This is a genomic window from Ruegeria sp. CDSB022 (assembly GCF_059611145.1).
Genome location: NZ_JBXWOZ010000002.1, coordinates 337138 through 441900, shown reverse-complemented (window position 1 = coordinate 441900; position 104763 = coordinate 337138). Strand labels below are relative to the sequence as shown.

General features: G+C 57.3%; 110 protein-coding genes (1 of these 110 only partly in view). 62 read left to right on the top strand and 48 right to left on the bottom strand.

Going from position 1 to position 104763, the window contains the following annotated elements; genetic code table 11:
• Positions 1 to 130 precede the first annotated feature (130 nt).
• From AC2FIZ_RS07625 to rpsD, 3 genes are all read left to right on the top strand, one after another.
• Positions 131 to 1138: a helix-turn-helix domain-containing protein gene (locus tag AC2FIZ_RS07625; RefSeq protein WP_281972643.1), complete on the top strand. Its 1008-nt coding sequence runs from the start codon at positions 131 to 133 to the stop codon at positions 1136 to 1138.
• A 135-nt stretch (positions 1139 to 1273) separates the two neighbouring features.
• Positions 1274 to 1924, top strand: a complete 651-nt coding sequence (locus AC2FIZ_RS07620) for a hypothetical protein (RefSeq protein ID WP_281994989.1) — start codon at positions 1274 to 1276, stop codon at positions 1922 to 1924.
• A gap of 213 nt (positions 1925 to 2137) precedes the next feature.
• Positions 2138 to 2758: a 30S ribosomal protein S4 gene (gene rpsD, locus AC2FIZ_RS07615; RefSeq protein WP_058279997.1), complete on the top strand. Its 621-nt coding sequence runs from the start codon at positions 2138 to 2140 to the stop codon at positions 2756 to 2758.
• A 129-nt stretch (positions 2759 to 2887) separates the two neighbouring features.
• Here rpsD and AC2FIZ_RS07610 read toward each other — a convergent pair whose 3' ends face one another.
• Positions 2888 to 3349, bottom strand: a complete 462-nt coding sequence (locus tag AC2FIZ_RS07610) for an Lrp/AsnC family transcriptional regulator (RefSeq protein ID WP_142636466.1) — start codon at positions 3347 to 3349, stop codon at positions 2888 to 2890.
• Positions 3350 to 3452: 103 nt separating this feature from the next.
• Here AC2FIZ_RS07610 and AC2FIZ_RS07605 point away from each other — a divergent pair, with 103 nt between their 5' ends.
• The 4 genes from AC2FIZ_RS07605 (at position 3453) to AC2FIZ_RS07590 (ending at position 7652) form a co-directional block, all read left to right on the top strand.
• Entirely contained in the window at positions 3453 to 4868 is a 1416-nt protein-coding gene (locus AC2FIZ_RS07605; RefSeq protein ID WP_496790842.1) for an aminotransferase class V-fold PLP-dependent enzyme, read from the top strand.
• 65 nt (positions 4869 to 4933) lie between these two features.
• Positions 4934 to 6019 carry a histidinol-phosphate transaminase gene (gene hisC, locus AC2FIZ_RS07600; protein WP_496790841.1) on the top strand — a complete coding sequence of 362 codons (1086 nt, stop codon included), beginning with the start codon at positions 4934 to 4936 and terminating at the stop codon, positions 6017 to 6019.
• Positions 6016 to 6936, top strand: a complete 921-nt coding sequence (locus AC2FIZ_RS07595; RefSeq protein ID WP_271949152.1) for a prephenate/arogenate dehydrogenase family protein — start codon at positions 6016 to 6018, stop codon at positions 6934 to 6936. Before hisC ends, AC2FIZ_RS07595 begins: the two co-directional genes overlap by 4 nt.
• The gene (locus AC2FIZ_RS07590; RefSeq protein WP_271949154.1) at positions 6933 to 7652 is read left to right on the top strand and encodes an extensin-like domain-containing protein; all 720 of its coding nucleotides are present in this window, start codon (positions 6933 to 6935) and stop codon (positions 7650 to 7652) included. Before AC2FIZ_RS07595 ends, AC2FIZ_RS07590 begins: the two co-directional genes overlap by 4 nt.
• On the opposite strand, the gene AC2FIZ_RS07585 is transcribed toward AC2FIZ_RS07590, so the two are convergent.
• Positions 7649 to 8650, bottom strand: coding sequence for a DUF2125 domain-containing protein (locus AC2FIZ_RS07585; RefSeq protein ID WP_496790839.1), 1002 nt, complete (start codon positions 8648 to 8650; stop codon positions 7649 to 7651). The two genes, AC2FIZ_RS07590 and AC2FIZ_RS07585, sit on opposite strands and share 4 nt — an antisense overlap.
• A gap of 67 nt (positions 8651 to 8717) precedes the next feature.
• On the opposite strand from AC2FIZ_RS07585, the gene AC2FIZ_RS07580 reads away from it, so the two are divergent.
• The 3 genes from AC2FIZ_RS07580 to AC2FIZ_RS07570 all read left to right on the top strand — a co-directional run bounded on the left by AC2FIZ_RS07580 (position 8718) and on the right by AC2FIZ_RS07570 (position 12182).
• Positions 8718 to 9248, top strand: a complete 531-nt coding sequence (locus AC2FIZ_RS07580) for a gamma-glutamylcyclotransferase (RefSeq protein WP_496790838.1) — start codon at positions 8718 to 8720, stop codon at positions 9246 to 9248.
• Positions 9249 to 9317: 69 nt separating this feature from the next.
• Positions 9318 to 10499, top strand: a complete 1182-nt coding sequence (locus AC2FIZ_RS07575) for a biopolymer transporter ExbB (protein ID WP_142636479.1) — start codon at positions 9318 to 9320, stop codon at positions 10497 to 10499.
• A gap of 3 nt (positions 10500 to 10502) precedes the next feature.
• A complete protein-coding gene (locus AC2FIZ_RS07570; protein WP_281994986.1) occupies positions 10503 to 12182 on the top strand; it encodes a peptidoglycan -binding protein in 1680 nt (559 codons plus the stop codon).
• Between the two features lie 137 nt (positions 12183 to 12319).
• On the opposite strand, the gene clpA is transcribed toward AC2FIZ_RS07570, so the two are convergent.
• Positions 12320 to 14644, bottom strand: coding sequence for an ATP-dependent Clp protease ATP-binding subunit ClpA (gene clpA, locus AC2FIZ_RS07565; RefSeq protein WP_142636483.1), 2325 nt, complete (start codon positions 14642 to 14644; stop codon positions 12320 to 12322).
• A gap of 174 nt (positions 14645 to 14818) precedes the next feature.
• Entirely contained in the window at positions 14819 to 15586 is a 768-nt protein-coding gene (gloB, locus tag AC2FIZ_RS07560; protein WP_281972649.1) for a hydroxyacylglutathione hydrolase, read from the bottom strand.
• 61 nt (positions 15587 to 15647) lie between these two features.
• Here gloB and AC2FIZ_RS07555 point away from each other — a divergent pair, with 61 nt between their 5' ends.
• The 7 genes from AC2FIZ_RS07555 (at position 15648) to AC2FIZ_RS07525 (ending at position 22016) form a co-directional block, all read left to right on the top strand.
• Positions 15648 to 16382, top strand: a complete 735-nt coding sequence (locus AC2FIZ_RS07555; RefSeq protein ID WP_142636487.1) for a class I SAM-dependent methyltransferase — start codon at positions 15648 to 15650, stop codon at positions 16380 to 16382.
• 310 nt (positions 16383 to 16692) lie between these two features.
• On the top strand, positions 16693 to 17253 hold the full coding sequence (locus tag AC2FIZ_RS07550) for a F0F1 ATP synthase subunit delta (protein WP_142636489.1): 561 nt from the start codon (positions 16693 to 16695) through the stop codon (positions 17251 to 17253).
• On the top strand, positions 17254 to 18792 hold the full coding sequence (gene atpA / locus AC2FIZ_RS07545) for a F0F1 ATP synthase subunit alpha (RefSeq protein WP_281994984.1): 1539 nt from the start codon (positions 17254 to 17256) through the stop codon (positions 18790 to 18792).
• Between the two features lie 15 nt (positions 18793 to 18807).
• Positions 18808 to 19683, top strand: a complete 876-nt coding sequence (locus tag AC2FIZ_RS07540) for a F0F1 ATP synthase subunit gamma (protein WP_281994983.1) — start codon at positions 18808 to 18810, stop codon at positions 19681 to 19683.
• Between the two features lie 20 nt (positions 19684 to 19703).
• Entirely contained in the window at positions 19704 to 21128 is a 1425-nt protein-coding gene (gene atpD / locus AC2FIZ_RS07535) for a F0F1 ATP synthase subunit beta (RefSeq protein WP_496790835.1), read from the top strand.
• A gap of 12 nt (positions 21129 to 21140) precedes the next feature.
• Positions 21141 to 21551 (top strand): F0F1 ATP synthase subunit epsilon, encoded by a 411-nt coding sequence (locus tag AC2FIZ_RS07530; RefSeq protein ID WP_142636498.1) that lies wholly within the window; start codon positions 21141 to 21143, stop codon positions 21549 to 21551.
• A gap of 114 nt (positions 21552 to 21665) precedes the next feature.
• Complete coding sequence (locus tag AC2FIZ_RS07525; protein WP_142636499.1) at positions 21666 to 22016, top strand: H-type lectin domain-containing protein; 351 nt, start codon at positions 21666 to 21668, stop codon at positions 22014 to 22016.
• 14 nt (positions 22017 to 22030) lie between these two features.
• Here the strand turns inward: AC2FIZ_RS07525 and rpiB are convergent, their stop codons facing one another.
• Positions 22031 to 22483, bottom strand: coding sequence for a ribose 5-phosphate isomerase B (gene rpiB, locus AC2FIZ_RS07520; RefSeq protein ID WP_142636502.1), 453 nt, complete (start codon positions 22481 to 22483; stop codon positions 22031 to 22033).
• 60 nt (positions 22484 to 22543) lie between these two features.
• Complete coding sequence (locus AC2FIZ_RS07515) at positions 22544 to 23563, bottom strand: ribose-phosphate pyrophosphokinase (RefSeq protein ID WP_142636504.1); 1020 nt, start codon at positions 23561 to 23563, stop codon at positions 22544 to 22546.
• 108 nt (positions 23564 to 23671) lie between these two features.
• Between AC2FIZ_RS07515 and AC2FIZ_RS07510 the strand changes: the two genes are divergently transcribed.
• Both AC2FIZ_RS07510 and AC2FIZ_RS07505 read left to right on the top strand, forming a co-directional pair.
• Positions 23672 to 24274 carry a 2-hydroxychromene-2-carboxylate isomerase gene (locus tag AC2FIZ_RS07510; protein WP_281994981.1) on the top strand — a complete coding sequence of 201 codons (603 nt, stop codon included), beginning with the start codon at positions 23672 to 23674 and terminating at the stop codon, positions 24272 to 24274.
• A gap of 9 nt (positions 24275 to 24283) precedes the next feature.
• Positions 24284 to 25096 carry an alpha/beta fold hydrolase gene (locus tag AC2FIZ_RS07505; RefSeq protein ID WP_281994980.1) on the top strand — a complete coding sequence of 271 codons (813 nt, stop codon included), beginning with the start codon at positions 24284 to 24286 and terminating at the stop codon, positions 25094 to 25096.
• Positions 25097 to 25112: 16 nt separating this feature from the next.
• On the opposite strand, the gene AC2FIZ_RS07500 is transcribed toward AC2FIZ_RS07505, so the two are convergent.
• The 7 genes from AC2FIZ_RS07500 to AC2FIZ_RS07470 form a co-directional block, all read right to left on the bottom strand.
• A complete protein-coding gene (locus tag AC2FIZ_RS07500; protein ID WP_281994979.1) occupies positions 25113 to 26147 on the bottom strand; it encodes a threonine aldolase family protein in 1035 nt (344 codons plus the stop codon).
• A complete protein-coding gene (locus tag AC2FIZ_RS07495) occupies positions 26147 to 26620 on the bottom strand; it encodes a YcgN family cysteine cluster protein (protein WP_142636512.1) in 474 nt (157 codons plus the stop codon). Before AC2FIZ_RS07495 ends, AC2FIZ_RS07500 begins: the two co-directional genes overlap by 1 nt.
• Complete coding sequence (locus tag AC2FIZ_RS07490; RefSeq protein ID WP_142636514.1) at positions 26617 to 27549, bottom strand: bifunctional riboflavin kinase/FAD synthetase; 933 nt, start codon at positions 27547 to 27549, stop codon at positions 26617 to 26619. Before AC2FIZ_RS07490 ends, AC2FIZ_RS07495 begins: the two co-directional genes overlap by 4 nt.
• Before the next feature lie 58 nt (positions 27550 to 27607).
• Positions 27608 to 28051: a MaoC family dehydratase gene (locus AC2FIZ_RS07485; protein ID WP_074736482.1), complete on the bottom strand. Its 444-nt coding sequence runs from the start codon at positions 28049 to 28051 to the stop codon at positions 27608 to 27610.
• A gap of 100 nt (positions 28052 to 28151) precedes the next feature.
• The gene (locus AC2FIZ_RS07480; RefSeq protein WP_142636518.1) at positions 28152 to 29027 is read right to left on the bottom strand and encodes an HAD family hydrolase; all 876 of its coding nucleotides are present in this window, start codon (positions 29025 to 29027) and stop codon (positions 28152 to 28154) included.
• Positions 29028 to 29153: 126 nt separating this feature from the next.
• The gene (locus tag AC2FIZ_RS07475; RefSeq protein ID WP_281972652.1) at positions 29154 to 30074 is read right to left on the bottom strand and encodes a manganese-dependent inorganic pyrophosphatase; all 921 of its coding nucleotides are present in this window, start codon (positions 30072 to 30074) and stop codon (positions 29154 to 29156) included.
• A 100-nt stretch (positions 30075 to 30174) separates the two neighbouring features.
• Positions 30175 to 31155, bottom strand: a complete 981-nt coding sequence (locus tag AC2FIZ_RS07470; RefSeq protein ID WP_496790833.1) for a TraB/GumN family protein — start codon at positions 31153 to 31155, stop codon at positions 30175 to 30177.
• Positions 31156 to 31291: 136 nt separating this feature from the next.
• Between AC2FIZ_RS07470 and AC2FIZ_RS07465 the strand changes: the two genes are divergently transcribed.
• The 6 genes from AC2FIZ_RS07465 (at position 31292) to AC2FIZ_RS07440 (ending at position 37143) form a co-directional block, all read left to right on the top strand.
• Positions 31292 to 31966, top strand: a complete 675-nt coding sequence (locus AC2FIZ_RS07465; protein ID WP_281995011.1) for a DUF2161 domain-containing phosphodiesterase — start codon at positions 31292 to 31294, stop codon at positions 31964 to 31966.
• Positions 31967 to 32117: 151 nt separating this feature from the next.
• Complete coding sequence (locus AC2FIZ_RS07460; protein ID WP_120632017.1) at positions 32118 to 32405, top strand: co-chaperone GroES; 288 nt, start codon at positions 32118 to 32120, stop codon at positions 32403 to 32405.
• A gap of 55 nt (positions 32406 to 32460) precedes the next feature.
• Complete coding sequence (groL, locus tag AC2FIZ_RS07455; RefSeq protein ID WP_142636527.1) at positions 32461 to 34101, top strand: chaperonin GroEL; 1641 nt, start codon at positions 32461 to 32463, stop codon at positions 34099 to 34101.
• Between the two features lie 239 nt (positions 34102 to 34340).
• A complete protein-coding gene (locus tag AC2FIZ_RS07450; protein WP_281972653.1) occupies positions 34341 to 35183 on the top strand; it encodes a DMT family transporter in 843 nt (280 codons plus the stop codon).
• A 38-nt stretch (positions 35184 to 35221) separates the two neighbouring features.
• The gene (locus AC2FIZ_RS07445) at positions 35222 to 35995 is read left to right on the top strand and encodes an alpha/beta fold hydrolase (protein ID WP_496790831.1); all 774 of its coding nucleotides are present in this window, start codon (positions 35222 to 35224) and stop codon (positions 35993 to 35995) included.
• On the top strand, positions 35992 to 37143 hold the full coding sequence (locus tag AC2FIZ_RS07440; protein ID WP_496790830.1) for an alpha-D-ribose 1-methylphosphonate 5-triphosphate diphosphatase: 1152 nt from the start codon (positions 35992 to 35994) through the stop codon (positions 37141 to 37143). Before AC2FIZ_RS07445 ends, AC2FIZ_RS07440 begins: the two co-directional genes overlap by 4 nt.
• Before the next feature lies 1 nt (position 37144).
• Here the strand turns inward: AC2FIZ_RS07440 and AC2FIZ_RS07435 are convergent, their stop codons facing one another.
• The 4 genes from AC2FIZ_RS07435 to AC2FIZ_RS07420 form a co-directional block, all read right to left on the bottom strand.
• A complete protein-coding gene (locus AC2FIZ_RS07435) occupies positions 37145 to 38212 on the bottom strand; it encodes a 5-(carboxyamino)imidazole ribonucleotide synthase (RefSeq protein WP_271949191.1) in 1068 nt (355 codons plus the stop codon).
• Positions 38213 to 38214: 2 nt separating this feature from the next.
• The gene (locus AC2FIZ_RS07430; protein ID WP_496677633.1) at positions 38215 to 38970 is read right to left on the bottom strand and encodes an NAD(P)-binding domain-containing protein; all 756 of its coding nucleotides are present in this window, start codon (positions 38968 to 38970) and stop codon (positions 38215 to 38217) included.
• Positions 38967 to 39452 carry a 5-(carboxyamino)imidazole ribonucleotide mutase gene (gene purE / locus AC2FIZ_RS07425; protein WP_271949196.1) on the bottom strand — a complete coding sequence of 162 codons (486 nt, stop codon included), beginning with the start codon at positions 39450 to 39452 and terminating at the stop codon, positions 38967 to 38969. The genes AC2FIZ_RS07430 and purE overlap by 4 nt, the downstream gene beginning before the upstream one ends.
• Before the next feature lie 76 nt (positions 39453 to 39528).
• A complete protein-coding gene (locus AC2FIZ_RS07420; protein WP_037308505.1) occupies positions 39529 to 39753 on the bottom strand; it encodes a YdcH family protein in 225 nt (74 codons plus the stop codon).
• 163 nt (positions 39754 to 39916) lie between these two features.
• Between AC2FIZ_RS07420 and AC2FIZ_RS07415 the strand changes: the two genes are divergently transcribed.
• The 4 genes from AC2FIZ_RS07415 (at position 39917) to AC2FIZ_RS07400 (ending at position 42397) form a co-directional block, all read left to right on the top strand.
• Positions 39917 to 40330 (top strand): Hsp20 family protein, encoded by a 414-nt coding sequence (locus tag AC2FIZ_RS07415; protein WP_142636541.1) that lies wholly within the window; start codon positions 39917 to 39919, stop codon positions 40328 to 40330.
• A 5-nt stretch (positions 40331 to 40335) separates the two neighbouring features.
• Entirely contained in the window at positions 40336 to 40560 is a 225-nt protein-coding gene (locus AC2FIZ_RS07410; protein ID WP_142636543.1) for a DUF1150 family protein, read from the top strand.
• A 92-nt stretch (positions 40561 to 40652) separates the two neighbouring features.
• A complete protein-coding gene (locus tag AC2FIZ_RS07405; RefSeq protein ID WP_496790829.1) occupies positions 40653 to 41537 on the top strand; it encodes a PhzF family phenazine biosynthesis protein in 885 nt (294 codons plus the stop codon).
• Entirely contained in the window at positions 41537 to 42397 is an 861-nt protein-coding gene (locus AC2FIZ_RS07400; protein ID WP_496790827.1) for a hypothetical protein, read from the top strand. The genes AC2FIZ_RS07405 and AC2FIZ_RS07400 overlap by 1 nt, the downstream gene beginning before the upstream one ends.
• 57 nt (positions 42398 to 42454) lie before the next feature.
• Here AC2FIZ_RS07400 and AC2FIZ_RS07395 read toward each other — a convergent pair whose 3' ends face one another.
• The 4 genes from AC2FIZ_RS07395 to trxB all read right to left on the bottom strand — a co-directional run bounded on the left by AC2FIZ_RS07395 (position 42455) and on the right by trxB (position 47535).
• Positions 42455 to 44173, bottom strand: a complete 1719-nt coding sequence (locus AC2FIZ_RS07395; RefSeq protein ID WP_282021518.1) for a bifunctional sulfate adenylyltransferase/adenylylsulfate kinase — start codon at positions 44171 to 44173, stop codon at positions 42455 to 42457.
• 217 nt (positions 44174 to 44390) lie between these two features.
• Positions 44391 to 46061, bottom strand: coding sequence for an adenylate/guanylate cyclase domain-containing protein (locus tag AC2FIZ_RS07390; RefSeq protein ID WP_496790826.1), 1671 nt, complete (start codon positions 46059 to 46061; stop codon positions 44391 to 44393).
• A gap of 60 nt (positions 46062 to 46121) precedes the next feature.
• Positions 46122 to 46589, bottom strand: a complete 468-nt coding sequence (locus AC2FIZ_RS07385; RefSeq protein WP_281994973.1) for an RES family NAD+ phosphorylase — start codon at positions 46587 to 46589, stop codon at positions 46122 to 46124.
• Positions 46590 to 46593: 4 nt separating this feature from the next.
• On the bottom strand, positions 46594 to 47535 hold the full coding sequence (gene trxB, locus AC2FIZ_RS07380; protein WP_271949214.1) for a thioredoxin-disulfide reductase: 942 nt from the start codon (positions 47533 to 47535) through the stop codon (positions 46594 to 46596).
• Positions 47536 to 47760: 225 nt separating this feature from the next.
• Here trxB and AC2FIZ_RS07375 point away from each other — a divergent pair, with 225 nt between their 5' ends.
• Complete coding sequence (locus tag AC2FIZ_RS07375) at positions 47761 to 48261, top strand: Lrp/AsnC family transcriptional regulator (RefSeq protein ID WP_142636556.1); 501 nt, start codon at positions 47761 to 47763, stop codon at positions 48259 to 48261.
• 116 nt (positions 48262 to 48377) lie between these two features.
• Here AC2FIZ_RS07375 and AC2FIZ_RS07370 read toward each other — a convergent pair whose 3' ends face one another.
• The 4 genes from AC2FIZ_RS07370 to lgt all read right to left on the bottom strand — a co-directional run bounded on the left by AC2FIZ_RS07370 (position 48378) and on the right by lgt (position 52590).
• The gene (locus AC2FIZ_RS07370) at positions 48378 to 49160 is read right to left on the bottom strand and encodes a Hint domain-containing protein (protein WP_271949219.1); all 783 of its coding nucleotides are present in this window, start codon (positions 49158 to 49160) and stop codon (positions 48378 to 48380) included.
• A 726-nt stretch (positions 49161 to 49886) separates the two neighbouring features.
• A complete protein-coding gene (gene pgeF, locus AC2FIZ_RS07365) occupies positions 49887 to 50645 on the bottom strand; it encodes a peptidoglycan editing factor PgeF (protein ID WP_496689554.1) in 759 nt (252 codons plus the stop codon).
• The gene (locus AC2FIZ_RS07360; RefSeq protein ID WP_281972664.1) at positions 50642 to 51709 is read right to left on the bottom strand and encodes a class I SAM-dependent methyltransferase; all 1068 of its coding nucleotides are present in this window, start codon (positions 51707 to 51709) and stop codon (positions 50642 to 50644) included. Before AC2FIZ_RS07360 ends, pgeF begins: the two co-directional genes overlap by 4 nt.
• Entirely contained in the window at positions 51709 to 52590 is an 882-nt protein-coding gene (gene lgt / locus AC2FIZ_RS07355; RefSeq protein WP_281994971.1) for a prolipoprotein diacylglyceryl transferase, read from the bottom strand. Before lgt ends, AC2FIZ_RS07360 begins: the two co-directional genes overlap by 1 nt.
• A 97-nt stretch (positions 52591 to 52687) precedes the next feature.
• On the opposite strand from lgt, the gene AC2FIZ_RS07350 reads away from it, so the two are divergent.
• From AC2FIZ_RS07350 to AC2FIZ_RS07330, 5 genes are all read left to right on the top strand, one after another.
• Positions 52688 to 52936 (top strand): accessory factor UbiK family protein, encoded by a 249-nt coding sequence (locus AC2FIZ_RS07350; protein ID WP_142636566.1) that lies wholly within the window; start codon positions 52688 to 52690, stop codon positions 52934 to 52936.
• A 308-nt stretch (positions 52937 to 53244) separates the two neighbouring features.
• Complete coding sequence (locus AC2FIZ_RS07345) at positions 53245 to 53745, top strand: type III secretion system chaperone family protein (protein WP_142636568.1); 501 nt, start codon at positions 53245 to 53247, stop codon at positions 53743 to 53745.
• 36 nt (positions 53746 to 53781) lie between these two features.
• Positions 53782 to 54597 (top strand): pyrroline-5-carboxylate reductase, encoded by an 816-nt coding sequence (proC, locus tag AC2FIZ_RS07340; protein ID WP_142636570.1) that lies wholly within the window; start codon positions 53782 to 53784, stop codon positions 54595 to 54597.
• Positions 54590 to 54928 carry a tRNA-binding protein gene (locus AC2FIZ_RS07335; protein WP_271949232.1) on the top strand — a complete coding sequence of 113 codons (339 nt, stop codon included), beginning with the start codon at positions 54590 to 54592 and terminating at the stop codon, positions 54926 to 54928. The genes proC and AC2FIZ_RS07335 overlap by 8 nt, the downstream gene beginning before the upstream one ends.
• A complete protein-coding gene (locus AC2FIZ_RS07330; protein ID WP_281972668.1) occupies positions 54928 to 55878 on the top strand; it encodes a 2-hydroxyacid dehydrogenase in 951 nt (316 codons plus the stop codon). The genes AC2FIZ_RS07335 and AC2FIZ_RS07330 overlap by 1 nt, the downstream gene beginning before the upstream one ends.
• Here AC2FIZ_RS07330 and AC2FIZ_RS07325 read toward each other — a convergent pair.
• Complete coding sequence (locus AC2FIZ_RS07325) at positions 55875 to 56453, bottom strand: thymidine kinase (RefSeq protein WP_142636576.1); 579 nt, start codon at positions 56451 to 56453, stop codon at positions 55875 to 55877. The two genes, AC2FIZ_RS07330 and AC2FIZ_RS07325, sit on opposite strands and share 4 nt — an antisense overlap.
• A gap of 353 nt (positions 56454 to 56806) precedes the next feature.
• Here AC2FIZ_RS07325 and AC2FIZ_RS07320 point away from each other — a divergent pair, with 353 nt between their 5' ends.
• The gene (locus tag AC2FIZ_RS07320) at positions 56807 to 57268 is read left to right on the top strand and encodes a hypothetical protein (RefSeq protein ID WP_142636888.1); all 462 of its coding nucleotides are present in this window, start codon (positions 56807 to 56809) and stop codon (positions 57266 to 57268) included.
• Between the two features lie 220 nt (positions 57269 to 57488).
• Here AC2FIZ_RS07320 and AC2FIZ_RS07315 read toward each other — a convergent pair whose 3' ends face one another.
• Positions 57489 to 58613 (bottom strand): beta-ketoacyl-ACP synthase III, encoded by a 1125-nt coding sequence (locus AC2FIZ_RS07315; protein WP_281972669.1) that lies wholly within the window; start codon positions 58611 to 58613, stop codon positions 57489 to 57491.
• Between the two features lie 166 nt (positions 58614 to 58779).
• Here AC2FIZ_RS07315 and AC2FIZ_RS07310 point away from each other — a divergent pair, with 166 nt between their 5' ends.
• Genes AC2FIZ_RS07310 through AC2FIZ_RS07300 form a run of 3 tightly spaced genes read left to right on the top strand, consistent with a single transcriptional unit; the run spans position 58780 to position 63343 of the window.
• Positions 58780 to 59247 carry a MarR family winged helix-turn-helix transcriptional regulator gene (locus AC2FIZ_RS07310; RefSeq protein WP_496790824.1) on the top strand — a complete coding sequence of 156 codons (468 nt, stop codon included), beginning with the start codon at positions 58780 to 58782 and terminating at the stop codon, positions 59245 to 59247.
• Positions 59244 to 60281: an efflux RND transporter periplasmic adaptor subunit gene (locus AC2FIZ_RS07305; RefSeq protein ID WP_271949243.1), complete on the top strand. Its 1038-nt coding sequence runs from the start codon at positions 59244 to 59246 to the stop codon at positions 60279 to 60281. The genes AC2FIZ_RS07310 and AC2FIZ_RS07305 overlap by 4 nt, the downstream gene beginning before the upstream one ends.
• Positions 60282 to 60292: 11 nt before the next feature.
• On the top strand, positions 60293 to 63343 hold the full coding sequence (locus tag AC2FIZ_RS07300) for an efflux RND transporter permease subunit (RefSeq protein ID WP_496790823.1): 3051 nt from the start codon (positions 60293 to 60295) through the stop codon (positions 63341 to 63343).
• A 60-nt stretch (positions 63344 to 63403) separates the two neighbouring features.
• Here the strand turns inward: AC2FIZ_RS07300 and carB are convergent, their stop codons facing one another.
• A complete protein-coding gene (gene carB, locus AC2FIZ_RS07295; protein WP_496790821.1) occupies positions 63404 to 66748 on the bottom strand; it encodes a carbamoyl-phosphate synthase large subunit in 3345 nt (1114 codons plus the stop codon).
• 177 nt (positions 66749 to 66925) lie between these two features.
• On the opposite strand from carB, the gene AC2FIZ_RS07290 reads away from it, so the two are divergent.
• The 4 genes from AC2FIZ_RS07290 to aspS all read left to right on the top strand — a co-directional run bounded on the left by AC2FIZ_RS07290 (position 66926) and on the right by aspS (position 71178).
• Positions 66926 to 68053 (top strand): aminodeoxychorismate synthase component I, encoded by a 1128-nt coding sequence (locus AC2FIZ_RS07290; protein ID WP_496790820.1) that lies wholly within the window; start codon positions 66926 to 66928, stop codon positions 68051 to 68053.
• Complete coding sequence (locus AC2FIZ_RS07285) at positions 68008 to 68655, top strand: aminotransferase class IV family protein (RefSeq protein WP_496689567.1); 648 nt, start codon at positions 68008 to 68010, stop codon at positions 68653 to 68655. Before AC2FIZ_RS07290 ends, AC2FIZ_RS07285 begins: the two co-directional genes overlap by 46 nt.
• The gene (locus AC2FIZ_RS07280; protein ID WP_496790818.1) at positions 68652 to 69323 is read left to right on the top strand and encodes a CPBP family intramembrane glutamic endopeptidase; all 672 of its coding nucleotides are present in this window, start codon (positions 68652 to 68654) and stop codon (positions 69321 to 69323) included. The genes AC2FIZ_RS07285 and AC2FIZ_RS07280 overlap by 4 nt, the downstream gene beginning before the upstream one ends.
• 79 nt (positions 69324 to 69402) lie before the next feature.
• A complete protein-coding gene (gene aspS, locus AC2FIZ_RS07275) occupies positions 69403 to 71178 on the top strand; it encodes an aspartate--tRNA ligase (protein ID WP_282027578.1) in 1776 nt (591 codons plus the stop codon).
• A gap of 194 nt (positions 71179 to 71372) precedes the next feature.
• Here aspS and AC2FIZ_RS07270 read toward each other — a convergent pair whose 3' ends face one another.
• A complete protein-coding gene (locus AC2FIZ_RS07270) occupies positions 71373 to 72089 on the bottom strand; it encodes a response regulator (RefSeq protein ID WP_281972676.1) in 717 nt (238 codons plus the stop codon).
• A gap of 134 nt (positions 72090 to 72223) precedes the next feature.
• Here AC2FIZ_RS07270 and mce point away from each other — a divergent pair, with 134 nt between their 5' ends.
• Positions 72224 to 72628, top strand: coding sequence for a methylmalonyl-CoA epimerase (mce, locus tag AC2FIZ_RS07265; protein ID WP_281972677.1), 405 nt, complete (start codon positions 72224 to 72226; stop codon positions 72626 to 72628).
• A gap of 17 nt (positions 72629 to 72645) precedes the next feature.
• Positions 72646 to 72921 (top strand): DUF1467 family protein, encoded by a 276-nt coding sequence (locus tag AC2FIZ_RS07260; RefSeq protein ID WP_142636598.1) that lies wholly within the window; start codon positions 72646 to 72648, stop codon positions 72919 to 72921.
• Positions 72922 to 72924: 3 nt separating this feature from the next.
• Here AC2FIZ_RS07260 and AC2FIZ_RS07255 read toward each other — a convergent pair whose 3' ends face one another.
• Together AC2FIZ_RS07255 and AC2FIZ_RS07250 are read right to left on the bottom strand one after the other, a co-directional pair.
• Positions 72925 to 73623: an EI24 domain-containing protein gene (locus AC2FIZ_RS07255; protein ID WP_185956679.1), complete on the bottom strand. Its 699-nt coding sequence runs from the start codon at positions 73621 to 73623 to the stop codon at positions 72925 to 72927.
• Positions 73620 to 74198, bottom strand: coding sequence for a nitroreductase family protein (locus tag AC2FIZ_RS07250; RefSeq protein WP_281972678.1), 579 nt, complete (start codon positions 74196 to 74198; stop codon positions 73620 to 73622). Before AC2FIZ_RS07250 ends, AC2FIZ_RS07255 begins: the two co-directional genes overlap by 4 nt.
• Positions 74199 to 74334: 136 nt before the next feature.
• Here AC2FIZ_RS07250 and AC2FIZ_RS07245 point away from each other — a divergent pair, with 136 nt between their 5' ends.
• Entirely contained in the window at positions 74335 to 74610 is a 276-nt protein-coding gene (locus tag AC2FIZ_RS07245; RefSeq protein ID WP_281972679.1) for a DUF167 domain-containing protein, read from the top strand.
• On the opposite strand, the gene AC2FIZ_RS07240 is transcribed toward AC2FIZ_RS07245, so the two are convergent.
• The gene (locus tag AC2FIZ_RS07240; protein ID WP_271949269.1) at positions 74601 to 74846 is read right to left on the bottom strand and encodes a DUF8831 family protein; all 246 of its coding nucleotides are present in this window, start codon (positions 74844 to 74846) and stop codon (positions 74601 to 74603) included. The two genes, AC2FIZ_RS07245 and AC2FIZ_RS07240, sit on opposite strands and share 10 nt — an antisense overlap.
• Positions 74847 to 74968: 122 nt before the next feature.
• Here AC2FIZ_RS07240 and AC2FIZ_RS07235 point away from each other — a divergent pair, with 122 nt between their 5' ends.
• The 5 genes from AC2FIZ_RS07235 to AC2FIZ_RS07215 all read left to right on the top strand — a co-directional run bounded on the left by AC2FIZ_RS07235 (position 74969) and on the right by AC2FIZ_RS07215 (position 76900).
• Positions 74969 to 75676, top strand: coding sequence for a M48 family metallopeptidase (locus tag AC2FIZ_RS07235; RefSeq protein ID WP_271949271.1), 708 nt, complete (start codon positions 74969 to 74971; stop codon positions 75674 to 75676).
• On the top strand, positions 75673 to 76041 hold the full coding sequence (locus AC2FIZ_RS07230) for a YigZ family protein (protein WP_142636608.1): 369 nt from the start codon (positions 75673 to 75675) through the stop codon (positions 76039 to 76041). The genes AC2FIZ_RS07235 and AC2FIZ_RS07230 overlap by 4 nt, the downstream gene beginning before the upstream one ends.
• 70 nt (positions 76042 to 76111) lie before the next feature.
• Positions 76112 to 76363, top strand: a complete 252-nt coding sequence (locus AC2FIZ_RS07225) for a DUF6455 family protein (protein ID WP_271949274.1) — start codon at positions 76112 to 76114, stop codon at positions 76361 to 76363.
• A 10-nt stretch (positions 76364 to 76373) separates the two neighbouring features.
• Positions 76374 to 76646 carry a DUF6455 family protein gene (locus AC2FIZ_RS07220; protein WP_496790817.1) on the top strand — a complete coding sequence of 91 codons (273 nt, stop codon included), beginning with the start codon at positions 76374 to 76376 and terminating at the stop codon, positions 76644 to 76646.
• Positions 76643 to 76900 carry a DUF6455 family protein gene (locus tag AC2FIZ_RS07215; RefSeq protein ID WP_271949278.1) on the top strand — a complete coding sequence of 86 codons (258 nt, stop codon included), beginning with the start codon at positions 76643 to 76645 and terminating at the stop codon, positions 76898 to 76900. Before AC2FIZ_RS07220 ends, AC2FIZ_RS07215 begins: the two co-directional genes overlap by 4 nt.
• Here AC2FIZ_RS07215 and AC2FIZ_RS07210 read toward each other — a convergent pair whose 3' ends face one another.
• Positions 76901 to 77143 (bottom strand): CDGSH iron-sulfur domain-containing protein, encoded by a 243-nt coding sequence (locus AC2FIZ_RS07210; RefSeq protein WP_142636614.1) that lies wholly within the window; start codon positions 77141 to 77143, stop codon positions 76901 to 76903.
• Positions 77144 to 77369: 226 nt separating this feature from the next.
• Here AC2FIZ_RS07210 and AC2FIZ_RS07205 point away from each other — a divergent pair, with 226 nt between their 5' ends.
• On the top strand, positions 77370 to 77558 hold the full coding sequence (locus tag AC2FIZ_RS07205; protein ID WP_142636616.1) for a hypothetical protein: 189 nt from the start codon (positions 77370 to 77372) through the stop codon (positions 77556 to 77558).
• 131 nt (positions 77559 to 77689) lie between these two features.
• Positions 77690 to 78046: a diacylglycerol kinase gene (locus AC2FIZ_RS07200; protein WP_142636618.1), complete on the top strand. Its 357-nt coding sequence runs from the start codon at positions 77690 to 77692 to the stop codon at positions 78044 to 78046.
• 34 nt (positions 78047 to 78080) lie between these two features.
• Here the strand turns inward: AC2FIZ_RS07200 and rimO are convergent, their stop codons facing one another.
• On the bottom strand, positions 78081 to 79469 hold the full coding sequence (gene rimO / locus AC2FIZ_RS07195; RefSeq protein ID WP_281994964.1) for a 30S ribosomal protein S12 methylthiotransferase RimO: 1389 nt from the start codon (positions 79467 to 79469) through the stop codon (positions 78081 to 78083).
• Between the two features lie 96 nt (positions 79470 to 79565).
• Here rimO and AC2FIZ_RS07190 point away from each other — a divergent pair, with 96 nt between their 5' ends.
• Positions 79566 to 81524 carry an AsmA family protein gene (locus tag AC2FIZ_RS07190; protein ID WP_496790816.1) on the top strand — a complete coding sequence of 653 codons (1959 nt, stop codon included), beginning with the start codon at positions 79566 to 79568 and terminating at the stop codon, positions 81522 to 81524.
• Between the two features lie 31 nt (positions 81525 to 81555).
• On the opposite strand, the gene AC2FIZ_RS07185 is transcribed toward AC2FIZ_RS07190, so the two are convergent.
• The 4 genes from AC2FIZ_RS07185 to AC2FIZ_RS07170 are packed head-to-tail and all read right to left on the bottom strand — an operon-like array spanning position 81556 to position 86117.
• Positions 81556 to 83052, bottom strand: coding sequence for a phosphomannomutase/phosphoglucomutase (locus AC2FIZ_RS07185; protein ID WP_281994962.1), 1497 nt, complete (start codon positions 83050 to 83052; stop codon positions 81556 to 81558).
• A gap of 14 nt (positions 83053 to 83066) precedes the next feature.
• The gene (gene kdsA, locus AC2FIZ_RS07180) at positions 83067 to 83900 is read right to left on the bottom strand and encodes a 3-deoxy-8-phosphooctulonate synthase (RefSeq protein ID WP_142636626.1); all 834 of its coding nucleotides are present in this window, start codon (positions 83898 to 83900) and stop codon (positions 83067 to 83069) included.
• 5 nt (positions 83901 to 83905) lie between these two features.
• Entirely contained in the window at positions 83906 to 85480 is a 1575-nt protein-coding gene (locus AC2FIZ_RS07175; protein ID WP_271949292.1) for a KpsE/RkpR family capsule polysaccharide export protein, read from the bottom strand.
• Positions 85458 to 86117, bottom strand: coding sequence for an ABC transporter ATP-binding protein (locus tag AC2FIZ_RS07170; protein WP_142636630.1), 660 nt, complete (start codon positions 86115 to 86117; stop codon positions 85458 to 85460). The genes AC2FIZ_RS07175 and AC2FIZ_RS07170 overlap by 23 nt, the downstream gene beginning before the upstream one ends.
• 228 nt (positions 86118 to 86345) lie before the next feature.
• Here AC2FIZ_RS07170 and AC2FIZ_RS07165 point away from each other — a divergent pair, with 228 nt between their 5' ends.
• Entirely contained in the window at positions 86346 to 86933 is a 588-nt protein-coding gene (locus tag AC2FIZ_RS07165; protein WP_282027571.1) for a uracil-DNA glycosylase family protein, read from the top strand.
• Positions 86926 to 87714 (top strand): SseB family protein, encoded by a 789-nt coding sequence (locus AC2FIZ_RS07160; RefSeq protein WP_281972684.1) that lies wholly within the window; start codon positions 86926 to 86928, stop codon positions 87712 to 87714. The genes AC2FIZ_RS07165 and AC2FIZ_RS07160 overlap by 8 nt, the downstream gene beginning before the upstream one ends.
• Before the next feature lie 45 nt (positions 87715 to 87759).
• Here the strand turns inward: AC2FIZ_RS07160 and yghU are convergent, their stop codons facing one another.
• Entirely contained in the window at positions 87760 to 88638 is an 879-nt protein-coding gene (gene yghU / locus AC2FIZ_RS07155; protein ID WP_271949300.1) for a glutathione-dependent disulfide-bond oxidoreductase, read from the bottom strand.
• A 246-nt stretch (positions 88639 to 88884) separates the two neighbouring features.
• Here yghU and AC2FIZ_RS07150 point away from each other — a divergent pair, with 246 nt between their 5' ends.
• Positions 88885 to 89403, top strand: coding sequence for a YHS domain-containing (seleno)protein (locus AC2FIZ_RS07150; RefSeq protein WP_281994960.1), 519 nt, complete (start codon positions 88885 to 88887; stop codon positions 89401 to 89403).
• Between the two features lie 53 nt (positions 89404 to 89456).
• Here the strand turns inward: AC2FIZ_RS07150 and AC2FIZ_RS07145 are convergent, their stop codons facing one another.
• Together AC2FIZ_RS07145 and metF are read right to left on the bottom strand one after the other, a co-directional pair.
• Positions 89457 to 90119, bottom strand: coding sequence for a J domain-containing protein (locus AC2FIZ_RS07145; RefSeq protein WP_142636640.1), 663 nt, complete (start codon positions 90117 to 90119; stop codon positions 89457 to 89459).
• A 213-nt stretch (positions 90120 to 90332) separates the two neighbouring features.
• Positions 90333 to 91199, bottom strand: coding sequence for a methylenetetrahydrofolate reductase [NAD(P)H] (gene metF / locus AC2FIZ_RS07140; protein ID WP_496790814.1), 867 nt, complete (start codon positions 91197 to 91199; stop codon positions 90333 to 90335).
• Positions 91200 to 91292: 93 nt separating this feature from the next.
• On the opposite strand from metF, the gene AC2FIZ_RS07135 reads away from it, so the two are divergent.
• Together AC2FIZ_RS07135 and AC2FIZ_RS07130 are read left to right on the top strand one after the other, a co-directional pair.
• On the top strand, positions 91293 to 92198 hold the full coding sequence (locus AC2FIZ_RS07135) for a LysR family transcriptional regulator (RefSeq protein WP_142636644.1): 906 nt from the start codon (positions 91293 to 91295) through the stop codon (positions 92196 to 92198).
• A 96-nt stretch (positions 92199 to 92294) separates the two neighbouring features.
• On the top strand, positions 92295 to 93080 hold the full coding sequence (locus AC2FIZ_RS07130; RefSeq protein WP_142636646.1) for an inositol monophosphatase family protein: 786 nt from the start codon (positions 92295 to 92297) through the stop codon (positions 93078 to 93080).
• Between the two features lie 54 nt (positions 93081 to 93134).
• On the opposite strand, the gene bhcD is transcribed toward AC2FIZ_RS07130, so the two are convergent.
• Genes bhcD through bhcA form a run of 4 tightly spaced genes read right to left on the bottom strand, consistent with a single transcriptional unit; the run spans position 93135 to position 97477 of the window.
• Positions 93135 to 94115, bottom strand: a complete 981-nt coding sequence (gene bhcD, locus AC2FIZ_RS07125; RefSeq protein ID WP_496790813.1) for an iminosuccinate reductase BhcD — start codon at positions 94113 to 94115, stop codon at positions 93135 to 93137.
• A gap of 13 nt (positions 94116 to 94128) precedes the next feature.
• Positions 94129 to 95292, bottom strand: coding sequence for a 3-hydroxy-D-aspartate aldolase BhcC (gene bhcC, locus AC2FIZ_RS07120; RefSeq protein WP_281994958.1), 1164 nt, complete (start codon positions 95290 to 95292; stop codon positions 94129 to 94131).
• Between the two features lie 11 nt (positions 95293 to 95303).
• The gene (bhcB, locus tag AC2FIZ_RS07115) at positions 95304 to 96275 is read right to left on the bottom strand and encodes a beta-hydroxyaspartate dehydratase BhcB (RefSeq protein ID WP_281972689.1); all 972 of its coding nucleotides are present in this window, start codon (positions 96273 to 96275) and stop codon (positions 95304 to 95306) included.
• An 11-nt stretch (positions 96276 to 96286) separates the two neighbouring features.
• Positions 96287 to 97477: an L-aspartate--glyoxylate aminotransferase BhcA gene (gene bhcA / locus AC2FIZ_RS07110; protein WP_496790811.1), complete on the bottom strand. Its 1191-nt coding sequence runs from the start codon at positions 97475 to 97477 to the stop codon at positions 96287 to 96289.
• A gap of 189 nt (positions 97478 to 97666) precedes the next feature.
• On the opposite strand from bhcA, the gene AC2FIZ_RS07105 reads away from it, so the two are divergent.
• Entirely contained in the window at positions 97667 to 98509 is an 843-nt protein-coding gene (locus AC2FIZ_RS07105; protein ID WP_281972691.1) for an IclR family transcriptional regulator, read from the top strand.
• Here the strand turns inward: AC2FIZ_RS07105 and AC2FIZ_RS07100 are convergent.
• Positions 98474 to 99217: a rhomboid family intramembrane serine protease gene (locus tag AC2FIZ_RS07100; protein WP_281972692.1), complete on the bottom strand. Its 744-nt coding sequence runs from the start codon at positions 99215 to 99217 to the stop codon at positions 98474 to 98476. The genes AC2FIZ_RS07105 and AC2FIZ_RS07100 overlap by 36 nt on opposite strands.
• Positions 99218 to 99259: 42 nt before the next feature.
• Complete coding sequence (gene putA, locus AC2FIZ_RS07095; RefSeq protein ID WP_496790810.1) at positions 99260 to 102661, bottom strand: bifunctional proline dehydrogenase/L-glutamate gamma-semialdehyde dehydrogenase PutA; 3402 nt, start codon at positions 102659 to 102661, stop codon at positions 99260 to 99262.
• Between the two features lie 108 nt (positions 102662 to 102769).
• On the opposite strand from putA, the gene AC2FIZ_RS07090 reads away from it, so the two are divergent.
• Positions 102770 to 103252 carry an Lrp/AsnC family transcriptional regulator gene (locus tag AC2FIZ_RS07090; RefSeq protein WP_142636662.1) on the top strand — a complete coding sequence of 161 codons (483 nt, stop codon included), beginning with the start codon at positions 102770 to 102772 and terminating at the stop codon, positions 103250 to 103252.
• A 30-nt stretch (positions 103253 to 103282) separates the two neighbouring features.
• Positions 103283 to 103849 (top strand): tetratricopeptide repeat protein, encoded by a 567-nt coding sequence (locus AC2FIZ_RS07085; protein ID WP_271949329.1) that lies wholly within the window; start codon positions 103283 to 103285, stop codon positions 103847 to 103849.
• A 47-nt stretch (positions 103850 to 103896) separates the two neighbouring features.
• Here AC2FIZ_RS07085 and AC2FIZ_RS07080 read toward each other — a convergent pair whose 3' ends face one another.
• Positions 103897 to 104763 carry the end of a PhoX family protein gene (locus AC2FIZ_RS07080; protein WP_281972694.1) on the bottom strand. It continues 1023 nt past the right edge of the window, so 867 of the gene's 1890 nt are visible here — the last part of the coding sequence; its start codon lies beyond the right edge, outside the window — the gene reads right to left on this strand; its stop codon occupies positions 103897 to 103899.

Genomic DNA, 104763 nt, shown 5'->3' with positions numbered 1-104763 from the left:
CAATGGACGCTTACGAAGAAGCCGCAGAGTAAACAGACGACAACCAGATCAGCCCCCGCAATGGCCAGGGGCTGATCCATCCTGGGTCATATGCCTTTGCCTGTGGCCCAGGCATTTCAGCGGGGGAGACATGAAGCATTGCATCTTCGAAAATGACCTAGCCTATCTGGCTGAGCCAACCTCTGCTGCCTTCGTGCGAACCCACAACATCGATGTGATCGTGCGCGATAGTAGTGCATTTGCCTCGGCCGAGATGATCAGGGAATTTTATCATGCCCTGAGCGATCTGACCGGCGACCATTCCTATGTCGTTAATCTGCGTTTGGCTGGTGCGGGGTCTGTAGGAGGACCGCAGTACTGGACCGGAAGAGCGGCTGTTTTCTGGGGCGATTTTTCGGATTGTTGGACGTTGTCCGACGCCGAAAGAACATGGGTCTCACAAGTTCTGAACCTTTCGCCACGGACCGTTCTTGTCGGTGGTGCCGTGCTTGTGCTGGCCCAGATTAGATTGTCGGAAAAAACAGTCGCGGCCATTCACCCCAACTTCGATGCAGCAGCGCGTGAAGCAGGTTTGACCAACTGTGGTACAGGCACATATCTGGCGGCGCGCGGGCGCACGCATAGCGCGACGACACGTCTGAGTACGCTGCGTTTGTTGGCGGATTTTGTTTCGTTGGACCATGGTGAGAACATGGCAGATAACCTGCGCGGGTTTATCGGCCTGTCCGAACCCAAGCGGGACTGCGAAAGCCAGCTTGCCAATCGCTTGATCCATCGTGCGGGCGGGGATCACCTGGTTATGTCAGCGGTTGAGGCAATGCTGAACCATGTCGAAGAGCCACTCAGGATCACGGATCTTTCGAACATGGTCGGCACTTCAACCCGGCAGCTTCAGAGACGGTTTCTGAACAAGACGGGGGCAAAACTTTTGGCCACATACCGAGAATTGCGTCTGGAACGTGCGCATAGCCTGCTGCGGTTTACGGATTTGCCACAAATCGAGATTGCCACCGCCACAGGGTTTTCGTCTACAACGTCACTGAAACGTGCTTTTCGAGACCAGTACAAGACAATGCCGGAAGATATCCGCAGCCTCCGCTTTGCCGGTGGAATGGCGGATCGGGGGCTGGTGAACTGACAGCTCGCGCAGTGTGCCGATTAAGGCGCACGCATTTGAAATTTAAGTCCGCTTTGATTGGCGAATCGAAAAAACCCTGATCAGACCGAATGCAGGGCAGACCGACATTCGGGCTCAGTATGATCCTTTAAGTCTTTGAAACGCGGATTTCTGCATCCGGATTCTGATTCTGTTCTGCAACATTCTCGTGATTGCTGCAATTCCGTCCCTTTTCTGCCGGAATCGTCACTGATAAACCCTTGGCCATCGGGCAGTGATTTGTTGAGGGGTACGGGCGGTAAAATGAATACCGGGGTAAACGGTCGTGTTGCCATTTCATGGTCGCAGACAGAGATTGATGGATTAGAGGCGGCACCTCTGGCATTTTTAAATGTAGGGTCGGCCTGGTCCTGGCGCGGTCAGGCATCGATGCTAGCAGGCAGCGCTGAAGTTGTCGGGCGTAAAAACGCATTTGCATCAGGTACAATCGGGCGCGTTATTTCTGCCACGACTTTTTCGGATAATGTCGTCGGAACGCTCGAGCTTATGAACGGGGCGCAACGGTTTTCAGCGTTACTGGTCGTTTCCGATGATGATGAAAGCCCGTCGCTGGTGTTTGAAAGCGGCTGTCCTTCACGCGATCAGGAATTCTGGATCAGCGCATATACTCAGATCAAGCATCAGAGTGGTGAAGTTGCAGAGCAGGACGGAACTGTCGTCGCGTTTCATCGCAAGGCCACTCAGTTCCAGTACACTGGTGTCGCGAACCTACGCGCAACTGTAAACGGTGCCACTTTAGCGGACTAAATCCCGTTAGTGGTGCCGTCTTTGAATCGAATTTCAGAAAGTTTCGGTTCCTTCCGTTCGGCATGTTGACTCTGCCAGCGCTGCGGATATAAGCGCGGCTTCATTGGTGTTGGTGGCCCCCGCAAGGGGAGGCCTGTCATGAGGGTAACCTCAAGAGGACAACGCCCTTCATAGTGGCCTATTAGGGCCTCGACCTTAAGAAGGAGATCAGCCGTGACCAAACGCACGTCTGCCAAGTACAAAATCGACCGCCGGATGGGCGAAAACATCTGGGGTCGTCCGAAATCCCCGGTCAACCGTCGTGAATACGGCCCTGGTCAGCACGGTCAGCGCCGGAAAGGCAAACTGTCTGACTTCGGTCTGCAGCTGCGCGCCAAGCAGAAGCTGAAGGGCTACTATGGCGACCTGACCGAAAAGCAGTTCCGCCGCATCTATGCCGAAGCTGTTCGTGTCAACGGCGATACCGGTGAAAACCTGATTGGTCTGCTGGAACGCCGTCTGGACGCCGTCGTCTATCGCGCCAAATTCGTCGCGACCGTGTTCGCCGCGCGTCAGTTCGTGAACCACGGCCACGTCACAGTGAACGGCAAGCGGGTCAACATCCCCAGCTACCGTGTCAAAGAAGGCGACGTCATCGAAGTACGTGACAAGTCCAAGCAACTGGCCGTTGTTCTTGAAGCTGCTGCTCTGGCCGAGCGTGACGTTCCTGATTACATCGACGCCGACCACTCGAAAATGACCGCGACTTTCGTGCGCGCACCGGGTCTGGGCGATGTGCCTTACCCTGTCATGATGGAACCGAACCTGGTTGTCGAATTCTACGCGAAGAACTAATCTTCGCCGAAATCGAAATTCGAAAGGCCGCGCGGTTGCGCGGCCTTTTTCGTTTTAGGGGGCTCTGCCCCCAATCACGACCAGCCGCGATGCCCCCCGAGCAATTTTTTTGACCAAATAAAGAGCGGATCAGATTGGCAAGGGTCGTCCTTCTGCAATTGCCTCCATCGCGAAATATGAAGTTACGCTGTCCAGCTCGACTTTTTCGATGAGGCGTTGATAGACCTTGTCGTACGAAGCCATATCCTGCGTAACAACCTTGAGCTGATAGTCGTAGTCGCCGCCAATGCGGTGGAAGTCCACGACCTCTGGTATCGTCAGAACATGCCTGCGAAAGGCCTGTAACCACTCGGCCGAGTGGTGCCGCGTACGCAGCATGACGAAGACCACAAGGCTCAGCCCTAGTTTTTCGCGCGCGATTTGCGCTGTCGATCCGATGATGACGCCCTGATCATTCAGGGCCTTCAGCCGACGCCAGCAGGCGTTTTGCGACAGCCCGATGCGGTCGGCCAGTTCACGTTGGGACAGCGTAGCGTCGGTTTGCAGTTCACGCAGCAGGCGGTGGTCAATATGATCTAGATTTTTGGACATTCCAAATCATATGACACAAGATTTATGAAAACCATCTAAAAATTTGCATTATATACACAACACATATCAATCATATTTGTTGGGAAACTTCGGAGTCCGTATAATGACACTTTCCCAATTTCGTTCTGACATTGAAGCTGCTGTTCGTAGCGACACGTTGCGCGATGGCTTAATCGGCGAGAATGTTATGATCCCGGGGCTGCGCGGGGACATACCTTTGGTTTACGCGGATTATGTCGCGTCGGGTCGCGCATTGAAGCAGGTCGAGGATTTTGTGGCCGCGCATGTGTTGCCGTTTTATGCCAACAGCCACACCGAGGCGTCTTATTGCGGGGCCTACATGACCCGACTGCGCCGCGAGGCCCGTGCGGAAATCTCCCGGATTGTTGGCGCCGGGGAAAATGATGCGGTGATCTTTACGGGATCGGGCGCTACAGCGGGTCTCAACCGGCTGGTCAATCTGTTGGGGATCGAGGCTGCTGCACGACCAGTGGTAATGATCGGCCCATATGAGCACCATTCGAACATCCTGCCGTGGCGGGAAAGCAAAGCGCTGGTGATTGAAATCCCCGAAGCACCCGAAGGGGGTGTCGATCTGTCGGCTTTAGAGCGTGCCTTGGTTGAAAACGCGGATGCGGATCTGATCGTCGGATCATTTTCGGCCGCTTCGAATGTGACGGGCATAATCACTGATCCCGACCCGGTTACGCGGCTGCTTAAGGCTAATGGTGCTGTAGCGGTTTGGGATTATGCGGGCGGTGGGCCTTATCTGCCAATGGGAATGGGCCCCGCGGATGCGCGCAAGGATGCGATCGTGGTCTCTCCTCATAAATTTGCCGGTGGACCCGGCGCGTCTGGTGTATTGATCGTCAATCAAAACGTTGTGCAGCGCACATGCCCCAGCTGGCCCGGTGGTGGCACTGTGAGTTTCGTGTCCCCTTGGGGGCATGACTACAGCGCCGATCTTGCAACGCGCGAAGAGGCGGGAACGCCGAATGTCATAGGTGACATCCGTGCCGCGTTGGCTTTCATGGTCAAAGATGCAGTTGGCGCAGACGAAATCGCAAGGCGCGAGGCGCTTTACAACCAGATGGCATTGGAAGGGTGGGGAGATAACCCAGGTCTGACCTTGTTGGGCGCGGACAATCCACATCGGTTGCCGATTTTTTCCTTTCTTGTTCATGACAGTAAAGGTCAGCCGGTGCACCAGCAGTTATTCACCCGGATGCTGAGTGATGTTTATGGCATTCAAGCCCGGGGTGGGTGTGCTTGTGCCGGGCCCTATGCCCATCGGTTGCTGGGTATTGATCGTGCAGCCTCGGAGCAGTTGCATGCGGCGCTTGGTGCTGGAGAAGAGTTGAAAAAACCCGGTTGGGTGCGTCTGAACTTTTCATATCTGATGTCCCAAGAGACTGTCCGCTTCATCATCGACAGCGTCAATGACCTGTCCCGGCGGACCGAAGAGTTAACTCCCTTTTACGACGCCGACCCGGCGACAGCCCGCTTCAAGGCGGCATAAGGGAATTGCCGCTTTTCTCAACGCTTTGAGACGGGTATGAGGGGCTTCTAAATACGGAGCCTCTTATGACCCAGATCACCCCTCAACCCGGCATTATGGACATCGCGCTTTATCAGGGCGGCCAGTCGAAGGTGGCGGGGGTCGACCATGTGATCAAGTTGAGCTCGAACGAAAACCCCTTTGGCCCCAGCCCCAAAGCGATCGAGGCAGTACGGGACAGTGCGGCCACCCTGAATCGGTATCCCAGTACAGATCACGCCAGTCTGCGTAAGGCCATTGGCGAACGCCACGGGCTGGACCCAGCGCGCATTATCTGCGGCGTGGGCAGTGACGAGGTGCTGCAATTCGTGGCACAGGCTTATGCCGGTCCGGGGGATGAGGTTATCTATACCGAACACGGATTTTCGATGTACCCGATCATCGCTCGGATGGCGGGGGCAACTCCGGTGATGGTGCCTGAAACCGATCGTCACGTGGATGTGGACAACATTCTTGCCGCTGTGACTGACCAGACCCGGATCGTGTTCGTGACCAATCCGGGCAATCCGACATCGACCATGATCCCCGAGGCTGATCTTATCCGACTGGCCGAAAGCTTGCCGCAGACTTGTCTGATGGTGATTGATGGCGCCTATGCCGAGTTTGTCGAAGGGTTCGACGGAGGCCGCGCTCTGGTGGATCGGTTCGAGAATGTGATCATGACGCGGACCTTTTCCAAGATCTATGGACTGGGCGGGATGCGGGTCGGTTGGGGCTATGCGGCGCAAGAGATCATTGATGTGCTGAACCGGGTGCGCCAGCCCTTCAACCTGTCGCTGACTGCGTTGGCCGCTGCCGAAGCCGCCATAAAGGACGAAGAGTACCTGACCTTTTGCCACAGCGAAAATGCACGCTTGCGGGTTTGGCTTTCGGCCCAGTTGTCCAAAATCGGCGTATCTTCGGATGCGTCCAGCACCAATTTTATTCTCGCCCGCTTTAAGGATCAGGCCGAGGCCGAAGCGTGCGACGATTACCTCAAGACACAGGGTTTGATCGTGCGCCGCGTCGCGGGATATAACCTGCCAAATGCTCTTCGGATCACGGTTGGGGACGAGGAGGCTTGTCGCCGTGTCGTTGCGGCCATAACCGCTTTCAAAGGGGGCGCCGCATGAGCCAGGTTTATGACCGCGTTGCGCTGATCGGGTTGGGCCTGATCGCATCGTCGATGTTCTGGGCGATTAAACGTGCTGGATTGGCCGCCGAAGTAACCGGCTATGCCCGGTCCGAGGCCACGCGCGACACCGCGCGCAAGATTGGCCTATGCGACCGGATCTGCGACACCGCGCAAGAGGCCGTTGAGGGCGCAGACCTTGTGGTTCTATGCGTGCCGGTCGGAGCGATGGGCGCAGTTGCGCAAGAGATTGCCCCTGTCCTGAAACCGGGCGCGACCGTCTCAGACGTGGGCTCGGTCAAGCGGCATGTCATTCAGGATGTCTCGCCTCATATCCCGCAGGGTGTACATTTTATCCCAGCGCATCCGCTGGCCGGGACCGAGCATTCCGGCCCTGAATCCGGATTTGCCGAGCTGTTCGACAATCGGTGGTGCCTCTTGGTGCCGGTTGAGGGCTCGGACCCGGAGGCCGTCGCGCGCCTGCGCTCATTGTGGACGGGGTTGGGGTCGAATGTTGATGAGATGGATGCCGACCACCATGATCTGGTTCTGGCGGTTACATCCCATGCGCCACACCTTATCGCCTATACGATGGTCGGCGTAGCGGATGATCTGCGCCGTGTGACCGATAGCGAGGTCATCAAATACTCGGCCGCGGGCTTTCGGGATTTCACCCGGATCGCGGCCTCGGACCCGACTATGTGGCGCGATGTGTTTCTGACCAACAAGGATGCGACGCTAGAGATATTGGGGCGTTTCACTGAAGAACTGTTTGCGCTGCAGCGGGCCATTCGTACAGGTGACGGCGATCAGCTGTTCGATTATTTTACCCGCACACGTGCGATCCGGCGCGGGATCATTGATGCCGGGCAGGATACGGACGCGCCGGATTTTGGTCGCGGGAAAACCAACCCATGAGGCGCGGCTGGAGCGTTCTGTCGATTGGGTGGTTGGTACTTGGTGCCACAATGGGGAATGCAACGCCATCTGAACACCTGTTGACCCCCGATGACCAACCGGTTCTGGCCTTTGCCGCTCCGGTCGGGATGCAGCCAGAGTTGCAACCGAATACGCTGGTACAGCAGGTGCTGTTCAAAAAGCGTAAGCTGCGCAAAACATCGGTCTGCGGGAATATCGAAATTCAGGGCAAGCCGGTGGGTAATGTTCCCGGCAAGATCAAAGCCTGCGGGATCAAGGAAGCGGTACAGATCACCTCAGTTTCTGGTGTGGCGCTTAGCCGTCCGTCCACCATGGATTGCGGCACAGCAATTGCGCTGAACCAATGGGTCGAGAAAAGCGTGAAGCCCACCTTCAAAAGGCGCGGTCCCGTTGTCGAACTGCAGGTCGCAGCCCACTACGCATGCCGAACGCGCAACAACCGCAAGGGTGCGCGGATATCGGAACACGGTAAGGGCCGGGCCATAGACATTTCAGGTTTCAAGATGGCGAATGGCGAGGTTGTGACCGTTCTGAACGGTTGGCGCAAGAACCCGTCAAAGAAGCAACTGACCAAGATCTGGCGCGCCGCCTGCGGGCCGTTCGGAACGGTACTTGGCCCGAATGCGGACCGGTATCACCGGGATCATTTTCACTTGGACACAGCCCGGTATCGCCGTGGCCCGTACTGCCGTTAACGCAGGATCAACCGCGGGGCCGGACCAAGGGGTAGCGGGCCAAGCGCCACATAGCCCTCACGGAAGTTCAACTGCAGATCCAGCGCATCGGGATTGCCCCCCAAGCCAGCCATGAATTTCAGGGCACGTGTCACAGGGTCTACCGCCTGATCGGGCAGGGCCCCTGCGGCGTTGGCCATGGCAACCATCTCACGCCAATTTTCGGCCTTGATCGAAATCTCTCCGGTAGGAATACCCTGATCGTCCACGTCCAGCTCTCCGGCAGCGAACAGGCGCAATGCACCCCATTTCATCTCAGCCAGACGCAGGTCGATCTGGGTGGGCTGAGGTCGGCTTTGTTCCAGTGCAGATCGGTCCCACGGTTTGTCAAAGGTGGCGACCATATCCATTTCCAGCGCATCGAATGTCTGGGGCAGTGTGGTGGCGGAATGCATCATGGCGCGCAGGTCATCGCCGGGGGAAAAGCCATCGATCCGCGCGCTGATCGCATAGGCTTGAGGATTTTCGGTTTGCTCCATCACCAGACCAAGCGTGGTTCCTGCTGCTAGCAAATCAGCATCATTGGCAACGGACCATGGTCCGGCAGTCAGAGACATTTTCTCTAGCACCAGCGCGACACCAGGTTGCAACTGCAGCTCGGCCTGCAGGTCAGCTGCAACGATGGTCGACGTTTGATCGAAATAGGACAGCAGCTGCGGCGTTTCCGCGAAACGCAGAACCTGTCGACCCGGCCAGATCGCGGGGCTTTGGAATTCGATCCAGTCGGCGCTCCAGGCGGTGCCGTTGACCGGGTCGGCCAGTGCGGGGCTGTTCAGTCGGGTGACGTGGTTGAACGGATAGCCTGCTGTTGCTACATCCGAAAAATCGGCCAGCCAGCCTCTTTCTTGTTGGTTGTCGAACCATGTTGTGATCGCGTTGCGCAATCCATATCCGGCGACGAACCAATAGGCGCTCCAGATCGCAGTGATGAAAATGACTACTCGTATCAGCCCGCGCATTGCTAATGGCCCTTTTTCCCGCCTTGAAATTGATGTTTATAGGCGCAAACGGGCAAGGACCAGTGCTATGACGATGTGGGTTTTCGGATATGGGTCGCTGCTGTGGAATCCCGGCTTTCCCGTGTCCCGCAGCGAACGCGCAACCCTGAATGGATATGCGCGGTCTTTCTGCATGAGTTCGATTCATCACCGCGGAACCGAAGAGAAGCCCGGCCTTGTTCTGGCGTTGGATGAACAGCGTGACACCCTGTGCAAAGGTCTGGCCCTCGCCGTCGAAGCAGGCCACGAAGAGCGTACCTTGCATGAACTGCGCGAGCGCGAGCTGATCTCGTCGGCCTATGTCGAAAAGATGCTGGATGTGCATTTGGAAACGGACGAGGTCGTAACGGCAGTCACCTATGTTATCGACGCAGACCACGTGCAGTATTGCGGGGGCATGCCGTTGGAAGACCAGGCGCAGATCATTGCCCAAGCTGTCGGCGGGCGTGGTCCAAATACCGAATACCTTTATAACACAGCTGAACATCTGACCGAGATTGGTCTGCGTGATCCCGATCTTGAGTGGTTAGCGCAACGGGTGCGAAGCATTACCTCATAAACCCTTGGCGTCACCGGCAGATTTTCGGTAGATTCGCGTCAGAGCAGAAAAGAACCGGGAAAAACGCGCATGGCGCAGGCACAACAGGGCGCGAGACCGCATTTCTCGCAACCCATTCGTCAGATCGTAACGATGCTTGTGGCGATCGGCCTGGCTGGTATGGGCATCTTCATGGCGCTGCCTTACGTTTTGCCGGTTTTCTATGCAAACCCGTATCTGAACGGTTTTATCCTTCTGGTATTTTTCGTTGGCGTAATTGCCTGTTTTTATCAAGTGACACAGTTGATCGGTTCGGTGCGCTGGATCGAATCCTTCGTTGGTGGCGTTGTTCATGAGGACGCGCGGACGCCTCAGCTTTTGGCACCGCTGGCTTCGCTGCTGCGGGACCGGGGTGCGCGGTCGCAGATCAGTTCCAGTTCGACCCGGTCTATTTTGGATTCGGTGGCCGAACGGGTCGAGGAAGAGCGTGAGATCACGCGTTATATCACCAATGTTCTGATCTATCTTGGGCTTTTGGGAACGTTTTTTGGCTTGGCCACGACGGTCCCCGCTATTGTCGACACGATCCGCAGTCTCAATCCGCAGGATGGCGAAGAAGGGCTGGCGGTGTTCAATCGCCTGATGGTTGGCCTTGAAACCCAACTGCAGGGAATGGGCGTGGCCTTTGGGTCTTCGTTGCTGGGCCTTGCCGGATCGCTGATTGTGGGGTTGCTGGAACTGTTCGCGGGCCACGGGCAGAACCGGTTTTATCGAGAGCTCGAAGAATGGTTGTCCTCGATCACCCGTGTCGGCTTTGCAGCAGGCGATGACGGCAGCAGCACCGAACTGGCGGTTCTGACACCGGTTCTGGATGCAATGTCCGAACAGATGAACGCCCTGCAGGACCTGTTTTCGGCGCAGGAAGCCGACCGGGCCGAGCTGTCGGGCAAGCTGGGGCATCTTGTCGGCGCAATCGGAGATATGAACCAGCGTCAGTCTGAGACCGAGAATGTCACCGCTGCGCTGGAACGTGTCGCACTGGGGCAGGACGCTCTGCTGGATCATCTGCGGGAACAGGGGACCAGCGAAGGAATAGACGCAGAAAGCCGCATGCGCCTGCGCTCGATGGATGTTCAGTTGCTGCGTATCCTCGAAGAAATTTCTGCAGGCCGCCAAGAAAGCATGAGCGAGCTGCGCAAGGACATCGAACTTTTGGTCAAAGCTCTTACATTGCCCCGAGGCGCCGTTCGAACCGCTCCGGAAGGAGAGTAATCCATGGCTCTGTCCCGTCGCACAGGTCAGCGGTTTCAGGGGTCGGTCTGGCCGGGTTTCGTGGATGCGATGACTGGGCTGTTGATGGTGCTGACCTTTGTGTTGACCATCTTCATGGTGGTGCAATTCGTGCTGCGCGAGACGATTTCGGGGCAAGAGGATGAACTGACCGCCCTGTCCGGCGAAGTGGCGGCCCTTGCCGGTGCTCTTGGGTTGGAAGAAAGGGAAAACAGCCGCCTTCAGGCCCGGTTAGGAGCGCTGAATGCGACCCTGACGCAGGCCGAGGAAGATCTGGCGCAGGCGGAAACCAGGATCACGTCATTCGAAGCACAGGTCGCATCTCTGTTGGCCGATCAGGAGCGGTCGCTGGGGGTTATCGCCTCACTGGAATCTGCGCGTTCGGAATTGCTGAATGAACAAGAGGCCCTGAACCGGGCCCTTGCCCAAAGCCGTGCCGAGGTCGATGCCCAGGCCGAGGCCGCCCGGCTTGATGCTGCCCGCCGCGAAGCGCTTGAAGCGTTGGTGGCGGATCTGGAACAAAATGAGGCCGCGCAGGCCGCATTGGTCACCGAGCTTGAAGGCCAGCTTGACGCCGAAGAGGCCGCGCGCCTGGCCGAAGCTGCGGCGGCCGAAAACCTGCGCAATCGTCTGCAGGACGCGGATGCGGAACTGACCGCTATGACGCTGGCTCTGGAAGCGCAACGCAAGCAAGCCGAAGAAACCCTGACCCTGTTGGCCGCTGCGCAAGCTGCTAAGGCCGAGCTGGAGCGGCAGTTTGGTGAGCTTGATAGTCAGGAGTTGCAGGCCCAGCTGCAAGCGGCATTGGCCGCCCAAACCGACGCTCTGACAGCGGAACAGATACAGCGTACATTGGCCGAAGAACGCGCAGCCTTGCTGGCCGTTGCGCGTGAGGCAATCTCTGCCGAGAAAGCCGTTTCAGCAAAGGCGCAGCGTCAGACTGCCTTGCTGAACCAGCAGATGGCAGCCCTGCGCGAGCAGTTGGGTGGATTGCAGGCCTTGCTGGACGATTACGAAGACCGCAACGCCGCCGCTGATATTCGTATTCAAACATTGGGTCAGGATCTGAACGCCGCACTCGCCCGCGCCGCTTCGGAAGAGCGTCGTCGTCGTTTGTTGGAAGAGGCCGAGCGCGCCCGGCTTGAGGCCGAGGCCGAAGCCCTTTCGGGCCAGAACCAAGAACTTACGGCGCAGGCCGAGGATCTTCAGCGATATCGCTCGGAATTCTTCGGTCGGTTGCGCGATGTGCTGGGTAATCAGGTAGGCGTTCGGATCGAAGGCGATCGGTTTGTGTTCTCGTCCGAAGTACTGTTCGATACAGGATCAGCAGTGCTGTCGCCCAAGGGTCAGCTTGAGATCGCCAAGGTAGCCAATATACTGCGCAGTGTCGCGGCTGAAATTCCCGAAGGCCTGAACTGGGTTATTCGCGTGGACGGCCATACCGACAATGTCCCGCTGGCCGGAACTGGCCGCTATCGGGACAACTGGGAGCTTAGCCAGGGACGCGCCTTGTCGGTTGTCCGTTATATGGTCGATGCGTTGGGTATTCCACCGCAACGTCTGGCGGCCAATGGCTTTGGTGAATTCCAACCCTTCAACCCCGCAAACACCCCAGAAGCGCGCGCTCAGAATCGCCGGATCGAATTGAAGCTGACAGAGCGCTGATTGCAGCAAGGGAGGCCCATTGTCAGAGTTGGGTGGTTTTCCGGGCGCCCCTGAGATTTTCTTTTGAGACAGGTGACTCGGCTCGGGCAAGAAAAAAGCCCGGCGTAGAAGCCGGGCTTTGATTTGATGCGCTGCTTTTAATCTGCAGTCAGAAGCGGGGGTTTGTCGCCAGGGATGCGCGGTTGATCGGGGCCAAAAATGTCCAGATCCAGCTCTCCCTTCTTGACCGAGACGCGAACGACACCGCCCTTGGCCAGCTTGCCGAACAGCAGCTCCTCGGCCAGAGGTTTCTTGATGTGTTCCTGAATGACGCGTCCCAATGGGCGTGCGCCCATCTTGTCGTCATAGCCTTTGTCGGCCAGCCATTCGGCGGCTTTTGGCGTCAGGTCGATGGTCACATTGCGGTCCAGTAGCTGTGCTTCAAGCTGCAGCACGAACTTCTCGACCACCTGCAGGATGACCTCTTTCGGCAGCGGCGCGAAGGAAATGACAGCATCCAGACGGTTGCGGAATTCCGGTGTGAACATACGTTCGATCGCGGCGGTATCCTCACCTTCGCGGCGGTCGCGGGCAAAGCCGATGGCCGCCTTTGCCTGTTCTTGCGCCCCTGCATTCGAGGTCATGATCAGCACCACGTTGCGGAAGTTCACCGTGCGACCATTGTGGTCGGTCAGCTCTCCGTGGTCCATCACTTGCAGCAGGATGTTGAACACGTCCGGGTGGGCTTTTTCAATCTCATCCAGCAGCAGAACGCAATGCGGATGCTGGTCGACGCCATCAGTCAGCAAACCGCCTTGGTCGAACCCGACATAGCCCGGAGGCGCACCGATCAGGCGGCTGACCGCGTGTTTCTCCATGTATTCCGACATATCAAAACGCAGCAGTTCCACTCCCAGCGTATCCGCCAGCTGTTTCGCGACTTCGGTCTTTCCCACACCGGTTGGGCCAGCAAACAGATAGTTGCCGATGGGCTTTTCCGGCTCGCGCAGACCGGCGCGCGCCAGTTTGATGGCGCTGGACAGCGCCTCAATCGCCACGTCTTGTCCGAAGACCACCCGTTTGAGCGACTTTTCAAGGTCTTTCAGAACCTCGGCATCGTCCTTGGTGACGTTCTTGGGTGGAATGCGGGCGATCTTGGCAACAACGGCCTCAATCTCTTTGACGCCGATGGTCTTGCGGCGCTTGCTTTCAGCAACTAGATGCTGGGCTGCACCGGCTTCGTCAATCACGTCGATCGCCTTGTCGGGCAGCTTGCGGTCATTGATGTAGCGTGCTGACAACTCGACCGCGGTTTTAATCGCGTCGGCTGTATATTTGATCTCGTGATGCTTTTCGAAATAGGGCTTCAGACCGCGCAGGATTTTTACGCTGTCCTCGACCGAAGGTTCGTTCACGTCAATCTTCTGGAACCGGCGGCTGAGCGCGCGATCCTTTTCGAAATGCTGGCGAAACTCTTTGTAGGTGGTCGAACCCATAGTGCGCAGTTTTCCACCCTGAAGGGCCGGTTTCAGCAGGTTCGAGGCATCCATTGCCCCGCCCGAGGTAGCACCGGCACCGATGACGGTGTGGATTTCATCAATGAACAGAACCGCGTCTGGGTGATCCTCAAGCTCGGTCACGACCGCTTTCAGGCGTTCTTCGAAATCACCGCGATAGCGGGTGCCCGCCAGCAATGCACCCATATCCAGCGAATAGATGGTGGTTTCTGACAGGACATCGGGGGCCTCGCCAGAGATGATCTTAAATGCCAGTCCCTCTGCGATTGCGGTTTTGCCAACGCCCGGATCACCGACCAGAAGCGGGTTGTTCTTGCGCCGGCGGCATAGCACCTGAATGCAGCGCTCAACCTCATCGGCACGACCGATCAGCGGGTCGATATCGCCCGCGCGCGATTTCGCGTTCAGGTCGATGCAGTATTTCCCCAGCGCGCTTTCTTTTTGCTCGCCATCGGCGGTGCTGGCCGGAGTTTCCTCTTCTGCCTGATCCGCGCCCGATACCGAACGGCTTTCGCCGTAGGCCGGGTCCTTGGCCACACCATGGGCGATGAAATTCACCGCATCGTACCGGGTCATATCCTGTTCCTGCAGGAAATAGGCTGCGTTGCTTTCGCGTTCGGCAAAGATCGCGACCAGAACATTCGCCCCGGTCACTTCGGTCCGGCCCGAACTTTGAACATGGATCGCAGCGCGCTGGATCACACGCTGGAAAGCGGCTGTCGGTACAGCCTCGGACCCGTCAATATCGGTGACAAGGTTCGACAGGTCTTCGTCGATGAATTCCACCAGAGTGCTGCGCAATTCGTCAAGATCGACGCTGCAGGCTTTCATCACGCGGATCGCATCGGGCTCTTCCAACAATGCCAGAAGCAGATGCTCCAGCGTTGCGAATTCATGTCGCCGTTCATTCGCAGCCGCCAGGGCCGCGTGGATGGCTTGTTCTAGTGTGCTCGAGAATGAAGGCACGCGGGTGCTCCTCTGTCTTGGGTCAGAAGGGGGCGGGCTGAAGGCCGGATCCCCATCCCAACCATGTCCTCATACTATTAGAGTTTGGTTGATCGGAGCCCGGCTTCAAGGGTTTTCTTGCTCTTGACAGTCACATTTGTTGTGACCGTGGCTGTGAAGTAGGTGAAATAGGTATCAAAACCGATCTTTTCTAGCCCTGATTTCAGCAAAAATTTTGGCTGGTTCGGCGCCTGCCATACCCAGATGTGCCTGAATCGCCGGGTCAGCAGCGCGCAGGAAGGGGTTAGTGGCCTTTTCCAACGCCAGAGTGGAGGGAACCGTAGGCTGTTGGGCGGCTCGGGTGCTGTCAATTTCTGCGACGCGTATCTGCAGCGCAGAATTTCCTGGATCGACGGTGAGAGCGAATTTGGCGTTGGACTGCGTGTATTCGTGCCCTGAACAAACCAGCGTGTCATCCGGCAAGGCGCTCAGTTTACACAGCGATTCCCACATCTGCGGTGCGGTGCCTTCAAACAGGCGTCCACAACCCATTGCCATCAGGCTGTCGGCGGTAAAGACCACCGCGCTTTGCGGCATGTGAAAGGCGATGTGACCAAGAGTATGCCCCGAAACGTCCAGAACAAGGACGGGTTCCCCGCCGATTTCAAAACTGTCGCCGTCATTGACCTGTTGATCCAAAGGTGGCAGGCGATGTGCGTCGGCTGCCGCGCCGATCACCGTCGCCGGGTGCTGTTCCAAAATGGCCGGCAACCCGTCTACGTGGTCGAAATGGTGATGCGTGAGCAACACATGAGACAAGCCCCAGCCACGTCGTTCCAGTTCTGACAGAATCGGGTCGCTTTCGGGCGCGTCGATTAATGCGGTGTTGCCGCTAACCGCGTCATGCGCCAGAAATGCGTAGTTATCGCTGAGACATGGGATGGTGACGATCTCAAGAGGCATGGCCTTTTGCCCTTTCGTTGCTAGACTGCGCTCAGCTAATCCGATTGGCCAGGTGTCCGCAATGCATCTTGATGTGCAAGATCTGAGGAATTTCTACTACCGCAGCACTCTTGGTCGTGCAGCGCAGGCGGCCATTCGTGGGCGAATGATTGATCTGTGGCCCGAGGCCAAGGGTCAAACCGTCGTAGGGTTTGGCTTTGCTGTGCCGTTGTTGCGGCCCTACCTGAAAGATGCGCGCCGCGTCATCGGGCTGATGCCCGGGCCGCAGGGGGTGATGCCCTGGCCTGCGGGAATGCCCAACGTATCTGTTTTGACGGAAGAGACCTTGTGGCCGATTGAAACGGGTCATGTGGACAAGCTGGTGGTGATGCATGGGCTTGAAACGTCACAACGTCCCGCCGAATTGCTGGCGGAATGCTGGCGTGTGCTTGGTCCCGGTGGACGGGCGCTTTTTATCGTACCGAACCGTGCGGGGCTGTGGTCACGGACCGATCGAACGCCATTTGGATTCGGGCGCCCTTATTCTGCCTCGCAGTTGGAAAGCCAGCTTAGAGCGCATCACTTTATGACGGATAACTATTGTTCCGCCTTGTATTTGCCTCCGTCCTTCCGTCGGTTCTGGTTGAAATCCGGCAGCCTGATAGAGAAAACTGGCCAGCGCTTGCCGACGATCATGGCAGGCGGCGTTCTGATGGTTGAGGCGACAAAGCAAATCAGACCGCCCAGCGGAACCGTCACCAAAGCGACAGGGCGCCGTCAGATCAAGGCGCTGGATGGCCTGCTCAAGCCAGCCTAGCGCAACGCCGGTACTAGCTTCCATCATAAGGCCGAAACACGCGAAAATGGCTGCAGGAATCGCAAAACCTTGCGGTTTGGTAACATTTTTCACCCTCATCAGCCGTATAAAAGGGTCGCACCCAAGCTAAGTATCTGAAATAGAACGCTTTGTGGATAAGGTGCCCATGGTGATAATATGTTGCTAGCTGGGTTTACCTCTGCTACATCCCCGTTGATTTTGATCCCCGGCCTTATGGACGGGGTTTCTTCACGCCCCCGGGTAGCTGCCGCAACGCGAATTCGGGGCCCAAAATATCGGAAGGGTGGACGTGTCCGAACCAGCTTCGATTTCCACAGGCATCGCCGAGCGCTATGCCACAGCGATTTTTGAGATCGCTAAAGAGAATAAAGACCTCGCAGGTCTGGAAACCGGAATCAACGATCTGGCAGCAGCATTGGGCGACAGTGCCGATCTGCGCGACCTGATCGCCTCGCCTCTGGTTTCGCGCGCTGAACAAGAAGGCGCGATTACAGCGATTGCCGACAAGATGGGTCTGAACGCCATCCTGCGCAACACGCTGGGTCTGATGGCGCAGAAACGCCGTCTGTTCGTTGTGCCGCAACTGGTGCAGGTTCTGCGCGACATGCTGGCCGAAGAGCGTGGCGAAGTGACCGCCGATGTCGCCTCGGCCAAGGCGCTGACTAAGACACAGATGGATAAACTGTCCAAAACGCTGTCCGAGCGTGTGGGCAAGACCGTGACAATAAATGCGACCGTTGATGAAAGCCTCATCGGCGGTCTTGTCGTTAAAGTGGGCTCGAAGATGATCGACAGCTCGATCCGCTCCAAGCTCAACTCCCTACAGAATGCAATGAAAGAGGTCGGATAAATGGGAATCCAAGCTGCAGAGATTTCTGCAATCCTGAAGGACCAGATCAAGAATTTTGGTCAGGAAGCCGAAGTGGCCGAAATCGGTCGCGTGCTGAGCGTCGGTGACGGGATTGCCCGTGTATACGGCCTGGACAATGTGCAAGCCGGTGAGATGGTCGAATTCCCCGGTGGCATCATGGGCATGGCGCTGAACCTGGAAAGCGACAACGTCGGTGTTGTTATCTTTGGTTCTGACCGTGACATCAAAGAAGGTGACACTGTTAAGCGCACCAACTCGATCGTGGACGTGCCAATCGGCAACGGTCTGCTGGGTCGTGTTGTTGACGGCCTGGGCAACCCGCTGGACGGCAAGGGCCCGATCGAATCCACCGAGCGCGGCGTTGCAGACGTCAAAGCGCCGGGCATCATCCCGCGTAAATCGGTTCACGAGCCGATGGCAACCGGCCTGAAATCGGTCGATGCGATGATCCCGATTGGCCGTGGCCAGCGTGAGCTGATCATTGGTGACCGTCAGACCGGTAAAACTGCCGTTGCTCTGGACGCAATCCTGAACCAGAAAGTGTACAACGAAGCAGCGGGCGACGATGAGTCCAAGAAGCTGTACTGCGTTTACGTGGCCATCGGCCAAAAGCGTTCGACTGTTGCTCAGCTGGTGAAGAAACTGGAAGAATCCGGTGCGATTGAATATTCGATCGTTGTGGCCGCAACCGCGTCCGATCCGGCGCCGATGCAGTTCCTGGCACCCTATGCCGCGACCGCGATGGCTGAGTTCTTCCGTGACAATGGCCGCCACGCGCTGATCATCTATGATGACCTGTCGAAACAGGCCGTGTCCTATCGTCAGATGTCGCTGCTGCTGCGTCGTCCGCCCGGACGTGAAGCCTATCCTGGCGACGTTTTCTACCTCCACTCCCGCCTGCTGGAGCGTTCGGCGAAGTTGAACGAAGATTTTGGCGCGGGCTCGCTGACGGCTCTGCCGGTTATCGAAACCCAGGGTGGCGACGTTTCGGCGTTTATTCCGACCAACGTGATCTCGATCACCGACGGCCAGATCTTCCTGGAAACCGAGCTGTTCTATCAGGGTATCCGTCCTGCTGTGAACACCGGTCTGTCGGTTTCGCGTGTGGGCTCCTCGGCTCAGACCAACTCGATGAAGTCGGTTGCCGGCCCGGTTAAGCTGGAACTGGCTCAGTACCGTGAAATGGCTGCCTTCGCGCAGTTCGGTTCCGACCTTGACGCCGCAACCCAGCAGCTGCTGAACCGTGGTGCGCGTCTGACCGAGCTGATGAAACAGCCGCAGTACTCACCGCTGACCAACGCTGAAATCGTTTGCGTCATCTTCGCCGGAACCAACGGTTACCTCGACAAGATCGACGTCACCGATGTTGGCCGCTATGAAGCTGGCCTGCTGGCGCATCTGCGTGGCAAGAACGCGGATCTGCTTCAGTGGATCACGGACGAAGATCCCAAGATCAAGGGTGATGCTTCCGACAAGATCAAGGCTGCGCTGGACGAATACGCCGCAACCTTCGCTTAAGGGAGAGGCGGGCACATGCCAAATCTTAAGGATCTAAAAAACAGGATCGAGTCGGTCAAATCGACCCGCAAGATCACCAAGGCCATGCAGATGGTCGCGGCCGCAAAACTGCGCCGCGCCCAGGAATCTGCCGAAGCCTCGCGCCCCTATGCCGCACGGTTCAATGCCGTGATGGCGGGGCTGGCGGCATCGGTTGGGGGCAGCGACAGCGCCCCCAAGCTGCTCCGGGGTACGGGCAGTGATGATGTCCATCTGCTGGTTGTAATGACAGCTGAACGCGGCCTGTGTGGCGGCTTCAATTCGAACATCGCCAAGCTGGCCCGCGCCAAAGCATATGAGCTGAAGGCCAAGGGCAAAACGGTCAAGATACTGACCGTCGGCAAGAAAGGTCGCGACGCAATCAAGCGCGACTATGGCGATCTGTTCGTTGGACATGTCGACCTGAGCGAGGTCAAGCGGCTGGGTTACACCAACGCGCAGGACATTGCGAAGGACGTTCTGTCCCGTTTCGACGCGGGTGAGTTTGACGTTGCCACGATCTTCTACTCGAAGTTCGTCAACGTCGTAAGCCAGATCCCGACGGCACAGCAGATCATCCCTGCCTCGTTTGAGGATGTCGAAGGGGACGACAGCGGCGCGGTCTTTGATTACGAGCCCAGCGAAGAGGCCATCCTGGCCGATCTGCTGCCCAAGGCGGTTGCGACTGCGATCTTCTCGGGACTGCTCGAAAACGGAGCCTCGGAACAGGGTGCACGGATGTCCGCGATGGACAACGCGACACGCAACGCGGGTGAGATGATCGACAAGCTGACGATCCAGTTCAACCGTTCGCGTCAGGCCGTGATCACCAACGAGCTGATTGAAATTATTTCCGGCGCCGAAGCGCTGTAGAGACAAACCGGAGACGAAACATGGCGAATGCAAAAGGCAAAGTCACACAGATCATCGGGGCCGTTGTTGACGTGCACTTCGAAGATGAACTGCCTGAAATTTTGAACGCGCTGGACACCACCAACAACGGCAAGAAGCTGGTTTTGGAAGTGGCTCAGCACTTGGGCGAAAACACAGTCCGCACCATCGCGATGGACGCGACAGAAGGTCTTGTACGTGGTGCCGAAGTCACGGACACCGGCGCACCGATTGCGGTTCCAGTCGGCAACGCGACCCTGGGCCGTATCCTGAACGTTGTGGGCGAGCCCATCGACGAAAAAGGTCCCGTGAAAACCACCGAAACGCGCTCCATCCACCAGGACGCGCCGGATTTCGCGGATCAGGCCACTGAATCCGAAGTTCTGGTGACCGGCATCAAGGTTGTTGACCTGCTGGCCCCTTACGCCAAAGGCGGTAAGATCGGCCTGTTCGGCGGCGCCGGTGTTGGCAAAACCGTTCTGATCATGGAATTGATCAACAACATCGCCAAAGTGCACTCGGGCGTGTCCGTGTTTGCGGGCGTTGGTGAGCGGACCCGTGAAGGCAACGACCTGTATCACGAGATGATTGAATCCGGCGTTATCGTTCCCGACAAGCTGGAAGACTCGAAAATCGCGCTGGTTTACGGCCAGATGAACGAGCCTCCGGGAGCCCGTATGCGGATCGCTCTGTCGGGTCTGACCCTGGCGGAACAGTTCCGTGATGCAACCGGTGCCGACGTTCTGTTCTTTGTCGACAACATCTTCCGCTTTACGCAGGCGGGTTCCGAGGTTTCGGCTCTGCTGGGTCGTATTCCTTCGGCTGTGGGTTACCAGCCGACACTGGCGACCGACATGGGCGCGATGCAGGAACGCATCACCTCGACCAAGTCCGGCTCGATCACCTCGGTTCAGGCCGTCTATGTTCCTGCGGATGACTTGACCGACCCTGCGCCGGCCACCTCGTTCGCACACTTGGATGCGACCACCGTTCTGAACCGTGCGATCTCGGAAAAGGGTATCTACCCTGCCGTTGACCCGCTCGACTCGACCTCGCGTCTGCTCGACCCGGCCATCGTCGGTGAAGAGCATTATACCGTTGCGACCGACGTTCAGCAGATCCTCCAGCGCTATAAGTCGCTGCAGGACATCATCGCGATCCTCGGCATGGACGAACTGTCGGAAGAAGACAAACTGACCGTGGCCCGTGCCCGTAAGATTGAACGCTTCCTGTCGCAGCCGTTTGACGTGGCCGAAGTCTTCACTGGCTCGCCTGGTGTTCAGGTTCCTCTGGATGTCACCATCGCGTCGTTCAAGGCCGTTGTGGCCGGCGAATACGATCACCTGCCCGAGGCAGCCTTCCTGATGGTTGGCGGCATCGATGAAGTGATCGCCAAAGCGGAAAAGATGGCCGCAGAAGCCGCCTAAGGAGCACACCTGATGGCAAACACGATGCACTTTGACCTCGTCAGCCCCGAGCGGAGCCTTGCTTCGCTCGCGGTGACTGCGGTCCAGCTTCCCGGCGCGGACGGGGACATGACGGCGATGCCCGATCATGCCCCCACCATCACCACGTTGCGCCCCGGTCTGCTAAAGGTCGAGGCACCCGAAGGGTCCAGCGAATACCTGGTCACCGGCGGGTTTGCCCAGATCAATGGCGACAGCATGTCGGTTCTGGCCGAAAAGGCCATTCCGGTCTCTGAAGTGACCCGCGCGCATCTGGACGATCTGATCGCCGAGGCACGTGCGTCGCATGACGCGGCCAAAGGCGGCGACGATCAATCAGTCGTCGACGATGCGGCCAAGCTGCTGGCCGATATGGAAGCTCTTGGGACACATATGAGCCTGTAAGTTTCAGGACATGTAGATTTAGAAACGGCCCTGCCTGTGCGGGGCCGTTTTTTTGTGGTGATTTTGGATGAAGGGCGGTCTAAGGTTCCGTAATTCTTTATAAAAGACGACAAAATGCAGACTTTTAGTACCCATCCGATTGGAATCGACCAAGGCGAAGTTGTGCTGTTCTCCGACTTCGCAGATGGCGGTGACATGTGGACAGGCGAGGGGCCGCGCGAACGACGCTCGGACATAGAATTCAGCCAGCCATTCCGTTCCGCGCCTGTTGTACAGATCAGCGTGTCACTGTGGGATGTTGATACATCTTCGGCATTGCGCGCCGAGGTCAAGGCCGAGGACATCACGCCCGAGGGATTTGCTGCGGTGTTCCGTACCTGGTCGGATACCCGCATCGCGCGCATCCGAATATCTTGGACAGCGTTCGGCGAGGTGCCACATGAGGATGACTGGGATATTCTGTGAAGCCAGCCTTGGGTTTAAGACTCGTCCGATGCCTCTATCATGGCGACCCGGTGTGCATGCCGTCCGCCTTCGAATTCGGCTGACAGGAACGCATCCACTATATCCAGCGCCTGACCCTCACCCACGACCCGGGCGCCGACAGACAGCATGTTGGCGTCGTTATGCTGGCGGATCATGCGTGCGGAAAAGGCATCCGAGCAGACACCGCAGCGAATGCCGGGGACCTTGTTGGCCGCCATCATGATACCTTGACCCGTTCCACACAGAACGATGCCAAGCTGACAATCCCCGGAAGCCACTGCTTGGGCGGCGGCCTTGCCATGAACAGGGTAATGGGTGCTCTCAGGTGTCTTGGGGCCGATATCGACGACGTCCCATCCCTGGGCCGCAATATGAGAGGCAACCGCCTGGCGTAATTCGATAGCTGCGTGGTCGCTGGATAGAACAATGCGTTTTGAGGCTGTCACGGTAAACTCCGACCTGTATTGCAGAAAGAAAAGAGGCGGCCCCCGGGCCGCCGCGTTCGATCAATCCCTATGATACATCGACTCGTAGATCGGCGTCAGGGTCTTATCCTCGAACAGTGACGATACACTGGTGCCGTTCCAGATATTCAGGATAGCCTGCGTAAAGATCGGGGCTGTGGGCACGATGCGGATGTTCTTGGCCTTGGTTATTTCTTCTGTCGGCTGGATCGTGTCGGTCAGCACCAGAGATTTCATCACCGAATTGGTCACGCGTTCGACCGCAGGGCCGCTCATGACGCCGTGTGTGATGTAGGAATGAACTTCTTTCGCACCATTATCCAGCAGTACTTGCGCCGCTTTGCAAAGAGTACCGGCCGTGTCGCACATGTCGTCCACGATCAAACAGATCTTGTCTCTGACATCGCCAATTACGGTCATCTCAGCGACTTCGCCGGCTTTTTCGCGGCGTTTGTCCACGATCGACAGCGGGGCGTTGATCCGCTTGGCCAACTCGCGCGCCCGGGCCACGCCGCCCACATCGGGCGAAACGACCATAATCTCGTCGAGGCTGTCCTTGAACTGATGTTTCACATCCAGCGCAAAGATCGGCGAGGCATAAAGGTTGTCGACAGGCATGTCGAAGAACCCCTGAATCTGCGCTGCGTGCAGATCCATGGTCAGGATGCGCTCGATCCCGGCGCCAGTCAGCATGTTGGCCACCAGCTTGGCGCTGATCGGTGTGCGGGCCTTGGTGCGGCGGTCCTGGCGGGCATAGCCGAAATAGGGGATCACGGCGGTAATCCGTTGGGCCGACGAACGGCGCAGCGCATCAGCAATGATGAGCAGCTCCATCAGATTGTCATTGGCCGGGTTCGAGGTGGGCTGGACGATGAACATATCTTCGCCGCGCACGTTCTCGAACACTTCGACAAAGATTTCACCGTCGTTAAACCGTTCGACCCGGGCATCGACCAGACCCTGATCGACGCCGCGATACAGGCTCATTCGGCGTGCAATGGATTCGGCAAGCGGAAGATTAGCGTTCCCAGCGATTAACTTGGGTTCGTGAAGTGTCGGCATCGGCTGAGGTCCCCGGGCAGCAATGGCAAATGTGACAGATTCGTGATGTTGACACCGCTTAGCATGGCCTTACCGTCCAGCAAAGATAACGCTGCGGAGAAAGTGAACATGGCCCAAATTGACTACTATTTTGCGACACTCTCGCCATACACCTACCTGGCGGGACTGCGCCTGGAGGAGATTGCGGCCAAACATGGTGCGACAATCAACTACAAGCCGCTTGATATCGTCGCCCTGTTCGGACGTACGGGAGGTGTTCCGCCCAAGGACCGCCATATCTCGCGCATCGAATACCGGACGCAAGAAATGCAGCGACAGTCAAAAAAGCTGGGTATGGCGTTCAACCTGCAACCGGCCCATTGGCCCACCAATGCGGCGCCGTCCTCATACGCGATCATCGCCGCCATTCAGGACGAGTCAGGGGATGTGGGGCAGCTGGTGCATTCCTTTGTGCGCGCCTGCTGGGCCGAGGAAAAGGACATCGCGCAAGACGACGTGATCCGCGCTTGCCTGGCTGACGCTGGGTTTTCCCCGGATCTGGCCGATAGCGGCTTGCTGCTCGGGGCTGAGACCTATACCGCCAATCTGGAAGAAGCCGTGGAACGCGGAGTTTTTGGAGCTCCGTTCTATATAACGGAAGACGATCAGCGGTTCTGGGGCCAAGACAGGTTGGACGATCTGGACAGGCATCTGGCCGGGCTGAAGGAATAGGACACGATAATGGCCGTTGCGCAGAACCTGCATGTCACGCAGTTGGGGCAGGGTGATCGCCCTGTGCTGGCCTTGCATTGCACCATTGCTCATTCCGGGGTCTGGGCAGGCCTAGCCGCGGCGATGAAAGGGCAGGCAAGTTTTATTGCACCGGATATGCTGTCCCATGGGCGCAGCCCGGACTGGGATCGCCAGGGGGATCTGTATGACCGGCTGACCGAAGCCACACTTGAACATCTGACCGAGCCGATGGACGTGGTTGGGCATTCTTTTGGCGCGGCGATTGCATTGCGGCTGGCGGTCGAGCACCCAACATTGGTTCGCAGTGTCGTACTGATCGAACCGGTGTATTTTGCCGTGGCACAGCAGGATGCCCCGGACCTTGTGGCGGAATACGCGCATGTTGCCCAACCCTGTATGGACGCGCTTGCATCAGGCGACGAACCTCTGGCGGCAAGGCTGTTCAACCGGTTGTGGGCCGGAGATAGGGGGCCGCGTTGGTCAGACATGCCCGAAACTGCACGGGCGGGGATGGTGCGTGGAATTCATCTGGTATCCGAGGTCGAAAACGAACTGATAATGGATTCCAAAGGCTTGCTACGGCCCGAGCGGATCGCACACGCCAATATGCCGGTATTGCTGCTGCATGGCGCGCTCACCCACCCAGTGATGGTCGCGATAAACTCTGGATTGAAATCCCGTCTTCCAATGGCCGAAAGCGCCGTGATCGAAGGGGCAGGGCATATGGCTCCGATCTCTCACCCGACAGAGACCGGCGCTCTGATCGAGGCTTTTTGGAACAGACTGCCTGCCACTGCCTGAAGCTTCGGGCGCGTCGTTACAAGAGCGCGATGAACCGATCAATTTGCGCAGGCTCGATGGACCAGTCACAAACCAGCCGACAGGCTAGAATTTCGCTGTCATCTGCCCCGTCCAGCTCTGCCCCCCACAGGTGGTAAACAGCACCTGCGGCATGCAGTTGCTTGTGTTGGGCGCGTGAAAACTGGGCAAAAATCATATTCGCCTGCGGCGCGTGCAGGAAAGAGGCACCTTTGGCCCGCAATCCCTCGGTCAGACGGGCGCAGTTGTTATTGGCCTGACGGGCCAGTGTCAGCCACAGATCATCCTGCAGATACGCCGCCATTTGAGCGGACAGATAGCGGTGCTTGGAGAACAGGTGCGCCCCGCGCTTGCGGCGCAATTCGAATTCCCAGGCTTTGCTTTCATCAAAGAAGACAACGGCTTCGACGCCCATTAGCCCGTTTTTGGTCCCGCCAAAACTGACCGCATCCACGCCTGCTTTCCACGTCATCTCGGCGGGTGAGCAGTTCAACGCAACAAGGGCGTTGGAAAAACGCGCACCGTCTAAATGGACTGGCAGCCCATACTCTTTGGCCACGGCGCAGAGCGCCTGCAATTCTGACAGGGTGTAAACAGACCCTCGTTCGGTCACCTGCGTAATGGATACAGGTCCGCGCTGCGGTCCATGCACGCCGCGTGTTTCTTCGGCCAGAATCGAGCCGCGCAGCGCGTCCGGCGCCATCTTGTCCGCGCCCGGAACCAGCGTCAGCTTGGCGCCGCTGTAAAACTCGGGCGCGTTGCACTCATCCTCGTGGATATGTGCCACGGGTGAGCAGAACACCGTCTCCCACGGCTGCGCCAGCGTCGCCAGCGCCAGCGAATTCGCGGCCGTCCCGGTGGCCACCAGATACACGGCGGCGCCAGGTGCCTCGAACACCCCGCGAATGCGATCCCGGACCTCATTCATCAAGGTGTCGGTTCCATAGGCCATCTGATAGCCCTGATTGGCAGCATTCAGCGCTTCCATGACCGCCGGGTGAACCGGCCCCGAATTGTCAGAGGCAAAGTACATTAGCTGGGCTCCTCGATGATATGATCTTCCCACTCTTCCAGCGGAGTTTCGAATTCGGACACGGTCCGCCCCTGCACCGAGACTCCGGCGGCATGAACGCTGTCCGGTGTGCCCGAAATCAACGGGTGCCAATCGTGTAGGGGTTTGCCCTCCCACAACAGGCGATAGGCACAGGTCTGTGGCAGCCAATAGGCGTGATCGTTGATATTGCCCGGCGTCATCACGATACATTCCGGCACAAATTGGTGGCGGATATCGTATTGGGTGCAGCGGCAACTTTCGTCATCCAACAGACGGCAGGCGACGCAGGTCAGCGCAACCTCACCGGTGTCTTCATCTTCCAGTTTGTTCAGACAACATTTGCCGCAGCCATCGCACAAAGCTTCCCATTCAGCTTGGTTCATGCGGGTTAACGGTTTTCGTTCCCAGAACCTGGGGGCCAGGCCGGTGCGGTCGATCGGATCCGTTGTCATCGGTCCGCCAGCAGGCCGCGGGCCTTGTCGCAGTCGGCATCCATCTGCGCGATCAGGCCGTCCAGACTGTCAAAGGTCATCTCGGGGCGCAGGTATTCTACCAGACCCACCGACAGGGTCGCGCCATAAAGGTCACCCGAGAAGTCGAACAGGAAGGTTTCGATATTGGGGACCTCACCATTGAACATCGGTCGCGTCCCAACCGAGGCTGCGCCCTGATAGCTGCCCAGATGAGGTCCATCCAGAACATCGACCAGAACGGCATAGACGCCGAATCTTGGCGGATGCAGCCCCTCAATGGACATGTTTGCGGTGGGAAATCCCAGTTCACGGCCCCGTTGTTCGCCTCCGATCACCTCGCCTTCGATCCGGTGCCAGTGACCCAACATAGTAGCGGCATCCTGCGGGCGGCCCTCGGTCAGTGCAGTACGGATCGCAGTGGATGAAACGACATTTTCGGACCGCTCCATCAACGGAGCGATGGTGACACCGAACCCCATCTCTTGCCCAAAGAGCACCAAGTCATCAGCGGTGCCGCTGCGGCCTTTGCCGAAACAGAAATCGGCACCTACGACGACATGCGACAGGCCGAGCCCGTCGCAGATCACGTTGCGGGCGAATTCCCTTGGCGTCAGGCCAGCCAATGCGGCGTTGAACGGCAGCTCATACAGCTTTTCGACCCCCAGTTTTGCTAACCGGTGCGCGCGGGCATTGCCGCGCATCAGGCGAAAGGGCGGGGTGTCCGGGGCGAAATATTCTCTGGGATGCGGCTCGAATGTCAGTACGCCCAAAGGAGCACTCGGCGCGGCGCTGCGGGCCAGTTCGATCACAGATTGGTGGCCGATATGAACGCCGTCGAAATTCCCGATCGCCACGCTGGCGCCGCGATCTTGGGGTTCGATGAATTGGAGGTCACGAATGATGCGCATAGCGACTGCCTAGCGGGACAGGCGCGCTTGTTCAAGGGTCTGAGACCCCCGGAAACGCTCAGTCGAATTTGCGCGACGGGGCCAGCACCATGGCTTCGCCGACCAGCACCTTCTTGCCATCCACTGCGCAGTGACAATCGAGCTTGACCCGACGCTTGGCAAAATCAATGTCGATCACCTTGACCTCGGCATAGACCATGTCACCCGGGCGAACAGGAGCGAGAAACTTCAGCGACTGCCCCATGTAAACTGTGCCGTGGCCTGGCAACTGCTCGCCGATCACGGCCGAGATCAGACCCGCGGTCAGCATCCCATGCGCGATGCGCCCCTCGAAGATCGTGTCGCGGGCGTAATCGTCGTCCAGATGTACGGGGTTTCTGTCGGTCGACACCTGAGCGAACATTTCGATATCCTCGTCCGTCACCACTTTGCGAAGGTGACGGGACATGCCCATCTCGATGTCTTCAATACAGATCGTGCCGCGTGGAAGATTATCCAACATGTTGCCCTCACTCGAATTCATCGGGCAACAAAAAAATCAAAGTCACCCCTGTTGGGAAACTTTATTACTTTGCAACTGCAGAAAATCAAGCCTTTTTTGACTACCTAAGGCGGCCGATCGTATAGGTCGGATTTATCTTTTCCTTTTGAATATAATCAGTTAGGGATTCATGATGCGGATGTGCTTCGGTTTTTGTCTCGGCCGCGGCTAGCCCGCCCGAGATGAAAAGAGAATCAATGCCTTCCCCCATTCCACCCAGAATGTCGGTGTGCGGACCGTCTCCGATGACAAGAATGTCCCCATCGGGAATGTCGTGGCCAAGTTCCTGCAACCTGCGGCGGGCAAGATCATAGATCGGCGGATGAGGCTTTCCGAAATATAGGCTTTCGCCACCCATTTCCGTATAAAGCCTGGCTAATGCACCTGCGCACCACTCCCGAACCTCGCCGCGGTCCACCACAATATCGGGATTGGCACAAAGCAGCTTCAGCCCCTTTTGTTTGGCGTACAGGAAATCAGCACGGTTCACGGACGGATCGGCCATGGGATCGAAGGGGCCGCAACAAGCAATGCCCTCTGCCTCGGCCAGCGGCACGCGCTCGATATGAATCGGGTGGTCCAACAACTTCAGCGGTTCAAAGAATCCCGCGTCCCGCTGCCATTCGCCCATGAAATAGACCTTTTCGCCCACTGCGCCCCGGAACATGGCCGACCGGGCCGAATCTCCGCTGGTTGCAATCGTGTCATAGGCGTCGTCTGGGACATTGAATTGCGCCAGCTGGGTGGCGACGCCAGCACGCGGTTTGGGTGAGTTTGTCACCAGGACAACAATGCCACCCTGCGCGCGATAGGCCTGCAGGGCCGCAACCGCTTCGGGGTAAGCGGTGATGCCATTGTGAACACAGCCCCAAAGATCGACGAACAGGGCCTTATACCGGCTGGAAACCTCGGGCAATGCGTGGATGATCTGCGTCATGATGGGCCCCCATTGATCTGGAAAGAGTGTCGTTTGAGCCTAAGACAGTGCGTGTGGTGTTTGGCCAGTAAGGGCAATGCCTAGCAAAAAAGGCGCCCGATCAAGGCGCCTTTGGTGATTTTGGGATCAGACCTTGAGGTTCGGAATGATCTGTTTCTTACGGCTCATGATCCCGGGCAGAACGACCGCGTCGCCATCAACCGAAGCGCCAAAGCTTTTCTCGGCCACGGCTTTGACCAGATCGTTGGGAACTAGTAGGGTGGCTTCTTCGTTCAGAATATCGACCACGAACAGCAATACCTGATCGACACCGTCCTCTTTGGCTACGTCGGCCATCGACGCCGCAAGGCTGTCTTTGCGGTCCAGCACGACACCCGGTGCTGTGGTTTCCAGAACCGAAACGCGGAATTTGGTGCCGTCGACTTCGTATTCCTTGCTGTCCATCCGGATCAGCTCGGCGTCCGAGAATGAGGACACATCTGATTTGGCCGCGAACATTTCTGCAGCATAGGCCGAGACGTCCAGACCCAGATCCGCGGCCAGTTTTTCGGCCACAGCGCGGTCATGCGCGGTTGTGGTGGGCGAGCGGAATTCCAACGTGTCCGACAGGATGCAGGTCAGCGCCGCGCCTTTGATGGCATCGGGCATTTTGGCGGCATCGTCGCCGATCATGTCGACCATGATAGTGGCGGTGCAGGCCAGCGGCCGCACGGTGATGTCGATCGGGCCTTTGGTTTCCAGACCGCCGACCAGTTTATGGTGGTCGATAATGGCGCGGATATCGGCGCCGTTGATACTGGCGGGCAGCTCGGCGGGGTTGTTCGTGTCGACAATAACAACCGGCGCGTCAGCCTCTACGTCTGTGATGATGCGCGGCTTGGGCAGGTCCCAGTGCTGCAGCATAAAGGCTGCTTCAGTGTTGGGTTCACCCAGCAGGACAGGCTCGGCCTGTTCGCCTTTGATTTCGTTCATGTACCACGACCACAGGATCGGCGAACCGGTGGAATCAGTGTCGGGGGATTTATGTCCAAATACGAGGGTTGTCATTTCAGCGTCCTGAGGAGAGTAGATTTGGGCGCCTTATAGGGTGGTCTGGCACACTTGTCACCCGCCCCTGCGTAAACTGCGACGAAGGGTAAGGCCGGGCCTAGAAAGCGGCACGTTTCAGCGTGTATCCAGCCTGTTCCAACTGGTTCAACAGACCATGGTCATCGCCCAAATGTCCGGCGCCCACAGCAATGACCACCGTTTGGTCCTGAATGGCCAATATGTGCTGCATCCAGTTGTTGTTGCGCCCGACTAGAAGTTGCTGTTCGAAACTAGACCACTCTTCGTCGAAGACCTCTTGTGACAGACCGGATGTTTCAAGCCCTTGTAGTCTGGCAAATTGGATGATCTCTGCGTGCTTTTCTTCCAGATAGGCATTGACCATAGTCGCCAGCTGATCCTCGCTGCTTTCAAAGGCACTGGCCATGCGGATCAGTGATTGCACCTGCTTTTCGATCGGGTGCTGGTCAAACATCGCCATCAGATCGTCAATCTGCTCTAAAGAGTACTGGGGGATGTCATGGGCTTCGGCCATGTCGGTCAGGCGCGCGTCCATTCCATAGCTGGCTTCCGGATTCTCGGTCATGCATGGGGGGACACCCAGCATCATGCTCAGAAACCAGGGGCGCATTTTTGCAGCCATCCAACTGGGGATGCCACGCTCTGCCAGGCCGCTGGACAGGGCGGCCCAGTCCTCTTCCGGCATCAGCTCAATCAGGGTGGGACCTGAGGTTATCAGAACAGGGCTGAGGTCTTTGGCCAATTCCTGTTCAAATGCAGTCATTTCGCCCTGGGTCACTTCGAAATAGAACGCATCCGCCTGGCTGAGTGTCGGTTCCAGCCTTTCTGTGACGGCGTCCATACGCGGGTCGTTTGTGTGCAGCGTTCCTATCAGATGCAGAACTGTATCGCCTTTTGTCGCGATCCAGTGATTGCCTTCCGGGTACGGGAAGTCGGCCAAAGCCTGCTGCAAATCAGCTTGCGCCTCTGGACTTAGGTCAGACCTCAGGTCGCGCCCCTCGCAGGCCGCTTGGGCCGAGAAAGGTACCAGCAGACAAGCCAAAAAGATCAAAAAACGCATCGTACCATCCTGGTTGGATCAATCCCTATATGGGGTGCGACCTTGCCGGGGCCAAGGCCGGTGTTCAACCTGCCAGGATGGACACTGACCTGATCTGTGTCTGGCATTCCACAGTAATTCGAATAGCATGAGCCACATGGACCGCGAGCAGGATCTCTACCCCCCAATCAAGGCGCTGTTAGAGCGTCAGGGCTATACCGTCAAAGGCGAGGTCGGTGCGGTCGATGTCATGGCTGTTCGTGAGGGTGAAGAGCCTGTGATTGTAGAGTTGAAGTTGCGTTTCTCATTGGCGCTGTTTCACCAGGTAATCACCCGACTGAAGGTTACTGAAAATGTCTATATCTGTGTTCTCAAGCCCCGCGGACGCACGGCCAGGCGGGCGTTGAAGGACAACACGGCGCTATGTCGAAGGTTGGGCCTTGGCCTGATAACTGTTCGGGCGGATGGCGTTGTCGAGGTGCATTGTGACCCTGGGCCCTACGCCCCGCGAAAGGACAAGGCCAAAACAGCGCGGCTGCTGCGCGAGTTTGACAGGCTTGAAGGTGATCCGAACGCAGGCGGCGCCACACGCCACGGCCTCGTCACCGCCTATCGTCAGGATGCTTTGCGCTGTGCGGCGCATCTTGCAGAATGTGGTGCCACAAAAGGGGCAGATGTTGCTAAGGCAACCGGTGTTTCGATTGCGACCCGGCTGATGCGCGAAAACCATTATGGCTGGTTCGACAAAATTGCAAAAGGTGTCTACGCCTTGTCGGAATCCGGACAAGAGGGTCTGAAGCACTGGGCCTATAGCTGGGATCAGCCTGACTGAGTCCCAAGGATAAAAAATTCTTCACGCTTGTTGACTCAGGGATTTCGACCCCCTAGCTATACGCCGTTATCACTCGCAAGGGTCGAGTGCTAACGCCTCACCGCAAGGTGAGGGGAGGATAAATAAACTTTGAGCCCAAGGAGCTGCAAAGATGGCATTGAAACCGCTTCATGACCGCGTGTTGGTTCGCCGTACCGAAAGCGATGAGAAAACCGCTGGTGGTCTGATCATTCCAGACAGCGCAAAAGAAAAGCCCAGCGAAGGCGAAGTTGTTGCGACCGGCGAAGGCGCACGCAAGGACAGCGGCGAGCTGATCGCAATGGCTGTAAAAGCTGGCGACAAGATCCTGTTCGGCAAATGGTCGGGCACTGAGGTTCAGGTCAACGGCGAAGAGCTGCTGATGATGAAAGAAAGCGACATCATGGGGATCATCGAGTAAGCCCACGCGCTTCCTCTGATCTTCATCCCAATACATTTTCTCAAGGAGAAACGACATGGCTGCTAAGGACGTCAAGTTCGACACCGATGCCCGTAACCGCATGCTGGCAGGTGTGAACATCCTGGCCGACGCTGTCAAAGTGACCCTGGGCCCCAAAGGCCGCAACGTGGTTCTGGACAAATCTTTCGGCGCACCGCGCATCACCAAAGACGGTGTTTCGGTTGCCAAGGAAATCGAACTGGAAGACAAGTTCGAAAACATGGGCGCGCAGATGGTGAAAGAAGTCGCCAGCCGCACCAATGACGAGGCCGGCGACGGCACCACCACCGCAACCGTTCTGGCTCAGTCCATCGTCAAAGAAGGTCTGAAGCAGGTTGCAGCGGGCCTGAACCCGATGGACCTGAAGCGCGGCATCGACCTGGCAACTGCCAAGGTTGTTGAAGGCATCAAGAACGCCTCGCGTGAAGTCAAGGACTCGGCTGAAGTTGCTCAGGTTGGCACCATTTCTTCCAACGGTGAAACCGAGATCGGCCAGCAAATCGCAGACGCGATGCAGAAGGTCGGCAACGAAGGTGTTATCACCGTCGAAGAAAACAAAGGCCTGGAAACCCAGACCGATGTTGTCGAAGGCATGCAGTTCGACCGCGGCTACCTGTCGCCTTACTTTGTCACCAACGCTGACAAGATGGTTGCAGACCTCGAAGACTGCATGATCCTGTTGCACGAAAAGAAACTGTCCTCGCTTCAGCCGATGGTTCCGCTGCTCGAGCAAGTGATCCAGTCGCAAAAGCCGCTGCTGATCATTGCAGAAGACGTTGAAGGCGAAGCGCTGGCAACTCTGGTTGTAAACAAACTGCGCGGCGGCCTGAAAATTGCTGCTGTCAAAGCACCGGGCTTCGGCGATCGCCGTAAGGCCATGCTCCAGGACATCGCAATCCTGACCGGCGGTCAGGTCATCAGCGAAGATCTGGGCATGAAGCTTGAGTCTGTGACCATGGACATGCTGGGCACTGCCAAGAAAATCGAAATCACCAAAGACGAAACCACCATCGTCGACGGTGCTGGCGAAAAAGCCGAGATCGAAGCGCGTGTTGCTCAGATCCGCACCCAGATCGAAGAAACCTCGTCGGACTACGACCGTGAAAAGCTGCAAGAGCGCGTTGCCAAACTGGCAGGCGGTGTTGCTGTTATCCGCGTCGGCGGCATGACCGAAGTTGAAGTGAAAGAGCGTAAGGACCGTGTGGACGATGCTCTGAACGCGACCCGCGCTGCTGTTCAAGAAGGCGTTGTCGTGGGCGGTGGTGTTGCTCTGGTTCAGGCCGGTAAAGCACTGGACACTCTGCAAGGCGCAAACGCTGATCAGGACGCAGGCATCAACATCGTTCGTAAGGCAATCGAAGCGCCTCTGCGCCAGATCGCTGAAAACGCAGGTGTCGACGGTGCGGTTGTTGCGGGCAAAGTTCGCGAAAGCGACGATGTGGCATTTGGCTTCAATGCGCAGACTGAAGAATATGGTGACATGTTCGCATTCGGCGTGATTGACCCGGCCAAAGTTGTCCGTACCGCATTGGAAGATGCAGCGTCGGTTGCCGGCTTGCTGATCACTACCGAAGCAATGGTTGCTGACAAGCCGCAGAAAGATGGACCTGCTGGCGGCGGCATGCCCGACATGGGCGGCATGGGCGGCATGATGTAAAACGTCGAATTCGCTTAGGCGAATTCTGGCGGCCCCACAGGCGCTTGGCAGTATAGCCAAACTGCCCAGAGGGGAGCTTCAGAGCTAAGGAACGGGGTCGCCTTCGGGCGGCCCCGTTTCGTTTTGGCACGCCGCTTATGACTGAAACTGTGGCTCAAACTGTTCCGAGGTCGACGGTCTAACCGGTCCCTTCAGGAAAGTGAGTACCCAAACCGGTGTGAAACCGGTATCGGGTTGATATGCGACTGTTCCTTCTGACCGCCCTCACCATGTGCGCCTTTGCAGCGAACTCCATTCTGAACCGGATGGCCGTTGAAGGCGGCGATAGCGACCCGGCGGGGTTTGCGGTTATGCGCGTTCTGGCAGGGGCGCTGATGCTGGCGGTGCTGGTTTTGATACGTGGCGGCAGCCTGCCGTTGCGCAGCCCTCGCCGGTTCATTGGCGCTGGCGCCTTGTCGCTTTACATGATCGGGTTCTCGATCGCCTATCTTACACTGGATGCCGGGCTGGGCGCCTTGATCCTGTTTGGGGTAGTGCAAATCACGATGTTCGTGGCCACTGCCGTGACTGGAAATTCACCGACACGACAGCAACTTCTGGGGGCGGCGATTGCATTGGGTGGCCTCGCCTATGTGCTTTGGCCGTCGGGCACGGTTCGCGTGGACCCGGTCGGAGCCGCTCTGATGTGCGCTGCCGGGATTGGCTGGGCAGCATATTCTCTGGCGGGACGGTCCGAGCCAAATGCGCTTGCCGGTACGGCGGCGAATTTCGTCATTGCCCTTCCGGTGACGGCCGGAGCTTTGCTGCTGCTCGGCGGAGGTTGGCAGATGACGGGCACCGGTTTGCTACTGTCGGCAATATCCGGGGCGGTCACTTCGGGGCTGGGATATGCGTTGTGGTACCGTGTTTTGCCCCAACTGGCACCGACCGTTGCAGCTGTGGTGCAGTTGAGCGTGCCCGTGATTGCTATTCTGGGCGGTGTCCTCTTGCTGAGCGAAACAGCAGAGGCCCGGCTTTTGATTGGCGCAGCGCTGGTGTTGGGCGGCATCGCGCTGGCGGTGCTGCGACGTCAGCGGGGGTAGGGCTTTCATCAGCGGCGCTAAGGCATTATCTGGCGCTTATGAAAATTCTGATCGCCCTGCTTATCTTTCTGCTCCCCGCCGCGGCCAGCGCGAAATGCGTGGTCTTGTTGCATGGTCTTGCGCGGACCGAGGCCTCTTTCACCGTGATGGAGCAGCTGTTCAAGTCACATGACTATTCGGTTGTGCGCCCGGGCTATCCCTCGACCGAGATCGGTATTCCCGAACTGGCCGAACAAACCATTCCTGATGCCTTTGCGTCTTGTGGCGATGACACTGTCAATGTGGTGGCACATTCGATGGGCGGCATTTTGTTGCGCTATTGGCTCAAGGATCATAGCCCGGAAAACCTGGGTCGTGTCGTCATGCTGGGGCCGCCCAATCAGGGCAGCCAACTGGTCGATGAACTTAGCGCGTGGGAGGTGTTCGGCTATCTCAACGGACCTGCGGGGCTTCAACTGGGCACAGGTGCCGAAGGGATTCCGGGTCGTCTACCGCCGGTGGATTTTGAACTGGGTGTTATCGCAGGCGAGAACTCATTAAACCCGGTGTTTTCTTCACTGATTGATGGGCCTGATGACGGTAAGGTTTCGGTTGAAAGCACCAAGGTCGAAGGAATGACTGATCACCTGGTTCTGCCGGTGACCCACACGTTCATGATGAACAATCCGCGGGTCATGGCTCAGGCCCTGTACTTCATTGAATTCGGCCAGTTCGACCCGCAGATCACCTGGCTTGACGGGGTGATGGAAGCTATTGACGAGATCTGCATCGGACAGGATTGCTCGGAACCTGACTCGGAGTCCACGCAATGACCGCATTAAGCCTGACCCTGACCGGTGCAGAGGTTCTTCTGCCCGGCGAGGGGCTGACGGGTGCCGATCTGTCTATTGCCGATGGCGTGGTTCAGACAGGCCCTGCCGGGCGGCAGATCAACCTGTCAGGATATCTGGTTCTGCCCGGTATTATCGACCTGCATGGTGATGGGTTTGAACGGCACATCGCGCCCCGTCGCGGTGCCATGAAGCAGATGAACGAAGGGATCCACTCGGTCGAGGCTGAACTGGCGGCCAATGGCATCACCACAGCCGTTCTGGCCCAGTTTTACAGTTGGGAAGGTGGGGTGCGCGGGCCTGAGTTCGCAGGGCAGGTGTTTGATGCCATTGCGGCAGTCAAGGACCACACCGTCACCGATCTGATGCCCCAGCTTCGGTTCGAAACGCATATGCTGGACAATTACGCCGGACTGGCAGAAAAGATTGCGGCTTGGCAGGTGCCCTATGTCGTGTTCAACGACCACCTGCCGCATGACCGTCTGGCTGAGGGGCGTAAGCCCCCGCGTCTGACCGGACAGGCGCTCAAGGCCGGTCGCAATCCCGAGGTGCATTTCGAAATGCTGCTGTCGATGCATGCTCGCCGGGATGAGGTGTATACCGCACTGGATGTACTCTGTACTGCTTTGACAAAGCAGGGCGTCCGGATGGGCAGCCACGATGACGCCACAGCCCAAACTCGCGCCGATTGGCGCGCGCGGGGCGCGCGGATTTCAGAGTTCCCCGAAACGCTGGAAGCCGCCGAGGCCGCCCGCACCGCCGGGGATCACATCATCCTGGGATCGCCCAATGTGGTGCGCGGCGGGTCGCATAAAGGGAATGTTAGCGCGCTGGACCTGATTGCGATGGGGCTGTGCGATGCACTGGCCTCGGATTATCACTATCCCAGCCCGCGCCGGGCAGCCTTGATGCTGGCCAAATCCGGCCTTCTGGACATGGCGGGCGCATGGGCGCTGGTGTCGTCAGGGCCAGCCCGCGTACTTGGGTTGCAAGATCGCGGCACGCTCACCCCCGGGCAGCGTGCCGATCTGGTCATTCTGGAGGCAGATACAAACCGTGTCGCGGCAACGCTGGCTGCCGGGCGCGTCAGCTATATGGCCGGGGATATCGCCGCGCGGTTTGTCGGCTGATTTACCGCGTGATGCGGTTAAAATGACCCATCTTGCGGCCTGCCTTCACCTCGGCCTTGCCATAAAGATGCAGCGCAACATCACGTTCGGTCGCGAGTTCAGGTACGCGGTCCATATCGTCGCCGATCAGGTTCTCCATCACCACGTCTGAATGACGCTGCCCGTCGCCCAGAGGCCAGCCTGCCACGGCACGGATATGTTGCTCGAATTGATCCACCGCGCAGCCATTCTGTGTCCAATGGCCCGAGTTATGCACGCGCGGTGCGATCTCGTTCACGATCAGACCCTGCGGGGTCACGAACAACTCGACCCCCATGACGCCGACATAGTCCAAGGCGTTCAGGATATTTGCCGCCAACAGGATCGCATCTGTGCGCTTTGCTGCGGGCAGGCGGGCAGGGACGGAGGTGGTATGCAAAATGCCATCGCGATGCACGTTCTCACCGGGGTCGAAACAGGCGACCTGACCATCCAATCCGCGCGCGGCAATGATCGAAACCTCATGGCTGAAATCGACAAAGCCTTCCAGGATCGCAGGCGCACCCGCCATGTCTGCCAGAGCAGTTTCAGCGTCATCGGGGCTGAGTAGCCGGGCCTGTCCCTTGCCGTCATAGCCAAATCGGCGGGTCTTCAGGATGGCAGGGGTGCCGATCTGGTCAATCGCAGCCTTCAGGCTGTCCAGATCCGTGATATCGGCGAAGGGTGCGGTATTCAGGCCCTGACCTTGCAAGAAAGCCTTTTCGTTCAGTCGATCCTGACTGACCCGCAGCGCCTCGCGCCCCGGGCGGATGGGGCGGTGGACTTCCAGAATGTCCAGTGCTTCGGTGGGGATGTTCTCGAACTCATAGGTGATGACATCGACTGCTTCGGCAAAGGCCTTGAGGGCCTCGGCATCATCATAAGAGGCGGTGGTCACACGATCCGCCACATGACCCGCAGGCGGGGTCGCACCGGGTTCATAAATATGCGACACAAAACCCAGCCGGGCTGCAGCAACGGACAGCATACGGCCCAGTTGACCGCCGCCCAAAATCCCGATTGTCGCGCCGGGGGCGAGCATTTCCACCATTCTCAACTCTCCAAACGTTTGCCAATAGCGCCAAGTGCTGCGTGCAATACCTTGTGCGCGCCCTGATCTTGCAGGGTCTGTGTCATTTGCAGGCTCAGCGTGCCGTCAGTGGCCAGCGCATCGCGTTCGGCCTCTAGGCGGCCTGCGGCCTTCTTATCCATCGCGTGCAGAAAGCCCGATACCAACTGGGTGGTGTAGAATTCGGCCCCGGCTGCGTCTCCGGTTGTGTCTCCCAGCCAAGTTGCTCCGGTCGCCATCAGGTCCAGAAGGCCGGGAACCATGGCGCAAATGGCGAAATGGGCGTTCAGTGCCGCCTCATCTGCGACCTTGATCACCGGGTTTTCCGGTGCGAACAAATCGGCCAGCAGTTGATCGTTGCCGAAAGCGACCAGCGGGCAGCCACCGGCTTCCAAAAATCCCAGCGGAATGGTTTGCACGATTGCCGGCGCCGGAGAGCAGAGCTCGGTTAGTTCATCTTTCGAAACTGCTGCCATGACCGAGACGATCTGATGGTCGGATCGAAACGTTAAGGCGGCCAGAACGTCCGCAGCGATATGTGGGCGCAGGCACAGGAACACGATCTCGGATGCATCAATCACGGCCTGTGGCGTCGTGACAGACACACCCAGTTCAGCCTTTAGCGCGGTTGAAACCTGGTCATTGCGTTCTGTCACGGAGATCTCGTGCCCTTTACGGGCCAAAAAACGCACCATCGGGGCCGCAATATGGCCCGTGCCGATGAATCCGATCCGGCTCATCCCTCGGGTTCTTCGGGGATTGAGGCCGATAGCGCGTCGCGCCAGGCATCCAGCCGGTCGGCCAGAGCGTTATCCTGCAGCGCCAGAATGCCAGCGGCCATCAATCCCGCATTGGCACCGCCTGCCGACCCGATCGCCATAGTCGCAACCGGGAACCCTTTGGGCATCTGAACAATGGAATAGAGCGAATCGACGCCAGACAGTGCCCGCGTCTGCACCGGAACGCCGATCACAGGAACGCGTGTTTTCGAGGCCATCATACCCGGTAAATGCGCGGCCCCACCGGCCCCTGCAATGATCACCTGCAATCCGCGCGAGACAGCAGTCTTGCCATAGTCCCACAAGCGATCTGGGGTGCGGTGCGCTGAAACGATGCGTTTTTCATAGGCCACGCCCAACTCATCCAGAATATCTGCGGCTTCTTTCATCGTGGACCAGTCTGACTGGCTTCCCATGATGATCCCCACTTTAACGTCGCTCATCCGCTTGCGTCCCTGCCTTCCAAAAGAGCGCGAACTATAGCCAAATCCGCCTTTGTGGCAATGCGGTTCAGATGTCTCAGGCGATGATATCCGGGGTCAGGCGGTCTTCGATCAGGCGAATGATGTCTTTCAGGCGCAGTTTCTGCTTTTTCAACCGTTTGATCGTCAGTTGATCCGAGGTGCCAGTGGCCTGAAGCGCCTCGATTGCTTCGTCAAGATCACGGTGTTGACGGCGGAAAACTTCCAGCTCTACCCGCAGAACCTCATCAGTTTTCATCGAAAGATCGGTGGGCGCGTTCATTGGCGACTCAGAGTTGTTGTGGTGCTTGTCACACAAGATAGTGTGTCAGGCTTGATCCGGCCAGACCTTGTGGACATCGCTGTATATTCCCATATTCTATTATACGCGGTTGCCAGAATGGGGCCGCACAACACGTCGCTTTGGCAATAAAGGACGAAAATACGTGTCTAAACTTACTCTGGGCTCATACCCGCATCTTTTGGGGTTCGAGCAGTTGGAACGCCTTCTGGAGCGGTCTGCAAAGGCCGGAAATGAGGGGTATCCGCCCTATAATATTGAACAGACCTCGAATTTTTCCTACCGCATTACCCTGGCTGTGGCTGGGTTTGCAGAAGAGGACCTGTCGATTACCATCGAAGATCGACAGTTGGTGATCCGGGGACGTCAGCGCGACGACAGCGAAGGACGTATCTTTCTACACCGTGGGATCGCGGCACGTCAGTTTCAGCGCATGTTCGTGTTGGCCGATGGGGTCGAGGTTGGCGAAGCGATCATTGAAAATGGTCTGCTGCATGTGGATCTGACCCGCGCTGTGCCCGAAACCGTGGTGCAAACGATCAACATAAGGAAGGGGTAAGAGCAATGAATACACCGTTTGAAATCAACGCCGAAGGCGATCGGATCGTCTATGTCAAAACAGTTGAAGTCGCCGATCTACCTCGGGAAGTTCGCGAACAGGCCGGAGATCTGAGCCTGCTATATGCGGTACACGATGCCGACGGCCAGCAACTGGCACTGGTTGCTGATCGCAAGCTGGCGTTTAACCTGGCGCGCGAGCATGATTTTTCACCGGTGGCCGTGCACTAAAGCGGCCTCCGTACGTTTTCCTCGTGACATCCATGGCCTGTCGGGCGAGACAGTCGAACCTATGATGGTTCGAATATCGGAGTGCACGACACATGAATTGGTTCGACTTTGACTGGGTAGACGCCTTCAGCGATCGCGCCTTTGGTGGCAATGGGTGCGCTGTTGTTCATGGTGGGGCAGCTCTGTCCGAAGACGTCTGCATGGCCTATGTGCGCGAGACGTCCTTGGTTGAATGCACCTTTACTGGCCCGTCCGATGTGGCCGATTTCCGGGTTCGTTATTTTCTGGCCAGTCGCGAAATCCCCTTTGCCGGGCATCCCACGATCGCCACCGTAGCTGCAATGCAGTCCAGAGGAATGCTGCAAGGCAATACCCTGACGCTTGAAACCGGCGCGGGGATTGTTTCGATCTGCATCAGCGGTGATGAAATCGAGATGACGCAGATTGCACCACAATTCGGCGCCTATGTTCCCGCCGAGCTGGTCGCCTCTGCCATCAGCCTGCCCAAAGAGGCGATCATCTCGCCACCGCAATTTGTTTCTACCGGGCTGCCCTTCTGTGTCACTGTTCTTCGTGATCACGACGCCCTGCGCGCGGCAAAACTGGTCGAAGGGCCTTTGCGCGAGATTGCCGAAAAGGCGGGCTTTTCCGGCTCCGATATGGCCGAACCTTTTCTTGTAACGCTCAAAGGCGCGACCAAAGCGGGCGATACATTCTCGAGATTGCTGTTGGCCCCGCCCAGCCCGCCCGAGGATCCGTTTACCGGATCTGCCACAGGTGCGATGGCGGCGTATCTCTGGAAACATGGGCTGATGCCAAAGGACGTTTTTATTGCCGAGCAAGGCCATGATATGGGGCGCCCCGGTCAGGCGACTGTAACCCGAGCTGGTCCATCGGATGCGATGACAGGCATCAAGGTCGCCGGTCGCGGGCATATCCTTATGCGGGGTCAGGTTAATTTACCAGATGCCGGATGATGACAGAACCTGCAATCGCAATACTGCCCTATGGGCATCGGTTAGGGCCGAAACTGGCCACGGTTCCTTTGTCGGAACTGACCTGGCCCGAAGGTTGCCCGGATCGTCTGATCGGAAAAACAGTGGGCGATCTTGCGCACACGGACCATCTGATTATGTACCCCAATTCCACCGTACATCTGCGTCTTCGTCGGGGAACACGTGCGCGGATATCTTTGATGATGGGAGAGCCTTCGGCCATCCATGCCAAACATGATCGCATGTTGCGCTATACGTGGCGGCGGTTCTTCCGGGTGCTGACCTTTCATGATGTATTGTTGCAAGGTATCCCAAACGCCGTGTTTCTGCCTTATGGCGTGACGATGGTGCCTGATTGGCGGGAACTTATGGTTGAGAAATCTAATTCCTGTTCTCTGATCGCCTCGGCCAAACGTGATCTCGAAGGACATCAGCTGCGCCATTCCGTGATCGACTGGGTTCGTGAATCCGGGGCAGATGTCGATATTATGGGGCGTGGCTATACCCCGTTTGACCGAAAGTCTGACGGGCTGGCCCCATATCGCTATTCGGTGGTGATCGAGAATGTGCGGGAGCGGAATTACTTTTCGGAAAAGCTGACAGACGCGATCTTGTGCTCGACAGTGCCGATCTATTGGGGCTGTCCCAATATTGGTGATTTCTTCGACACATCTGGGATGATCCTGTGCGATTCCAAGGCCGACATTCGGAGCGCGATTCAAGCCGCTTCGGTCGATGACTATGCCGCGCGTCTAGATGCCCTGCGGGCCAGCCAGTCCAAAGCGGCCGAGTTTGGTGATTTCGAAGGACGCGCCGTCGCCGCCATTCGGGCAGAACTATAATCCAATAGAAAAAGGCCCCCGGAAACCGAGGGCCTTTTGCTTGATTCTTTGCGCAGGTTACGATCCGGCGATCAAACCCATGCTTTCCAGCTTGAGCAGAACCTGGTGGGCACAGTTGTCTACGTCCACATTCTCGGTCTCGACGCTCAGCTCAGGATTGGCAGGTACGTCGTAGGGATCGGAAATTCCGGTGAATTCCTTGATCTTGCCTTCACGCGCCAGCTTGTACAGGCCCTTGCGATCGCGGCGTTCGCATTCTTCGATGCTGGTGGCCACGTGAACCTCGCAGAAAGCGCCGAACGCTTCGACATCTTCGCGGACGGCGCGGCGGGTCGTGGCGTAGGGTGCGATCGGGGCGCAGATGGCGATCCCGCCGTTCTTGGTGATCTCGCTGGCCACATAGCCGATGCGGCGGATGTTCAGGTCGCGATGCTCTTTCGAAAAGCCCAGTTCCGATGACAGGTTCTTACGAACAATGTCTCCATCCAGCAGGGTCACCGGACGACCGCCCATCTCCATCAGCTTTACCATAAGAGCGTTGGCGATGGTCGATTTGCCCGAGCCGGAGAAACCGGTGAAGAATACGGTAAAACCCTGCTGACTGCGCGGCGGTTTGGTCTTGCGCAGCTCGGTCACAACCTCAGGGAAGCTGAACCATTCGGGGATTTCCAGGCCTTCGGCCAGACGGCGGCGCAGTTCTGTGCCCGAGATGTTCAGGATTGTGACGTTGTCTTTGTCGGCGATCTCGTCATTCGGTTCGTATTGAGCGCGTTCCTGCACAAAGACCATGTGCTTGAAATCGACCATTTCGACGCCGATTTCATCCTGGAACTGGCGGAACAAATCCTGTGCGTCGTAGGGGCCATAGAAATCTTCGCCGGCTGAGTTCTTGCCGGGGCCTGCGTGGTCACGGCCGACAATGAAATGCGTGCAGCCGTGGTTGGCGCGGATCAACCCGTGCCACACCGCCTCGCGCGGGCCTGCCATACGCATCGCCAAGTTCAGCAGTGACATCGAAGTTGTCGAGGCCGGGTACTTGTCCAGAACAGCCTCATAGCAACGCACGCGGGTAAAGTGGTCCACGTCGCCCGGCTTGGTCATACCAACAACCGGATGGATCAGTAGGTTGGCCTGCGCCTCTTTGGCGGCACGGAAGGTCAGTTCCTGATGCGCGCGGTGCAGCGGGTTGCGGGTTTGGAACGCAACAATACGGCGCCAGCCCAGTTTGCGGAAATAGGCGCGCAGCTCGTTCGGCGTATCGCGGCGGGCACGGAAGTCATAGTGAACGGGCTGTTGGATACCAACAACAGGGCCGCCCAAGTAAACCTTGCCGGCAGTGTTGTGCAGGTAGTTGACCGCCGGGTGGGCATCGTCATCTGCACCAAAGACCTTTTCCGCCTCGCGTGCCTTGTTCGGCGTCCAGCGGTCGGTCACAGTCATGGTGCCCAAAATGACACCTTCCTGGTCGCGTAGTGCAATGTCCTGACCCAGTTCGATGCCCTCAGCGAAGTCTTCGCTGACATCCAACGTGATTGGCATCGGCCAAAGGGTGCCGTCGGCCAGGCGCATGTTTTCGACGACATTGTCGTAATCGGCCTCGCTTAGGAACCCTTTCAGCGGGTTGAACCCGCCATTCATCAGCAGTTCCAGATCACAGATCTGACGAGGGCTCAGGTCCCAGCTTGTCAGGTCGGCAGCTTCTACTTTCAGTTTCTGTGCGGACTCGTACGAAACATAAAGTTCAGAGATCGGCGCCAGATTGCTTAACATCGTCATGGGAATTCTCTTGTCGAAGGATGGATTGGCCAGTGATTCAGGGGCGTTTGCCGGGCATGTGCCCCGGCGGCCGGGTGAAGTCCAGATGGATTTATGAAACAAAGGACGATATGCGCGGTTTTTCTCCGGATTGGAAGGATTTTCCACATTTTGACGCGAAACCCGACGACAATCCCTTGGATCAAGGCCAAATAAGCCGGTTTGAATGAGTGTGTTCTCAGGCGGCAATCTTGGGGGTGAGGTTGGATGCACGTTCGACCGGCAGGGCAGAAATTGGCCTTGTTACCCCACGCAACTGGAAGGGGCGCAGATCGTTCTGCCAACTCTCATACCCCGCTGCCTTCAGCAGATCGCCCGAAACCAAAAGCTCGACACCCAACCCCTTGGTCTCGGCCTCCAATCGGCTGGCGACATTCACGGCGTCGCCGATAATCGTGCGGCTTGCAGTGCCCACGGCGCCGATTTCGCCCAGAACCAGATCGCCCAGATGTAACCCCATTCCAATGCGGATAAGCGGGCTGCCCTCGGTTTCGAGTTGTTCGTTGAACCGTTGCAATGCGCGGCTGACATTGGCTGCAGCTTTCATCCCGGCCCGTGCTGAACTTGCAGCATCGGCGGTTTCAAACACTGCCAGCAGCCCGTCACCCATATACTTGTCGACCACACCCCCATCCGAGGTGATGGCTGGTACGATGGCGTCAAAGAACCGGTTGAGCAGGAAAACGATGTCATAGGGCAACTGCCCGGTGGTCAGTGCCGTGAACCCGCGCATGTCCAGAAACAGCACCGCCAGTTTACGTTCCTGCCCCTGACTGGCATGGGCGCGATTGCGACCGCTACCGGGATTGTACATCCGAAAGGCCGTGATTGGCTCGGTCGGGCGGATCTGACAGGCCAGGCGTGCACCTTCGGGTGCTTTCACGGCAGCCAAGCTGCGGGCCTCGATCTCACTGGGGACGGGGAGCTGATCTGCACCATTCTCGACAATAACGCGACAGGTGGTGCAGCGCCCCTTGCCACCACATAGCGCAGTGTGGGGAATGCCGTTGGCCTGAGAAATCTCAAGCAGAGTCATGCCTTTTTCGGCCACAATTTCGGGGCCTTCCACATATTTGATGCGCACCGAATGCCGGCGTCGCAAAATTTTGCGCACCAGAAACACAAGCAATGTAGCGCCAACCGCCAGCCCGAATGCAAGCAGCGTATCTTGCCTCACACCCATCAGAGCCTGAAATGCCTCAGGCGATGGCCAGTTGTAATGTTCGATATACTGATCGCGCAGAAACGGGTCGGCGAAATCAGCCCAGATGCGTCGGCCCTCTGTCAAAAGACCTGCCAGAGCGAAAGACGGAATGAACACGGCGAGCCCGATCAAATAAGGCAGCGTCCTTTGCCACCAGGTTGTCAGGCGCAGCCACATGTGAAGACCGATGCAACTGTGGACCCAGACCACCAGCAAAAGCAGACTTTGAGTCCAGATTGCATAGCTGGGCCACATTAGCGCGATGATATAACCCATCTCATCATTAACCCCGAAAACTGCATGTGCGTATCGGGTGTGAACAAGGTGCGAGATCAGTTGCAGTGGAATCACAAATCCAAGCACCACCTGTAGCCCCAGACTGAAAGGCATTCGCATGGTTCTGCGCTGAGCTAACGAATACAGCGCCAGCCCAAAATGCACGAGCAAGGCCAGATATAGAATCGCGCTGCCGATGTTGTTGCGCGTAATGACATGGCGGCCTTTCTGCATTTCGTGGAGATAATCAGTATGAAACAGTCCCAGACCGATATTGATGAAGTGAAAGAAGGCAAAGATGAACAGGATCAGGCCGCTCATGATCCTCAGCCGGGTAGCCCACCCGCCTTGCCATAGTACGCTTTTCACTCGGTTCACCTGTGTTCGTTTTGCTCGCATCTCAGAGTCTGTAACGGCGCAGAGCGGGGGTCAAGCGAAGCCTCTATGCCCCGGCAACCAGGGATGCGGATCCCCATCCAGGCACACTACCTCTGGCGAGGTGCTAAACAAAACCACATGACTGAGTTCTGGCCGGGATCGCGAACTGTATAGCAAGCCGTCGGCGCCTTTGGCGCGGGCGTCATCCGAAAATAGCCAAGTGGGTGAGGCGCCTTCTTTTTCGTGGATATCCTGCCAAATGACCGAGGCTTCACTGTGCCCCCGCAGATCTACCAGCCGAGCGCCGGTGATCCGGCATTTTTGAAGAATGCGTGGTGGATCGGATGGGCAGACATAGCGTTTGATGGCTACTTCGGCACCCTCAGCGCTCAGCGAAGAATAAAGCGCGAATTGGCCCGTATAATGAAAACGCCCCTCTGGCGCCCGTGCTGGGGCCAAAGGGGCGTCTATCTGTGAGAGGAACAGAATTCTCCAGATCGGGCCGGAGAATTCGATCACCTGATTAATCCTGCTCGGCCAGGAACCGTTCAGCATCCAGCGCGGCCATACAGCCCATCCCGGCGCTGGTAACGGCTTGACGGTAGATGTGATCTGTCAGGTCTCCGGCAGCAAAGACACCTGGGATGGAGGTTTCTGTGGAGCCCGGTTTGGTGATCACATAGCCGCCCATATGGGTTTCCAGCGAGTCCTTGACCAGCTCATTCGCGGGTGCGTGGCCGATGGCGATGAAAACACCTTTACAGGGGATTTCGCGAATCTCACCGGTTTTCACATTCTTGACGCGCACGCCTTCGACACCCAAAGGCGCATCGGTTCCGATGACCTCGTCCAGTTCGTGGAACCACAGGGGCTCGATCTTGTCGTTCTTCATCAGCCGATCCTGCAGAATCTTTTCGGCGCGCAATTCATCGCGGCGATGGATCAAGGTGACCTTGCTGGCAAAGTTGGTCAGAAACAGCGCCTCTTCCACGGCGGTATTGCCGCCGCCGATTACAACGATCTCCTGCCCGCGATAGAAGAACCCGTCGCATGTGGCGCAGGCGGAAACGCCAAAGCCTTTGAACTTCTCTTCCGAGGACAATCCCAGCCATTTCGCCCGCGCGCCAGTGGCCAGAATGACCGCATCGGCGGTGTAGATGGTGCCGCTGTCGCCCTTTGCGGTGAACGGGCGTTTCGAGACATCCAGATCGCTGATGATGTCGCCGATGATCTCGCACCCCATCGCGGCGGCGTGCTCCTGCATCTTGATCATCAGATCAGGCCCCTGGACTTCGGTAAAACCGGGATAGTTCTCGACCTCGGTGGTGGTCGTCAGCTGTCCGCCCGGCTCGATGCCCTGAACCAGGATCGGTTCCAGCATCGCACGGCTGGCATATACGCCCGCAGTATAACCGGCAGGCCCTGACCCGATTATCAGAACCCTGGTGTGTTTCGTTTCGGCCATGATACCCCCAACTCGATCTGCCTGATACGGGCCTGCGGCCCCTTGGCGAATGGATATAGCGACCCCCTTGAGGCGCTTAAAGCCCCTTCGTGCCGTATCGGAGAATCCGTTTCACAACTCGCGCTAGAAAAATACCTGGAAAACCAAAGAATATTGCGCAAACGCGAAACATTATTGCGCATCCCTTGGGTGCTGATATAACAACCGAAAATTCAGGAGCTTTTTATGGTCGCGACACGGCTGGACGAGATTGACCGCAAGATTCTGGCAGAATTGCAGGCAGACGGTCGCATGACCAATGTAGAGCTCGCGAAACGTGTGGGAATTTCCGCGCCTCCGTGCCTGCGGCGCGTGCGTACGTTGGAGGACTCGGGCCTTATCCGCGGATACCATGCGGAAGTGAATGCGCGTGAGCTGGGTTTTGAGGTTCAGGTCTTTGCAAGCGTCGGATTGGAAAGCCAAGCCGAAGCCGAACTCAGCGCATTCGAGGAACGCTGCCGCGAATGGCCACTTGTCCGTGAATGCCACATGCTGAACGGCGAAGTGGATTTTATTCTGAAATGCGTCGCTCCTGATCTCAGCAGCTTTCAGCAGTTTTTAACAGGCGAGTTGCTGACCACGCCAAACGTAGCCAGCGTTAAAACCTCACTTGTGATACGCGGCGCTAAGGACGAGCCCGGTGTACCGTTTGACGTCCTGGAAGAACGAATGAACCGGACGGCGTAAAGCGCATCCTTTTGTGACGGCTGGTGCACGGCGGCAGAATCGCCGTGACAACCAGAAACAACACCCAACTAATTAAAATCTGCATAAAGCCCCCACTTTGCAGTACTGGTTAAAACTCAGGCAGTGATTGCGTCCACCTCTCCATCTCCGGCACGCGGTAACTGCAGCGGGCCAAAGTCATTCAGCGATTCGACATGCTCGAACAAGTTCAAATAGATTGAGCGAAGCGAATGGCTGATCATCCGAACCGCATTTACGCCTGGATGATATGATTCAAACTGTAATCCGTCTACCTTGATAACCGAATGGCGTTTCAGACAGATGTGAAACAATTCGATTGGGGTAGGCGGTAGCATCTCGATGACGCCCATCCCGTCTTGGAACTCGTGTGCGGGCGTCAAAACAGGAGATCCGCCATACAAGTGCCGCAGATGTGCTGGGGTGCCTAACAGGCGCGCAGCCGGACCGACAGTCACGCCTGACATCGGTTTTTGCATTCCGAAGGTATCCGCCATGATGCGTGTCAGCGGGCGCGTGCGACCACGCGAGTCTTCGCGCCCGGGGATCAAAGTAACCGAGCCCTTCCAGACCACGGTTTCCGAAGTTCCATTCTGGGTCAAAACCGTATCGCCAGGTAAAAGATCTTCGATCGCTATCGGCCCGTTTTCGGTTTCGACAAGCGAACCCCGCGTAAAGGCACAAAACGCATCCTCGAACATGGGCAGCGCTGGCGCGATGTGGCGGGTTTGGGATACCTCGCCATTGCTCAACAATGAACTGACCTCATAGCGCCGCAGCTGCGCTTTTTGTTTTGTTGTATTTCTTGGAATCTCGCGCAGCATTGTCGACGTATCGACGGCGTTTCTGGCGGCGCGGGCCAAAGAATGTGGAATAGTCATACTAATTCCGTCCCCTCAAACATCCGCTCAGGAAGGCTGAACCCCCGTACAGGCCCGCCCGATCGGTTTTCTTTGTCTTGAATGCTATGGCGACTTCGAGACGTCGGCTGTAACGGCCGCGCGGTGCGATGGAATTTCGCAAACTCTTGGTCAACACATTGACCCCCCAGACAAACTCACAACTCGCAGACGAAAATTGTCTACGCACACAAACTCCTAAACACATTCACAGAAAGCGTCTGTGAAGCGCCACACACCGGATCGGAGCACCCCCGCTGTGTGTCTTGACCCTCAAAGCCGGCAGAATGGCTTTGGTAGGCCTGTCTAATCAGCGTCGCGAAGCCAAACGGCGCGCCACACTGGCAGAACGGCTGGAAACCCGCTTCCACGGCATCTCCAGTTTTTGCTCTCTGGACGCTTTCAGAACAGCGCTGAGAAAGCGGGATCTTTGTTTCATCCTGTTGTCCTACTCGTTCAAGGCTTAGTGCCTAACGACCCAATCTGAGCCTAACGTGTCGCCATATTGAGGCGGCCATAAGGCTGACGCGGGTTGAATCTGGGACAAAAGAAAGTTGGTTGTTTCCTTTTCTTAATCTAGCCGCGCTCACATTCGGAAATATGCAGATAACCATCTGAGAGAGGGCAATAAAACCTAATTTTGGCGACTCATATAGACACAACAAATGTGGCGAAAAAGCGGCGATTTCGCCACAATCAGGACGCGCGTCACAGTTTGATTGCGGAAATCAGGCGGCCGTAGTCGGCTTCTTTTGCATGAACCGATCGGCGGTACGAATAGAATCTGTTCGGGTCCGAATAGGTGCAATGACGAATCCACTCTGCATGCCCGACACCAGCCTGACGTAACCGGTGCAGCCCATAGGACGGGAGGTCAAATTGCATCCGATCACCCGTTCCATTTGCGAAGAATCGCAGGTTTTCTGATGATTCAGTGGCAAATTCTTCTAGGAACTCGGGTCCGACCTCATACACAGTTTGAGAGATTGTGGGCCCTATGACAGCCACTGTATTCTCGCGCCGTGCTCCTAGCGCCTCCATGGAGTCCAACGTGGCCTCAAGCACACCGTCTAGCGCGCCGCGCCAACCCGCATGTGCAGCTCCTATCACTTTTGCGTGGGTGTCGGCAAAAAGAACAGGTTGGCAATCCGCCGTGAGGATGGTCAGCGCCAGCCCGGGATAGGCCGTAACCAACGCGTCTGCTTTAGGCTTTTCCCCGTCGATTGGACCATCAACAGTTATGACCGTCGGTGAATGCACCTGATGCACCCCGATAAGGGATCCGGGATCGACCTCCATCGCATCCGCTACGCGGTTACGGTTTATCGCGACAGCCTCGGTCTGGTCAGATGATCCATGACCGCAGTTGAGCCCTGCAAATATCCCGGATGAGGCCCCGCCTCGGCGGCAGAAAAACCCATGGCGTACGGATGACAAGAGATCCGAAGTCAGAATTTCCAGCGTCATGATTCCAGTCCCGGTGGTAATGCGGCATAAGATGGGTACAGGCCCAGTACTTTGAACAGGTTTCCCATTTCCTCTGGGTGCGTCAACCGGCGATGTGCGGCTATCAACGCCTCAAGCTTGGACCCGCTGAGTGGTTTCGCCAATGCTTGCGCCCGCGCAGTGATGCCCAGCCGTTCCAGAAAAACGCCTTGGGGTGTCAGGCGCGAATGGGCGCAGCCTGCCGCTCGCGCTGCGCTCGCCAGAGGTTCGAAGTCCACATGGGCGGTCAGATCAGCTTGTCCGGGGCTGGAAAGCGGGTCTATCGGCTTGTGGGCATGTAGCGCTTGAAACGTATCCCCAAGCGAATGCCAGTCGCCATAATCCAGGATCAGTCCGGCTCCGCCATGGGTCGCGATCCGTCCGGCGATCACAGTGATGACCGGTATGGCCGAAGGGCAAAGCTCGACCAGATCCCCATCCTGCGTGTCCTCAAGCCGGTTCTTCAAAGCGATCTGTGGTGACCGCGGCCCCAGGCCAAAAGCCAGTGATTCGTCCTTCATCCCGATCAAACGTTCCCGCCAATCGCTGTCATCGCGGATGAATTGGCGAATGGGCAGAGCGTCAAAGAACTCGTTTGCCACCAGCAAAAGCGGGGAATCGGGTAGATCGGTGACCGATGTAATCCAGCGTGGAGCATAGGCATCCAGCGTCTTTGCCTGAATGGTTCGCAGGGTTGGTGAGGCCTCAAGCAGAACAATATCTGCCGCCGCGTGAAAGCCATCCACGCCCTGTGTTGCACGCAGTATGTCAGCCATCAGCGTTCCGCGCCCGGGACCCAGCTCCGCTAGCGTGAAACGGCCCGGACGCCCCTGGTCAATCCAGCATTGCGCAAGGCTGAGCCCGATCAGTTCGCCAAACATCTGGCTGATTTCCGGGGCGGTGATGAAATCGCCCTGCGGGCCAAGGGGGTCGCGGGTGGAGTAATATCCCAGTGTCGGGTGCAGCAGGCATTCGGTCATATAGTCGGCTACACTCATCGGGCCGTCTTGTGCGATACGTGCCTGTAAGAGGTTGGCGAGGGTCATCACTTGGCCTTAGCGCGTGATGCCAGCCAAAGGCCAAAGGCAATCATTGGCAAAGACAGTAACTGGCCCATGGTCAGGCCGTAGCCGCCCATTTGCCAGGCAAGTCCAAGCGGATTTCCGGCCGAAACAAACTGTGCATCGGGTTGCCGGAAAAACTCGACAATGAAACGCGATGCGCCATAGCCCGTCATAAACACGCCTGTGACCAGACCGGGCCGTAGGAAAGCGTGGCGCCGATAGGCCAGCCACAAGAGCAAGGCACCCAGCAGCAACCCCTCAAGCGCGGCTTCGTAAAGCTGAGAGGGGTGGCGGGCGCAAAGACCAATAACCTCCGGGCAGTTTTGGGCGGCGGCACCGGGGAATACAAAGGCCCAGGGCAGGTCGCTGGGCCTTCCCCACAGTTCGGCGTTGATGAAATTCGCAACACGACCCAATAACAGCCCAGGCGGCACGGTATGCGCGATCAGATCAGCAAGCGGCAAAATCGAAATTTGGTGACGTCTTGCATAGATATATGAGGCCACGACGACGCCTAGCAATCCACCGTGGAAGGCCATGCCGCCCTGCCAGACCATCAGAATTTCGATCGGGTTCGAAAGGTAATAAGCTGGTTGATAAAACAGCACGAACCCAAGTCGCCCGCCCAGAATCACGCCCAGGATGATCCAGGTGATCAGATCCTCAAGCTGGGCGGGTTGCATAGGTGGCGCCTTTTCGGGCCACAGGGCGGGGCGCTTTAGGGCGATCACCCCCAGGCGCCATGCAATCACAATCCCGGCGATATAGGCGAGGGCGTACCATCTAAGTGCGAACTCCATCCCGAACAGCGAGATCGAGAAAAGTTCGGGCGACAGATCGGGGAAATTCAGAACAGCCTGCATGTGCGTCTCATTGCCCGGGCTTTGAGGGTTAAGTCAACCTTGAGCCTGCGCCAATCATTCCCCATATAGAGACCAACCGCCAAATCGGAGGATAACCATGCAAACCCGCAACAAGATTCTGGATGATGTTTCGCAACTCATGACCAACGCCATGGGTGTTGCCCAAGGCGCAAAGGACGAGGCGGAGAACGCCATGAAGTCGATGATCGACCGTTGGCTGGCTGATCGCGATTTCGTCACACGCGAAGAATTCGACGCTGTCCGTGCCATGGCTCAGAAAGCGCGCGAGGAAAACACAGCGCTCGAGGCGCGCATTGCAGCGTTGGAAGCCAAGCTGGGCGAATAATCCCCCGCGAAATTTTCGAAAAAAGACAAACGCCGCGCAATCCGGTTCTGGGTTGTGCGGTGTTGTGCATCATGCCGTCTTGCAGGAATTAATCAAGACAAAGCTGCATCTGATGCCAATATTTTGATCCCCGTTGCCAGCTATCCACAACTTATTGCTGTTATCCCCAAAAATGGGGGTTGTCAGGCCACCACCCACAGCGCACCATATTTAGTACAGGCCTATGGGGGAAGCCCGGCTTGTAGAGCAGGCAACTAGCGCTGGGGCGCTGCCAGCCCCGAAGTGCTAGAAATTAGTGAGGTGGCATTATGGCCCTTTCCGAGCAGTTTCTTGAAGAAGACCTTCATCCAATCGACATTGTTGAACATCTTGCCGAACATCACGATTGGGACTTTGATCGGATCGGGGATGATCAGATCGCAATGGCTGTCGAAGGACAGTGGCGCACCTACTCGATTACGCTAGCCTGGTCGAATTATGACGAAACGCTGCGTATGGTGTGCTCGTTCGAGATGGAGCCACCTGAGGCGCGCGAGACCGAGCTTTATGAACTGCTGAACAAGATGAACGATCAGTGCTGGGCCGGGGCCTTCACATACTGGGCCAATCAGAAGCTGATGGTTTACCGCTACGGTCTGGTTCTTGCGGGTGGTCAGATGGCCAGCCCGGAACAGATTGATACGATGATCACTGCAGCGGTCCTGAGCGCCGAGCGTTATTATCCCGCGATCCAACTGGTCACATGGGGCAACCGTACCCCGGAAGACGCGATGCAAGTCGCCATTGCAGAGGCCTACGGCCGCGCGTAAAGCTTTGCCCCGAGCCAAATAAGCGGAGGGGCAATCATGGACATGTCACGCGTCGCCGAACAGGGGCTGGTGCTTTTGGGATGCGGAAAGATGGGATCGGCCATGCTTGCCGGGTGGTTAGAGCATGGCCTTCCTGCCTCGTCAGTCTGGGTGATTGATCCTTTCCCGTCGGATTGGCTGAAATCGTCGGGCGTCAACATCAATACCCCGCTACCCGAAGCGCCTGCGGTAGTGCTGGTCGCGGTAAAGCCACAGATGATGGGCGATGCACTGCCCGCAATTACAGCCCTGGGCGGTGGGCGCAGCCTGTTCGTGTCGGTGGCGGCGGGCACCTCGATCTCAACATTCGAAGAGGTGTTGGGCCAGAAAACACCAATCGTGCGTGCCATGCCGAACACCCCGGCGGCGATCCGACAGGGAATCACGGCGTTGATTGGAAATTCTGCTGTTTCGGATGCGGATCTGGCCCTAGCCGAAAACCTGCTATCTGCGGTCGGTGAGACGGTCAGATTGCAGGATGAGGCGCAGATTGATGCCGTTACCGGGCTGAGCGGGTCCGGCCCTGCCTATGTATTCCACCTTATAGAAACGCTCGCTGCTGCGGGTCAGGCTCAGGGCCTGCCACATGATTTGGCAATGAGGCTGGCCAAGTCCACGGTCGCCGGGGCAGGGGCCTTGGCCATGGCGTCTGACGAGGACCCTTCGCAACTGCGCGTCAATGTCACTTCGCCTAATGGAACCACGCAGGCCGCGCTTGAGGTCCTGATGCACGACGAATTCGGTTTTCCCGACCTGCTGCACCGCGCTGTTAAAGCCGCAACTGATCGGTCCAAGGAGCTGTCTCGTGAGTGAAATTACATTCGACGATTTTCTCAAGGTCGACATTCGCGTCGGCGAGGTTATCCGCGCCGAGCCCTTCCCCGAAGCGCGCAAGCCAGCGATCAAGATGTGGATCGATTTTGGACGAGATATCGGCGAGCGGAAAACCTCGGCCCAGATCACTGCGCATTATGATCCCGCCTCATTGGTGGGCAAGCAGGTGATGGCGGTGGTAAATTTCCCTCCGCGCCAGATCGGCAAGTTCCTGTCCGAAGTGCTTGTTTTAGGATTGCCGGATGAGACTGGTGAGATCGTCCTGATCGGGCCGGATGGCAAGGTTCCAACCGGTGGGCGGATGCACTGATGCGTGTGTTCATTGCCCGACCGATGACCGCCTCTGTCGCAGCACGTGCACGCGCAGAGTTTGACGCAGAGATGCGCAGTGAAACCTTGCCGATGTCACTCAAGGAAATGGGGCATGCGCTGTCCGAATTCGATGTGGTGGTGCCGACCTTGGGCGACCTGTTTTCTGCCCAGATCTTTGCTGAGGTGCCGGAACCGCGGTGCAAACTGCTGGCAAACTTTGGGGTTGGGTATAATCACATAGATGTGGAGGCGGCCCGTCAGGCCGGAATCGCGGTGACCAATACGCCGGGCGCTGTCACAGATGCGACTGCCGATATTGCCATGACATTGCTGCTGTCCACGGCCCGCCGCGCCGGAGAAGGCGAACGGCTGGTACGTTCAAACCTTTGGCAGGGCTGGCACCCGACACAGATGTTGGGCCATCACGTAACCGGCAAACGGGTCGGCATTGTGGGCATGGGGCGCATTGGGCAAGCCATCGCGCGACGTTGCCAATATGGGTTTGGTATGCACGTCGCCTATCAATCGCGCAGTCCAAAGGAGTTAGAGTTTCCGGCGGATTATGTCTCAGACCTCAAAGCTTTGGCTGCCGGTGTCGATTTCCTGATCCTGGCTGTGCCGGGCGGTGCCGAAACCCGGCATCTGATCAATGCGCAGGTGCTGCAGGCGATGAACGCTGCTGCCATCCTGATCAATATTTCTCGGGGAGAGGTATTGGATGAATCGGCCCTGATTTCGGCGTTGCAAGAAAAGCAAATCGCGGGTGCGGGTCTGGATGTCTACGAATTCGAACCCGCAGTGCCGCAAGCTCTGATAGATTTGCAGAACGTGACCCTGTTGCCCCACCTGGGTACCGCGACTGAGGAGGTCCGCAGCGCTATGGGGCACATGGCGCTAGATAATGTTGCGGCCTTTGTTCAGGGGCGCCCGCTGCCAAATCCGGTTTAGGTGCCCACGGCCTCGCGCCAATGCCTGCGGCACAGCGAGACATAGGTTTCGTTGCCACCAATTTGGACCTGAGCACCTTGGGTGATGGGATTTCCATTCTCGTCCTGACGAATCACCATTGTTGCCTTGCGGCCGCATTCGCAGATCGTGCGAACCTCACGCATCTCATCCGCCAGCGCCAGCAAGGCGGCCGATCCGGGAAATAGCCGGCCCTGAAAATCGACCCGCAACCCATAAGCCAGCACCGGCACGTTCAGGTCATCTACGGCGCGGGCCAGTTGCCAGACCTGATCTTCGGTCAGGAACTGGGCTTCGTCGATAAAGACACATGCAATTTTGCCTTGCGCCAGACGGGCTTCGATCATGGCGAAAACATCATCATCGGTGTCAAAAGTATCAGCCTCGGATGATATCCCAATCCGCGAGGCAATTTTCCCAGCACCGGCGCGCCCATCCAATGCAGCCGTCATCAGGTAAGTATCCATGCCGCGCTCGCGATAATTATGCGAGGCCTGCAGCAACACGGTCGATTTGCCCGCGTTCATAGTCGAGTAGTTGAAGTAAAGTTTTGCCATGGCTCGGGTCTAATTCGCCAGCCCCGCCTGGGCAAGCCATCTCATGTGGCGAAATGAGCGACGCCGCCGTTGTCCAGTTAGGGGATGAGCTCACGCTCTTTGGGGATGGAGCCCCTGCACTCACAACAGCGACGCCTTCGGCCTATAAGCGGCCTAAACGAAGCGGGGCTAATATGTGCCCCGCTATCACTCGCTACCGGCATTATTGCCGCCACTCACTCACAAAACCCTCGCATATCTGAGGGATAGCCAACATATCGCATTTCAATTATGAATCAGGTATGGGAAATTTCATTTCCCTTTCCCCCGCAATGGCAGATGTAGTGGGGAAGGCAGGTAGCAAAGGTAAAAACATGGCAGATATCGGGGCCTATCTCAAAAAGCACACCGAAGCGTTGGTCAAGGACGTTGGAATTGAGTCCGCGTGCGAGATCACGGGTAAATCCAAAGCCACGCTTGGCCGATACTATTCAGATAATGCAGAGCATGCTGATCGGTTCATGCCGGTTGATGCAGTTGCGCGCCTTGAAGCAGTGGCCAACTTTCCGCATGTGACGTCGGCTTTGGCCGACCTCAAGAACATTACGCTGTCATATGATGGCCGCAACACGGACGCTCCTCGCACCGGAGGTGTGAATTCGGATGTCATCGCGTTGAGCCAACGCTTTGCCATGCTTATGACCGAATACCAGTCTGCTATCGAAGACGGTATCATCACGGTGAACGAGGCCAAACGCCTGTTGAAGGAAACCAGCCTGCTGCAGCATGTTCTGATCGAGATGAAGCTGCACCTGGAAGAAGAAAGCGTGAGCTGAGGCAAGGGAAGCTGGGTGTCTTGATCCAGTTTGGTGTACGTACCGATACTCATGACATGCTAGGTCAAGCTTGACCCGATCTGAACGCTCGCATGCTGGGGCTTTTGCCGCTTGCCGCCGGACGGGGTGATGCCAGTACTGAAACAAGGATCAAACAACCAAGCCGGGTCGGATGAGCCCGGCTTTCTTGTACGAATTTGTGGTTGCGCGGAGTGTTGTCTTAACCGTGCCGTTTCACGATTACCGAACCCACGGAATACCCTGCTCCGAAGGAACAGATAAGGCCGATCTCGCCATCGGTGAAATCGTCCGAGTATTTCGAAAATGCGATGATCGACCCTGCCGAGGACGTGTTCGCATAGTCTTGCAGGATGTTTGGCTGCTCTCCGGGGGCGGGTTCGCGGCCCATGACTTTTTTACCGATGAAATCATTCATCGTTTTATTCGCCTGATGCAGCCAAAGACGTTTGAGATCGGCGTTGCTGATCCCTTCGGCGTCCATGTGATCGGCAATGTGTTTGCTGACCATTGGAAGAACCTCTTTGAACACTTTACGGCCGTTTTGCATGAACTGCATGTCGCGGCGGTCGGTCAATCCCTCTGGCCGAGTGCGACGCAGGAAGCCATTATTGTTTCGGATGTTGTTGGAAAAATCCGTGGCGCAGCTGGTCGACAAAATCTCGAAATGCGGTCCAGTCGCATCCTCGATCCGCTCGATCACGGTGGCCGTTGCCACGTCACCAAAAATAAAGTGGCAATCTCGGTCACGCCATTCCAGGTGGCCCGTGCAAATCTCGGGGTTTACCACAAGCGCACATTTGACCGAACCGGACCTGACCATATCCGCCGCCGCCTGAATGCCGAACGTGGCCGAAGAACAGGCAACGTTCATATCGAATCCGAAGCCTTTGCATCCCAGCGCCTGCTGGATCTCGATCGCGATTGCAGGATAAGCCCGTTCATGGTTCGAAGCCGCGCAGATTACCAGATCAACATCGTCCCCGTTGCGCCCTGCCTGTGCCAGCGCTTTCTTGCAGGCGTCAACGGCCATTTCGGTCATGATGCCAGGTTCATCGTCAGAGCGCTGACGAAACAGCGGGTGCATCACGTCGGGATCCAGAACGCCCGCTTTGTCCATCACATAGCGGTTTTCGATTCCGGAGGCCTTCAGAATGAACTCTTCAGACGAATGCTGCATCGGTTCAACGTCACCAGCGGCAATCGCCTCTGCGTTCTGGGTGTTCATCTTGTCGGCATATGCATTGAAGGCCGAAACGAGCTCGGCATTCGTAATGACATTATCTGGTGTGAAAACACCCGAGCCGGTGATTGCTGGCGTATACATGTTGGGTCCTGGATTTCTGGATTCACCCAAAATGCCGTTATGATTGGTATTGTTCAAGAGAGATTGACCCGAGGGAATGTTAAGCTTGGTTGGAAATTGAGCTTCAGTTCTTGAATAGTTCGTTTTTCGAAGTATATACGCGTCAAATTCTGCAAGGAATCATCCCATGGTCCATGATCATAACACTCTGTTGCATCGCTTAAGCCACGAGATGCAGGCGATGATGGGTGTGTATGCGCTCTATTGGAAGCTCGAGGAGAGCTTCGATGCCATCGAAATAGAGCTGAGCCATCAGGAATGCCATATGGTGATCAAATTGGACCAGCCCAGGCGCATGGGCGTTTTAGCGGCTGACATGCTGTCAGTTCCTTCGACAATCACGTCGACCGCCGATGCCTTGGAAAAAGCGGGTTATCTGAGGCGCGAACGCGACCCTGAGGATCGCCGTGCATGGCTTTTGGTTTTGACCGAAAAAGGCACAGAAACACGCCAGATGCTTGTAGCCCAAGCAGGCGCCCTGTTTCAGCGCGCGTCCGGACTGAACAAAGATGAAACCGCAGAATTCGCAAGACTGGCCCGGAAGATCCGGGAAAACATACTGAAAACTGGAATTCCCGAGGGACTGAAGAAATGAAACTGATCTCTGCTTTGGGCGTGGCCCTGATCTTTCTCTCCAGCTCAATCATGGCTGAAGAAGCTGCCAAGCCGGTAAAGCTGATGGTGGTAAAGGAAACCACGCCTGGGTTCACACGTCAGTTCTTTGGTCGCGTCGCTGCGCGGCAAACGGTTGATCTGGCCTTTCAGGTGGCTGGACAGATTGTTGAAATGCCAGTGGCTGAAGGATTTGTCATCCCCAAGGGTGAGCTGATCGCCGAGCTGGATCGCGAGCCGTTCCAGCGCCGCTATGATCGTGCCGTTCTGCAGAAAGATCAGGCGGATCGGACCCTGGCCCGCCTGTCTCGGCTGCGGGGAACTGCGGCCAGCCAAGTGGCTGTGGACGACTCTGAGACTGCGGCGCAACTGGCTGATATCGCTGTGCGTGACGCGCTATACGACCTGGAACAGGCGACATTGACGGCACCGTTTAACGCGCTGGTGTCCAGCCGGGCGGTCGAGGCCTTTACCACTGTTTCCGCAGGTACCCCGATCGTGCGCATCCATGATATGTCCGAACTTCGGATTGAGGTCGACGTACCCGAAATTTTGTTTCAACGGTCAGGCCAGCAGGATGACATCACCATCACCGCGAAATTTCCGGTGAGCGACGAAGTCTTCCCGCTTCAGATCCGCGAATTCGATGCTGAATCTTCAAGCGTCGGTCAAACCTTCCGCATCCAATTTGGCCTGACACCGCCTGAAGGGCTGCAAATTCTGCCTGGTTCGTCGGCTACTGTGACCGTTCGGGTCAAGGACCAGAAACGGGGAATCTTTGTTCCGCCTACAGCCATTGTGGCCGATGTCGAAGGGGCGCTGGGCGTAATGGTGTTTTCTCCGACCGGGGCTGACCAAGGGACACTGCGCCGCGTCCCCGTTACCATCGAACCCACGGAAACTGGTGATGTTAACGTACTGGACGGCCTAAGTGACGGGGAAGAAATCGTTGTCGCCGGCGGCGACGTTTTGATTGACGGTCAGGTGGTGCGCCGCTTTACCGGTCTTGCCAACTAAGGGGCGGATTGATGAACATCGCACGCGCATCCATTGATCGCCCTATCTATACATGGCTGGTCATCCTGATCGCCTTGTTCGGCGGCATCTGGGGATTTCTGTCGCTTGGCCGTCTGGAAGATCCAGCCTTCACAATCAAAAACGCCGTCATCGCTACCCAGTATCCGGGGGCAACGGCTGAACAAGTGGCGCTGGAGGTTTCAGAGCCACTGGAATCCGCCATCCAGCAGATGGGCGAGGTCAAGACAATCACATCAATGAACCAGCCCGGTTTTTCGCTGATCGAGGTCGAGATTAACTCAGCCTATGATGGGACCGAGCTACCGGAGATCTGGACTAAATTGCGCGCCAAAGTCCGTGACGCCTCACGGGAGCTGCCATCGGGGGTGGGTGAACCGCTGGTTAATGACGGGTTTGGCGATGTGTTTGGCTTGTTTTATGCGGTCACAGCCGAGGGCTTCTCGGATGCTGAAAAACATGAGCTTTCCACATTTCTTCGGCGCGAACTACTGACGGTTGACGGTGTCGCGGATGTCGAGGTGATGGGGCTGCCGCAAGAGGCGATCTTTATCGAACCCGACCTGTCTATTTCGGTGAACCAGAACGTGCCTCTGCAGGCGCTTACCGACGCGATTACAAATGCGGACTCGGTAAACTCGTCGGGGTCATTGCGATCAGAAGATGGCCGGACCGCGATATTAACCGCCGAAGGGTCCGATACGGTTTCCGCCATAGCTGGCCTTTCTGTTGGATCGCAGGGCCAGGTTATCAACCTGTTCGATATGTCGAATGTACATCGTGGTCGCCTAACCGATCCCAATGTCATCATCCGGTTCAACGGGACCGAAGCCTTCACTCTGGGTATCGCTGGGCTTTCGACTGATAATATCGTTGAGGTCGGCAAGCGTGCTGACGCGAAATTTGCCGAGTTGGATTCTCAGATCCCCTATGGTGTCGAAATCCTGCCGATTTACCAGCAGCACGTCGTTGTTGAGCAGGCATCGAACGATTTTCTGGTGAACCTCGCGCTGTCGGTCTCTATTGTTGTTGCGGTTTTGGCGCTGTTCATGGGTTGGCGCGCGGCTGTGGTTGTGGGAACAACTCTGTTGCTGACCGTGGTTGGCACGTTGTTGTTCATGGCATTGTTCTCGATCGAGATGGAACGAATTTCGCTGGGCGCTTTGATCATCGCGATGGGTATGTTGGTGGACAACGCCATTGTGGTGGCCGAAGGAATGCAGATTGCAATGCTGCGCGGCAAGAATTCGCGCGATGCGGCGGATGAGGCTGCGGCCAAAACGCAAATCCCGCTGTTGGGAGCAACGGTGATTGGCATCATGGCTTTTGCCGGGATTGGTCTTAGCCCTGATGCGACGGGTGAGTTCTTGTTTTCGCTATTTGCTGTTATCGGGATATCGCTGCTGCTGAGCTGGACCCTGGCGCTGACGGTGACTCCGATGCTTGGGCACTATTTCTTCAAGCAGGGCAAAGAAGGTGAAATTGATGCCTATGGCGGGATCATGTTCCGTGTTTATGGCGCGATCCTAAACTGGGCGCTGCGGTTCCGTTGGATGGTGATTGCAATGCTGGTGGGCATTACGGTGGTCTGTTTCGCAGGATTTGGCTTGGTCAAACAACAGTTCTTTCCAGACTCGAATACACCGCTGTTTTTCGTGCATTACAACCTGCCGCAGGGCACACCCATTGCGCGCACCGCCGAGGATATGGCTGTTTTCGAAAACTGGCTGGCGGATCGGGACGATGTGGTATCTGTCACGACATTTGTTGGGCAAGGAGCAACTCGTTTTTTGTTGACCTACTCTTCGGAAAAACCGAACCCCAGCTACGGTCACATGATCATCCGGACGGAAACATTGGATGACATTCCGGCTTTGCGGGCGGATCTCGAGGCGTTTGGCTCGGCGCAGTTCCCCGAAGGCAAGTTCCGCACCAAGCGGCTGGTCTTTGGTCCTGGCGGCGGTGATCCAATTCAGGCCCGTTTCTCGGGAAGCGATCCGGCGGTGCTTCGGCAACTTGCGAATGAGGCTGTGCAGACGATGCGCGCGGCCTCGCCCAATGCGCTTAACGTCTATCACGACTGGCGCGAACAAGGGCTGGCTGTCCAGCCAATTTATGCGACCGAACGGGCGCAGACCGCTGGGGTGTCGCGCGAAGATATCGCGGCGACTCTGCAATTCTCGACCGATGGGATCACCGGTGGTGTGTTCCGCGAGCGCGACCGCCTGATTCCGATCATCTTGCGCCGCCCGGTGGACGGGGATTATTCGATCGTGGATCAGGTTGTATTCTCGGACCAGTCGCAGAAATTCGTGCCGATCGAGCAGATGGTCGACAGGTTCGAATATAAGGCACTCAATACGCTGGTTCATCGCCGGGATCGTGTGCTGACCATTACGGTAGGGGCCGACATCCCGCCGGATTTGACAGCTGCGCAGGTTCATTCCGAAGTCCGCACAGCCATCGAAAGCATGGAGCTGCCAGCGGGCTATCGACTGGAATGGGGTGGAGAGTTCGAGAATGCTGGCGATGCAAATAAAAGCCTGGGTCGTCAGTTGCCGTTGAGCCTGTTGATCATGGTTCTGATTTCGGTGCTGATATTCAACGCCATTCGTCAGCCGATCATTATCTGGCTGTTGGTACCGATGTCGGTAAACGGAGTGGTGATCGGTCTGCTGGGCACGGGTCTGCCGTTCACATTTACGGCGCTACTGGGACTGCTTAGCCTATCGGGGATGCTGATCAAGAATGGTATCGTTTTGGTCGAAGAGATCGATTTGGTACGTGCAACCGGGCAGGGGCTGCGTGAATCGATCATCGAGGCTTCGGTCTCGCGTTTGCGCCCGGTGATGCTGGCCGCAATCACGACGATTTTGGGTATGGCTCCGTTGTTGACGGATGCGTTCTTCAGGTCGATGGCGGTGACCATCATGGGTGGTCTGGCCTTTGCCACGGTCCTTACCATGGTGGCGGCCCCCGTGTTCTACATGGTGTTCTTCCTGCCGGAGGAACGGCGCAAGAAACCACCGCAGCCGGTTGGCTAAATGAAAAACCCCCGGTCATGGACCGGGGGTTTTGCTTTATTCTGGTGTAGTGGGGGAAGGTCAGCCTTGCAGGGACCTGACCTCGACATCACCCTCGGCCTGCGCCTTGATCGCCAATGCGGCAGCGTGGCTAGCGGCGGCGGTGGTGAAATAGGGGATCTTGTCATAAAGCGCGATGGACCGGATGGCCTTGCTGTCCTCGACCGCCTGTGCACCTTCGGTGGTATTCATCACCAGCTGTACCTGACCATCTTTAAGCATGTCAGCCACGTCGGGGCGACCTTCGTAGACCTTGTTGACCAGATCACAGGCAATACCGTGCTCGGCCAGCCAGCTTTGCGTTCCGCGGGTGGCGACAAGGGCAAAGCCCTGCGCGGCCAGAACTTGTGCGGCCTCAAGCATGGCAGGCGTCTTGTCGGCATCCTTGATCGAAATAAACGCACGTCCCGAGGATGGCAGCACCATTCCCGCACCCATCTGTGCCTTGAGGAAGGCGCGGGGGAAGTCGCGGTCCCAGCCCATGACTTCTCCGGTCGAGCGCATCTCAGGCCCCAGAATAGTGTCGACGCCGGGGAACCGGGCGAAGGGCAGCACCGCCTCTTTCACCGAGAACCACGGCATATCCGGGTCTGCCAGTGTCATCTGGTCGGCGATCTTGGTGTCGTCCACGGTCTTGTAAGCCGGGCGCAACGGGAAATCCGCCAGCTTCTCGCCGGCCATCACACGCGCGGCGATGGAGGCAATGGCACTGTCCGTGGCTTTGGCCACGAAGGGCACGGTACGCGAGGCGCGCGGGTTGACTTCGATCAGGTAGATATCGTCATCCTTGATCGCAAATTGTACATTCATCAGGCCGACAACGTTCAACGCCTTGGCCAGCTTGAAAGTCTGATCCTTGATCCGGCCAATGACCTCTTTCGACAGCGAGTAGGGCGGCAGCGAACAGGCGCTATCGCCCGAATGCACGCCAGCCTCTTCGATATGCTGCATGATGCCCGCGACATGTACATCCGTGCCGTCGCACAGGGCGTCGACATCCAGTTCAACCGCGCCCGCCAAATAGCTGTCCAGCAGCACGGGGCTGTCGCCCGAGACCACCACGGCCTCGTTGATATAGCGCCGAAGCTGGTCCATATCGCGCACGATTTCCATCGCGCGGCCACCCAGTACATAGGACGGGCGGATCACCAGCGGGAAGCCGATATCCTCGGCGATTTTCAGCGCCTGCTCGTCGGTCGATGCGATGCCGTTATTGGGCTGTTTCAGGCCCAGATCGTTGACTAGCGCCTGAAACCTTTCGCGGTCTTCGGCGAGGTCGATGGCGTCGGGAGTAGTGCCGAGGATCGGAATGCCTTCTTCTTCCAGCGCGTTGGCCAGTTTCAGCGGGGTTTGACCACCGAACTGAACGATAACACCGTGCAGCGTGCCGTTTTCCTGTTCTTTCGTCAGGATTTCCATCACGTGTTCAAAAGTTAGCGGTTCGAAATACAACCGGTCCGAAGTGTCATAGTCGGTCGAAACCGTTTCGGGGTTACAGTTGATCATGATGGTCTCATAGCCCGCATCGGTCAGTGCGAAGCAGGCGTGACAACAGCAATAGTCGAATTCGATCCCCTGACCGATCCGGTTGGGTCCGCCGCCCAGGATAACAACCTTCTTGCGATCACTCGGGCGCGCCTCGCACTCAACATCACCCATCATAGGGGCTTCGTAGGTCGAGTACATATAGGGCGTCTGCGCCTCAAACTCGGCGGCACAGGTGTCGATGCGTTTGAACACTGCGTTAACACCCAGATTGCGGCGGGCGCGGCGTACATTGCCTTCGTCACGGCCTGTCAGGTTGCCCAAGCGCGCATCGGTAAAGCCAAGCATTTTCAGCCTGCGGATGCCTTCTTCGGTCACCGGCAGGCCGTCTTTGCGCAACTGACGCTCGGCCTCGATGATCTCGCGGATGCGGGCCAGGAACCAAGGGTCAAATTTGGTGACCCCAAAAATCTCATCATCGGTCAAACCATGACGCATGGCCTGCGCGATGGTGCGCAGACGGTCGGGGGTTTGCTTGCTGATCGCTTTGATCACCGCGACTTTGTCACTGACCTCGTCCCAGATACCAACGTTCAGGCCGGGGATTTCCACTTCATCAAAGCCAGTCAGGCCGGATTCCATCGAAGCCAGCGCCTTTTGCATCGATTCGTGGATCGTGCGACCAATGGACATGGCCTCACCCACCGATTTCATCGCCGTGGTCAGGTAAGGTTCAGAGCCGGGGAACTTTTCGAACGCAAATTTCGGAATTTTTGTCACGACATAGTCGATGGTTGGTTCGAAGGAGGCGGGCGTGACCTTGGTGATGTCATTGTCCAGCTCGTCCAGCGTATAGCCAACAGCCAGTTTGGCCGCGATCTTCGCAATCGGGAACCCGGTCGCCTTGGACGCCAGCGCGGACGAACGCGACACGCGGGGGTTCATCTCGATCACGACCATCCGGCCGTCTTCGGGGTTGATCGCCCATTGTACGTTCGAACCGCCAGTCTCGACCCCAATCTCGCGCAGAACGGCGATGGAGCCGTTGCGCATGATCTGGTATTCTTTGTCGGTCAGTGTCAGGGCAGGGGCCACAGTGATCGAGTCGCCGGTATGCACACCCATCGGATCGATATTCTCAATGGAACAGACGATGATGGCGTTGTCGGCCGTGTCGCGTACCACCTCCATCTCATACTCTTTCCAACCCAGCAGGCTCTCATCGACGAGGATTTGGTTTACCGGCGAGGCATCCATGCCCGAGCGGCAGAAGTGAATATAATCCTCGCGGTTATAAGCCACACCGCCGCCGGTGCCGCCCATGGTAAAGGCGGGGCGAATGATGGCAGGCAGGCCGATGTCTTCCAGATCGCCCAAGGCAATCTGGACGCCAGCATCAAGATCGGTGGAGCCGTCGTCGCGCTTGGGGGCGGTAACGATGGTGGCCTTGGGGTTTTCGATGCCCAGCCGATCCATCGCTTCGCGGAATAGTTTGCGGTCTTCGGCCATTTCGATGGCGTCGCGGGTCGCACCGATCATCTCGACACCGAACTCGTCCAGTACGCCCATCTCTTCCAGTGCAAGTGAGGTGTTCAGTCCGGTCTGCCCACCCATTGTGGGCAACAAGGCGTCGGGGCGTTCCTTCTCGATGATCTTGGCGACAACTTCGGGCGTGATCGGCTCGATATAAGTGGCATCAGCCAGACCGGGATCGGTCATGATTGTCGCCGGGTTTGAGTTTACCAGAATGACCCGGTATCCTTCTTCGCGCAGGGCTTTGCAGGCCTGTGCGCCTGAATAGTCGAATTCGCAGGCCTGACCGATGACAATGGGGCCCGCCCCGATGATCATGATCGACTGGATGTCGGTTCTTCTCGGCATAGCCTGTTTCCTTCGGTTAACTGCGAGTCAGGGCACCGCCCGCGTGCCCAAATTGTTCTGCGTTATAGGGACCGCGCCAAAAGGTTCAAGAGGTATCGGAAACAGGGGCGAAATTGCCGCTTTCCCCTCTTTCCCTTACCGCCGTATTGTCTATACCGCGCAGCACGACAAATGAGGATGCACGTGCGTATTCGTTTTGATCAGGGGCCGGCCGGATCGGGAACTTATTTCGAACGGCCAGACCGGGTGTTCCGTGCAGACAATGCGGAGGACGTGCCACAGGCTTTGTCGGCGCTGGATGAGGCACGCGCGGATGGGGCCTGGCTGGCCGGTTATGCAAGCTATGAGCTTGGATATGCGTTGGAACCCCGCCTGTTGGACCGGATGCCTGCTGACCGCCGCCTGCCACTGCTGTGTTTCGGCGCCTATGATGCGCCAGGCCAGTGCGATCTGCCCGCACCCCTAGGCGGTGTTGCCGAATTCACACCGCGCTGGGACGAGGCAAGATATGCACGCGCCTTTCAGCAGGTCCACGATGCGATCGGGGCCGGGGATATCTATCAGGCCAACCTGACGTTCCCCATTGACCTGACATTGCAAGGGGATAGCGCCGCGCTTTATGCGGCGTTGGCTGTGGGCCAGCCGGTCGGTCACGGAGTGCTGGTTCAGCAGGATGGTCTGCCCGATCTGCTCAGCCGTTCGCCCGAGCTGTTCTTTCGCACCGATGCTGATCGGATGATCGAAACCCGCCCGATGAAGGGCACGCAGCCGCGCAGCGAAGACATGACCGAGGATGCGCGCCGCCGCGATTTCCTGTCGGTTGACGACAAGAACCGCGCCGAAAACCTCATGATCGTCGACCTTCTGCGCAATGATATCAGCCGCGTCGCTTTGCCGGGGTCGGTGAAGGTGCCCGAGCTGTTCAAGGTCGAAACATATGCAACCGTGCATCAGATGATCTCGCTGGTGCAGGCACAGCTGCATCTTGGGGCAGAACTTTCCGATATCCTAAACGCGTTATTTCCCTGCGGCTCGATCACAGGCGCGCCCAAAATTCGCGCGATGGAGATCTTGACCGATCTCGAACCCTGGCCACGCGATATCTATTGTGGTGCTATCGGTTGGGCCGCGCCAGACGGGCGATCCGAGTTCAACGTGGCTATTCGCACGCTGATGGTCGACGGCAACAAGGCCACGCTGAATGTGGGTGGGGGCGTCGTTTGGGACAGCACTGCCCCATCCGAATATGAGGAAGCGCTATGGAAGGCACGTTTCGCCCACCAGCTGACCCTGACTTCCGTCTGATCGAAACGCTGGCATTCCGGCCAGAGAGCGGGTTTGTGCGTGTTGGAAAACATCTGGCCCGGATGGAGCGTTCGGCACGGGCATTGGGGCTTCCTTTCGATGCAGGGCGCGCGATTGCAACGCTTGACCAAGTTGCGGGTTCAATCTCGTTGCGCTGTCGATTGACGATGGACATCAGTGGCGGGTTTGGCGTGACAACTGGTGCACTGGCGGATAACCCGTCCGTCTGGCGGGTCGCAGTTTCCAATACGAGGCTTGCCGCCTCTGATATCTGGTTGCAGCACAAGACGACGCAGCGCGATGTTTATGACCGGGCCCGGGCGGCACTGCCCGAGGGCGTAGATGAGTGGCTGTTTCTGAATGAGCGTGACGAAGTGTGCGAGGGCACCATCACTAACATCTTTCTGGGCATGCCCGATGGTCGTTGCCTGACGCCGCCCTTGTCCTCCGGTTTGCTTCCCGGGATCTTGCGCGAAGACTTGCTGGAAAATAATAAAGTCAGCGAGGCGGTGCTGACCATGACCAACCTGCAAAGCGCGGAAAGGTTCTGGATGGGCAATTCCTTGCGAGGCCTGATCTGGGCAGAATTGGCGGTACTGTGAACAGGCAAACCGATTGGGCTGAAGCCGCAGCATCTTCCCGTTGGTTGCGACTGGAATTCGGTTTGTTCTTCGTCGCCATACCTGTGCTGATTGCCGTACTTTTCCCGCCCAACTGGATGTTTCCATCGCTGTTTACCTTTACGGCCATCGGGATCGTGTTGTTGCATTTCACGCACGGATTTGCCTGGGCGGAATTGCGATATAGCTGGCGCAACTGGTCCTGGCCCGAAGTCGCCGGCTTTGCTGTGGGAATGACACTGTTTTGTGTTGCGCTAGTACGAGTGGCCCGTCCCGAAGCTGCCTTTTTCCTGTTGCACAACCAACCCGAGCTGCTGGCGATGATTTGGGTGTTTTACCCATTCGTTTCCGCCCTGCCGCAAGAGCTGCTGTTCCGGTCGCTGTTCTTTCGTCGTTACCACGCGATCCTGCCCAATGGACGCACAGCTTATTTACTGAATGCATCGCTCTTTTCGCTTGCGCATTTGATGTATTGGAGCTGGATCGTAGCTCTGATGACATTTGCCGGAGGGTTGCTGTTCACCTGGGCCTATCGCAAACGCGGATCGTTTTTCTATGCGGTTCTGCTGCATGCCATCGCGGGGAACATCATCTTTGCGGTGGGTCTGGGCATCTATTTCTACTCAGGCAACGTGCAAAGGCCGTTTTGACGGTGCGACTTGCCTTGACTTTCCCAGTCTGACGCGGTGTATCGGCCCGACCAATTCTGCGCCCGAAGGGATATGATCCATGCACGCCTATCGCAGCCACACCTGCGCCGCTCTGACCGCCGCCAATGTCGGTGAAACCGTTCGCCTGTCTGGCTGGGTGCATCGGGTCCGAGATCACGGCGGCGTTCTATTCATCGACCTTCGCGATCATTTCGGCGTCACACAGGTTTTGTGCGACGGCGACAGCGCGGCATTCGCCGAACTGGAAAAAGTCCGCTCGGAATGGTGTATCCGTATCGATGGCACAGTCAAAGCGCGCGCCGCCGATCTGGTGAACGCGAAATTGCCCACGGGCGAGATCGAAGTTTACGTGCGCGAGTTGGAAGTACTGGGCGCCGCTGACGAGCTGCCGCTGATGGTGTTCGGCGATCAGGAATACCCTGAGGAAACGCGCCTGCGCTATCGCTATCTGGACCTGCGCCGCGAAGTGATGCAGCAGAATATGACCTTGCGCTCGGACGTTGTTGCCTCGATGCGCCGCCGGATGTGGGATCAGGGCTTCCGCGAGTATCAGACGCCGATTATCACCGCATCATCGCCTGAAGGCGCGCGTGACTTCCTTGTGCCGTCGCGTTTGCACCCGGGCAAGTTCTACGCGCTGCCGCAGGCCCCACAGCAGTTCAAACAGCTGATCATGGTGTCGGGCTTCGACAAGTATTTCCAGATTGCGCCCTGTTTCCGCGACGAAGATCCGCGTGCCGACCGCTCACCCACCGATTTCTACCAGCTTGACCTTGAGATGTCGTTTGTTGAGCAGCAAGACGTATTCGACACGATTCAGCCCGTTCTGACCGGCGTGTTCGAAGAGTTCGGCGGCGGCCGTAAAGTCGATCAGGACTGGCCGCAGATTTCCTACAAGGACGCGGCCCTGTGGTATGGCAGCGACAAGCCCGACCTGCGGAATCCTATTAAAATGCAAGTGGTCTCCGACCACTTCCGCGGGTCTGGCTTCGCGATTTTCGCGAAGCTGTTGGAGCAGGATGGCACCGAAATTCGCGCCATACCAGCGCCCACAGGCGGCAGCCGCAAGTTCTGCGATCGCATGAACGCCTTTGCCCAGAAAGAGGGTCTGCCCGGTATGGGCTATATCTTCTGGCGCGATCAGGGTGAAGGGATGGAGGCCGCTGGTCCACTGGCCAAAAACATTGGCCCTGAACGGACCGAGGCGATCCGCCAGCAGTTGGGTCTGGGCGTCGGAGACGCGGCGTTCTTCCTGGGTGGCAAACCGAAAGCCTTTGAAAAGGTGGCCGGCAGGGCGCGCGATGTGATCGGTGATGAACTGAACCTGACCGAGAAAGACCGCTTTGCCTTTGCCTGGATCGTCGATTTTCCGATCTATGAGCAAGACGAAGAAACCGGTGCGATCGACTTTGAACACAACCCCTTCTCGATGCCGCAGGGCGGGATGGAGGCGCTGAACGGCAATCCTCTGGACGTGTGCGGTTATCAATATGACCTGGCCTGTAACGGATACGAGCTGGTCTCGGGCGCGATCCGGAACCACAAGCCCGAGATCATGCTGAAGGCTTTTGAGCTGGCTGGCTATGGCGCGGATGAGGTGAAATCCCGATTTGGCGCGCTGTTCAACGCCTTCCATTATGGCGCCCCGCCGCACGGTGGCTGTGCCGCTGGTATCGACCGGATCGTGATGCTTTTGGCCGATGAAGCCAATATCCGAGAAGTCATGATGTTCCCGATGAACCAGCGTGCCGAGGATCTGATGATGCAGGCACCGTCCGACCCGGCCTCGGACCAGCTGATGGAGTTGGGCCTGCGGATTATCCCTCAGGACTGATAGAAAACCCGCCACAGTCGCCTGTGGCGGTTTTTTCTGTTTTCAACCCATTCCCAATTCGCTGTTAGCGGGTTTACAGGAAATGGTCCTTTTTCCTCTCGCGGCTGTTCCGAATGTCACGCGCGCTGACGCGTGTCTGTCTGTATGCCCACAGACAAAGGAGCGATGCGGTAATTAGATATGCGGTTGTCACTTCAGATAGCCTCGCGCTGTTCCAGACGGGCCTGCACTATTCCCGCAACTTGGGCTGTCAGAGCGGTGATGGGCATACCTGCGGCGCGTGAGGCTGCCAACTGCTGGGCGGCTTCGGCCAGAACCGTATCTTCAGCATCACGGGCAACGCCGCGCAGGAATTGGGCCGCATAGTCCAGTGACCAATGGTCATTCGGTCCGGCCAGAACATCTGCGATATGTGCCATGTCGTCCTGATAGGCCATAGGATCGGGGCATATCACCTCATCCTGAACGGCGTGGAGTGTGCAGGGGCGGCGGTCTTCAGGTAGACAATTCAGAATAGACGACTGGAAATAGGATAGTGAGTTAAGCGGTTTGGCAAGAAACCCGTCCGCGCCAACCTCTGTCGCAAGGGTTTCTGAATTGTCGTCTCCTGACATGCCCAGGATCGCTCCGATCCGGGGCGTAGTCATGGCCAATTCGGCAATCAGATCAGCACCAGAGCCATCTGGCAGCCCCATATCCACCAAGATCACCGAAGGTCGATAGATCTGAAGATGGCGCCGGGCGGACTTCAGGCAATCGGCCCGCCTGATCCGCGCACCCGAATGCAAACACATTAACCGGATAGCGTCGCAGGCATAGCGGCTGTCTTCAACAACCAAAATGGTTTGTCCCAGCAGCGGCCGCGTGGCCGTTGGCTGTGCGGGTGCGGTGAAGGGGCTCGAATCGTCCATGGCAGAACTCCTATTCAGCAGATGCTTCACGCTAGGAACTTCTGGCTAACACGGGGTTAACGGCAATTTGGCGCACTTGTCCTTTGCCTGATCTGTCCCCATAACCGCTGCAACTCAGAAGGTAGGAGAGTTCCATGATTGGCCGCTTAAACCACGTTGCCATTGCCGTCCCTGATCTTATGGCGGCGTCTGAACAGTACCGCAGCGCTTTAGGTGCCAAGGTTGGCACGCCGCAGGATGAACCTGATCACGGCGTTACTGTGGTGTTCATTGAATTGCCCAACACCAAGATCGAGTTGCTTTATCCTTTGGGCGATGACAGCCCGATCAATGGTTTTCTAGAGAAGAACCCCGCCGGCGGAATCCATCATGTCTGCTATGAGGTGGAGGATATCATTGCCGCGCGTGATCACCTGAAAGAAACCGGCGCCCGGGTGCTGGGTAGCGGTGAACCCAAGATCGGCGCGCACGGGAAACCGGTTCTTTTCCTGCATCCCAAAGATTTCAACGGCTGTCTGGTCGAGTTGGAACAAGTATAAACACCGGAGGTGTACACATGACGATCACTGCAGGACTGGTTCTGTTTGCCGTCATCTGGTTCATGACGCTTTTGGTGATTCTGCCGATCCGCATCAAGACCCAGGGTGATTTGGGCGAGGTCGTTCCCGGCACCCATTCAGGGGCCCCGGAAGTGCATCACATGAAGAAAAAGCTATGGATCACCACCGGGGTGTCGGTCGTGCTCTGGGCTATCATTGCAGGGATCATTATTTCGGGCGTGATTTCGGTACGGGATTTCGATTGGCTAAATCAAATGGAACCGCGAAACTAAGCTTCAGGGCGTTGGCCCTGACAGCTTATGAAAGATATGCGTGAATGTAGCAGCTCCGATAATCGGGATCACAAGATTCACCAGCGGAATAGACAGTGGGATGGCCATCAACGTGCCCGCAAGCCAAATTGTTGACGAATGTTGTGCCCGCAGTTTTCGCGCGCCCTCACGCCCGATACGGCGCATGGCTGCCAGCGTAAAATACTCACGCCCCAGCAGAAATCCGTTCATCGCCCAAAAGATAAACGGGGCCAGTGGCGTGAAGATCGCATAAAGGATCAGCGCCAGAAGGTTGGCCACAATCAGCACACCCATAAAACCAAGCGCGTCAGTGATCGCATCGCCTATCGGGATGCGTGGAACCGCGGGCAGGCTCGGATAATGCCTGTCCTCTACAGCTTGCGCGACATCGTCCAGAAACACAGACGTGATGGCTGAGGCGACGGGAATCATCAAAAACACTGGCAGGATCAGCACCAGGAAAATGCCGGAATAGCTAAGGACGTCATTCAGCCAGGGAACTGCACCAATGAATGGCAGCGATATCTCGTCCCCTGACAGCCGGTTGATCAGCCAAATTGCACCGGCGCAGGCTGCGATCAGCATCAGGATGGTCAGGCCGATACCTCGCAGCAGAACCCCGCGGAATTTCGGGTCTCCGATCTGACCAAGCGCTGAAAAAAAGGCGTTGAGGATGATCATTCTGTGACCCATTCGGTCAGGGCATCAACATCCGGGCGGGGGCGTTCGGGCGGGGTCGAGCCCTCGGTCGCGATATGAATCAGACCGGCAACCCGTTCGTTATCCTGCAATTCAAACGCCTTGCGACAGAATTCCGGATCGTGGGTTTGCCAGCCAGACAACCAATTCGCGCCCCATCCTGCGGTCAAAGCAGCGTTCAGCAAAGCAAGGCAAACAGCCCCAGCTGAATAGGTCTGCTCGATGGCTGGAATCTTTTCCGAAGGCTTCTGAACCTCGATCACAGCGACGGCGAGATGGCCTAAATCAAACTGTCCGCGCGCTTTTTCAATGTCTTGAGGGGATTTGCCAAGCGCCTCACCGCATTCCTGCGTTAGCCCCGACAGGCGCCCCATTGCGCCTTTTTCAAGCACGATGAACCGCCAGGGTTCCAGTTTTCCGTGATCCGGGCTGCGGGCTGCTGCGGTTAGCAGGGGCATCAGCTGCTCACGGTCGGGGGCTGGTTCAATCAACGTTTTGGCTGGGCGCGACCGACGGGTCTGCAGAAACTCAAAAGCGGCCGGATTCTTCAAGGACATATGTTAACTTCCTTTACATAGGCTGTCTGTATCTGGTTGAACGTCTGGCGAGTTTCAAGTGCAATCGGCTGGACCAGTTGGATCAATTTCATTCCCCGCCCAACCGTGCAAGGGTCTTTGTTAACAGAAGGTGCCAATGGGAAAACCGAAACTAAGAAATCTTCCAGACCTGAGCGACCGTGTTGCACCGAATGCTGAGATTGCGGTCAGGGTTACCCCGAAAGCCGCAGCAGACAGGATTTTGGTTCAGGACGGAACGATCAGAATATATATCACTGCACCGCCCGAAAACGGCAGGGCAAATGAAGCCACACGTGAGCTTCTGGCGGTGGCGCTGGGGGTTGCTCCGTCCGCACTGATCCTGAAGCGCGGCCAGACATTGCGCGAGAAAGTCTTTGTGTGTCAGGCCTGATCGGGGGTTTCGCGAATTTGGTAAACACCTTCGGGCAGATCCAGTGCCGCAGCCAGATCACGAACCTGTTCGGGCGAAAGCGTAATCTTCTGAACCTGGTCAGTGCGCGGATCCAGTTGTTCCAGCGTTACGCATTCTGCAAAATTGTTAATAACCACATCCTCGTTCAAAGGCTTTTCGCCTTCGTCCACCAAGGTTATGACCGTCGAGTCGAATTCATGCTCAATCGAAAACATGTGTCCAGCTTGCCGGGCGGAACATTGCAATGCAACCCGTTCTTGGGAAATCGTCCGGTGGCGAACCGCCTTGTGTCGGGCTATGTTCGACGAAAAGGCATGACCGGACCAAAGGAAATAGTATGCGTCGCCTGATCTTGATGATATTTGGTCTGGTTCTGTCGGCCTGTGACACCGGTTCGTTACGCGTTCAGCCGGTAGAGGAATGGCAACAACCTTCAACTGATTTTCAGGTCGATGTGCTGACCTTTCGCGAAATCAGTCAAAGGGTCGGGGATGTGGCGCGCGCAGAGTGCAAGCGGCGCAGTAATGTCAGCAACTGCGATTTTTCGATCGTGGTTGATCTGAACCCTCGCGCACCAGCAAATGCTTTTCAAACCTTGGATGACGACAATCAACCAGTCATAATCTTCACCCGCGCGATGATTCAATCGGTGGAAAACGCCGATGAACTGGCCTTTGTGATGGGGCATGAATCTGCTCATCACATCCTGCGCCATATTCCCCGCCAGTCCGAAAACTCACGAGAAAGCGCCGCGATTTTTGGCGAGCTTGCACGCATAGCGGGGGCAAATGACGCCGATCTTGAACAGGCGCAGAAGCTGGGCGCGCAGGTGGGTGCCCAGATATATGTCAAGGACTTTGAACTGGAAGCGGACCGGTTGGGAACGATCATCACGCACCGGGCAGGTTATAATCCCTTGTTAGGAGCCCGCTATTTTGCCCGAATTCCTGACCCGGGCGATCGTTTTCTAGGCACCCATCCACCGAATGCTCAGCGCGTCGAAATTGTTTTGGAAACCTCACGGCAGCTTGGGCTGACACAATGACGGGACTGAAACGGTTGGGGGTTGTCTTGACGGACCGCGGATCGAAATATGCCGTGTCCGGCGCTTTGGTCAGTTCCCGGGACGAGGTGGCAGCTGTCCTGCAGGACCTGAAATCTGACAAAAGCTATGCCAAGGCCACGCACAATACCTGGGCCGCAATCCTGCCTACTGGTGCGCTCAAGGCGGATGACGGGGAAAGCGGTGCCGGAATGGTGATTCTGCGCATGCTGGAAAGGGCCGAACTGAGCGGTCATATCGTCATTGTCACTCGATGGTATGGCGGAAAAAAGCTGGGCGGTGATCGATTCCGACGGGTGCAGGATGCAACACGGGCTTATCTGGACGAACTGGAATTGGGACTTTGACCTGCGTCAAGGCTTGGGCTGTTTCGTATTGCTAGTCTGATCGGACAAAGCGAAACGGAAAGGAATGCCAATGCCCGATCGCGAAACGCTTAGGCATCATGCTGGTCTTTTTGACCGTATGGCTGGCAAGCTGGGGGTGGATCTGCAGGAATCTGCAATCGCTGGACATATATCGGTGGATCAGATTACCGATGCGGTTCTGCGATGCACCGATTGCCCGAACCCGGGCCATTGCCAATCATTTTTGAATCAACCGGTTCTGGCAGCGCAGACCCCCGAATATTGCCGGAACCAGGATTTGTTAAGCAAGTTGATCCCTTAGGGGGGCCGCAATGCCGCGCCTTGGACACCTCATGACCCATTTGCGCCTTGTGTTGAGGATGGGGCAAGCGACGGGTACGGATATTGTGCGGGCCCACAATAAAGGTCGGCTAAGTCAGGAAGACTGGGCTGAAATGATCCGCCTGTGTCAGGGATGTGGCTGGGCGGCTGCCTGCCCGGATTGGATGGAAAGACATCCAGATGTTGCAGGAGCACCGCAAACCTGCCCGAACAAACTTCAATTCGCCGCGTTGAAAGTAATACAAATGCAGGAATTGGGATGAAACACGCTGTACTGGGCGACGTGGAAAAGCACTTTTGGCTAACTCGATCCGTTGCCCGATGCCTTAAGATCTCGTTGACCGAAGCCATGTCCGACGGGCGGTTGAGCCCGGATGAATACGCCGAGATGGTAACGCGTTGCCGGGCCTCGGACTGTCACGAGAAATGCACGATATGGCTGGCGGCGCAGCAATCTGATCCCCGTTCAGCGCCCGGGTTCTGCGTAAATAGCCAGGTTTTCAACCGGCTGAAGTGATCAGATCTTGGAATGTGTCCCGTCGCAAAACGGAGGGTTAGCGCAGTTTTTACAGCCGCAGAAGAAGAGTTTCTTGCTGGTATCAGCCGTGAACTTGACCGGTTCAAAGCCGGTTCCTTTGTGAGATCCATCACAAAATGGCTGCCGATTGGACCGGCCGCACGAGCACCAGAAATAGCTTTTTCCTTCGGTTACTTCGATTGGATAGGGCGCTTTTTGCGCAATGACTGGACCTTCTGGCATCTGGTTTCTCCGTTCGCTGACTTTCCCCAGTCTATCGCCTGAACAGATGTGCCGAAAGCAGTAGCTGCCACGCGGCACCCATTCCATAGGCAATCCCCCCGGCATGGTTTTGCCTGCTTTCGCAAACGCGCTGTTGATTTTATTGCAAAATTACCAACCACACCGTATTGTGAAGTCGGCCCCATGTTCAGGGCAATAACAGAAATTAATTAGAGGAATGACGGACATGAAACTCAAATTTGCTGCCGTTAGTGCGTTTGCCCTGGTTCTGGCTGCTTGCTCGCAACAGGAAGAGCCGACACCGGTATACATTACCCCAGATTATGACAAATACGGCACGCCGAGCTGCCCGGCAGGGACAGATCTGGCGACGACCGAAGCAGGTCAGACCGTATGTAATCCGACTGCTCAATAAGATTTTCGCGGGCGGATTCCGACATAGCCGCCCGCACAATCGAACAAAAAAGCCGCCCTATGGGTGGCTTTTTTATTGCCTGTCATACGGTGTTCGGGTTTCTGTTTGACCTATTGAATTACCGAGGTCGCATGAGAAAACTTGTCACCCATCTAAAGGACCGCATCCGCTGGAGCTGGCAGGGATTGGCTGCCACTTGGCACGGTGAATACTCGTTCCGCGCTTGGGTCTGCGCCAATCTTGTTTCTGCGGGTCTGGCCCTGTGGCTGCCCCTGAGCGATGGCGTTCGGGCTCTGATACTGGTGATCGGTCTGTTGGTTCTGGTGGCCGAACTGTTCAACACGGCGATCGAACGGGCGGTGGATCATACTTCGACCGAACACAATCTATTGGCCGGGCAAGCCAAAGACGCCGCCAGCGCTGCGGTGGCACTGTCTGCTTTGGCTGGCGGATTGGCCTGGGTTATCGGGCTGTTGAGCCTTTTCTGACTGCCGCTGGGTCGGTCAATTCAGTTATGTGTGGTTAGCGCAGCTTGCCCCATAGATCATATTCCCCGGCCTCGTCCACCTCGACCGAGACAATGTCGCCCGGTTTCAGGGCCTCATACCCTTCGTCGATGAACAGGTTGCCGTCGATCTCGGGCGCGTCGGCGGTGGTGCGGCAGGTCGCGGCCTCATCATCGATCTCATCCACGATGACCTGCAGGGTCTGGCCGACCTTTGCGGCCAGTTTGGCCTCGGAAATCGCCTGAGCCTTTTCCATGAACCTCTCCCAGCGGTCCTGTTTGACCTCGGCGGGCACATGATCAGGAAGATCGTTAGAGCGGGCTCCGTCGACGTTTTCGTACTGAAAACAACCGACGCGATCCAACTGCGCCTCATCCATCCAGTCCAGCAGGGTCTGGAACTCGGCCTCGGTCTCGCCGGGGTAGCCCACGATAAAGGTGGAACGAAGCGTGATATCAGGACAGGTCGCGCGCCAGGCGGCAATCTCGTCCAGTGTTCTGGCGGCCGCAGCAGGGCGGGCCATGCGTTTCAAAACATCCGGGTGTGCGTGCTGGAAGGGAATGTCCAGATAGGGCAGGACGTTACTGCCCGCATCCGCCATCAGGGGGATCAGCTCACGCACATGCGGGTAGGGATAGACATAGTGCAGGCGAATCCACGCATCCAGCTGTCCCAATTCGCGCGCCAGATCGGTGATATGGCTGCGGACCTCACGGTCTTTCCAGGGATTCACGTCATATTTCCGGTCCAACCCATAGGCCGACGTGTCCTGAGAGATCACGAGCAATTCGCGCACACCGTTATCGACCAGCTTTTCCGCCTCGCGCAGAACAGCATGCGCCGGACGGCTGGCCAGTTTGCCGCGCATGTCCGGGATGATGCAAAACTTGCATTTGTGGTTACAGCCCTCGGATATCTTGAGATAGCTGTAGTGGCGCGGCGTCAGTTGAACGTTGGCCGCAGGCAGCAGATCCACGAAGGGGTCGGGATCAGGCGGCACGGCCTTGTGTACCGCGTCCAGCACCTGTTCGTATTGATGTGGTCCGGTGACGGCCATGATACGCGGGTGATGCTCGCGGATGTAATCGGGTTCGGCCCCCAGGCATCCGGTTACGATAACCTTGCCGTTTTCTACCAAAGCCTCGCCGATGGCATCCAGAGACTCCGCCTTGGCGCTGTCCAGAAATCCGCAGGTATTCACAATCACGGCATCCGCGCCTGAATAGTCCGGCGAGATGCCGTATCCTTCGGCCCTCAGGCGCGTCAGAATCCGCTCGCTGTCGACCAAAGCCTTGGGGCAACCCAGCGATACCATGCCGATGGTCGGCTGGTTCGGACGTGGTGTATCAGTGATCCGGGCAGCAGGTGCCAGGTCGGGGCGGAGGTTTGGCGGGTTTGTGGTCATGGCGCGGCATATAGTGGGGAAAGCTTCCCCTTGCAAATGCGCTGCCGTCTTTGAATGATCTTTTTATAGCGTGCCAAATAAGTCGGAGAGCAGAAAATGAAATGGCTAATGCGCATCCTGTTCCTTTTGGTGGCTGTGGTCGGTCTTGTCATCGGCGCGTTGCTGCTGATGCCGGGCGACAAGTTGGCGACCATTCTGGCCGAGCAGGTCAAGGCACAAACCGGGCGTGATCTGAAACTGTCGGGGGGCGTTAAGCTATCCTTCTGGCCTGTGCTGGGCATGGAAACCGGGGCGGTTTCCTTCGGAAATGCCTCGTGGGCGGGGTCTGAGCCGATGCTCAGCGCCGAAAGCCTGGCGGTTGGGGTCGATACCTTGGCCATTTTGTCCGGCGATGTGCTGATCAAACGGATTATTGCCGAGAATCCGACCCTCAGACTTGAACTGTCAGACGGGCGCGGAAACTGGGAGTTTGACACGGCCGTCGCCCCGACAGCCAGCGGCTCGGGTGGATCAAAACCGGCGGATGCATCGCGTGCGGTGACACTGGAGCATCTGAAACTGACTCAGGCGCGTCTGATCTTTGTTGAAAATGGATCGGCCCGATTTGATGTCGCAGATGTGGATTTGTCTGCTAGTTGGCCAGCAGTCTCGGCCCCCATGGTTCTGGATGCACAAATGCCGGTTCCGGGCGGTGAGGCCCGCGTGGATATCAAGATACCCGACCTGCCGGCCTATGCCTCGGGCGCGGCATCCGAGATTGAGCTGGCGCTTGCCGCCCCCGGTGGTGACATCGGGTTTGACGGGCGCGTCAACCTTGCCGGAGAGATGGACGGCAAGCTGCAGTTGAAAACCAAAGACACGGAAAAAATGCTGGCCGCGTTCGGTCAGGAGGGCGTTGGAGTGCCGTACGGGTTGGGCCGCGCTGCGAATGTGTCGGGGCAGATGACTTATACCAGAGATGGCCGCATATCTGTGCGCGATCTGGTGGCTTCACTCGACAGTAACCGTTTTACAGGTGAAGTTGATATTGTAATTTCCATCCCTCCACAGATCACTGCTCGGTTGGATGCCAGTGATCTTGATCTTTCTCGCTATAATCAAAGTGGTCAGACGGTCTCGTCCAGTTCCGGCGGTTCCGGCGCGGGTGCTGCCTTGGAGGGGTGGTCAAGGGAACCGATCGACGCCTCGGCGCTGGCTTTGGCCAATGGTGAAATTCGACTGACAGCCAAATCTATCGCGATGCCCGAGCTGACGCTTGGCCCCAGCGACCTGACAATGCGGCTGGACCGGTCTCGGGCTGCATTGGAGATGAACCCGGCAACCTTGTTTTCCGGAACGCTGAACGGGCAGGTGGTGGCCAATAATCGGAATGGGTTGTCCGTTGGCGGCAAGATAAAGGCCAAGGGCATTGACCTCAAACAAGCTCTGACAGCCTTGGTCGGGGTCGAGCGGCTGTCCGGGACCGGGTCAGGATCATTCGAGTTTCTGGGCGTTGGCCAGAACGAGAATCAGATCATGCGTTCTCTCAGCGGTAAGGGCAGCTTGGATGTAGGAAAGGGGTTGATATCGGGCTTTGACCTTGATCGTCTTATGGGACGAGGCAAAGGATCGGGTGGCACCACCGTGTTCAACAGCCTGACGGCTAGCTTCACCATTGATAAGGGCGTTTTGCAGAACAACGATCTGTTGATGTCGCTGGACAATTTCCGCGCGGATGGCAAAGGAAAAGTCGGGATCGGAGCGCGCAATATCGACTATCTGTTCACGCCGGTCGCTCTGCGTGCGAATTCGGGAGAGGGCCTGTCGGTTCCGGTGCGTATCGTTGGACCATGGAGCAATCCGTCGATCAAGCCGGACCTGACCAAGGTGATCGAAGCGGCCGCCGGAGGAAAGGTCAAAGAGCTTGAGGATGATGTCAAAAAGAAAGTCATCGACAAGATAGGCGGCGATACCGGTACGGCCGGGACTGACGGGGACAGCGTCGAGGATGCGCTGAAGAACAAGCTTGAGGACGAGGCCAAGAAAGGACTGCTTAAGCTGTTTGGCGGAAATTGAAGTGTCGGGGCCAGCGCCCCGACACCAACGCTCAGATGGTCTGGTCGTAATCTCCGACACCCGGTTCGGTTCGGATAACCGCGTCGATATCCGCAAAAATGGCACGCATCTCTTCTTCGCTTTCGCTGCTTTCGCAGACGACCACCAGATTGGGCGTATTCGACGAGGCGCGCACCAACCCCCAGCTGCCATTGTCCAGAATGACTCGGGCACCGTTGACAGTGACCACTTCTTTGATCGGGCGACCTGCAAGCGTCTCTCCGGCTTCGGATTTGGCGACCAGCTTTGCGACCAAGCGGTCGAGTATGTCGTATTTTTCGGTATCCGCTGCATAGGGGGACATGGTCGGTGTCGACCATGTTTTCGGTAGCGCCTTTCGCAGGTCGGACATGCTTTGGTCCGGGTTGCGGTCCATCAGTTTACAGATCTCAACCGCGACGCGCATGCCGCAATCATAACCACGTCCAATCGGTTCGGCCAAAAAGTAATGCCCCGACTTTTCGAACCCGGCCAGCGCGTTGATCTCTTTGACTCGCCGCTTCATGTGGCTGTGGCCGGTTTTCCAGTAATCTGCCTTGACCCCGCGGGCCTTCAACTCAGGGTCGCTGGCAAAAAGGCCGGTTGATTTCACGTCGGCGACAAAGGTGGCATTGGGGTAAATCTTGGCCAGATCGCGGGCCATGATCACGCCGACCTTATCAGCAAAAATCTCCTCCCCCTCGTCATCCACAACGCCACAGCGGTCACCGTCACCATCGAACCCCAGCGCCATGTCGGCACCGCTGGCTTTCACGGTATCGGACATGTCGTGCAGCATTTCCATCGCTTCTGGGTTCGGGTTGTAATGCGGGAAAGTATAGTCCAGCTGGTTATGGCTGGGCACGACTTCTACCCCCATGCGTTCAAAGATTTCCGGGGCAAAGGCGGATGCGGTGCCGTTCCCTGTGGCACAGACCACTTTGAGAGGTCGGGATATTCTGAAATCGCCGACCAGATCGTCGATATAGGCCTCTTTCACGCCATCAACGAATTCGTAGGACCCGCCAGGGTGGGTCTGCCCTTCGCCATTCAGAACAATGTCTCGCAGCTCTGACATCTCGTCCGGGCCATGGGTCAGGGGACGTTCGAACCCCATCTTGACCCCGGTCCAGCCATTTGGATTGTGGCTGGCCGTGACCATGGCCACGGCTGGAACGTCCAGATGGAACTGAGCGAAATAGGCCATCGGGCTAAGCGCCGGACCGATATCCTTTACCTGAATTCCCGCCTGCATCAGGCCCAGGATCAGGGCATTTTTGATGGCCAGAGAATAGTCACGATAATCATTGGCTACAGCAATCACGGGTTCAATCCCACGCTTGCGCATCTGTGTGCCCAGACCCAACCCCAGTGCGGTCATGCCCGGCAGGTTGATCTCTTCTGGATATTTCCAGCGGGCATCATATTCGCGAAAGCCGGTTGGCTTGATCATTGCGTCGCGCAGAAAGCTCCAGGTGTTCGGAGTCACCTCGGGGTTGGGTTTGGTCATGGGAATACTCTTGTTCAGATCTGGATAGGGTTGGCCTTGGCCAACGCATCAAAACGCATCAATGTATCGATGAGCTGCGGCATCTGGTCCAATGGGATCATATTGGGACCGTCGGAAGGTGCAGTATCAGGGTCCTGATGGGTTTCGATAAAAACCGCACCGATGCCAAGCGAAACCGCAGCGCGGGCCATCACAGGCGCGAATTCTCGCTGCCCACCAGTAGAACCACCTTTGCCGCCAGGCTGCTGTACCGAGTGTGTGGCATCCATTACGACCGGGTATCCCGTTTTGGCCATCTGCGGCAGGCCGCGCATGTCAGCGACCAACGTATTATATCCAAACGAAGTTCCGCGTTCTGTCAGCAGGATGTTTGTGTTCCCAGTGCTTTCGACCTTGCTCACGATGTTGCCCATCTCCCATGGGGCCAAAAACTGTCCTTTTTTGACATTAACCGCCTTGCCGGTTTCGCCAGCTGCGAGCAGCATATCTGTTTGTCGGCATAGAAAGGCAGGGATTTGCAGCACGTCCACAGCCTCGGCCGCAATCGCGCACTGGGCTTCGGTATGTACATCTGTCAGCACTGGAATGCCCAAGGTTTTGCGGATGTCATCCAGAACCTTGAGCCCTGTGTCTATTCCCATACCACGCGCACCCGACAGAGAAGTCCGGTTCGCCTTGTCGTACGAGGCTTTAAAGACGTACTGCGCCCCGGCGGCGTCGCAGGCCTCTTTCATTTTTCCTGCGATCATTTGGGCATGATCGGCAGTTTCCAGTTGGCAGGGACCGGCGATGATCGTCAGGGGAAGATCATTGCCGACCGTGAGATCGGAGATTTTTACATGTTTCATGTGTCTTACGAAGATACCTGTTCACGAAGGACCGACGCGGTAAGCGAGATCATCAGGTAGATACCAGCAAACAACAGGAAAGCCAAAATCGTATTTTCGAACTTGCGCGGATAGCTGGGTTCCTGACTGGGAACAGGATTGACGGAAACCGTCAGATACCGAACCTGACGATTGGCTTCGGTCCTGGTTGTCTCCATATGCTGCATAGCTGATTGCAGGATCATATCCCTAGCGGCCAGATCGGCCTGTGCCATCTGAATCCGAACACTCAGCCTGGCCAGCGAATTCTCGCCGGCAGAGACATCCAGCATTTCGGCGTTCAATTCCTCCAGCACAACCGTAAGCCGTGCGATGTCGGCCTGTGCGCCATCCACCTTGGCTTTGTTTGGGCGGCGATTGTCCAACAAGGCTGCAAGCTGCAGTTCTTTGTCCTGAATAAGCGTCTCGATTTCGTTTATGCGGCCCCGCAACCCGGCAATGACGCTTTCAGGGTCAAGGATTGCGCCTTGCAGCTGAAGCTCGATCAGGTCTTCCTGAGCTTTCTTGCGTTCTTCCTGAGCGCTTACAAACCCTTCCCGGGCATCTTTCATCTGGTCTTCGCGTTTCTTTTCGGTCAGCGCGTTTACCCGTTGCTCGGCATAGGAAATCAGTTCTCGTGAAAACGCGGCCGAAGTCTGGGGGTCAGGTGTCGCCACCTCCATCCGGATCAGGCCATCGGTCGGGTCATATCCGACCGTGATCATGCGTTTGTACAGCTTGTAAGCCTCTTCGAGACTGGCGTCCGGGGACAATCGCTGAATGGGGTCGATCCAGTCCTGTTTGAACACATCAGCGAAACCGGCCTCTGTGTCCAAAAGTTCAAGCGCATCTTTCGATTCTAGAAACTCCTGGGTGGCAACCGAATCCTGCGTGGTCGCAAATTGGGTCCCTGCCAGAAGCCCTCCGATAGAGCCCGCGCCCCCGTCCGCCTGAAGGATCAGAAAGGCAGAGTTGCTGGCGTACATTGGGGTCGCGATCCGATAGAAATAGAGACCCACGACAAAGGTAGGTAGCAGGACAAAGGCCGCAAGCCGTGCAAACAGAGCGAACAGTTTGCGACGGCGGCGGCGGGCGATGTCCCTCTGAATCTGTCCGATTTCACGTTCACGCCGCTCGGCCGGGCTCATCTCCGGTCCGGGCAAGTTCTCTGGTGCATCTTTCACGGTCTGGGGCAGGTGGATCGTGATGCGATCATTCGTCTGCTCGTCCGAAGTTTTCTTTTCCGAGGCAAGGTTCAGCAGACTGGAGCGTTCAAACGGATCAATTCCCTTTTTGCGCAACAACCGAACTGCATCATAGTCCGAAGTCGCCGCAAGACCGTTTTTCTGGGCAAGACGACGTGCCACCCGCAGTTGGCGGCCGGTCAGTCCTTCGCGTTTGATAGCGTCGATCTCGGTCCCTACTGGCGGTTCATTTTCTGGGCCGGGCGCCTTTGTGGCCTGGCGAATACGCGAGATCGCGTCTTCGCGCGTTTCGGCATTTCCCGCAGACCGCCGTTTGCGGCGCCAGTTGTATTTATCAGCCCTGGGTTTGGTAGTCATATAACTGCTTTGCCTCTTCCAAGGTTTCGAACAAGTGAAGCTGACCATCCACTAATACCGCCGCCTGACGCGCGAATTTTTCAAGCAGGGCCGGGTTGTGAGAGACGATGACCAGTGTTGTCGTGCGCAGCCGTTCCTGCAGAATGTCGCCTGCCTTTTTGTTGAATTCAACATCCGTTGTGGCCGGCATCCCTTCGTCGATGAGGTACATGTCGAAATCCAGAGCCAGCATCAACGCGAATGTGAACCGCGACCGCATACCGGATGAATAGGTCGCCAGCGGTTGATTGAAATATTCACCCAGGCCACACAGCCAACTGCAATATGCCTCGACATAGTCCGGGTCCATACCATAGATCTTGGCGATATAGCGCGAGTTCTCCAGAGCCGACAGCTTGTTTGAAACTCCGCCGGTAAATCCCATCGGAAAAGAGACGCGGCAGGATTTGCGAATGACCCCTTCGTCGGGTTTCTCTAGTCCGGCCATCATGTTGATCAGGGTGGTTTTCCCGGTACCGTTCGGGGCCAGAATACCGATGGATGTGCCAAGTTCGACGCGAAAAGACACTCTGTCCAGAATCACCTTTCGGCGCGTCCCGGTCCAAAAGGACTTGCTGACATTTTCAAACTCAAGCATCCAAGGCCTGCGGGTTTATCTTGTTGTTGCGCCGTTCGGATCGGCGAAAGAACGGTACCTCTACGGCGCCATATAGGCCACATTATGTCGAATTATGAAACAAATGATCAATGCGTTCCGGGGGTCGTTTTTGGTAATGTGACTTTTGCATCTGTTGGCGTCTGGATGTGTGTTACCTATCTTGCTTTCAGAACACCAACCATCTGATGCGGCACTGATTGCGATCTCATGAACCCACTCGAAAAAGAAATAGAGGCCTGCCGTATTTGTGCTGACCGATTTGCGGCAACTGAAACCGCGCATGAACCAAGACCCATTGTCTGGTTCCGCAAAGACACGCCCATTTTAGTCTGTGGTCAGGCTCCGGGGGCACGAGTGCATGCGTCGGGTCGCCCTTTTACCGACCCTTCCGGTGATCGGCTTCGGGCGTGGTTGGGTGTTGATGAGGAGCTGTTTTATGACCGTTCACGTGTCTCGATCGTTCCAATGGCGTTTTGCTTTCCCGGCTATGATGCGCGCAAGGCAGATTTGCCTCCTCCGCCAGTATGCGGTCAGACTTGGCATGATCGGGTCATGGCGGATCTTGGGCCTGTGCCGTTGACCATTCTTGTCGGGGGGCACGCCCATAGATATCACCTGAAGTCACGTGGGTCAGTCACCGAAACCGTGCGCAACTGGCGGGACTATGCGCCGCGGGTCTTTGCCTTGCCTCATCCGTCCTGGCGGAATACGGCATGGATGAAGAAAAACCCGTGGTTCGAAGCCGATCTGTTGCCGGTTTTGCGCGCACGGGTGCAAGAGGTTCTGAATGACTGAGATTTCGGCTCTGGACGCCGCCCATGCCGCGGCTGAGGCCGCTCCGCAGGATGATGCCGCCCGTCTGCGTTTCTTTGAACGGCTGGCTGACAGTGAGCTGTTCCTGATGCTGACGGAAGAGGCAAAGAACGAGAATATTTCGCCCGAATTGTTCGACGTGGCAGACGGGCGTTTTGTGCTGGCTTTCGATCGTGAAGACCGGCTGGCCCGCTTCGCAGACCGCCCGGTGCCCTATGTTGCGCTGTCGGGGCGGGTTTTATCGTCTATGTTGTCGGGGCAGGGGATCGGGCTGGGGTTGAACCTTGAAGTTGCCCCGTCCTCGATGTTGATCCCGCCCGAGGCATTGGGCTGGTTGGTGGAAACTTTGCAGCATGGTCCCGAAGAGGTGCAACAGCACCTGTCCGAGTTCCTGGCTCCATCGGGGTTGCCCGACGAACTGCTGACAGCTTTGGACGCCAAGCTGGCTACGGCCATTGGGTTGGCGCAAGCCGCCTATCTGGTCAGCACCAAAACGGCTGAAGGTGGTTTCGGGCATTTGCTGGGATTTGTCGATGCCGTCGAAGGGGCAGAGGCAGCTCTGGCTAAGGCCGCGTCTGAAGCGCTTACCTTTTCCGGGGTCGAAGCTGGGGCAATGGACGTAGGTTTTTTCAAATCAAGTGACACGGCCGCAGCGTCTTTGGCGCGGGTGGGTTTGCGGTACGATCTGCCGCAGCCTGAGGCACGTGTGAATGCGCATATCGCTCCTGGGCGCGATCCGGACAAACCGCCTTTGCTTAAGTAATGGCAGAATGGGGCTTCGCAGATTGATCCGCGAAGCCCGGTTTGTTTATTCGGCTGCCGGCTCCAGCTTGTCCTGTGTACGCGTTTCAAAGTCGCCGGCCTCGTGGCGTTCGTGAAGCTGTGTATGCTTTTCGCCGAAGGCACGATTGACCATGCGACCGCGTTTCACGGCGGGACGGGCGTCAATCTCCTTGGCCCAGCGCATGACGTTCTTGTAGGATTCGACGTCCAGGAACTCGGCTGCGCTGTACAGGCGCCCAAGAACCAGTTGTCCGTACCAGGGCCAGATCGCGATATCGGCGATAGAGTAATCCTCGCCTGCGATATAGGTTTTCTCGGACAGCTCCCGATCCAGAACATCCAGCTGCCGCTTGGTTTCCATGGCAAAGCGGTTGATGGGATATTCCCATTTCTCGGGCGCATAGGCGTAGAAATGGCCAAACCCGCCACCCAGATATGGTGCACTGCCCATTTGCCAGAAAACCCAGTTCATCACCTCTGTCCGTTCGGGCCCGGATTCGGGTAGGAAAGCGTTGAACCTTTCAGCCAGGTGAAACAGAATCGAGGCACTTTCGAACACGCGCACAGGTTTTTCACCGGACCGATCCCACAGGGCAGGGATCTTCGAGTTCGGGTTGGCCTCTACAAAGCCCGAACTAAACTGATCTCCCTCGCCGATGTTGATCAGCCAGGCGTTATACTCGGCCTCTTCATGGCCTAGCGCCAGAAGCTCTTCTAGCATGACGGTTACTTTTACCCCGTTCGGAGTAGCAAGCGAATAGAGCTGCAGAGGATGGCGCCCAGCAGGCAAATCCTTGTCATGAGTTGCCCCCGCAATCGGGCGGTTGATATTAGCGAATTGTCCGCCGTTTTGGCTGTCCCATGTCCAGACCATAGGGGGCGTATAGGTCGATTGCTCGCTCATTTATTGCCTTTCTCAGCAAAGTTCGGGTGAATTATCCGTTCGCTTCAACAGCTAATATTGCAAAGGGCAAAGTCCAACCCTGCCTGTTGGGAAGATTTTGTAACATTCAGTGCAAAAGACTTCACGTTTTCTCATTCGATGTCACAGCGACGCGAGCGGGACTGCGTTCGATCGAGGAATCACCTATTCTCTGCACAGCCCCGTATTCCGGGCCGATCATCCATCCAATAAAAAAGGACCGCCCTTATGAAACGACTTGCCTGGACCTTAGTTGCGACCTTGGCATTTGCCATGCCTGCCCTTGCAGGAGATCAGTATGTGGACGCCACCGGCTATGCGGTGTCGGGATATGACGTGGTTGCCTATCGCAGTCTGGATCAGGTTGCTGTCGGTCAATCACAGCCCGAAGCCGTCCGCGGAAGGTCAGATATTACGGCCGAATACAACGGCGTTACCTGGGCATTCTCGACCGAAGAGAACCGGGACAAGTTCATGGAAAACCCTGCTTATTATGCGCCGCAATATGACGGTCACTGCGCCTATGGCGTGTCACGCGGCGGCAAGGTGCCTGCGAACCCGAACCTGTGGCGGATTGTTGATGACAAGCTGTATCTGAACATTACCGATGTGGTTGTCGGGTTCTTTGAAGAAGATATTCCCGGCAATATCAATCTGGCTGAAGGAAACTGGCCGGGCATCGAGGCCGACGGGGCCTCCAGCAGCGTGATCCCGAAGTTTACCTCCGAAGGCCCGGTCACAAACTGAGAGTTCTGCAACGGATGCAAAGCCCGGCATTGATTTGCCGGGCTTTTTGTTTGTCATCCGGCCAACCAGTACTCATCCTGCGTTTGCTGGTCGGCGTTGAATCTGATCCGCACGCTGCGGGCGCCCGGAAATTTCTTGGTCGCAAGCGCAACGGGTACGACAACTTCGCCAGTGCCCGCATCTTTGGACTGAAAGCTCAGAATCTCTGTCTTGACGCGCTTGGAGCCAGCGAGAACACTCGTCGGCAATGCGACGCGGTTAGCACCTTCGCAGACAGGTGCGGAAATGAAATAAGTCAGGTTGCGGCCATGCAAGCCGACAGCGTCCGGAATGTGGTCAGCATCTTGCAGGCGATCCGCATCTTGACTGTCCACCGGGGTGTCCTGCAAGTGGGGCAGCGCCGTATTCAGCATTGCACGACAGGCATCAATATCTTGGGTTTCCAGCTGAATAACGCGTTTGCGCAATCGGGGGCGGCGTGGTTTCCCCGCCGCCGAGCCCGCCAGACCTTTCCCGGCCAGCCCCTCGCTGCGCAGCAAATCATAGGCCGCCTTGGCGTTGGCCAAGGCCGCACCGTCTCCGCCATTCTTATCGGGGTGGGCTTCGAATGCGATGTTGCGCCAGGCTTCTCGAATGTCATCTGAACTGGCGCTTTGAGCCAGACCAAGTGTGCCGAAGGCATTGGCGCGGGCACTAACCTTGTCAAAAGGTTCCATACTAAATTCACTCATAAACAAACTATACGGCCCCACAATGAATGGGCGGTTGCTAAAGTCAAATTTGTAACAGAATTGAACGGTTTATCGCGACAATGATTAAGGCTTCAGTTGGATTGTTCAAGTGGCCCAGTCAGGCAGGGTAATCCCAACTTATTCCGCAAAAACACCCGGGGTTTTCGCCTCGGGTGCACAGTCTGAAACAAGCGGATATCAAGCGACGTTCTGAAGCTCGGCCTTTGGTGTGACTCCAAGGGCAAAGCACACATCCCGGGTCAGTTCCGGCCGGTTCAAGGTGTAAAAGTGGAGCTTGTCCACTCCGCCCTCGATCAGGTCTGAACAAATTTCTGTGCACAATGCGGTGGCCAGCAGGTCTTCGCGGTCGTCACGAATGGCCTTCTCAAAGGCATTCTCGATCCAATCCGGAATATGTGTCCCGCATCTGCGGGCAAAGTTGCGCGCCCCTTTCCAGTTTTCGATCGGCAGGATGCCCGGAACGATGGGCTTGTCGATCCCTGCCTTTTCACAGGCATCGCGGAAACGGAAAAATGTCTCGGCCTCAAAGAAGAACTGAGTCAGGGCTTCGTCGGCCCCAGCGTCCAGCTTGGCCTTTAGCCAGTCGATATCGGCGGCAAAATCCTGTGCTTCCGGGTGTTTGTCCGGATAGGCGCCAACACGGATACTGAACATCTCGGTTTCTGCCAGTGCTTCGATCAATTCGACCGAGTCCGCGAACCCTTCCGGGTGCGGCGCGAACCGATCCTGACCCTTGGGCGGATCACCGCGCAAGGCGACGATGTTCTCCACGCCCGCCCGAGCAAAGGTATCTGCGATTTCCAGTGTTTCCTGACGTGACGCATCCACACAAGTCAGATGTGCAGCAACAGGCAGGCCAGAGGACTTGTGCAATGTGGCCACCGCATCGCGCGTCAGCTCGCGCGTGGTGCCCCCCGCGCCATAGGTGACAGAAACAAAGCGCGGTTCGAGCGGTGCCAGTGTTTGCACCGTATCCCAAAGGCGGAATGAAGCCTCAAGCGTCTGTGGCGGGAAAAATTCAAATGAAACTTCTGGTCTTGTCATATCGGCCTCACGGGTGAAATCTCTGACCCTTGTGCCAGCTTACGCATTGTGAGACAAACTCATATTATTCAAGAACAACATGAGTTCCACGCAATGCATATCGAATTCCGCCACCTGCGTACGATCAAGGCGATCCATGAATGTGGCGGGCTTGCCCGTGCCGCAGATCAACTGAACATCACTCAATCCGCATTGAGCCATCAAATCAAAGGCCTAGAGGATCAGGCCGGGGTCGAATTGTTCTTGCGCCGGTCCAAACCGATGAAACTTTCGGCGGCCGGTTTGCGGCTGTTACGCCTGGCCGAGCAGATCCTGCCGCAGGTCGAGGCGACACAGCAGGAGTTCTCTTCTTTGCGCGACGGGCGCACGGGCCGTATGCATATCGCCATTGAATGCCACGCCTGTTTTGAGTGGCTGTTCCCGGTGCTGGAATCCTTTCGTAAATCCTGGGGCGATGTGGATGTCGATATCCGCCCCGGCCTGGCCTTTGATGCCTTGCCGGCTTTGCAAAAAGAAGAGGTCGATCTGGTCGTTTCCTCGGACCCAGAAGATCTGCCCGGTGTCGAATTCATCGAACTCTTTGACTATGACGCGGTGTTTGTCGCGGCTTCGACACACCCGCTTGCCCAGAAAGAGTTCATTGAGGCCGAGGATTTTCGCGGCCAGACCCTGATTACCTATCCGGTCGAACGTACACGGTTGGATGTATTCAGCCAGCTGCTGATCCCTGCGCGGGTTGAACCGGCCGCAATCCGGCAGGTTGAGCTGACCGCTGTGATCCTTTTGCTGGTCGCGTCGAACCGGGGGATATCTGTGCTGCCGGACTGGGTCGTGCGTGAGGTGAAGTATAATTCCGACTATGTTACCCGCCCGCTGACCAAGGCAGGCATTACACGTCGCCTTTATGCTGCAGTGCGCACCGAGGACCTTGAGAAACCCTTTGTGCAAGAGCTGATCAAGTTGGCCAAAACCGAGGCGCGCAAGCTGCAGGAGCAATAGGCACAAAACGCGGGTCTGCTATGCGTATCATTCCTCTTGGCAAGGGCGCATTGCCCCAGTATACGCGCGGTTTGACCGGACAGGAGCCTTTGGACAATGGTTGGCAGTGCAAACCTCAACATCATGATCAAAGCCGCGCGCAAAGCGGGGCGTTCACTGGTCAAGGATTTTCGTGAAGTCGAGAACCTTCAGGTGTCGATGAAAGGCGCCGGGGATTTTGTGTCCAAGGCAGACATTGCAGCCGAGGCGATCCTGAAAGAGGAACTGCTTGGCGCGCGCCCGACCTATGGCTGGCTGGCCGAAGAGGGCGGCGAGATTGCCGGCGAAGATCCCACCCGCCGCTGGATTGTGGATCCGCTGGATGGCACCACGAATTTTCTGCACGGCCTGCCGCACTGGGCGATCTCGATCGCGTTGGAACATAAAGGCAAAATTGTTGCCGGTGTGATCTATGACGCCGCCAAGGACGAGATGTTCTTTGCAGAAAATGGCGAAGGCGCATGGATGAACGACACCCGTATCCGCGTTTCGGGTCGTCACCGCATGATCGAGTCGATCTTTTCGACCGGGCTGCCTTTTGGCGGACGGTCTGACTTGCCTGCGACCCTGCAGGATCTGGCACGTCTGATGCCAGTCTGCGCCGGTGTACGTCGGTGGGGCGCAGCAGCGCTGGACATGGCTTATGTTGCTGCTGGCCGGTATGAAGGCTTTTGGGAACGCCGTCTGAATGCCTGGGATGTTGCCGCCGGGATCATCATCGTGAAAGAGGCTGGTGGCTTTGTGCAGGCTTTGAACCCGGAAGGTAACGTGCTGGAGGACGGCGAGGTCATCTGTTCCAACGAGCCCATCTTTGATCAGTTTTCCAAGGTCATCCGGGGCTGAGCCAGCAACAGACAGGTCAAGCAAGCGCGCCCGATTGACGCGCGCTTTTTCGTTTCAGAGGGTCGCGCGCTGGGCCAGTCCGGCCTCGTCGGCCAATCGCGCAGCGACTGAGGCGACTACAAGATCCTGCAACCCGACCCCGGTTCCATCAAACAGAGTGATCTGATCGTCGCTTGTCCGACCGGGATGGTCACCATTGATGACGGCGCCGATGGGCGCGATTGCATCCTCGGTCAAGGCGCCAAGGCTGATGGCATGTTGGGCCTCGCCGATTGTCACGGACTGGGCGACCTCGTCGGTAAAGACAGTCGCCGCAGCGACGAGATCCGCGTCAACCTCCTGTTTGCCTTTGGTGTCGGTGCCCATGCAAGCCAGATGCGTGCCGGGCTTGATCCAGTCTTTCATCAAGAGCGGCTCAAAAGCCGAGGTGATGGTGATGATCACATCCGCCTGTGCGCCCAGCTCCTGTTGGCTGACGGCCTCGAATTCCAACCCAACCTCAGTGGCCACAGCTGCAAGGCGGGGCAGCATGTCGGGATGCGGGTTCCAGGCAACGACCTTTTCGAAGTCGCGCTGTTCCGCCGCCGCCCGCAGCTGGAAAGTTGACTGATGTCCGGCCCCGACCATGCCAAGTACTCTTGCGTCTTGCCGCGCCAGATGCGCGATCGAAACCGCCGAAGAGGCCGCTGTGCGCACCGCTGTCAGGTAATTGCCCCCGACAAGCGCGGACAATCGCCCGGTATCGGGGTCGAACAGAAACACTGTGGATTGGTGGTTGGTCAGGCCCTTCGCCGCATTGCCCGGCCAGTATCCACCGGATTTGAGGCCCAGCACCTGACCGTCGCGGTCAAATCCCGATTTGAACCCATAGAGAGCGTCGGCATGGCCCAAAGCCTCGCGGATAACGGGAAAGTTCCACGCGCCACCTTTAGCCATCGCACCGAACACAGCCTGTACAGCGTCAAAGGCCTGCTGGCGTCCTACCAGTTTCTCGCACAGATCTTCGCCTACAATCAGCAGGCCGTCGCTTTTCATAACATCCCTCATCTCAATAGGCTTTCCCGCGGGCCGAGACCGGCCACAGGGCTTCGACTTTGCCGCCCCGTACGCCCACATACCAATCATGGACATTGCAGGTGGGGTCACAGTGGCCCGGCACCAACCGCAGCTTGTCATTGACCTTCAGTACGCCGTCTGGATCCCCGATAACCCCATGCTCGTCCGAGCACTTGAGGTATTCGACATCATCACGCCCGAACACAAAGGGCAGGCCGCTATCGACCGACTGCGCCTTGAGGCCGGCGTCGCAGATGGCCTTGTCTGCTTTGGCGTGGCTCATGACGCTGGTCAGGATGAATAGCGCATTTTCCCATTCTCCCTGATCAATCCGCTGGCCGTTCTGATCCAGAATCCGCCCATAATCCGCGTCCATGAAGGCGTAAGAGCCGCATTGCAGTTCGTTGTAAACGCCCGAGTTACTTTCGAAGTAATAGGAACCGGTGCCGCCGCCCGAAACCAGTTCGCACTCGATCCCTTCTGTTTTCAACCCGGCGACAGCGTCTTTGACCATGGCAATGGCTACATCCAGCTTCTCTTTACGGGCCTCATAGGTGTCGAGATGTTGCATCGCACCCTGATAGGCCTGAATGCCGGTGAATTTCAGATTTGGCGCTGCTTGCACAGCTTTGGCAATCTCGATGACCGCCGGTGTCGTGGTTACACCACAGCGCCCTGCGCCGCAGTCGATCTCGATGAACACTTCCAGTTCTGTACCGTGACGCGAAGCGGCAGCCGAAAGGTCGGAGATATTGTCGATATCGTCCACGCAGACAATGATACGTGCGCCGAAATTGGGCAGCCGTGCCAGTCGGTCAATCTTGACCGGGTCGCGCACCTGGTTGGATACAAGGATGTCCGTAATGCCGCCACGGGCAAATACCTCGGCTTCCGACACTTTCTGACAGCAGACGCCGACCGAACCGCCCAACCGTTCCTGCAGCTTGGCCACATCGACCGATTTGTGCATCTTGCCATGAACACGATGGCGCATCCCATGGGCCTTTGCGAAATCGCCCATCTTTCGGATGTTGCTCTCTAGCGCGTCCAGATCAAGGATCAGGCAAGGCGTCTGTATCTCGCTTTCGTCCATGCCGATCGCGGCAGGGATGTCGAAGCCGACCTCGAGGTCTTCAAAATTTACGGTCTTGTTCATGTTGTTTCTCCTTACCCTTTCAGCCAGGGCAGTTTGTCCAGGTCTACATTGCCACCGGTCACGATGACCCCAATGCGCTTGCCTTGGAAAACCTCTGGGTTCTTCAAAATGGTTGCCAGAGGAACCGCCGAAGACGGCTCCATCACCACGCGCAGGTGCTTCCAGGTCAGTTTCATCGCTTCGATGATTTCCTCTTCCGAGGCGGTAAAAATATCGGTCACGTGGTTGGATACGAAATGCCAGGTGTTTTCTTTCAGGGGCACCAGCAGCCCATCCGCAACTGTCTTGGGTGCGTCGTCTGCGATGATATGACCGGCCTTGAATGACCGGTAAGCGTCATCCGCCTGTTCCGGTTCCGCTGCATAAATTGCGGTCTCGGGCGCAAGGTTCGAAACCGTCAGACAGGTGCCTGAAATCATGCCGCCACCGCCGATGGGCGCGATAACGGCGTCCATACCACCAGTCTGTTCCAGCAGTTCGGCGGAGCAGGTGGCCTGACCGGTAATCACACGCGGGTCGTTATAGGGGTGAACAAATTCGCCACCGGTTCGGGCCTGAACCTCGGCAAATGTTGCTTCGCGCGAGCTTGTCGAAGGGTCACATTCGGTGATTGTACCGCCATATCGGCGAACTGCATCCTTCTTGGCCTGCGGGGCTGTGCGCGGCATGACCACGTTGCACGGAATACCGCGGCGGCCGGCCGCATAAGACAAAGACAAGGCGTGGTTGCCGCTGGAATGCGTGCAGACACCCTTGGGCATCAAATGGTCTGCAAGGCCGAATACAGCGTTGCAGGCCCCACGCACCTTAAAGGCCCCGGCTTCTTGGAAATTTTCGCATTTGAAGAACAGCTGCGCGCCGGTCAGGTCATTCAGGTGGTCCGAAACCATGACCGGAGTTCGGCGGATATGCGGTTTGATCCGATCATGCGCGACACGCATGTCCTCGATCGTCAGATCCGCGGCAGAGGGGTGATCCAACATTGTCATTCTCCTTACGCCGCGGCCTCGGTTCGGTTGCCGGGTGTGGCGCGAAAGTGTTCCTGGGCTGCGGCGACGCCAGAGCCCAACGTGATCGGATAGCTTAGATCGGCCATTGCCATCTCGATCGTACAGAGTCCGGACAGGACCATCGCATCTGTCAGACTGCCCAGATGCCCGATACGGAACGCCTTGCCGTGCAACTGGCCCAGGCCAACACCAAAGGACATCCCGTAGGTGTTAAAGGCATGGTCGGTCAGAATGTTGCTGTCGAACCCTTCGGGCACGTAGATTGCGCTGACCGTGTCCGAGTAAAGGTCTGGCGATTGAGCAACCAGTTCCAGCCCCCAAGCATCGACGGCGCGCCGGACACCCTCGGCAAGCCGATGATGACGGGCGTAAACATTAGGTAAGCCTTCTTCAAACAGCATCTTCAGGCTTTCACGCAGCCCGTAGATCAGTTGCAGAGGTGGTGTATAGGGAAACCCTCCGGTCGCATTGGCCGCCATCATATCCCGGAAATCGAAAAAGGTCCGGTGCAGCTCTGCGGTTTCCATCGCGTCCAGCGCTTTCTGGCTGACGCAAAGGATGGCCATGCCAGTGGCCAGCATGAATCCCTTCTGCGATCCCGAAACCGCGATGTCGACGCCCCAGCGGTCGAACTCGAACGGTACAGAGGCCAAAGAGCTGACGCAGTCCACCATCAAAAGCGCCGGGTGATTGGCGGCATCCATCGCCCGCCTTACAGCCCCGATATCCGAAAGCACCCCTGTCGCCGTTTCATTATGAGTGACCAGAACGGCGCGAATTTCATGCGCTTTGTCCCCAGTCAGAACCGTCTGAAATTGGTCAGCGGGAGCGCCGCTGCCCCAAGGGCAGTCGATGACCTGAACGTCAAGCCCGTGACGTGTGCACAGATCAATCCAGCGGTGGCTGAAAACGCCATAGCGCGCCATCAGGACCTTATCACCGGGGCTGAGCGTGTTGGTGATTGCAGCCTCCCATCCACCTGTGCCGCTGGCGGGAAAGGTAACGATCTGGGCAGCAGCGGTATCAAAGACCTTCTTGGTGTCTTCCAGTACGGGTGCAAATGTCTGGACAAAGTCCGGCGCGCGATGATCCTGCGTCTGGACCTGCATGGCCAGGCGCAATCTATCAGGTATGTTGGTCGGGCCGGGAATGAAAACCGGGTTTTGGTTCGACATGGCTTGTTCCTCTGCTTTGGAGGTAAGTGTCCGGGAAAAAGCTGCATTACGCAATTTTCTTGAAAAATATTTTCATTTATTGAAGATAAATATTAAGTTACTGATATATTATACTTTTCCGTTTTTCATTTTTACGTACAAGAAATCCGGACGCGAGAAACTTTGGACAGCTGAAAGGAAATGCCTGGGATGGAAACGCAGAAAAGGCCACGCGGCAGACCAAAATCGCTGTTCAAGGAAAGCTCGGCCGGGACCATGCAATCGCTGGATCGGGCGCTTAGCGTTTTGACCACAGTAGCCAGTCTGGAACGCGCAGCACTCAGCGATTTGGCGCGCGAAGTTGATGTGCCCACGGCCACAACACACCGAATTCTGGTGACGCTGCAGAAGCACGGTTTCGTCGCCTTTGATGAAGAGCGTCAAGAATGGATGATCGGGATCGAGACCTATCGCACCGGAGCGTCCTTTCTACGCCGTAATGGTGTTATCGAAATCGGAAGGCCCATTTTACGCCGGCTGATGCAGGATAGCGGCGAAACGGCGAATCTGGCCGTTCCGGACGGGGCCGAAGTGGTGTTTGTGGGGCAGGTCGAAACGGCCAATCCGATCCGGGCTTTTTTTCCACCGGGCGCGCGGACACCGATGTATGCCTCGGGCACCGGTAAGGCGATCTTGGCCGCGTTGAACGAGGCTGCATTGATCAAAGCGCTGGGCACATTGGACACAAAGGTCTTCACGCCTCAAACACTGGTGCCCGGCGATGCACTGCAAAGCGATCTGGATCAGACCCGGGCCCGCGGGTGGTCGCATGATCGGGAGGAACGATACGAGGGGATGTCATGCATCGGTGCGGCCATCTTCAACGACCGGGGGGAACCCTGTGCGGGCATTTCCGTATCTGGCCCTACCGCCCGGTTCAGCACTGAACGCGCGCCGGAATTGGGCCGATTGGTACAAGCCGCCGCGCAAGAGGTTACCTTGCTCAGCGGTGGGCGCTTACCGGCGCGGGATGCGGGGGATGCGGGATTGTGACAGCTTGTATTCGTGCTCTGGATGGGGCGGATGCCCATGGGTGCGGTTCCAATAGTCACTCGCGCCGCGCCGCAACCAAAGGGGTATGCACAAGAGCAAACCAACAAGGAAGCCCCCGGTATGGGCCCAATAGGCGACGCCGCCCTCGTCGGGGTTGCTGGACAGGCTTCCAATGAACTGCATACCCAGCCACACGCCTAGCATGACAAACGCCGGGATCGAGAAGACACGGAAATAGATCACCAGAACAAGCAGGATGTCCACGCGCGCTTTGGGGAACATCAACAAATAGCCACCCATGACGCCAGCTATTGCGCCAGACGCACCAATCGTAGGGACCAGAGATTGTGGCGCTGTGACGACGTGGATCAGACCGGCCCCGATACCGGCGGCAAGATAGAACAGCAGAAAGGGCAGGTGGCCCATCTCGTCTTCGAGGTTGTCGCCGAAGATCCACAGGAACAGCATGTTTCCTGCCAGATGCATCCAGCCGCCATGCAGGAACATCGAGGTCACGAGGGTCTCAAGCGTATAGCCGTCCGTAATCCGGGCGGGCACCACCGCATAGTCGGTATACAGCTGGGTGATCAGCCGCTGGTTCTCCATGCTTCCCGCATAGCTGAGGAAAATCAGGATATTTGCAGCCATCAACAGATAGATGACATACGGTGTGCGTCCCGAAGGGTTATGGTCACGAATTGGAAACATGGTGCGACGCTGGGCGGTTGGCTGCCCAGCGTCAAGGCCTGTTTAGGCCGCACCCCCCAGCAATGCGGCATTCCCACCCGCAGCAGTGGTGTCGACACAGACATGTCGTTCTCCCAGAACGCGGGTGCGATCTGGCTGGCCGGGGATCAGAGGGATGATTGGGCCTGCACGCCGGGACAGATGACGCTCGATTTCCTGACCGGTTGCGTCGTCGCCCCACCACAAGACGCCAGAGAAACCGGTCAGGTTTTCAAGCCGGTGCAGGTCAAAGGCACCGGTAGCGATAATCGCCTGACCGCCCAGGGCTTTGACCGCATTGGCCTGCGCTTGTGCGGCTTCAACTCCGGGGCCCATACACAATAGCGGTGCGCGTGAGAATTCACTCAGGCGGTTCGATTCACCCGTCGGACCGGGCAGCAACCGCGCCCTGATCTCAGCAGATTTTCCTTCTGGCAATGGTAGATCGGTCATATCGGTGGACCATTGCTCGGGACTGACCTGCCGGTCCGGGGCGCAGAAGCGGGTCAGGTAGTTCGGCCCGCCCGCCTTTGGGCCGGTCCCCGACAGACCCTCGCCGCCAAAGGGTTGCGATCCAACTATGGCGCCGATCTGGTTGCGATTGACGTAGATGTTTCCGGCATGAACAGCTTCGGTGATGTGTTGAACGCGGTCGTCGATCCGTGTGTGCAGGCCAAAGGTCAGCCCGTATCCTGTGGTGTTGATATCGGCGATGATCTGATCCAACTCAGAAGAACCGAACCGCGCAACATGCAGGACGGGGCCAAACACCTCGCGCTCCAACTCGGCAATGCCGGGGATTTCGATAAGGGTTGGGGCGATGAACGTGCCGTCGCCAGGGACGGACATCTCTTTCAGGACACGCCCTTCGGACCGTGCCAATGCGATGTGATCAGCGATTCCAAGGCGGGCATCTTCGTCGATCACGGGGCCGCAATCGGTTGAAATCAACCAGGGATCGCCAACCAGCAGCGCGTCCATGGCCCCTGTCAGCATAGTCAGAAGATCATCGGCAATGTCTTCTTGGACATAAAGACAGCGCAACGCCGAGCACCTTTGTCCCGCTGATTGGAATGCGCTTTCGATGATCGACTGAACCGCCTGTTCGGGCAGGGCGGTGCTGTCCACGATCATCGCATTCAGACCACCGGTTTCCGCGATCAGAGGCGTTCCCGGTCGCAAGTTTCCGGCCATGGCTGCACGGATTTTCAGGGCGGTCCCGGTCGAGCCGGTAAAGGCCACTCCCGACACCCTCGGGTCCGAGGTCAGGGCTGCGCCCACCGATGGACCGCCCGGCAGCAACTGTAGCGCGCTGCGTGGCACTCCGGCCTCGTGCAGCAATTCAACGGCGCGATGCGCGATCAATGGTGTCTGCGGTGCGGGCTTTGCCAATACCGCATTCCCAGTGGCCAAAGCGGCGGATATTTGACCGGTAAAAATGGCCAGCGGAAAGTTCCACGGGCTGATGCAGGTGAACACACCCGCTGGTTTTGCGTCGGGTATATTCGCCGCATAATAGCGCAGGAAATCTACCGCCTCGCGCAGTTCGGCGACTGCATCGGGCAGGGACTTACCAGCCTCACGGGCCAGCAGGGCGAAAAGCTCACCGAAATGGGTCTCGTAAAGGTCGGCGGCGGCATTCAGAACCTGCGAGCGTTGATCTGCCACTACCTGCCAGGGGGTGGCTGCAGTCAAAGCAAGCTCGACATCTTGTGCGCTGGCCGGAGCAACGGCACCGGGGCGATCCCGCGACTGTGCGGGGTTGACGATGGGCTGATCGTCATCGGGCCGCGCATCGCCGGACAACAACGGGCGCGCATACCAGTGATGCGTCCGAAACGCGTCCCGCGCGGCATTGACCCGGTCCAAAGTGGGAATGTGCCGCAAGTCAAACCCCTGCGAATTGGGCCGCTCGGGTTGAAACAGTTCGGGTCCGGTTGGAATGGCGCGTGCCGGTTCGAGGAGAGTGAGAAACGGATCGGCTGCAACCTCCTCCGGGGGAACAGTATCATCCACGATTTGGTTCACGAATGAAGAGTTTGCACCATTCTCAAGCAGTCGCCGCACCAGGTAGGCCAGCAAGTCACGATGGGCCCCGACAGGCGCATATATGCGGCAGCGCGTGTTGTTTGCGTTCTTAACCAGATGGTGCAGGGTTTCTCCCATCCCGTGCAGCCGCTGAAATTCGAAAGGCTGATCAGTTGCCATTTGCAGAATTGCACTGACCGTATGGGCGTTATGGGTGGCAAACTGCGGATAGATCCTGTCGGTCATGCCCAGCAATTTTCGCGCATTAGCAATATAGGAGACATCGGTCACGGCCTTGCTGGTAAACACCGGAAAACCCTCTACGCCTTCAACCTGAGCGCGCTTGATTTCGGTATCCCAATAGGCGCCTTTGACCAGCCGCACCATCAGTTTGCGGTCATAGCGCTCGGCCATTCCATAGAGCGCGTCCAGAGCGATTCCAGCACGCGGACCATAGGCCTGAACCACAATTCCGAACCCGTCCCATCCTGCGAGTGCAGGCTCGGCCATCACCGCTTTGATGACCTGCAGGGACAGCGACAGGCGGTCGGCCTCTTCGGCGTCGATGTTCAGGCCCATGCCAGCGGCTTTGGCCAAAAGGCACAGAGCGCGCAGGCGCGGGACAAGCTCGGCCATCACTCGCTGTTCCTGGGCCAACTCATGCCGGGGGTGCAGTGCTGACAGCTTTACCGAGATGCCTGGATTGGCGCGAATGTCATCATGGGTGCAGGCCTCTGCAATGGCGGTGATGGCACGGGAATAAGACAAATGATATCGGGCCGCGTCGGCCTCGGTCCGTGCGGCTTCACCCAGCATATCGTAGGAATAGGTATAGCCCTTGGCCTCCATCCCGCTGGCACGTTCCATGGCCGACTGGATGGTCTCGCCCAGCACGAACTGACGACCCATTTCCTTCATTGCGCGCCCGACGGCCGTGCGGATAACCGGTTCACCCAGTCTTTTGATCGCACCTCGCAGGGCACTGACAGGCGAGGGCTTGCCGTCGTCGAGGACTTTACCGGTCAGCATCAGCGCCCAAGTCGAGGCATTCACCAGCGGCGAGGAGGATTGCCCAAGATGCTTGCCCCAGTCGGACGGCGCGATCTTGTCTTCGATGAGAGCATCGATCGTGTCGGCATCCGGCACGCGCAGCAGCGCTTCGGCCAGACACATCAGCGCCACGCCCTCATCGGTAGACAGGCCATATTCGGCCAGAAACACCTCCATCATGCCCGGCGATGTACTGGATCGAATATCACGCACAAGCTGGGCGGCTGCCGCACAGATTTGGGCGCGATCAGTTTCAGACAGCGCGGCATGATCGATAAGATTGTCGAGAACGGCGGTTTGATCAGCGTAGGTTTGGCTGTCGATATGGGTGCTCAGGCTGTGTGACATGAATCCTCCAGGCTTTTGTTGAATATAATGTCGATTTCTCAGGACGATTGCCGTATTTTTTAATTCATCTGGTCGGATGGACTGTTTTTAGGGGATAATGCCGTGCAAATGAGCTTTCCGGATTTGGATCGGTTTGATCGAGCGATCTTGGCGATTCTCTCAGAGGATGGGCGCATATCAGTTGCCGACCTAGCGCGGCGGATCGGGCTGTCGAAATCCCCAACCCAGGCACGTCTAAAGCGACTTGAGGCTAGTGGGGTGATCACCGGGTATCGCGCCTTACTGGACCCGATCCGACTGGGGCTGGACCATGTGGCTTTTGTCGAGGTGCGCCTGACCGACACAAGAGAGAAGGCACTGGCCGAGTTTAACGCCGCAGTCCGCAAGGTGCCCGAAATCGAGCAAGCCCATATGATCGCGTCGAATTTCGACTATCTGCTGAAAATCCGCACTGGTTCAATGTCGGAATACCGCGCCGTTTTGGCTGAGAAGATATCCTCGCTTCCGCATGTGGCGAATACCTCGACCTTTGTGGCGATGGAGGCAGTTAAGGAAACCGTTGTTTCAGGCGCTTTGGACAGGGTGGGTTGACGAATTGCGCAAGCGCGTCACCATACGCGTATGAAGCGTTTTGTGTTCCCTCTGCTAGTATTGGCGGCCCCTCCGGGTGTCGCCTGGTCTGAAGAATGCCCGTCCTCGCCGGATCATACCGAAAGCATCTCGGCCGTAATCGCGCAAATTCAGGATGTTGGAAACGAGGCCGAAGCCCAGACATTTTCCAATCAATTATGGGAGTTCTGGACCGATGCGCCCGACGCTGTTGCGCAGGCCGTTCTGGACCGGGGCATGACCCGCCGCAGTGGCTGGGACCTTCGGGGCGCCATCGAGGAGTTTGACAAGCTCATCGAATACTGCCCGCACTATGCCGAGGGGTACAATCAGCGCGCCTTTGCATATTATCTTAGCCAGGATTTCGCATCTGCACTGCCGGATCTGGACAAGGCGATCGAGCTGTCTCCGAACCATGTCGCGGCGATCAGCGGGCGCGCCCTGACACTGCTTGGCTTGCATCGGATTGATGAAGCCCGTGCGGCACTGTCACATGCCTTGGAGCTTAACCCCTGGCTGTCCGAGCGCCACCTGATGGCTCCGGGCGGACCGTTGGAGCCGCCGGGTAAGGATATCTGAGGAATAGACGTCCCCGATCCATAGGACCGGGGACAATCTGGAACAGCTTAACCGACCAGCCCGTTATCGGTGCGCTTGATCGTGATCACCGATGAGCGCGGCGTGCCTCCATCCGGCCATTCGCTGCCGGGATGCTGAATGCCGACAAACATGGTGCGCAGATCGCTGGACCAAGCCAGCCCCGTGACCTCACACCCGTTTGGACCGGTCATGAAGCGGGCGATTTCGCCCGTGACCGGATCACCGACCAGCATCTGGTTGTTGCCGTGGCCTGCAAAGTCTTCTTCGTTGTCGTCATTGCCGTCGGTCTGGATCCAGACCAGACCAGTCGAGTCAATGGTCATTCCGTCGGGTGAGTTGAACAGGTTGCCCTCGTTCACATTGGCCGATCCGGCGCGGGCGTCAGAATGCACTGTCGGATTACCCGCCATGACATAGAGATCCCAAACGAACGCGTCGGCTGCGTGGTCGTCGTTGTCCGGTTTCCAGCGAACGATCTGGCCATATTTATTGGCCTCACGCGGGTTGGGGCCATTGGTCGACGTGTCGTCTCCCCCGGCATTTGGTTTCACGCCGCGGTTCTTGTTGTTGGTTAGGCAGCAATAGGCTTCGACCGCTACCGGGCTGGACGCCACCCATTCAGGGCGATCCATGGTCGTGCCACCCGCCTTGGATGCCGCCAATCGGGTGAAGATCGCAATATCCGCCGCATCCATGCCGGTTGCATCCGGCGTCAGCGGCAGCCAGGTGCCTGTCATGTCGTCATCGAATTTCGCCACATAAAGCGTGCCGTCGTTCAACAGATTCTGGGTTTCGCCGCCGGGCTGATAGGTGCCGTTCGAGACGAATTTGTACAGATACTCGCCCCGCTCATCATCACCCATATAGACAACCACGCGGCCATCAGCGGCCAG

Excerpts from the sequence above, each read along its gene's own strand:
- groL (WP_142636527.1), top strand. The coding sequence starts at position 32,461 with ATGGCTGCTAAGGACGTCAAGTTCGACACCGATGCCCGTAACCGCATG.
- AC2FIZ_RS07555 (WP_142636487.1), top strand. The coding sequence starts at position 15,648 with ATGCATCTTGATGTGCAAGATCTGAGGAATTTCTACTACCGCAGCACT.
- AC2FIZ_RS07325 (WP_142636576.1), bottom strand. The coding sequence starts at position 56,453 with ATGGCAAAACTTTACTTCAACTACTCGACTATGAACGCGGGCAAATCG.
- AC2FIZ_RS07410 (WP_142636543.1), top strand. The coding sequence starts at position 40,336 with ATGAATACACCGTTTGAAATCAACGCCGAAGGCGATCGGATCGTCTAT.
- AC2FIZ_RS07315 (WP_281972669.1), bottom strand. The coding sequence starts at position 58,613 with ATGTATACGCCAGCAATCACCGGCTCGGGTGTTTTCACACCAGATAAT.
- AC2FIZ_RS07625 (WP_281972643.1), top strand. The coding sequence starts at position 131 with ATGAAGCATTGCATCTTCGAAAATGACCTAGCCTATCTGGCTGAGCCA.
- AC2FIZ_RS07570 (WP_281994986.1), top strand. The coding sequence starts at position 10,503 with ATGGCTCTGTCCCGTCGCACAGGTCAGCGGTTTCAGGGGTCGGTCTGG.
- AC2FIZ_RS07585 (WP_496790839.1), bottom strand. The coding sequence starts at position 8,650 with ATGCGCGGGCTGATACGAGTAGTCATTTTCATCACTGCGATCTGGAGC.
- AC2FIZ_RS07395 (WP_282021518.1), bottom strand. The coding sequence starts at position 44,173 with ATGACGATGTTAAGCAATCTGGCGCCGATCTCTGAACTTTATGTTTCG.
- AC2FIZ_RS07170 (WP_142636630.1), bottom strand. The coding sequence starts at position 86,117 with ATGCTTGAGTTTGAAAATGTCAGCAAGTCCTTTTGGACCGGGACGCGC.
- AC2FIZ_RS07165 (WP_282027571.1), top strand. The coding sequence starts at position 86,346 with ATGAACCCACTCGAAAAAGAAATAGAGGCCTGCCGTATTTGTGCTGAC.
- AC2FIZ_RS07350 (WP_142636566.1), top strand. The coding sequence starts at position 52,688 with ATGCAAACCCGCAACAAGATTCTGGATGATGTTTCGCAACTCATGACC.
- bhcB (WP_281972689.1), bottom strand. The coding sequence starts at position 96,275 with ATGTTGGATCACCCCTCTGCCGCGGATCTGACGATCGAGGACATGCGT.
- AC2FIZ_RS07145 (WP_142636640.1), bottom strand. The coding sequence starts at position 90,119 with ATGGAACCTTTTGACAAGGTTAGTGCCCGCGCCAATGCCTTCGGCACA.
- AC2FIZ_RS07250 (WP_281972678.1), bottom strand. The coding sequence starts at position 74,198 with ATGTCCTTGAAGAATCCGGCCGCTTTTGAGTTTCTGCAGACCCGTCGG.
- AC2FIZ_RS07530 (WP_142636498.1), top strand. The coding sequence starts at position 21,141 with ATGGCAAACACGATGCACTTTGACCTCGTCAGCCCCGAGCGGAGCCTT.
- AC2FIZ_RS07230 (WP_142636608.1), top strand. The coding sequence starts at position 75,673 with ATGACGGGACTGAAACGGTTGGGGGTTGTCTTGACGGACCGCGGATCG.
- purE (WP_271949196.1), bottom strand. The coding sequence starts at position 39,452 with ATGAGCGACGTTAAAGTGGGGATCATCATGGGAAGCCAGTCAGACTGG.
- AC2FIZ_RS07220 (WP_496790817.1), top strand. The coding sequence starts at position 76,374 with ATGCCGCGCCTTGGACACCTCATGACCCATTTGCGCCTTGTGTTGAGG.
- AC2FIZ_RS07320 (WP_142636888.1), top strand. The coding sequence starts at position 56,807 with ATGGCAGATATCGGGGCCTATCTCAAAAAGCACACCGAAGCGTTGGTC.
- AC2FIZ_RS07235 (WP_271949271.1), top strand. The coding sequence starts at position 74,969 with ATGCGTCGCCTGATCTTGATGATATTTGGTCTGGTTCTGTCGGCCTGT.
- AC2FIZ_RS07605 (WP_496790842.1), top strand. The coding sequence starts at position 3,453 with ATGACACTTTCCCAATTTCGTTCTGACATTGAAGCTGCTGTTCGTAGC.
- AC2FIZ_RS07590 (WP_271949154.1), top strand. The coding sequence starts at position 6,933 with ATGAGGCGCGGCTGGAGCGTTCTGTCGATTGGGTGGTTGGTACTTGGT.
- AC2FIZ_RS07190 (WP_496790816.1), top strand. The coding sequence starts at position 79,566 with ATGAAATGGCTAATGCGCATCCTGTTCCTTTTGGTGGCTGTGGTCGGT.
- AC2FIZ_RS07370 (WP_271949219.1), bottom strand. The coding sequence starts at position 49,160 with ATGACTATTCCACATTCTTTGGCCCGCGCCGCCAGAAACGCCGTCGAT.
- AC2FIZ_RS07595 (WP_271949152.1), top strand. The coding sequence starts at position 6,016 with ATGAGCCAGGTTTATGACCGCGTTGCGCTGATCGGGTTGGGCCTGATC.
- AC2FIZ_RS07575 (WP_142636479.1), top strand. The coding sequence starts at position 9,318 with ATGGCGCAGGCACAACAGGGCGCGAGACCGCATTTCTCGCAACCCATT.
- AC2FIZ_RS07515 (WP_142636504.1), bottom strand. The coding sequence starts at position 23,563 with ATGCCGACACTTCACGAACCCAAGTTAATCGCTGGGAACGCTAATCTT.
- AC2FIZ_RS07105 (WP_281972691.1), top strand. The coding sequence starts at position 97,667 with ATGGAAACGCAGAAAAGGCCACGCGGCAGACCAAAATCGCTGTTCAAG.
- AC2FIZ_RS07345 (WP_142636568.1), top strand. The coding sequence starts at position 53,245 with ATGGCCCTTTCCGAGCAGTTTCTTGAAGAAGACCTTCATCCAATCGAC.
- AC2FIZ_RS07175 (WP_271949292.1), bottom strand. The coding sequence starts at position 85,480 with ATGACTACCAAACCCAGGGCTGATAAATACAACTGGCGCCGCAAACGG.
- AC2FIZ_RS07260 (WP_142636598.1), top strand. The coding sequence starts at position 72,646 with ATGACGATCACTGCAGGACTGGTTCTGTTTGCCGTCATCTGGTTCATG.
- AC2FIZ_RS07525 (WP_142636499.1), top strand. The coding sequence starts at position 21,666 with ATGCAGACTTTTAGTACCCATCCGATTGGAATCGACCAAGGCGAAGTT.
- AC2FIZ_RS07480 (WP_142636518.1), bottom strand. The coding sequence starts at position 29,027 with ATGACGCAGATCATCCACGCATTGCCCGAGGTTTCCAGCCGGTATAAG.
- AC2FIZ_RS07240 (WP_271949269.1), bottom strand. The coding sequence starts at position 74,846 with ATGTTTTCGATTGAGCATGAATTCGACTCGACGGTCATAACCTTGGTG.
- yghU (WP_271949300.1), bottom strand. The coding sequence starts at position 88,638 with ATGAGCGAGCAATCGACCTATACGCCCCCTATGGTCTGGACATGGGAC.
- AC2FIZ_RS07540 (WP_281994983.1), top strand. The coding sequence starts at position 18,808 with ATGCCAAATCTTAAGGATCTAAAAAACAGGATCGAGTCGGTCAAATCG.
- AC2FIZ_RS07090 (WP_142636662.1), top strand. The coding sequence starts at position 102,770 with ATGAGCTTTCCGGATTTGGATCGGTTTGATCGAGCGATCTTGGCGATT.
- AC2FIZ_RS07215 (WP_271949278.1), top strand. The coding sequence starts at position 76,643 with ATGAAACACGCTGTACTGGGCGACGTGGAAAAGCACTTTTGGCTAACT.
- bhcC (WP_281994958.1), bottom strand. The coding sequence starts at position 95,292 with ATGAACAAGACCGTAAATTTTGAAGACCTCGAGGTCGGCTTCGACATC.
- AC2FIZ_RS07330 (WP_281972668.1), top strand. The coding sequence starts at position 54,928 with ATGCGTGTGTTCATTGCCCGACCGATGACCGCCTCTGTCGCAGCACGT.
- bhcD (WP_496790813.1), bottom strand. The coding sequence starts at position 94,115 with ATGAAAAGCGACGGCCTGCTGATTGTAGGCGAAGATCTGTGCGAGAAA.
- AC2FIZ_RS07375 (WP_142636556.1), top strand. The coding sequence starts at position 47,761 with ATGGTCGCGACACGGCTGGACGAGATTGACCGCAAGATTCTGGCAGAA.
- AC2FIZ_RS07510 (WP_281994981.1), top strand. The coding sequence starts at position 23,672 with ATGGCCCAAATTGACTACTATTTTGCGACACTCTCGCCATACACCTAC.
- AC2FIZ_RS07245 (WP_281972679.1), top strand. The coding sequence starts at position 74,335 with ATGGGAAAACCGAAACTAAGAAATCTTCCAGACCTGAGCGACCGTGTT.
- carB (WP_496790821.1), bottom strand. The coding sequence starts at position 66,748 with ATGCCGAGAAGAACCGACATCCAGTCGATCATGATCATCGGGGCGGGC.
- kdsA (WP_142636626.1), bottom strand. The coding sequence starts at position 83,900 with ATGAAACATGTAAAAATCTCCGATCTCACGGTCGGCAATGATCTTCCC.
- AC2FIZ_RS07135 (WP_142636644.1), top strand. The coding sequence starts at position 91,293 with ATGCATATCGAATTCCGCCACCTGCGTACGATCAAGGCGATCCATGAA.
- AC2FIZ_RS07465 (WP_281995011.1), top strand. The coding sequence starts at position 31,292 with ATGGACCGCGAGCAGGATCTCTACCCCCCAATCAAGGCGCTGTTAGAG.
- AC2FIZ_RS07440 (WP_496790830.1), top strand. The coding sequence starts at position 35,992 with ATGACCGCATTAAGCCTGACCCTGACCGGTGCAGAGGTTCTTCTGCCC.
- AC2FIZ_RS07270 (WP_281972676.1), bottom strand. The coding sequence starts at position 72,089 with ATGGACGATTCGAGCCCCTTCACCGCACCCGCACAGCCAACGGCCACG.
- atpD (WP_496790835.1), top strand. The coding sequence starts at position 19,704 with ATGGCGAATGCAAAAGGCAAAGTCACACAGATCATCGGGGCCGTTGTT.
- AC2FIZ_RS07445 (WP_496790831.1), top strand. The coding sequence starts at position 35,222 with ATGAAAATTCTGATCGCCCTGCTTATCTTTCTGCTCCCCGCCGCGGCC.
- AC2FIZ_RS07100 (WP_281972692.1), bottom strand. The coding sequence starts at position 99,217 with ATGTTTCCAATTCGTGACCATAACCCTTCGGGACGCACACCGTATGTC.
- AC2FIZ_RS07490 (WP_142636514.1), bottom strand. The coding sequence starts at position 27,549 with ATGCGCATCATTCGTGACCTCCAATTCATCGAACCCCAAGATCGCGGC.
- AC2FIZ_RS07130 (WP_142636646.1), top strand. The coding sequence starts at position 92,295 with ATGGTTGGCAGTGCAAACCTCAACATCATGATCAAAGCCGCGCGCAAA.
- putA (WP_496790810.1), bottom strand. The coding sequence starts at position 102,661 with ATGTCACACAGCCTGAGCACCCATATCGACAGCCAAACCTACGCTGAT.
- AC2FIZ_RS07150 (WP_281994960.1), top strand. The coding sequence starts at position 88,885 with ATGAAACGACTTGCCTGGACCTTAGTTGCGACCTTGGCATTTGCCATG.
- rimO (WP_281994964.1), bottom strand. The coding sequence starts at position 79,469 with ATGACCACAAACCCGCCAAACCTCCGCCCCGACCTGGCACCTGCTGCC.
- AC2FIZ_RS07185 (WP_281994962.1), bottom strand. The coding sequence starts at position 83,052 with ATGACCAAACCCAACCCCGAGGTGACTCCGAACACCTGGAGCTTTCTG.
- AC2FIZ_RS07160 (WP_281972684.1), top strand. The coding sequence starts at position 86,926 with ATGACTGAGATTTCGGCTCTGGACGCCGCCCATGCCGCGGCTGAGGCC.
- AC2FIZ_RS07505 (WP_281994980.1), top strand. The coding sequence starts at position 24,284 with ATGGCCGTTGCGCAGAACCTGCATGTCACGCAGTTGGGGCAGGGTGAT.
- metF (WP_496790814.1), bottom strand. The coding sequence starts at position 91,199 with ATGACAAGACCAGAAGTTTCATTTGAATTTTTCCCGCCACAGACGCTT.
- AC2FIZ_RS07255 (WP_185956679.1), bottom strand. The coding sequence starts at position 73,623 with ATGATCATCCTCAACGCCTTTTTTTCAGCGCTTGGTCAGATCGGAGAC.
- AC2FIZ_RS07485 (WP_074736482.1), bottom strand. The coding sequence starts at position 28,051 with ATGTTGGATAATCTTCCACGCGGCACGATCTGTATTGAAGACATCGAG.
- hisC (WP_496790841.1), top strand. The coding sequence starts at position 4,934 with ATGACCCAGATCACCCCTCAACCCGGCATTATGGACATCGCGCTTTAT.
- AC2FIZ_RS07495 (WP_142636512.1), bottom strand. The coding sequence starts at position 26,620 with ATGACAACGGATCCGATCGACCGCACCGGCCTGGCCCCCAGGTTCTGG.
- AC2FIZ_RS07450 (WP_281972653.1), top strand. The coding sequence starts at position 34,341 with ATGCGACTGTTCCTTCTGACCGCCCTCACCATGTGCGCCTTTGCAGCG.
- bhcA (WP_496790811.1), bottom strand. The coding sequence starts at position 97,477 with ATGTCGAACCAAAACCCGGTTTTCATTCCCGGCCCGACCAACATACCT.
- AC2FIZ_RS07430 (WP_496677633.1), bottom strand. The coding sequence starts at position 38,970 with ATGAGCCGGATCGGATTCATCGGCACGGGCCATATTGCGGCCCCGATG.
- trxB (WP_271949214.1), bottom strand. The coding sequence starts at position 47,535 with ATGGCCGAAACGAAACACACCAGGGTTCTGATAATCGGGTCAGGGCCT.
- AC2FIZ_RS07610 (WP_142636466.1), bottom strand. The coding sequence starts at position 3,349 with ATGTCCAAAAATCTAGATCATATTGACCACCGCCTGCTGCGTGAACTG.
- AC2FIZ_RS07200 (WP_142636618.1), top strand. The coding sequence starts at position 77,690 with ATGAGAAAACTTGTCACCCATCTAAAGGACCGCATCCGCTGGAGCTGG.
- AC2FIZ_RS07300 (WP_496790823.1), top strand. The coding sequence starts at position 60,293 with ATGAACATCGCACGCGCATCCATTGATCGCCCTATCTATACATGGCTG.
- AC2FIZ_RS07420 (WP_037308505.1), bottom strand. The coding sequence starts at position 39,753 with ATGAACGCGCCCACCGATCTTTCGATGAAAACTGATGAGGTTCTGCGG.
- AC2FIZ_RS07210 (WP_142636614.1), bottom strand. The coding sequence starts at position 77,143 with ATGCCAGAAGGTCCAGTCATTGCGCAAAAAGCGCCCTATCCAATCGAA.
- mce (WP_281972677.1), top strand. The coding sequence starts at position 72,224 with ATGATTGGCCGCTTAAACCACGTTGCCATTGCCGTCCCTGATCTTATG.
- AC2FIZ_RS07500 (WP_281994979.1), bottom strand. The coding sequence starts at position 26,147 with ATGTACTTTGCCTCTGACAATTCGGGGCCGGTTCACCCGGCGGTCATG.
- pgeF (WP_496689554.1), bottom strand. The coding sequence starts at position 50,645 with ATGACGCTGGAAATTCTGACTTCGGATCTCTTGTCATCCGTACGCCAT.
- AC2FIZ_RS07580 (WP_496790838.1), top strand. The coding sequence starts at position 8,718 with ATGACGATGTGGGTTTTCGGATATGGGTCGCTGCTGTGGAATCCCGGC.
- atpA (WP_281994984.1), top strand. The coding sequence starts at position 17,254 with ATGGGAATCCAAGCTGCAGAGATTTCTGCAATCCTGAAGGACCAGATC.
- aspS (WP_282027578.1), top strand. The coding sequence starts at position 69,403 with ATGCACGCCTATCGCAGCCACACCTGCGCCGCTCTGACCGCCGCCAAT.
- AC2FIZ_RS07435 (WP_271949191.1), bottom strand. The coding sequence starts at position 38,212 with ATGGTGGAAATGCTCGCCCCCGGCGCGACAATCGGGATTTTGGGCGGC.
- AC2FIZ_RS07360 (WP_281972664.1), bottom strand. The coding sequence starts at position 51,709 with ATGACCCTCGCCAACCTCTTACAGGCACGTATCGCACAAGACGGCCCG.
- AC2FIZ_RS07225 (WP_271949274.1), top strand. The coding sequence starts at position 76,112 with ATGCCCGATCGCGAAACGCTTAGGCATCATGCTGGTCTTTTTGACCGT.
- AC2FIZ_RS07405 (WP_496790829.1), top strand. The coding sequence starts at position 40,653 with ATGAATTGGTTCGACTTTGACTGGGTAGACGCCTTCAGCGATCGCGCC.
- AC2FIZ_RS07205 (WP_142636616.1), top strand. The coding sequence starts at position 77,370 with ATGAAACTCAAATTTGCTGCCGTTAGTGCGTTTGCCCTGGTTCTGGCT.
- proC (WP_142636570.1), top strand. The coding sequence starts at position 53,782 with ATGGACATGTCACGCGTCGCCGAACAGGGGCTGGTGCTTTTGGGATGC.
- AC2FIZ_RS07475 (WP_281972652.1), bottom strand. The coding sequence starts at position 30,074 with ATGACAACCCTCGTATTTGGACATAAATCCCCCGACACTGATTCCACC.
- lgt (WP_281994971.1), bottom strand. The coding sequence starts at position 52,590 with ATGCAGGCTGTTCTGAATTTCCCCGATCTGTCGCCCGAACTTTTCTCG.
- AC2FIZ_RS07285 (WP_496689567.1), top strand. The coding sequence starts at position 68,008 with ATGGAAGGCACGTTTCGCCCACCAGCTGACCCTGACTTCCGTCTGATC.
- AC2FIZ_RS07310 (WP_496790824.1), top strand. The coding sequence starts at position 58,780 with ATGGTCCATGATCATAACACTCTGTTGCATCGCTTAAGCCACGAGATG.
- AC2FIZ_RS07460 (WP_120632017.1), top strand. The coding sequence starts at position 32,118 with ATGGCATTGAAACCGCTTCATGACCGCGTGTTGGTTCGCCGTACCGAA.
- AC2FIZ_RS07400 (WP_496790827.1), top strand. The coding sequence starts at position 41,537 with ATGACAGAACCTGCAATCGCAATACTGCCCTATGGGCATCGGTTAGGG.
- gloB (WP_281972649.1), bottom strand. The coding sequence starts at position 15,586 with ATGCCTCTTGAGATCGTCACCATCCCATGTCTCAGCGATAACTACGCA.
- AC2FIZ_RS07305 (WP_271949243.1), top strand. The coding sequence starts at position 59,244 with ATGAAACTGATCTCTGCTTTGGGCGTGGCCCTGATCTTTCTCTCCAGC.
- AC2FIZ_RS07470 (WP_496790833.1), bottom strand. The coding sequence starts at position 31,155 with ATGCGTTTTTTGATCTTTTTGGCTTGTCTGCTGGTACCTTTCTCGGCC.
- AC2FIZ_RS07290 (WP_496790820.1), top strand. The coding sequence starts at position 66,926 with ATGCACGTGCGTATTCGTTTTGATCAGGGGCCGGCCGGATCGGGAACT.
- AC2FIZ_RS07085 (WP_271949329.1), top strand. The coding sequence starts at position 103,283 with ATGAAGCGTTTTGTGTTCCCTCTGCTAGTATTGGCGGCCCCTCCGGGT.